Source organism: Persicimonas caeni (assembly GCF_006517175.1).
Lineage (GTDB): Bacteria > Myxococcota_A > Bradymonadia > Bradymonadales > Bradymonadaceae > Persicimonas > Persicimonas caeni.
Genome location: NZ_CP041186.1, coordinates 7,812,501 through 7,927,843 on the forward strand (window position 1 = coordinate 7,812,501; position 115,343 = coordinate 7,927,843).

Below are 115,343 nucleotides of genomic sequence, written 5' to 3' on the forward strand. Positions count from 1 at the left end.
GAGGGAATCTCAATTGATGTCTTTTCCTTCGGGTACTGAGATGTTTCAGTTCTCCGAGTTCGCCTCCAACACCTATGTATTCAGTGTTGGATGACCTGGTATTATCCAGGCCGGGTTTCCCCATTCGGAAATCCATGGATCGAGGCCTGTTTGGCGGCTCCCCATGGCTTATCGCAGCCTTCCACGTCCTTCATCGCCAGCAAACGCCAAGGCATCCACCGTACGCCCTTAGTAGCTTGACCTAAGAATGATGTGTATCTCTCAAACGAGAGACCACAACAAAGTGCGCTTGATGTTTCTAAATGATGTCTCGATGGACAACCTTTGGAATCATCAAGAGCAAGACCTACTTGCTCGATTCCAGGGTCCATCGGATCAGTGTATATCGTTTCATCCACAGCTCGTAATGAGCTGTCGATGGAAGATGCCTGACTGAGAGAGTTTGTTCCCATCCTAGAGAACGCACTCTCATCAAAAGACACTGTCCTATGCAATTTTCAAAGACCTGCTATGGCTTTGAATACAGAAAGGAGTTCAGACAAGACGGCACGTAGATTTCTTTGGCGGTGCGCTTTGGAGGGCAAAGTGTGCGAGACACTCATAGATGCGAGTCGTATTAGAGCTAGATGCTCCGTAAAGGAGGTGATCCAGCCGCAGGTTCCCCTACGGCTACCTTGTTACGACTTCACCCCAGTCACCGTTCACTCCTTCGGCGGCTCCCTCTAAAAGTTGGGTCACCGACTTCTGGAGCAAACGACTTCCATGGTGTGACGGGCGGTGTGTACAAGGCCCGGGAACGTATTCACCGTGGTATGCTGACCCACGATTACTAGCGATTCCAGCTTCATGCAGTCGAGTTGCAGACTGCAATCCGAACTGAGGCCGGCTTTTTGGGATTGGCACACTCTCGCGAGTTAGCTGACCCTTTGTACCGACCATTGTAGCACGTGTGTAGCCCTGGACATAAGGGCCATGAGGACTTGACGTCATCCCCACCTTCCTCCGAATTCACTCCGGCAGTCTCCTTAGAGTGCCCAGCATGACCTGGTAGCAACTAAGAATAGGGGTTGCGCTCGTTGCCGGACTTAACCGAACATCTCACGACACGAGCTGACGACAGCCATGCAGCACCTGTCACCGTGCTCCCCGAAGGGCACCCTCTCGGTTAGGAGAGGTTCACGGGATGTCAAATCCAGGTAAGGTTCTTCGCGTTGCTTCGAATTAAACCACATGCTCCACCGCTTGTGCGGGCCCCCGTCAATTCCTTTGAGTTTTAACCTTGCGGCCGTACTCCCCAGGCGGTTCACTTAATGCGTTAGCTTCGTCACGGACTCTCAATTGAGCCAGCAACTAGTGAACATCGTTTACGGCGTGGACTACCAGGGTATCTAATCCTGTTTGCTACCCACGCTTTCGCGCCTCAGCGTCAGTTCCGATCTAGTCAGTCGCCTTCGCCACTGGTGTTCCTCGTGATCTCTACGGATTTCACCCCTACACCACGAATTCCACTGACCCCTCTCGGACTCAAGCCTACCAGTTTCCAATGCACCTCCGGGGTTGAGCCCCGGGCTTTCACATCAGACTTAATAGGCCGCCTGCGCGCGCTTTACGCCCAATGATTCCGAACAACGCTTGCACCCTCCGTATTACCGCGGCTGCTGGCACGGAGTTAGCCGGTGCTTCCTTCGGAGGTACCGTCATGCCCGACAATGCGGGTTTTCTTCCCTCCTGACAGAGCTTTACGACCCGAAGGCCTTCTTCACTCACGCGGCGTTGCTGCGTCAGGCTTTCGCCCATTGCGCAAGATTCCCCACTGCTGCCTCCCGTAGGAGTCTGGGCCGTGTCTCAGTCCCAGTGTGGCTGATCGTCCTCTCAGACCAGCTATCTATCATGGCCTTGGTGAGCTTTTACCTCACCAACTAGCTAATAGACCGCGAGCTGATCTCCGAGCGCCCGAAGGCTTTGACCGCTCCGGCCGCAGCCGGTGTGGTCTCATGCGGTATTAGCTACCCTTTCGGATAGTTATCCCCCGCTCGGAGGCACATTACTCACGTGTTACTCACCCATTCGCCACTTTACTCGGGACCCGAAGGTCCTTTTCTCGTGCGACTTGCATGTGTTAAGCACGCCGCCAGCGTTCGTTCTGAGCCAGGATCAAACTCTCCAGTTTGAAATAGAGCTCCTCTATAATGAACAACCAATCTCTCAAAGGTATAAGAGCTGGTTGCCAAGCGTTCGCTGCGACACACGTCCTTCTCGTCTAGCGGGCGAACCCACTAAAGAAGGTGTGATGGCTGCTATGCTTGGAGAGCTGCGTACAGGTTTTGGTCGATTTTGATGACCGAGCACTTGCGCCTCTATAGTAGAGGTGGCGACTTAAGAAAGAAGAACCTGTCAGGAAACCACTTTCGAAAAGCCTTGCGCTCGGGCCGTGCGCGCTTCGGGCATCTAACTCCGAGCCCCTCCTTTGGAGGGACGCGCGTCACACGACGAGGTCGACTCGTCTGCACACTAGCTTCGCCAAACAAAGAGCACTACCTTTTCTGAGTTAGACTCAGTAAGAAAGACGTGCCGTCTTGTCTGAACTCCTATTCTGTTTTCAAAGAGCCGCTCGATGTTAAGCCGTGTCGGCTTTTTCATCAGCGGGCGGCGGAGCATATGTTCGTTGCCGCCGCCTGTCAAGAGCCTTTTTCAAAACTTTCGAAGCGTGTTCGAAATTCCGAGAAGCCTCTCGCCGCCGACTCGAGCCGTTGGGCTTTTTGTCAGCGGGCGGCGGAGCATATGTTCGCTGCTCCAGCCTGTCAAGAGCTTTTTTCGTTTCTTTCGAACGTTTCCGAAAGCGACAATCGAGCTCCTGGGCGCTGACCCGAAGCCGTAAGGCTTTTCGTCAGCGGGCGGCGGAAGGTAAGTGCTTACCGCCGCCGCGTCAAGAGCCTTTTTCGTTTCTTTCGAGCTTTCTCGAAATCAGCGTTTCGGCTCTCGCCGCCGACTCGAAGCCACGTGGGCTTTTTCGTCAGCGGGCGGCGGAAGGTAAGTGCTTACCGCCGCCGCGTCAAGGGGTATTTAGGTATTTGTTCGCGACTCGGCGTAGACGGTCCGCCTCCGCCTTGTCTTATGGAACACAGCCACCTAATTTGATGTTGCACTGACACGTCTCAAAGGGGCGATTGAATGCCGCCCGCATCGAGCGCGTCCCAGTAGAAAGAGAACGTAGGTCCGAGACAAAAATTTCCATAGATGTCGAGAAAGGCAGGAGACAAATCTTGAAGAACCGCAGTCGGTCTAAACATCATCGCTTCGCCCCCCTACTTCTTGCGGCCGCTTTTGTGCTGGTCGGGCTGGCCCCGTCCGTGGCGGCGGCACAGAGCGCGGAGAAGTTGACGCGCTATCTGCCCTCCTCTAGCCAACTCGTCGTTGGGCTCAACGTCTCGAAGCTGAGTCAGTCCAAGTATTATAAGGAAGCGCTCGCGTGGGCGCGCGCGAATAGCGGCAGTGACCAAGAGTTCTTGGAGGTACTCGAGAAGGACGCCAAGCTCGATTTGACCAAGGACCTGGATGCAATTGCACTGAGTGTGCCCGACACGCAGGTCGACAGTTCGAAGCCGCAGCGTAACTTCACGGTGGCAGTGTCGGGGAGCTTCGATAATGACAAGCTCCTGGCCGCCATCAAGAAGGAGAACAAGGAGCTCAAGAGCACCAAGAAGGGAAAGGCGACGGTCTACTCGAGCGGTGAATTCGAGTTCACGTTTCCCAAAAAGGGCGTTCTGTGGGTGACGGCTGGCCCGGATGCTTACCGTAAGGGGGCGTTCAAGGCCCTTGGCGGCGGCAAGCACTCGGTGCAAGCCAACAAGGTGTTCAAGAAGCTGATGGGAGAGGTCAACACATCCCAGGGCTTTTGGATGATGGGAGACACGTCGACGATGCAGACGCAGCAGACGGCCGGCAGCCCCCAGCCCAAGAGCATCGCGGTGAGCGCAGACATCGCCAAGGGCCTCGCCCTCGAGTTGCTGGCTGATATGCCCTCCGAAGCAGATGCCAAGAGTGCCGTCGAGCAGATGAAGGCGCTCAAGCAACAAGGCGGTCAGGCTGCGATGTTGTCGATTCTCGGCGCTGGTCCTCTGGTCGCGAATCTGACGACCAAGCAGGACGGCACCAAGCTTCGCGCGACGACCACAATGACGGCCACCGAGTTTGATACGATGGTTCAGCGCATCAAGCAGCTGGCGCAGTCGCAGATGCAAGGCGGCGGCATGCCTGCTCAGCCGGTGCCTAACAAGAAGAACAAGTCTGGCGGCGCCAACGCCGACTTCAACTAACCGCCGGACCACCAGGTGATGGCCGGCGTGGACTTCCCGCGCTGGTCATGTACACTCCAGCCCGCCGAGCTTCTCGGCGGGCTTTTTTGCTCTGCGTGCACAAACTATGGGGCAGGGATTCGCTGCTGTTGATATTTGTGGTGCGACTTCCCGGTCCGCAATTGATTGATATTGAAAATCCCTTCGATCGGGGCCTTGAGATGATTGAAGATGGTCTGGTAGCGGCTCGGCACCGCGCGATACTCGTGTTGGTAGCAGCCGCAACATGCTTCGCCCTACCCGCTTCGGCAGATGCTCAGGACGAGCCGACGCCGACAAACGGCCTGGTTCTTCCGGATCAGTCGGTCACCACCCGAGCAGACGCCATAAGCCTCGAGCTCAACCCAGCTGGCCTCGGGTTCATCCGAAACGGCGAGGCGGCCGTCGGCGTGCAGCAAGCTACCGGCGACTTCGAGGGGCTACAGCCCGAGGGCACCGGGCTCTTCTTGGCCGGCGGAAACGGCACCATCGGTGCTGGTTTCGGTCTGCAATGGCTCGACCGTCCGCAACTGGACGTCGACTTCTCCGATTACCGCAAATACACCTTCGGCTTGGGGTTGAGCACCGAAGAGAATTTCAGCTTTGGTTTTGCCTACAACTTCTTCGGCAGCAGTGACAGCGAGCTGCTCGATGATTTGGACAGTTGGGACGTCGGTCTGATGTGGCGCCCCAGTGCCAACGTCGGCTTCGGTTTGCGCGCACGCGACCTCAATCAACCGTTTTTGAACGGTGACGACGCCCTGCCCGTTCGCACGGCCATTGGCATGGCGCTGCGTTTCTTCGATGGGCGCGTCCTGCTCGATCCCACCTTCGAATTCACCTCCGACGGCGACTCCATCTTTTTGCGCCCTCGCCTGCTCATCGAGCCGATCGACGGCGTGCGCTTCTTCGGGCGCACCGAGTGGGACATGGAGTTCGAGAACGACGAGAGCAGGGTAACGTGGGCCCAAACCGTCTTGGGTCTCGCGCTCAACACGACGGTGCTGGGCTTAGAGACTGCAGCCATCGCCGATTTCGGCGACGACAATGATTTCCTCGGACACACGCACCTGGCGTGGGTCAGCGAGGGCAAACGACGAGGCTTTGGCGGCCGTCAGCGCCGTTGGGTGCTCGTCGATCTCACCGGCGGCATCGCCGAACAGCCCGTCTCGGGGTTCTTCGGGCCGTCGGCGTCGAGCTTCATGTCGCTTCTGGTCGAACTCGAAAACCTCACTGAAGACGAGACCGTCGAAGGGGTCGTGCTCAACGTTGGCCAAAGCGATCTCGGTTACGCCCAGATCTGGGAGGTGCGTCAGGCCGTCAAACGCATGCGCAAGGCGGGCAAAGAGACGGTCACGGTGTTGACCAACCCGACCTATCGGGAGACCTACCTCGGGAGCGTCACCGAGCATGTCTGGCTGATTCCTGCCGAGCCCTACTCTCCCGACGGGCTGAGCCTGAACCTGACCTCGTACTCCGAGACCTTGGCCAAGGCGGGCATCCAGGCCGAGTTCCTGCGCATCGGTCGCTACAAGAGTGCGCCGGAGACCTACACCTACCGCCAGCCGTCGAAGGAGGCGCTGGAGCAGACGACCCGTTACCTCGACGGCCTCTTCAATCGCACTATCCAAGCCCTTGCCAATGACCTCGACATGGACGCCGAGAAGATCGAGGAGATGGTCAACCGGGTGCCGCTCTTCCCGGCGCAGGCCGCAGAGGAAGGGTTTATCGATAAAGTCGTCTACTTGGACAATGTCGAGGAGAAGTTGCGCGACGAGTTCGGCGCGCATGTGTCCCTCGAGCGGGAGTACCCCGAAAAGTTGCCCGCGGAGATGCGCTGGGGCACGCGTCCCGAAATCGCAGTCGTCGTCATCGAAGGGTCGATTGTGCGCGGACGCTCGGGAAGAACCCCGTTCATCAACGAGGTCATCGCCGGAAGCGACACGCTGACTCAGATTTTCGACAAGCTTCGACGCGACCCACTGGTGCGCGCCGTCGTAGTGCGCATCGACAGCCCCGGTGGCAGCGCCGTGGGAAGCGACCTCATCTATCGAGAGATGCGGCGGCTGGCCGAGAAAAAGCCGGTGGTCGCCTCTATGGGCAATATCGCGGCGAGTGGTGGCTACTACGTAGCAGCCGGTGCCGACGAGATCTTTGCCTCTCCGAACACGTTGACCGGCTCGATTGGCATCTTCACCGGCAAGTTCAGCATCTCGAAGCTCGCCGACGTGATTGGCATCGGCTCGACCAAGATCGAGCGCGGTGACCGAAGCGGCGCCTTCGACATCTACCAGCCGTGGACCGAAGAGGAGAAAAAGGGCGTGGCCCGCTCGATCACCTACCTCTACAAGCTCTTTATCCAGCAGGTCGCGCGCACTCGTCCGCTGAGCCCCGAGGAGGTCGACGCTGTCGGCCGCGGACGTATTTGGGACGGCGTCAGCGCCGAGGACAAGAAACTCGTCGACCAATTGGGCGGGTTGATGGACGCGATTCGACGCGCGGAGGAATTGGCCGGGGTTCGCCGCGGTGAGGTCACCTACGAGTTGTACCCCGAGAGCCTCGGTCTGTTCGACGCGAGCGACACGTCGGTGACCGCCAAACTGGCGCGCAAGCTATTCGGCCAACAGGAGCCTGTCGCCTTCTCGGCCGATGCGGCCCTCGGCTCCCTGGTGCGACGGTTGGGCAAAGGCATCCTGCTGCCCGCGTTGTACGAGGATGGCGAGCCGTTGATGCTGCTGCCGCACGTCGTCGAAATCGACTAGCGCAGAGCTTACGGCGAGAAGGAGGCTGTGGTCGTCTTGCCGCTGCGAACGCGAAGTTGCTTGGTGGCGGAGTAGCGCTTGAGCCGTGTGAAGTAGACGCGCACCCCATAGGTGCCCGGCTCGAGTGAATGCTTCACGCTCGAGGTGTTGTCGGCGATAAGCCTCCCGTCGACATACACCTTGCCCTTCCCTGAGATACGCACCGACAAGTGACCCTTCTTGGCGGCGTCGTTGTCGCCGTTGCCCCAAATATCGAGCTTCTGAGGCGACTTGGCCGATGTGCTCGAACTCTCTTCCGTCTCGTTCGAGTCTCCCCAGATATCCAAATTGGCGGCCTTCGACGGTTCGCTACGTTTGCGTCGACGCGACGTGGTTCGTCGCTTGGGGCGCCGCCGAGCCTTTCGGCTCGTGGTTGCTTTCTCGGCGCGCTCTTCCACCTGCGGCTCCTCGCGCGCTTCTTCTTTCGTGTCGAACCTCAGCTCGATCTGTTTGACGCGTCCATCATCGGACTCCCACGCGACCTTTCGGGTCGTGGTTCGCCCGTCTTCGAGCGTGGCGACGATCTGGTGCGTGTCGTTGCGCGACAAACCGGGCACGTCGACTGGCGACTTTCCAATCTCTTTGCCGTCGACTTCGATACGCGCGTCGGGCGGATACGTGGCGACCTTCAAAACCGCACCGCCCGAGGGAAGTTCGAACTCGAGCTGGGTGGTCTCCCGGTTGGGCTGAATCGTCCGCTCGACGGCCTCGAACCCCTCCATCGACAACTTCAAGTCGTAAGTCTCCGCCGTCGATATACCCTCGAGCACGGTGGGCGTGAAGCCCATGCTTTCGCCATCGAGTTCGACTTTGGCGCCTCGCGGCGTCGAGGTGACGCGGACATCGACCGTGCCGGTGTTATCAGCCGGTGCCACCGCTGCCTGCGGGCCGCCCTCACTTTTGGCATGCGCCTTTGGCGGATCTGCACTCGGTTCCTCGTCGATGAGCACAAACGCGAGCACGCCGGCGAGCACAGTCACCATCATGGCGATACCGCCAAAGACCAGGTGCGTGCGCGTGAGCCAGCCCGGAAGCACGCGCTCGTGGAGCGGGAGCTTCGTCGCAGTCGTCGCTCCTTTGGGGGCCGGGACGTTGCCGGAGCCAAACCCGCTCAAATCCATGAATTGTGGGGCCGACAAGCCGCCCTGCCCTTTGGCCGGCGCCTCGTCTCGACGCTGACCACTCTCCGCCGGGGTGGGGGCGCCCGGGGTCCAGAGCTGGGTGGGTTCGTCTTCGTCGAACGGGTTGTCACTAAACTCGTCGGTCGCCCCCGTGTCGATCTCGCTCGACAGCGGCGTTCCCGGCTCGAAGATGACGCTTGCCTCATTGGCCTCGTAGTCGAGGCGCGACATGAGCGCGCTGTCCTCGGCCGAATCCCAGGGGTTGCTCCCGGCGTCGCCGATGACTTCGGCGAGCTTCATGCGCCGATACGGACCGTGCCGACGGTCCAGGTACTGCATGAGCGCCAACTGCATCTCTTGGGCACTCTGAAACCGGTAATTCGCATCTCGCTGAGTCGCCTTGCTCACAATATTGGCGAGCTCGGGATCGATCTGGGGCACCACCGCCGAGATGGACGGAAAATCTGCCCGTCGAACCGCTTTGAGCAACTCGTACTCTTGGATACGTGCATACGGGTTGTCCCCGGCGAGCAACTCGTAGAGCACCATGCCGGCGGCGAAGACGTCCGTGCGCGCATCGATGTGGTGTCCGTGAGCTTGCTCGGGCGACATATAGTAGAATTTGCCCTTGATGATGCCGTGCTGGGTGTCCTCCTGGGCGCGTACATCGGCCTTGGCAATGCCAAAGTCGACGAGCTTCACCTCCCCTTCATGGCTGATCATGATGTTCTGCGGGGAGACGTCCCGGTGGACGATCTGCAGCGGGCTTCCGTCGGGCCCCTTTCGGGTGTGGGCAAAGTGCAGCCCGCCCAGCGCTTCGGCCATGGCGAAGACGACCGCCGGCTCGGGAATGGCGCGGCCGCGCTCGCGCTGTCGCTTGTTGAGTTGGTGCAGGTCGACGCCGTCGATGAACTCCATCGCGATGAAGTACTGCTCGTCGATGCACCCCAGGTCGAAGATCTGGGCGATGTTGGGATGGGTCAGCTGCACGGCGATACGCGCCTCGTCGACGAGCATCTTGGTGACGTCGTGCTCGTCGCCAAACTGAGGGTGCAAACGCTTGATGGCCAGCAGCTTTTCGAAGCCGCCCAGACCAACCGTCTTCGCCCGATAGATCTCTGCCATCCCCCCCACAGCGATCTTCTCGAGCAGGGTGTACTTGCCAAAGGACTCTGCGCTTTCTACCATATCGACGACGTGTCCTGACTCCGCTGAATTGGCTGCAGCTGCGCTAGCATTGTAGTCGTCACCACCGTTTTTCACAGCACCTATTTCTGCGAGCAAAAATGGCGCCCCACGAGCGGTTTCCCGACGAGGCTCAGCCCACCAAAATTGCCTACGTCAATGGCGAGCCGAGGACTCTTCACCTTCGCAAAACCCACTTGGTCGTCAACCCCGGCGTCGACGAGGCGCGCGAGTACACCTTCGACCAGGACGTCATCACGCTCGGCACGCTCGAAGACAACGACATCCCGCTCGATGACGACACCGTCAGCCGCGAGCATTGCCGCATCGTCCAGGACGGCCCGCACACCCTCATCATCGACCAGGGGAGCACCAACGGGACCTACGTCAACGGAGTCCAGGTGCGCGAAGCCTACCTGGCCCCGGGTTCGGTGCTCGGCGTGGGCAACACGCAGATTCGGTTCAATCCGGTCGACGAGCAAGTGCCCATCACCCCCAGCACGTCGGAGCGGCTGGGCGACATCGTCGGCAAAAGCGTCAAGATGCGCGAGATCTTCGGCATCATCGAGAAGATCGCGCCCACCGGCGCCACGGTAATCATCGAAGGCGAGACCGGCACCGGCAAAGAGGTGGTCGCGCGCACCATTCACCAGTTGAGCGCGCGCAAAGACCAGCCGTTCACCGTCTTCGACTGCGGCGCGGTTCCCGCCAACCTCATCGAGAGCGAGCTGTTCGGCCACGAAAAGGGGAGCTTCACCGGGGCGGTGATGACGCGCAAAGGCCTCTTCGAAATGGCCGAGGGCGGCACCATCTTTTTGGACGAGCTCGGCGAGCTGTCGCTCGACCTGCAGCCCAAGTTGTTGCGCGTGCTCGAGCAGCGCGAGGTGCGCCGCGTCGGCTCCAACAAGCCGATTCCTGTCAACGTGCGCGTCATCGCGGCGACCAACCGGTCGCTCGCCGAGGAGGTCGATGCAGGACGCTTCCGCGAGGACCTGTTCTATCGGCTCAGCGTGGTGCGGCTCAACTTGCCGCCGCTTCGCGAGCGCATCGAGGATATCCCTCTTCTGACCCGTCACTTCCTGAGCCAGCTCGGCTTCAACCGCGATCACGAGGGCAACCACAAGGTCAAGACCATCAGCCGCGAGGCGCTCGACGTGCTTACCGACTACGACTGGCCGGGTAACGTGCGCGAGCTGGTCAATATCATCGAGCGAGGTTGCTCGTTTGCCCGCGGCGACTGCATCACCTGCGAGGAGCTTCCCGGTTATGTGACCGGCGACGAGGACGGCGGCTTGATGCTCACCCCCGGCCGGCGCGACAGCGATCGCTCCGACATGGCCGACCTGCCGCGACGCTCCGAGCTCAACGATATGCCCTTCAAGCGCGCCAAAGAGGAGTGGATTGCGAGCTTCGAGAAGGACTATATCGCCACTCTCCTCGCCCGCCACAGCGGCAACATCAGCTCGGCGTCACGTGAAGCCGACATCGACCGCAAGTACTTCCGAAAGCTGATGTACAAGCACGACATCGACATCGACGAAATCTAGTCGTCGAGTCGTCCGACCGGCAGCGCTCAGCGCGCGCCCTGCGCGTTCGGCTCGAGCTCGATGTCGAGACTCTCGAAGCCACCCGAGCCGAGCTCGATTTTTTGTTCGTGAGATTTGTAGTGGGGATGCTCGATCACCAGGGTATGCACGCCCGGCTCGAGGTTGGGCACCGTCACCGGTGAGCTCGTGCCCTTCTCTGTTCCATCGACCGTGATGCGCACGCCCGTAGGCGGCGAGACGCTGATCACCAGCGTCGCGGGTTTTTGAGGGGCTGGGGCCGCCTTGGCCTCGGGTGCCGGTCCTTGCGGTCGGTTGACCCACAGATACAGCGTCGCGCCGCCGGCGAGCAACAACATCAGAACGGCCGCAGCCGCCAGATACTTCTTCTTGCGACGCTTCCGGCGCACACTGGACGGGTTCGGGATACTCTTGGGGGTGCCGTGGCTGGCAAATTCTGCCGAGCTGAGCGCGTCCGAGCGACTCAGCGCCATCGTCTCGTCGTTGGCCACGGCCACGCCGCGATCCAAATCGACAGTTTCGAGGCCGGAGTTGTCGCCCTCGATCTCGATGATGTCATCGACGTCGAGCGCGATGACGTCTTCTTCGGCTTCGGCCGCAAATTGAGCCGCGTCGAAGCCACCGGCGGCCACCACCGTGTGCTCGCTGGCGAAGCGATCGACATCGACGTTCTCTTCGGGCGAGATGTCGGCGGCCCACAGCGCTTGGTGCTCCGATGTGGGCGCGTCCTCGTCGGGACGGGTGTCCTCGCCTTCGGCCTCGCGAGCCAGCCGGCGCACGTCGTCGGGCGTGCGAATCCGGCGGAAGAACTGACGCTTCTGACGCTCGGCGGCCAGCGGTTCGCTGAACATGTCCGCCATCCACTGCGACAGATTCTCGGCGCCATAGGGCGGGTTGAGCGACATCAAAAAGCTGTCGAGCGCCGCGGCGAGCTCGCGGCCCGACTGGAAGCGCTCGTTGGCGTCGGCCGCCAACGCCTTGGCCACGATGCGATCGACCTCGGGCGGAATCTGGGAGTTCTTCTGACTCGGCGGCGCGATGTCGGGGTCTCGCACCATCTGCAGCGTCTCGTACTCGTTGTCGCCGCGGAAGAGTCGTCGGTTGGTCAGCATCTCCCACAGCAAAATCCCCACCGAGAACAAGTCACTGCGGTGGTCGATGGCCTCGCCGCGCACCTGCTCGGGGCTCATGTAGCCGAATTTGCCCTTGAGCACGCCGACCTGAGTGCGCGTCTCCTGGAACGTGCCCTTGGCGATGCCAAAATCGATGATCTTGACCTTGCCGCCATAGGTAACCAGCACGTTCTGCGGCGAGATGTCCCGGTGGATGATATTGAGCGGGTCGCCATTTTCGTCGTTCTTGGCGTGCACATAGTCGAGACCGGTGGCGATCTCGCGGGCGATGTAGCAGCACATGGCCACGCTCATGATGCGACGCTGCTCACGCAACTTTCGCTGCAGCTCCAGGATATCCTGGCCGCTGATGAACTCCATCAGGATATACGGCGAGGTGTGGAACCGCCCCAGCTCGTACGTGCGCACGATATTGGGGTGGATCAGCTGGACGGTCAGCTTGGCCTCGTCGATGAACATCTGGACGAACTCGTCGTCCTCGGCCAGATGCGGCAGGATGCGCTTGAGGGCAAGGTGCTTCTGGCTTTCGGGGGCGTTAAACGGCTTGGCCCGAAAGATCTCTGCCATGCCCCCGACGCTGACGCGCTCGAGGAGGCAGTATTTCCCAAAAAGCATCGGTCGTTCCACGACACTCGCCTGTGCTAGCGAAGTTCCTGCCATCGGTATGGATGGCTCGTGATTCGGGAGTATAGGTTTCCATGTTGTGTAGCGTCAACGACTCTGGTCGAGACATCGCGCGCTCGAACCAAGTGTGTTATTTCGACGTTCGCTGCATCTAACAACCACAAACAACCGGCCACCTCTTCCGATTCGTACATATGACTGATCAAAACGCCGACATTTCCCAGCGAAAGCTCGACCATATCGACCTCTGCGCCGAAGACGAGGTCGAGTATCGAGGCAAGACCACGCTCCTCGAAGAAGTCGAGCTTTTGCACGACTCGCTGCCCGAACTCTCCATCGACGCGATCGACTTGAGCGTGTCGGTCATGGGCAAGACGCTGGCCGCGCCGCTGCTGATCACCGGCATGACCGGCGGCGCCGAGCGCGCCCGCGAGATCAACGAGACGCTCGCCCGCGTCGCCCAAGAGCTCGGCATCGCCTTTGGCGTGGGCAGTCAGCGCGCCATGATGAAGCACGCCGAACTCGCCGACACCTATCAGGTGCGCGAGGTCGCCCCCGATATCCTGCTCTTCGGCAACGTCGGCGCCGTGCAGGCCGCCGAGTCGAGCACCGCCGAGATCGAAGACCTCGTCGGCGGCATCGGCGCCGACGCGCTGTGCGTGCACCTGAACCCGGGCCAAGAGATGATCCAGCCCGAAGGCGACCGCGACTTTCGCGGCTGCGTCGACGGCCTGGCGCGCCTGGTCGACGAGCTCTCGGTGCCCGTCATCGCCAAAGAGACCGGCTGCGGGCTGAGCCCCGCCGCGCTCGACAAGATCGCGAGCACCGGCGTCGAGTGGGTCGACACCTCCGGCGCCGGCGGCACGACCTGGGTGGGCGTCGAAACCCTTCGCACCTCCCCCGAGAAGGCGACCATCGGCGAGATGTTCTGGGATTGGGGCGTGCCCACCGGCGCGGCGATCTCGTTCGCCAAGGCGCGAAACCTAAACGTCATCGGCTCGGGCGGGCTTCGCACCGGCTTGGACTGCGCGCGCGCCATCGCACTGGGCGCCGACATCGCCGGCATGGCCCTTCCCTGGCTCAAGGCCGCGTTCCACGAGGGGCACGACGCCGCGATGCAATTCGGTCGGACGACCATTCAGGCGCTGCGCGTCGCGTGCTTGCTCACCGGTTCGGCGAGTATCGCCGAGCTGCAAGAGGCGCCGCGCGTGCTCGGCCCGAATCTGCGCCGCTGGACCGAAGCGCGCGCCGACCAGGTCTCGCCGCGGCACTGAGCCACAGCCCGTTCACGAACCGCCAACACTACGAAGGAGAACATGAAGCTCAGGATCAGAGACGCATTTCACCTCGTCGGTTTTTACGTCACCGCTCCTCTGGAGGAGATCTCCTCCCGCGTCCCCGAGGCCAACGAGCGCCTGCTCGATAGGCTCGACGAGGTCGACGGCCGCACCGGCGAGCACCTTCTCAGTGTGTCGCTGGGTATTGAAGACGGCGTCTACACCCAATTTGTGGGCGTCGAGGTCGAGGCGGACGCCGAGCCACCCGAAGGCATGGAGACCCTCGATCTCCCGTCCGCCCGCTGGGTCCAGTTCTCCCACCACGGACCGGTCGAGGGCATCGCCGGCAGCATCGGTACGATGCGCCAGTGGGCCGACGAAAACGAGCACCCCACCGAGCACGTCTTCGTCGTGTTCCATCCCCTCGACGACGAGGGCCCCATCGAATTGTTGGTCAGGCTGCGCCAACCGTCGCCCTAAGGCAACAGCGATTGACGCGGCATCAGCCGCCTATAGGCCGCGCGCCGCCGCCATGGCGTCGTAGCCGATCTTGTCGACCAGCTGAGCGCGCATCACGCTCGCCGGCGCAAGGCGCGCGGCCGTCTTGCGCAGCCACACCGCCGCGGGGTTGCGCCACTGGCCGATCTTGCCGAACCGCCACGAATCATTGACGAGCTTCGATGTGCGGGGGATGCGCAGGCGCTCGTAGGCATCCAAGGCCTCGTCGAGCGTCTCGCGGCGAACCAAGAGCTCGGCCAACATTCCGGCGTCCTCGATCGCCATACACCCGCCCTGCCCCAAATTCGGCGTGGTCGGGTGGGCGGCATCTCCAAGAAGCGTCACCGCGCCCCGGCTCCACGCGTCGCGCGGCCGCCTGTCGTAGAGCGCGTCGAGGTGGATATCCTCCGGGCGCGTCTCGGCGATGAATTGCGGGATGCGCAGCGGCCAACCGGCGAAGCGCTCCGACAAAAACGACGCGTACTCATCGCGGTCGAGCGAGAAGTCGCGCCCGGTTCGCCACGTCGCCCACCAATACGTGAGCTCCTCGCCCAGCGGCGCCAACCCGAAGCGCCGCCCCTTCCCCTGGAGCTCACGCAGATAGCCCACGTCGGTGTCGACACCGTAGGCCAGCCCGCGAAAGCAATACTCGCCGCTGTAGCGCGGCGGCTCCTCTCCCCAGATCGACGCGCGCACACGGGACCAGAGCCCGTCCGCCCCGACGATCAGATCGGCCGTGGCGCTCGAGCCGTCCTCGAAGTGCGCGGCCGGTCGTGCGCCGTCTGCGTCGACCGACACACACCCTTTGCCAAAAACGATCGACGTCGACTCGAGCCCTTCGGCGAGCATCTCGAGCAGCGCGCCGCGATGGACGATTCTCGGTGCGGCGTCGAGCTCGATGCCGTCGAGCAAATCGGCGATCGCGTAGTGCGCCAGCACCTCGCCCGAGGGCGCCACGAACTCGCCGTAATCGACCGCCGCACCCAACTCCACCATGGCCTCGGCGTAGCCCAGGCTGTCGAGCACGCTGACCGCGTTGCTCCAAAGCCCGATCCCCGCGCCCACTTCGCGCAACGCGGGGGCCTGCTCGTAGACCGTCGCCTCGATATTTCGCTGTTCTAGGGCGCGGGCGAGCGTCAGCCCGCCGATGCCGCCGCCGATGATGATCACATTTGATGGACGCATGAGTTACTCCTGTCGCTGTTGAAGGCATCTGGAACCATCCACGGGCGTTAGAGTAAGGTGCGCGTGGTGCGCCCGCCTTATCGTCAGGCGCCAAGATCCTGTCACTTGATGCCAGCCCAACTGACGCGAGCAACCTACTGCCATGCAAGAAACCAACTTGGACGCCGCCGTCGCCCTCGCCCTGCTCGGCTTTGCCGAGTCGCTCGGGCTCGAGCGTCAGCAGGCGCTGGCGGCCGCAGACCTTCGACCCGAGCAGCTCGCTACACTCGAGGCGCCGATTCCGTTCGAAGCGCCCATTCGACTGTGGCAGTTCATGATCAACGCGCGCCCCGCCGAGCCGCTGGGGTTGATGCTCGCACAGACGATGCGCCCCGACACGTTCGGGCTGGCCGGCCACCTCTTTCGACACAGCGAGGACGTCGAGCAGGTCTTCGAGCGCATGGCGCGCTATCAGGCGTTGATCGACCCGGTGCTCGACCTGCGCACGAGCGTCGAGCGCGAAGGGCTTCGCGTCGAGTTCCACCACCACCCGCGCGTCCTCGAGCTGGCGCACCCGCTCGAGGGCATGGTCGGCGCGGCCGTGCACACCTTGCGCGACTGGCTGTCGGCCGCCGTCGAGGTGCAGGTTCACTTCGCGCACGCACCGCTGCACCCTCTCGACATCTACGCCGAGTATCTCCCCGCGCCTGTTCGATTCGAGCAGCCCGCCAACGCGGTGATTTTGCCGATGGAATTGCTCTCCGAGCCGATCGCCGACGCCGATCCGGCCGTGGCGGGCTTCTTGAAGAGGTTGGCCGAAGAGCGGCTCGACAAGCGCGTCGACTCACCGTTTCGCCACCGCGTGGCCGCGGTCATCGAGGCCCGCCTCGACGACGTCCTGCTCGCCCAGGAGGACGTCGCGACCGACCTCGGGGTGAGCGTTCGCACCATGCAACGCCGGTTGCGCGACGAAGACGTGACCTACACCCAGATTCACGACGACGTACGCCGCCGCCTCGCCGAGCGCCTCCTGCGCGACGACGACCTCGCCATCTTCCAGATCGCCGAGCGGTTGGGTTACGCCGAGGCGGCCAACTTCACGCGCGCCTTTCGGCGCTGGACGGGCGAATCGCCCGCCGAGTTTCGCGAACGCCGGCGCTAACGCGCGACATGTCGCAGGTAGTAGCGCCCCACCCCGTAATACAACAACGAAAACTCATCGCCCCCCGCCGCATACCCCGCGCCAAACAAGATCCGCTCGTCGCCCAGAAAGACCTCCGGCTCCGAAAGCGCCTCGATGCGCGCACTTCGCTCCATCAGGCGGACGAGCCACGCCCGGCGATCGTCGGTGACCAGCAACGATCCATCCGGCGCCGCCGTGAGCCGCGCCGACTCGTGCGCCGCCGAGAGCCCCACCGCTGCCCCGACGGGGCGAATGCCGCCGTCGTCGACGACAAAGCTGTGCAGGTTGGAGGCGTCATCGAGGAGGTAGACGCGCACGCTCGACGCATCCTCGACCGCCGCGCCCGTGACGTAGCGAGGAACGCTATCGTCGGCGGGGGCCTCGAAGCGACTTCCGATCGCGAAGTCATCGCCGGATCGCTCGAGAATAACGAAGCCGCGCCGGGTCACCACGAGCAGGTCGCTCGACACAGGCAAGTATTGGACGTCGACCGGCTCGAAGATCGGGCATTCGCTGGTCGACGGCGTACAGACGCTGCAGGAAGCGTCGGCGGCGGGATAGAACGCGGCGAGGTAATCGGATTGGCCGAAAGAGGCCGAGGATTGGGTGCAGGAGCGGCCAATATGCAGGCAGTCGCGGTCGACCCGGAGCACCTCGTCGGTAGTCGCCACAAAGAGCGGCGAGTCTTGGGCGCCTGCAACGGCGCGAAACTCACGTGCCGTCGAACCTTCGGCATCCTCGCAGGCGTACTCGAACACACCGTCCTGGGCGGTCGAACGGTCAGCGCTCGACAACGTAACCGCGTCCGTCCACGCCACGGCCACGACCGCCTCGCGCCCGTCCGTCAGCGAGACCGCGTCGCGCGCCCGGACGGGGTCGTTCGCGTCGAAGGCGACCGGAAGCGCGTCGGCCGGACGCGTCGTCTGCGTTGAGGTAACCAGGCGCGACTGCGTATCGTTTCCGGCCACCGCAAACGCCCCATTTGGCAGCTCGACCGCTACGTCGGGACGCAGAGTCGGCGGGCTCAAAACGCCATCTTCAGCCCAATCGCTCTCCCACTCGCACCCATTTCGAACGTCACCATCCAGATCATAGGCCTCGTCACGACACACGGGCCCCACGCTGCACACCCAACCGGCCCGGCTGAGCTGACAAGTCTGGGGCGCCTCGCAACTCACCCCGCACGTCCCGCAGGTTTCCTCGCGGGTGATATCGGTCTCGCAGCCGTTCGACGTATCGCCATCGCAGCTTCGAAAGCCCGAGGCGCACGACAAAAACTGGCACTCGCCGTCCACGCACACACCGGTCGCGTTGGCGAGCTCGCAGGTCGCACCGGCTTGGCGCCCCTCGCAGCGCGGATCGACCGCCCCGCCGTCCTCGCCGCGCACATCGTCCGCATCCGACGCATCGGCCTCGTCCGCCACACCGGCGTCCTCACCGCCCCCGGCAAAGATTTTTGGATCTTTGAAGTCTTCGTCGCTGCATGCGGCGGCGAGGACCACCGTCAGGCCCAGCAGCGTCGAGAGGGATCGTAGGTGTCGTGGCATAGCGCGGAGTCGTGCAATGAACGTCGTGCGTGTCGTCGCCGACATCGGTTACCGACTCAGCGTGCTGGATCTCACCGCGACTGGCAACCCTGCTAACGTGACAGCATGCGGCGAGCCTGAAGTGCGCATCTGCAGAGAAGCCCCCTCAGCAACCAAGGGATTCCGACCCGAACCAGCAGTACGGTCGCCAGGCGACCGCCACACACGTTCGGCGGGCCAGAGGCACCGCCGGCGGTCGCGACGACCGCGCCCCACCCTAACTGCGCGCCACAACATAAGCCGGGGCGCGGTGCTCTGCGCCGCCGCGACGCGTCTCGCGTCGCCTCGCGTGGTCGACGTGCGCCCTCTCGACTCCTTGCGACCAGCCATGGCCCACTAGTGGCCCGGTTTGCCTGAACGGTGTTCTCGCACTGCGGGTTCAGTCGCCACTACCCTTCGGCAGATGGCGCGGCAGTCTCTCGAGAAATCCACTGGGGAACCGAAAGCCTCGGGCTCGCAGCACCTGAGAATTCTCCAATACCCAACGGATATTGTCCGCGTTGTCAGTCCACTTCCCGGCCGTCTTGATCTCCGGCAGTGTCATCGTGTGCGCATCGACAACGTCGTCGGAACATTTGAAGCGTCTCTCCTCAGCGATGTACTCACAGGTACGTTTCAGAACCGCATGCGGCTTTGAAGGTGCACAGTAGCCCTCGTCGTGCTTCATCACGAGGCCATACGAGACGCGAAACTCGAACGAAAGATGGCCCTTCGAGTCGCGCTCTTGTCGGCGCGGGTATGGCTCGATGAGCTGATTCACGATCTTTGGGCACTGACCTCCATAGTCCGCAACACCGCGCTGCTCGAGGAGCTTCGCCCATTCAGTCAGCTCGTAGATACGAAATGACTGAGCACTGAATTGGCTCGCACAACTTCCCGAGCCGACGTTAAGCAACTCGAGAGGCGCCTCTCCATCCACATCCACGAATTCGAAATGGCTCTCGTAAGTCCCACACGTAAAGTTGTCATTGAGCACCACCTCGCCGGTGTCCCTCCTGACGACGACGACCCAATTATGCTCTACCCCGCTTAGCGGAAGGACGATGATGTCGAGGCGTGAAGTCTGGAAGAGTACCAAGGATGTATCGGCGAGGACATGCTGCGAGCCGATCCCGGCTGAGTCTCCCTTCCACTCGCCCTGGCTATCGAAATACCGGGCGAGGTATTCGCGCGCGTACTTCTCGGTGGTCAGCCCGACCCCGCTTCGGGGTTTCCACTTCCAACTCTTGACGATCCTCTCCCGAAAGCGCTGTTGCTTCTCGTCGGAATCAGAGGTCTGCGCGAGGGATACGACCGGGTGCAGACTCAGCACCGCGAGAAGCGCGGTCAGGCCCAGCACTAGGCTGCCAAGTCGGCGAATTGTGCGTTTGTGAACGTGCTGCATCTTCATTGGCCGCGTTGCGCGTGTTCGAGTGAGTTCCAAGGACGCCGCAAAACTCGCTGATGGGGCGTCTGACGGACTGTTAGCGGTCGTCGAGCGGCACAGGAAACTTACCTGTCACCCCCAGTTCAAAAGAGGTGGCGAACTCGTTGCCGGAGGTAAACCGTGAGTAGATCGAGAAAACCCCGAAGATGCTCAGGACGGGACGCACCGAGAGGCCGAGTTCTGGCGAGCCGCCAAAGATATCGTCTACCATCAGGCCAGCATCGAACCCGAAGAACGAAAAGCCGAATTCCGGACCGAGACTCAGTCGTAGCGAGTCACCGCCAAAGTCGTAGGTCAGGTCGCTATAGAATCCGGCCCAGACGAACTCGTCCAGGTTGGCATATGCGACGCTTACCTCCGCGCCCAATATCAGCCCGCCAGCATCTCCGTCACGCCAGCCGTACCCTATCGTGGGCCCCGGCAGCAGGTTGACTGTCTCGTCAGGGATGTTCAAATCCTGCGCGGCTGCAGTGTTGGTCGTCATGACAAAAATGCTGCACAGGACGAGCCCAAAAAATGCTTGTGCTTGTCGGATCGTCATCTTTCACTCGCCCGCCAGGATTCGTAGCGGCTCGAGCGCAGGCGGTGCATCGGACGAGAAGTTCATTGGGTAATTGCGCTCGAACACCGGGACCAGGCGGGCTTTGTCGAGTCGGTAAATCTCGAAGCGCGAGACAGCGCATGCTGTTCCGCATCCAGCATTGAGGATGAGAAGCTGGCTCTCGGCCAAGCGGGGAACGGACACGGCCTTGCAGGTGTTCGCGAAAGCTTCGCTATCAGGATAGTTGCGTGCATGCCGACGGGCGAATGGTGCTTTGCTCGTAGTCCTGGTGAGGTAGGTTTTGCGACGCTCCGCTCGCGATCTTGCCGACGTTTGGCCGCATCAATCTGCGTTGGATTCCCTTGCTAGTTGAGATGGCCCCTCCGGGGGCTTTCGCTGCGCTACAGCCCCCACCTCCCCGCGGCCTGAAAAGGCGGCCCGGGGAGGGAGATTGCAGGGAAGAAAAGAGTTTCAGAGATGCAGTCCCCTTCCCCGGCGCGTTTTTCAGCGCATGGGGAAGTGTCGGCCGTAGCGTAGCGAAGGCCGGCGAAGGGGCCCTCTCAGCAAGCAAGGGATTCCGACCCGAATCAGCAGCCCGGTCGACGGGCGAGCGCCACACACGTTCGGCGGGGCAGAGGTGCCGATTTCGAGGGCAAGATGCCCACGCACCGATTTCGTGGGCAAGATGCCCACGCACCGATTTCGTGGGCAAGATGCCCACGCACCGATTTCGTGGGCAAGATGCCCACGCACCGACTCCGACGGCAAGATGGCCCCGCACCGACTTCGCTACATCGACCGACGGTACTGACCGCCCACCTCGTACAAGGCGTGAGAGATCTGGCCCAGGCTTGCGACGCGCACCGTGTGCATCAACTCGGCGAAGATGTTGCCGCCTTCGAGGGCGACCTGCTTGAGCCGGTCGAGTGCGGCCTGGGCTTCGTCGGCGTGGGCCTCTTGGAAGCTGTGCAGGTTGTCGATCTGGGTCTGCTTTTCGGCTTCGGTCGAGCGGATGAGCTCGAGTTCGCCGGTCTCCTGCTCCTCCTCCTCGTCGGGCAGGAAGGTGTTCACGCCGATGATGGGAAGCTCGCCGGAGTGCTTTTTGCGCTCGTACTTGATCGACTCTTCTTGGATTTGGCTGCGCTGGTACTGGCGCTCCATGGCGCCGAGCACGCCGCCGCGGGCGCTGATATTCTCGAACTCGCTCAGCACGGCCTCTTCGACCAGGTCGGTGAGCTCTTCGATGATGAACGAGCCCTGGTTGGGGTTCTCGTTTTTGGCCAGCCCGAACTCCTTGTTGATGATGAGCTGGATGGCCAGCGCGCGGCGCACGCTCTCCTCGGTGGGCGTGGTGATCGCCTCGTCGTAGGCGTTGGTGTGCAGGCTGTTGCAGTTGTCGAACAGTGCAAGCAACGCTTGAAGGGTGGTGCGGATGTCGTTGAACTGGATCTCCTGGGCGTGCAGCGAGCGCCCCGAGGTCTGGATGTGATACTTGAGGCGCTGCGAGCGGTAGTTCGCGTTGTACTTCTCGCGCATCGCCACCGACCAGATGCGCCGGGCGACGCGGCCGAGCACGGTGTACTCGGGGTCCATGCCGTTGGAGAAGAAGAACGACAGGTTCGGCGCGAAGTCGTCGACGTCCATGCCGCGCGCCAGGTAGTACTCGACGTAGGTGAACCCGTTGGCCAGCGTGAAGGCGAGCTGGGTGATCGGGTTCGCCCCGGCCTCGGCGATATGGTAGCCGCTGATGGAGACCGAGTAGTAATTCCGTACCTTCTTGTCGATGAAATACTCTTGGATGTCGCCCATCATCTTGAGGGCGAAATCGGTCGAGAAGATGCAGGTGTTTTGAGCCTGGTCTTCTTTGAGGATGTCGGCCTGCACGGTGCCGCGCACGACCTCGAGCGTCTCGTCGAAGATCGTCTGATATTCTTCGGGGTTCGGCTCGCGGCCGTTGTCGTCGACGAACTTTTCGACCTGCTGGTCGATGGCGGTGTTCAGGAACATCGCCAGGATGATCGGCGCCGGGCCGTTAATCGTCATCGACACGCTGGTGTACTTGTCGGCCAGGTCGAAGCCGGCGTACAGCTTCTTCATGTCCTCGAGCGTACACACGCTCACGCCCGAGTTGCCGATCTTGCCGTAGATGTCGGGGCGCTCGGCCGGATCTTCGCCGTACAGCGTCACCGAGTCGAACGCGGTCGACAGGCGCTTGGCCTTCTCGTCCTTGCTCAAATAGTGAAACCGCTTGTTCGTGCGGTCGGGCGTGCCCTCGCCGGCGAACATGCGCGCCGGGTGCTCGTCGCGGCGTTTGAACGGAAAGACGCCGGCGGTGTACGGGAACTGGCCGGGCACGTTCTCGAGCATCTGCCAGCGCAGCCGGTCGCCCCAGTCGCGGTATTTGGGCAGCGCGACCTTCTTGACCTTCGTGCCCGACAGCGTCTCGGTGGTCAGGTCGAAGTGGACCTCGCGGTCACGGATCTGCACGACGTACTCGTCGCCCGAGTAGGCTTCCTGCAGCTCGGCCCACCCTTCGAGGAGTTCTTTAGCTTCTTTGGAGAGCTTGTCTTCGATGCGCGCCAGGCTCTCCCGGAGCGTCTCTTCGGCGCCCGAACCCTCGAGTTCTTCTTTAGCCCCTTCGAGCCGGTACAGCTTCGAGGCGACCTCGGCCTGGTCCTCGACGTACTGGCGATAGTCGCGGCACGTCTCGGCGATCTCGGCCAGGTAGCGCTCGCGGGCGGGCGGGATGATCTCGTTTTGCTTGGTAGTGACCGGCCCCTCGGTGGTCCACTTCGAGTCGCGGACTTCGCCGAAGGCGTCCTGCATGACCGCCTGATAGAACGCGGTCACGCCGGTGTCGCCAAATTGGCTGGCGATGGTCGCAAAGACCGGAAGGTCGGCGTCGTCGGCCTCCCACAGCTGGCGGTTTCGGCGCACCTGCTTGCGCACCGCGCGCAGCGCATCGAGGCTGCCGGCCTTCTCGTATTTGTTGATGACCACGAAGTCGGCCAGGTCGAGCATGTCGATCTTTTCGAGCTGGCTCGACGCGCCGAACTCGCTCGTCATCACGTAGACCGAGTGGTCGCAGTGGTCGACGATGTCCGCGTCGCCCTGCCCGATGCCGCTCGTCTCGACGACGACCAGGTCGAACCCGGCGGTCTGCACGACCTTGACCGCGTCGTCGATGGCCGCGGCGAGTTCGCCCTTGGAGCCGCGGGTGGCCATGGAGCGCATGAAGGTGCGCTCGTCTTTGAGCGAGTTCATGCGGATGCGGTCGCCCAGGAGCGCCCCGCCGGTGCGGCGTTTGGTCGGGTCGATGGAGATGATGGCGACCGACTTTTCGGGGAAGTCGTGCAGAAAGCGTCGGATAAACTCGTCGGTCAGGCTCGATTTGCCCGCTCCGCCGGTGCCGGTGATACCGACCACGGGCGCCTTGGTGGCGACCTCGGGCAGCGACAAAGCGTCGAGCTTGCCCTCTTCGGCAAAGCTGATCGCCCGGCCGAGCGCCACGGCGTCTTTCGCGCGAATCGCGTCCACCACGGGCGCCTCGCCCTGCCCGGTCACGTCGTAGTCGGTCTCGACGAGCATCGAGTTGATCATGCCCTGCAGGCCCATCTCGCGGCCGTCCTCGGGGCTGAAGATCTTGGCGATACCGTACGCCTCGAGCTCCTCGATCTCGGGCGGCACGATGACGCCACCGCCGCCGCCGAAGATCTTGATGTGGCCGGCCCCGCGCTCCTGGAGCAGGTCATACATGTACTTGAAGTACTCGATGTGGCCGCCCTGGTAGCTCGACACGGCGATGCCCTGCGCGTCTTCCTCGATGGCGGCGTCGACGATCTCGGCCACCGACCGGTTGTGCCCCAGGTGGATGACCTCGGCGCCGGTGCCCTGCACGATGCGCCGCATCACGTTGATGGCGGCGTCGTGGCCGTCGAAGAGGCTCGCGGCGGTCACAAACCGCACGTTGTTCTCGAGGGTGATGGGCTCGTTAGAGACTTCACCGGCTTTTTTGTAGCTTACGCTCATGGCTCCACTCGGCTTTTTTTATCCGTTTGTCTGCTGACTCACTTCTAGCGAGACGACGCGGATTTCGCAACCACTAGAACGGGTTGAACGGGGCTGGCCTTCCGCGGGTGGGAGATGAACCGCGAAGGTCGCGAAGAGCGCTAAGGAGGCAAAGGGGGACTCTGGGCGAGGCGCCGCGGCGTGCAGGCTTCGGTCACGGCTCCGGTCACGGCTCCGGTCACGGCTACCGGCTACCGGCTACCGGCTCCGTGACCGTGACCCGCTCCGTACCCGTACCCGTGTCCTCTGCAAGGCGCACGCCTTGCTCGAACACGTGCGGGGCCCGAGACGGACCCCGGCGGCCGGGGACGACCGCGCCCCGACCCTGTCGTTGCGCACAGCCCACTCGGGGCGCGCGGCGTCCTCGCCCGCCCTGGGGCGTCACCGCCCCAGCTTGCATGTCCTCCGCAAGGCGCACGCCTTGCTCGAACACGTGCGGGGCCCGAGACGGACCCCGGCGGCCGGGGACGACCGCGCCCCGACCCTGTCGTTGCGCACAGCCCACTCGGGGCGCGCGGCGTCCTCGCCCGCCCTGGGGCGTCACCGCCCCAGCTTGCGTGTCCTCCGCAAGGCGCACGCCTTGCTCGAACACGTGCGGGGCCCGAGACGGACCCCGGCGGCCGGGGACGACCGCGCCCCGACCCTGTCGTTGCGCACAGCCCACTCGGGGCGCGCGGCGTCCTCGCCCGCCCTGGGGCGTCACCGCCCCAGCTTGCGTGTCCTCCGCAAGGCGCACGCCTTGCTCGAACACGTGCGGGGCCCGAGACGGACCCCGGCGGCCGGGGACGACCGCGCCCCGACCCTGTCGTTGCGCACAGCCCACTCGGGGCGCGCGGCGTCCTCGCCCGCCCTGGGGCGTCACCGCCCCAGCTTGCGTGTCCTCTGCAAGGCACACGCCTTGCTCGAACACGTGCGGAGCCCGAGACGGACCCCGGCGGTGAGGTGTCAGGCACCGTGTTGTGCGGCCGTGATCGTCGTCGTGATCGTGATCGTGATCGGCCGTTTGTCTCGCCGCGAACGACAACCGCCGATCACGACGACGATCACGATCACGATCACGGAGCCGTCGACGCGGTGTCAGGCGCCGTGTTGTCGCGTGTCTGAGGCAAGGCACACGCCTTGCCCGAACACGTGCGGGGCCCGAGACGGACCCCGGCGGCCGGGGACGACCGCGCCCCAACCGTGCCCGCCCCCACACAACGCCCTTGACCGCCCTGCCCCTCCACGGCACCATACTCCTACTTCGACACATTGATGTGGGATTGCCCGGCGGCCCCTCGTCGCACGACAGGGGCGCGACTTTTACTTGTTGGCTTCTCATGAAGAGTTTCCGGGTGGCTCTTGGGGTCGCGAGAAGCGTCTACGAAAGGAGAATGCATCATGGCACGCCCTGATTATCGTACTCCCGTGGACGTGGTGCTGCTGGTGACCCGTGCGGTCGCCAAGTGGTACGCGGACCACAGTGATTCCCTCGACGACGTCATCTTCCTCGACGCCGACCGTGCGCAGCGCGGCGACGGGCTCGCCGACGCGCTCGACGCGGCCGAGTCGGCGTTCCTTGGCGAGCAGCGCGAGGACGTCGCGTTGACCAACCGCCGCCACGAGATTCTGGGCCGCGCGCCCACCCTGGTTCGCAGCGTGCGCGCCGGCGCGCGGCGCACGTTTTTGGGGGAGTCGAACCCCGAGGACAAGCTCAACGACTTCGGCACCATCGCCCCGTCGCATATCCGCAGCGGCCCCACCGCCCTCAAGGCGCTGCGTCGCCTCTCCTACGGGATGAACGCTCACAAGGACGCCCTCGGCGCCCGCCTGCGCGATCTCGACGCGCTGCATGCCGAGATCGATTCGCTGACCGAGGAGCTCGAGAGCTTCGGCGCCGAAGAATCGACCGAGAACTCGCAGACCCACACCGCCCGGCGCGAGCGCGACGAAGCCCGCATGGCGTGCATCGATTATATCGACGAGGCCGTGCTCGACGCGGAGACCTGCGAGCGCAAATACCCGCAGTTGCTCGTCGAGCTTCGCGGGATCTTCGACCTGCACAACCCGAGCCCGTCGGGCGGCGGCTCCCAGCCGCAAGACGACGTCGAGGATGTCGAGGACGTCGACGCCCCCGAGCCGGTTGAAGCCTGATTGAATCACCTCTGCAATGTGTCGAAATGACGCCGCGGGCCTTCGGATCGTCTTCGAAGCGCGCCGCGGCGTTTTTTATTGCCTCAAAACACCCTCGAAGCGCCGCGGGCGCGCTCGTACTTCACCGCGCGCGCCTGCAACGAGTCCGCGCCTTCGAGCAACGATTCCGCGCGCCCCTGCAAACGCGCCGGGGCTCGTTGCAACGAGCCCGCGGTTTGTTGCGAGGGCTTGAAATGGGTTCGGAGAGCGTTGAAAGGCCTTCGGATCCTCCCGAAACACCTTCGCGATTCCCCGCGCCCCCCTGCAAAAGCTCCGCGCGCCCCTGCAAGGACCGAGAGCCTCGTTCGGGCTCTTGTTTTGGGACTCACCACGGGGAGCACGGGGACACGGAGAGCTTCTTCTTCAAGCTTTTCCCCGTGTCTCCGTGCTCCCCGTGGTGAACAAAAACGCAAAAGGCGCCCACGAGGGGCGCCTTTCGGGTCGGCAAGTATCGGGTGAATCAGACCGACACGACCGTGATCTCGGGGTCGACCTGCTCTTGGATGAGGTTTTCGATGGCCATGAGCGTGCCGGTGGTCGAGGCCGGGCAGGTGCCGCAGGCGCCCTCGTAGCGGATCATGAGCTGGTCTTCGAGCAGCGCCTTGATCTCGAGGCCGCCGCCGTCGCCCTGCAGGTACGGCAGGATCTGCTCGTTGATGACCTCGCGGATCATCTCGACGCGCGGGTCGTCCAGGCCGGTCTCCTCGAGGGAGAGGCCGTCGTCGTCATCGTCTTTGGCGAAGCCGGTGGGCGGGCGAGCGTCGTCGAGGACGGCCGCGCGGATGGGCTCGGCGATCTCGCGCATCAGGCCGTGCCAGTCGGTGCCGCCGTCCTGAGTGACGGTGAGCCACCGGTCGGCGAAGAAGACCGACTGGACGTGCTCGATCTCCAAGATCTTCTTGGCCAGCGGGACGCCCTCGGCGCTCTCCAGCGACTCGAACGAGCGGGTCATTCCGCCGAGCGTCAACTGCTGGTCGAGCACGAACTTCACCGCGTTCGGATTGGGCGTGTACTCGATTTCTTCGATCTTCATAGCGGTCACACTTCTTGAGACTCACCACGGGGAGCACTGGGACACGGGGAAAGGCTTGAAATAGCTATCCTCGATCTCTTTGTGGCTCTGTGGCGAATGTTTTCCGACTCACCACGGGGAGCACGGGCGCACGGGGAAAGGCTTGAAAGAGCAGTTCTCCGTGTCCCCGTGTGCCCCGTGGTGAACATTATTCTTCACCGAAGGGATCATGCTCGCCTTCGGTCGAGATTTCTTCCTGCCCCTCGAGCGCTGCGTGCAGCGTGTGCCACGGCAGGACCGCGCATTTGACGCGTTCGGGGCGCTGGGCGACGCCGGCGAAGACCTTGAGGTGGCGCAGCCGGTCGTTGCCCTCGGGGTCGAGTTTACCGGTGAGCATCTGGCGAAATTCCTCGATGAGGGTTTCGGCATCGTCGACGGTCTTGCCTTTGACGTGCTGGGTCATCATCGAGGCGGCGGCCTTCGAGATGGCGCAGCCCTTTCCGCTAAAGCGGATGTCCTCGATGCGACCCTCGTCGTCGACCACGAGCGCGGCGATTTCGTAGCTATCTCCACACAACGGGTTGTGGCCCTGGGCGTGGCGATTGGCCTCCTCGAGCTCGCCGAAATTACGCGGGTTCTTGTTATGGTCGAGGATGACTTCTTGGTACAGATTTCGGAGGTTCATGTGTGTCTCGTATTTTTGAACGCCTTGCGGGTTCGAGGCGCCCTCTACATAGGCAATTAAGGACATAGGGGTTGCGATTTGTCCATCTGTCGCGGCTCGCAAGGTCTAGGTTGCGTATCGTGCAGTTGTCTCAACTCGCAGCCCTCATGTCCTTAATTGCTTATGTAGAAGGCCTTCAAGAACCGAGGCGCCTCAACCAAAGATATCCTTGACCGTCTGAAGCGCCCCGATCAACGCGTCGACGTCGTCCTTGTTATTATAAAACGCGAGCGAAGCGCGCGCGGTGGCCGGCACGCCGAGGCGGTCCATGACCGGCTGGGCGCAGTGGTGGCCGGCGCGGATGGCCACGCCCTCGGTGTCGAGGATGGTGCCCACGTCGTGGGGGTGGACGCCCAGGACCTCGAACGAGATGACCGAGGCCTTGTTCGGGGCGGTGCCCAAGATGCGGATGAAGTCGAGCTCCTCGATGCGCTGGGTTGCGTACTCGAGCAGCTCGGCCTCGCGCCGGGCGATGCGGTCCATGCCGATGCTCTCGAGGTAGTCGATGGCCGCGCCCAGGCCCACGACCGCCAGGATCGACGGGGTGCCCGCTTCGAATTTGTGCGGGATGGGCGCGTACTCCGTCTTCTCGAAGGTGACGGTGCGGATCATGTCGCCGCCGCCCATAAACGGGTTCATCGCCTCGAGGAGCTCGCGCTTGCCGTACAGGATGCCGATGCCGGTGGGGCCGCACATCTTGTGGCCCGAGAAGACGTAGAAGTCGGCGTCGAGCGCCTGCACGTCGACCTTCATGTGCGGCACGGCCTGGCAGCCGTCGACGAGCACGGGCACGCCGTGGGCGTGGGCCTGCTCGATGATGTCTTCGACCGGGTTGACCGTGCCGAGCGCGTTGGAGACGTGCGAGACGCACACCATCTTGGTCTTGTCGCTCAACAGCGTGGGCAGCTCGTCGACGACGAGTTCGCCGGCGTCGGTCATCGGGATGACCTTGAGGGTGGCGCCCTTCTCTTCGCACAGCATCTGCCAGGGCACGATGTTGGCGTGGTGCTCCAGCGCCGTGACGATGATCTCGTCGCCCTCCTCGACGAACTTTCGGCCCCAGCCGTGCATCACCAGGTTGACCCCCTCGGTGGCGCCGCGCGTGAAGATGCACTGGGCGCTGTCGGGGGCGTTGATGAAGCGGGCGACCTTCTCGCGGGCCTTCTCGTAGGCGTCGGTCGCCTTCTGGCTGAGCGTGTGCACGCCGCGGTGCACGTTGGAGTGCTCGGCGGACTGGTACCAGGTCAGCCGGTCGATGACCTCCTGGGGCATCTGGCTGGAGGCGGCGTTGTCCAGGTACGACAGCGGGTGGCCGTCGATGGACTGGCGCAGCACCGGAAACTCGGCGCGGATCTGTTCCCAGGTCCAGTCGGAGCGGTCCGCATGGGTGCGGGGTTCCGCTACTGCTTGTTCGAGTTCGTTGAGTGTCATGATCGTTATCGTGGCCGCTGTGGTTTCCGTCGCGTGTGGCCCCAAGGCGAGCCTTGGGGCTGCACTGACGAGGGCTCCGCTGGGGGCAAGCCCCCGCTCCGCTTATTTCATGGAGGTCCGTTGTGAGACGGCGTCCTCCAGTGCTTTTTTGACCGAGTCGACCGGGATCGTCTCGATGACCTCGGCGGCGAACGCGTAGACGAGCATGTTGCGTGCGTCGCGCTCGTTCAGGCCGCGGCTCTTCAGGTAGAAGAACTGGTCTTCTTCGAGCTGGCCGATGGTCGCCCCGTGGGTGCACTTGACGTCGTCGGCGAAGATCTCGAGCTGCGGCTTGGCGTTGACCTTGGCGTCGTCGCTCAACAACAGCGTGCGGTTGAGCTGGTAGGCGTCGATGATCTGGGCCTTGGGCTGCACGAAGATCTTGCCGTTGAACACCGCGTGCGACTTGTCGTCGAGGACCATCTTGTGCAGCTGGTGGCTGCCGGCGTGCGCCTTGCGGTGGTCCATGACCGTGTGGGTGTCCGAGACCTGCTCGCCCGACAAGACCGCCAGGCCGTCGAGCGTGCAGTCGATCTCCTCGGCGTCGCCGTTGGCGTAGACGTCGTAGCGCGAGAACTTCGCGCCCAACGAGATCGTCTGCGAGTTGTAGGTCGCCCCGCGCTCCAGGTCGATGGCCGTGCGCCCGATATGGTAGGCGGCCTGGCCGTCGCGCTGGACCTTGGTGTGGTGCAGCGTGGCGCTGGCGTCGACGGCGATCTCGTTGACGACGTTGTTGAAGTAGGTGCTCGAGTGCGGGCCGACGTAGTCTTCGACCATCGTCATCTTCGAGCCCTGCCCCACCAGCACCAGGTTGCGCGGGTGGGCGGCGTAGGCCTTGGACGACTCGGTCGAGATGTAGAGCAGGTGCACCACGCCCTCGACCTTCGTGTCTTTGGGCACGACCACGACCGCGCCGTCGGTGAAGCCGGCGGCGTTCAGGTTCAAAAAGTAGTCGTCGGCGTAGTAGCCGGCGATCTGGCCCAGACGCTCTTCGACCTCGGCCGGCGCGTCGTCGAGCGCGGCGAGGTTGCCCACGAACACCTCGTCGGCAAAGCCGGAGGTGTCGGAGAGCTCGGTCGAGAAGCGCCCGTTGACGAACACGAGCTGCTTGCCCTCGGCCTCGGGCACCGCGTAGTCGGCGACCATCGCTTCGTTGACCGACGCGTCGATCTCGTCGGCGGGCACGAACTCGGTGTTCGTGAGCGGACGAAGCCGCACGAAGCGCCACTCCTCGTCTTTGGGCGCCGGAAGCGCGACCTCGGCGAGGTGCTCACGCGCCGCCGCGTTCACCTTGGCGACGAGCGACGAGCCCTCGGGGGACTCGGCGCCGAGCACGGCGTCGGCGAAGGCCTGCGAAATTTCTTGCTGCTTTTCGGTGACTGCCATGGCGTTTCCTCAGCTACCCTTGACTTCCTTGATGACCCAGTCGTAGCCGCGCTCTTCGAGCTCGAGAGCGAGCTCTTTGCTGCCCGACTTGGCGATGCGTCCGTCGACCATCACGTGGACGACGTCCGGGGTGATGTAGTTCAGGAGACGCTGATAGTGGGTGACCATCACCACGGCGTCGTCGTCGCCGTGCAGCTTGTTGATGCCGTCGGCGACGGTGCGCAGCGCGTCGATGTCGAGGCCCGAGTCGGTCTCGTCGAGCAGCGCGAGCGCCGGCTCGAGCACGGCCATCTGCAGGATCTCGTTGCGCTTTTTCTCACCGCCGGAGAAGCCGACGTTGACGCTGCGGTCGAGCATCTCGGGGGCCATGTCGACCAGGCCGAGGCGCTCGCGCACGTGGTCGTCGAACTGCAACGGGTCGAGGGTGTCCTCGCCGCGCGCCTCGCGGATGCTGTTGTACGCCTGGCGCAAAAACGCCGCGTTACTCACGCCGGGGACTTCGACGGGGTACTGGAACGCCAGGAAGACGCCGGCCTGCGCGCGCTCTTCGGGCTCCATCTCGAGGATGCTCTCGCCCTTGTAGACGATGTCGCCCTCGGTGATCTCATAGGCCGGATGGCCGGCGAGCACCTTGGCGAACGTCGACTTGCCCGAGCCGTTGGGGCCCATGATGGCGTGAATTTCGCCCGCGTTGACCGTCAGGTCGATGCCCTTGAGAATCTCGGCATCCTCGACCGTCACATGCAGATTCTTGACTTCCAACATTGCTATTAACCTTCTTTCTGAGTCTTCTGAACTTGGAGTTCACCACGGGGAGCACGGGGACACGGGGAACTACTTTCTTAGTTGTCTTTCTCCGTGCTCCCCGTGTGCACCGTGGTGAATATGCCGTTTGTCGTTAGCCTACCGAGCCTTCGAGCTTGAGTCCGAGCAGCTTGCGCGCCTCGACGGCGAACTCCATGGGGAGCTCGTGGAAGACGTCCTTGCAGAAGCCGCTGATGATCATCGAGATGGCGTCTTCTTCGTCGATGCCGCGCTGCTGGAAGTAGAACAACTGCTCTTCGCCGATGCGCGAGGTGGTCGCCTCGTGCTCGACCTGGGCGCTCGGGTTCTGCACGTCGAGGTACGGGAAGGTATGGGCCCCGCACTCGTCGCCGATGAGCATCGAGTCGCACTCCGAGTAGTTGCGCGCGTTCTTGGCGCCCGGGGCCACTTTGACCTGGCCGCGGTAGCTGTTCTGCGATTTGCCGGCCGAGATGCCCTTGGAGATGATCTTCGAGCGGGTGTTGTTGCCCAGGTGGATCATCTTGGTGCCGGTGTCGGCCTGCTGCTTGTTGTTCGTCAGCGCCACCGAGTAGAACTCGCCGATGGAGTTGTCGCCCTTGAGGATGCAGCTGGGGTACTTCCAGGTGATCGCCGAGCCGGTCTCGACCTGGGTCCACGAGATCTTGGAGTTGACCCCGTCGCACAGGCCACGCTTGGTCACGAAGTTGAAGATACCGCCGGTGCCCTCTTCGTCGCCGGCGTACCAGTTCTGGACCGTCGAGTACTTGATCTCGGCGTTGTCCTTGGCGATGAGCTCGACGACGGCTGCGTGCAGCTGGTTCTCGTCGTATTGCGGCGCGGTGCACCCCTCCAGGTAGCTCACGTACGCGTCATCTTCGCAGATGATCAGCGTGCGCTCGAACTGGCCGGTGTGCTGGGCGTTCATGCGGAAATACGTCGACAGCTCCATCGGGCAGGTCACGCCCTTGGGCACGTAGACGAAGGTGCCGTCGGAGAAGACCGCCGAGTTGAGCGTGGCGTAGAAGTTGTCGGTGTACGGCACCACGGTGCCGATATGCTCTTTGACGAGCTCGGGATGCTCCCGAATCGCCTCGGAGATCGACATGAAGACCACGCCCGCCTCTTTGAGCTGCTCCTGGAAGGTGGTGACCACCGAGACGCTGTCGAAGACGGCGTCGACGGCCACGTTCTGGAACATCTTCTGCTCGTTGATCGGCACGCCCAGCTTCTCGTAGACCTCGAGGATCTTGGGGTCGACCTCGTCGAGGCTCTTCTTCTTGGGCATCTGCTTCGGCGCCGAGTAGTAGCTGATGGCGTCGAAGTCGGGCTTTTCGTAGGACACGTTCGGCCAGTCGGGCTCGACCATCTTTTTCCAATGGCGGAACGCCTTGAGGCGGAACTCGAGCATCCACTCGGGCTCCTCCTTTTTGGCCGAAATAGCGCGCACCACGTCCTCATTGAGTCCGGGGGGCAGCGTGTCGGTTTCGATGTCTGCCGAGAAGCCGTACTTATACGGCTGGTCCATCATCGATTTGATTTCGGAGCTCATCCGTCTACCTCGTGATTCAGTTGGCAAGCTGCTGGTTAGATGCAGTTGCCTGGGGGTTCGCTTCACCTGTCGTGTCGCCAATGGTCAGATTGGCGAGGTGGCGCCGCACCGCGTGTTCGTCTTCGGCCAGCACGCTCAAGGGAATCTGGTCCATGGTCGCCATCACAAATTCGGAGATATGCGACCAGACCGGCCGAATGGTGCAATTGTTCGCGTTGCAACACACTTCACGCTCGCCGGTGTGGCGCTCGCACAAGTCGTCGACCTCGATAAAACCGCCCAGAGCACGCATCACGTCGCCCAGCGAGATATCGTCGATGGGTCGCGTGGCGTAGTAGCCTCCGTAGGCGCCGCGCTTGGAGTCGACCAGCCCACCCTGCGACAAAATGCGCAAGATCTTCTGGGTGTAGGGGATGCTCATCCCCTCCAATTCGGCGATGCTCTGCGCAGACACCGGCTCCTCTTCGGAGTGCGGTGCCACGCGCAACAAACAGCGCAGGCCATATTCTTCGACAGCGGTGATTCTCATCGTTTTCCTCTCCGTCATCGACGTCGCCGCGGCGATTTAGCATACTGATTCGTATACTTTCAAGCGGCTACTCGCCAATATCATACGTTTTTGTATGCTTTCAAGTCAGACGAGCGCATCGGTGTAACTATCCGGCCCCCGAAAGCCTTCCAAAAAAGGTCTATTGGGGCGGACAAACGACAATTTGGGGGTCGATCGTTGAAAGGAGTGGGTTGTTGGGAGTCTATTGGGGCGGACAAACGACAATTTGGGGGTCGATCGTTGAAAGGAGTGGGTTGTTGGGCGTCTATTGGGGCGGACAAACGACAATTTGGGGGTCGCGGATCGGAGGAGATTCAGATCCGCGACACTCAAATTGTTGTTTGTATCCTCAAATAGCCTTGTTGTAAGACAACCGGAAAAGCCAACTATTTGTCTGTTGCCCCTGTAGAAAGCCATGACCGAGTCAGCTGTTGCCAACGATTGGGCGTCCATGACGGTCGCCGAGCTCGAAGACGCCGTGAAACGGCACAACCGTCTGTATTGGGTGGACAACGACCCGCAAATCAGCGACCCGGAGTTCGACCGGCTCGTCGAGGCGTTGCGCACCAAGAAACCGGACAGCCCCGTGCTCGCCGCGATCGGTCCGGTCGGCGCCGGCGTCGACCTCTCCGAGCACCTGCAGGGCGAGCAGCAGGTTCCGCACGACCCGCCGATGCTCTCGCTCGACAAATGCTATGATGAGGAAACCCTCCTCAAGTGGTTCGAAAAATTTGAAGGCACGGCGGTGGCGAGCCCCAAGATCGACGGCGTGGCGGTCAGCCTGCGCTACGACGCAGACGGCCGCCTCTTCGTGGCCGCCACCCGCGGCACCGGGCGCGTCGGCGAGCTCATCACGGGCAACGTGATGCGCATCGAAAACGTGCCGCGCACCATCGACACGCACGACATCGAGGTGCGCGGCGAGGCCTATATGCCGCTGTCGGTCTTCGAGGAGCGCTTCAAGGAGGAGTACTCGAGTCCGCGCAACCTGACCGCCGGGGCGCTCAAGCTCAAGAATCCGCAGGAGACGGCCGGCTACGGCGTGCGCTTCTTCGCCTACGACGTGCTCGGGGTGGCCTTCGACACCGAGGCCGACAAGATGACCTGGCTCGAGGAGCTCGGCTTCGACACGGTCGATTGGCGAGAGGTCGACAAGCCCAAGCTGCAACACACCTTCGACGAGATCGACGCGAGCCGCCGCGCGCGCGACTATGAGATGGATGGCGTGGTCTACCGGGCGAACTCCTGCGAGGAGCAGCGCCGCATGGGGCATACGGCCCATCACCCGCGCTACTCGATTGCGTACAAGTTCCAGGGGGATTCGGGCGAGAGCGTGCTTCGGGAGGTCCACTGGAACGTCTCGCGCACCGGCGCCATCAACCCGGTCGGTATCGTCGACCCGGTCGAGCTCTCCGGGGCGGTGGTCACGCGGGTAAGCCTGCACAACCTGGCGATCATGGAGGCGGTGGCCGGCGAAGAAGGCCTGACGCTGAACTCGCGCGTGCTGATGATGCGCCGCGGTGGGGTCATCCCCCACATGGAGAAGGTCCTCGAGCGCGGCGACGAGCTCGTCGAGATTCCGAGCGAGTGCCCCGGCTGCGGCGCCGATACGTACCGTGACAACGACGTGCTTTGCGCCGACCACAGCGCCGACTGTCGAAACGCGCGGCTTCGTCAGCTCGAGCACTTCGCGAGCGCCATGGAGATCAAAGGCATCGGCCCGAAGCTGCTCGAGCAGCTCCACGACGCCGAGCTCGTCACCGACCCGTCCGACTTCTTTACGTTGTCGCTCGAGGAGCTCACGTCGCTCGAGCGTGTGGGCGAGAAGCTGGCGCGAAAGCTGCTCGATCGCATCAAGGAGCGGCGCACGGTGCGTGTCGACGTCTTTTTGCGCGCGCTGGGCATCGACGAGCTCGGCCGTCACGTCGCCGAATTGCTCGCCGAAGAATTCGGCAGCTTGGACGAGATTTTGAATGTCGACGCCGAGGCGCTCGTCGAGATCCCGACGATTGGCGAGATCATCGCCGAGAAGGTGACCGAGGGCTTCGAGAAGCACGCTGCGGTGATCGCCTCGCTGCGCGACCACCTCGACATCGTCTTTCCCGAGCCGGCGCCCGACCCGGCCGAGATTGACTCGCCGGTCGCCGGCAAGTCGTTTTTGTTCACCGGCGCGCTCGAGTCGATGTCGCGCAAAGACGCCCAGGGGCGTGTGCGCGAACTCGGCGGCGACACGCCCTCCTCGGTGACCAAGACGCTCGACTTTTTGGTGATGGGAGACGCCGATATCGAGCGCTTCGAAGGGGGCTGGAGGAGCAGCAAGCTCAAGAAAGCCGAGAAGTACAACAACGACGGTTCGTCGATTGCCATCATCGGCGAGTCTGCGTTCCTGGAGTTGCTCGACTCAGATGAGTGAGCCGAGTGGAGAGTTAGATGAACCGTCGCGCTGGAATTCGCGGCTACAGCGCGACGTTATCCCATCGGTCCGACAAAGCGGTGACGAAGACATTCCCCAGATGCTGTTCTCTTTGCTGCAATAGCGGGCTGGCCGCCCAGATCGGGCTTGCGAAGCAAGACCCGTTTGATACGCTGCCTCTAGTTCATTGTATAGGCTCAGACGTCGTAGCTTAGCAGCGCTGCGAATCGCGCATGCCCGGTCGAATCCGCCGGGTCAATGCGAAGTGCGAGTCGAGAAGTGACTGCCCTTTAAACCGGCGAATTATGGCCACCAGCCGACAAGAACGCACCTTTTTGGTCGTCGACGACGAGCCCGATATCCTGGACGCCATCCAGCGTCTTTTCCGCAAGGATTATCGCGTTTTAACCGCCCGGACTGCCGCCGAAGCGCTCGAACTCGTCGAAGACGAGGACGTCCAAGTGGTGATGAGCGACCAGCGTATGCCGCGCATGTCGGGCATCGAGTTTCTCGCCCAGTTGCGTGAGACGCACCCCGAGATTGTGCGGGTGCTTTTCACCGGCTACAGCAACATCGACCACGTCATCGACGCCATCAACGAGGGGCACGTCTACCGCTATATCAGCAAGCCGTGGAAGCCCTCCGAGCTCAAGCTCTTTGTGGCGCAAGCTTTCGAGCATTACGAGAGCCGACGCGAGCGCAATCAACTCCTCGAGCAATTGACCGAGGCCAACGAGCAGCTCGAGCAGCAAAATGCGATGCTCAGCTCGGCCAACGAGGAGCTCAAGATCCTCGACCGCATGAAGAATGTTTTCATGGAGGTCGTCAGCCACGAGCTCAACACGCCGATTGCGATCATCCTGGGCTACGTGTTTTTGCTGCGCAAAGAGCTCGACGGCAAGTACGGCAACGTCACTGACAAAGCCTTGGGAGGCATCGACTCGAGTGCGATTCGATTGAAGAATATCTCGAACCGCATCTTCAAGATGCTCTCGGAGGAGGGACCGGCGTCGACGCTCAACCTCGAAAAGATGCGAGTCGCCGACTTTATCGCCGAGGTGAACGACCACGTCTCGCCGTTCTTGCAGAAGCGTGAGCAACGCCTCGAGGTGCAAATCGCCTCGGAGGTCGACGCCATCGAGGCGGACCGAGAGAAGCTCACCGACGTGTTCTTGAACTTGATCATGAACGCTATCAAGTTCTCGCACGACGGACAGACCATCCAATTGTCCATCGAGCAGTCCAGCCGCGACGAGGACCTGGTCGCCTTTTGTGTCGAAGATGAAGGTATCGGAATCTCGGAGGAGGATCTGGCCCAAATCTTCAATGCCTTCTTCAGCACCTTCGAGTCCCGTCATCACTCGTCGGGAGACTTCGAGTTCTGCAAGCGCGGCATCGGGCTGGGCTTGTCGGTCGCCAAACGCTTCACCGAGATGCACGGTGGCTGCATCGAGGTCGACAGCGTCGAGGGCAAGGGCTCACGCTTCACGGTGCTCCTGCCGCGCGAGCCCGGCGCGGTCGAAGGGCTGCAGCAGCACGTTGCTTTCCGCGAAAAGAGCGCTGCATCCTAAGCTCCCCCACCCAGTAACCTGTTAGCTATCCGGCGAAGAGTTCTGCGAGCGAGCGCGCCTGTCGAGCGCGTTCGCCTTCGCCCTGCTCTGTGGCAACTTCTGCCGCGATGGTGGCGGCGCGCGAGATGCGCGGGGCGCGAAGTCCGGTCTGTTCGTGGAGGCGCTCGGCCTCCCCAAAGAGTTCATCCCAAACAAACCAATCGCCCTCTGCTGCAGCACAGGCGAGGAGCAAGACGTCGGCGTGCGCCAACTCGGCGAGCTGGTCTTCGTGCTCGAAATGCTCGCGCGCGCTCGCCAGCACCGATCGCGCCTCGTCGAACTCACCGCGGTGGAGCAGGATAAACGCCAGGTTCAGGCGCACGCGCATGCTCTGCTGTGAACCGGCCGATTCGTACAGGTGAAGCGCACGCGCGCAAAGGTCTTCGGCCAGGTCGACTTCGCCCAACAGGTGGTTGAGCTCCGAGAGGTCGTTGAGGCAATCGGCCACACCGACCTGATTCCCTCCGGCGTCGAAGAGTTCGCGCGCGCTCTCGGCGTACCGGCGAGCGTCGGCGATGCGGCGTGTCTGACGGGCGATGTCGCCCAACGCGTTATAGCACTTGGCCAGGCCCTGCTCGTCGTCGGTCTGGTCGAGCAGCGTGACTGCTCGCTCGAGGAACTCGTTGGCGTTTTCGAAGTTGCCGCGGCCCTGCTCGACTCGCCCGAGGCCGAGGAGGCTGAGCCCCAACTCCTGAGTGTCATCGTGGTCGTCGGCGAGCTGGTGTGCTTCGGCGAAGCACTCGCGGGCGCGGTCGAAGTTCGCCAGATGGAGGTGTGCGCCGCCGGCGGCGCGGAGCGACGCAGGCAAGAGCCCTTGCCACTGGTGGCCGCGAGCGTGCTTGACGGCCATCTTCGCCCACGTCAGCGCTTGGCTGTAGTTGCCCTCGAGCTCGTAGATCTCCGAGCGGAGCACCCAGCCCTCACCCCAGGCGCCGGCGGCGTCCGGCGTGTCGAGCTTGCTCAAGATGTCTCCACGCCGGTCGAGCAATTCGTGGGCGCGGCCAAAATCGCTGCGTTCGGCGCGAAAGCGCGCCGCTTCGAGCAGCGGAGAGACGGCCTCGTCGAGGCGGTCGGCCTCGAGCAGGTAATGAGCGCGCCGCTCCTGCTTGGCGCGGTTGTCGGTGTAGAGGTTCTCGAGGACGTCGGCGCAGATCGAGTTGAGCCACTCCCAGCGGTTGGCCTCGCGCGACAGGCGCTCGAGGCTCTCGCGCAGCATGCCGTGGACGAAACGCCAGCCGCCGTCGATGGGCCGGGCGAGTCCGCGGGCGTACAGTTGATCCTCCAGGTCCTCGTCGACCTCCATGTCGAGAAGCTCGCCCCCTTTCTTCCACTCGTGGCTCTCGACTTCCTGGCCGAGCGCCGAGGCGAGTTCCAACGCCACACGCGCATACTCGCTGCGGTTGGCCACGAGTTGGTCGATGCGCGAGCGCCACAGAAGGTGAATGTCGTCGGGGATGGACGCCTCTTCGCCTTCGCTGAGTCGAAAGCCGTCTTTACCCACGCTCAGCTTGCCTGACGAGACCCAGTCATCGACGAGTTGGACGGCGAAGAGAGGGTTGCCGTCGGAGCGCTCCTCGACCTGAGCGGCGAGGTCGCCCTCGAGCATGAGCAGCCTTCGGACTAGCTCGGAGGTGTCTTTGGGAGCGAGCGGGTCGATGGGCAAGAGCGCCGAGTTTTCGACGCGCAACATCCGCTTGATCAACGAACGCTCCAGGGGGCGCGAATTGAGCGCCTCCTCGCGTGCGGTCAGCACCATGAAGATGGGTGCAGGCGTGGTGCGGTGGATGTCGAGCAGGTGCTCGGCGAAGCCAAGCGTGTCGGCGCCCCATTGGACGTCATCGAGCCACAGCAGCACGGGGCGGCGGCGAGCGATTCGCTCGACCATGCGGCGCAGTAGCGCATAGCGCTGTCGGTTGCTGGTGAAGCGAACCATGCTGTCGCCGGCGCTGTCGGCGTGCGCCGCCGGGTTGATGAGTTCGGTCAGCGCGTTCCACTCGTATGGTTCGGTGACGCCTCGAGCGCCGAGAAGCTTCTCGAGGCGGCGTCGAACATCGTCGCGCTCGAGGCCGACGCAGCCAAAAAAGCGCGCGGCCATGCCGGAGAGGCCGTCGGCCGGCCCGCTGATCGGGCTGTGCACGGCCGAGAGCACCGTGACCGCGCCGACCTCGGCCGCCCGCTCGGTCAGCCAGCGCGCCAGGCGCGACTTACCGGTGCCCGCCCGGCCCTTCAGGAGCACAGCGTGGGTCTCGTGGTGGCGGTGCACCTGGCCGAGCTTGTCCCACAACCAGTCGCGCTCGTCCTCGCGGTCGACCAGGCGAACTGTGCGCAGCCCGAAGAGGCCGAGGCCCGCCCCCAGGAGTTGGGGCGAAGGTTCTCCCATCTCGGGCTGGCGCCAGTCGTCGGGAAGCGGCGGGAGCTTCATGTCGGCGAGAGGCGCGGCCCCGCGCTTCTTGTTCCTTCTGCGGAGCGCATCGAACGGGTCGTCCATCCATTGGGCGACGTCGATGGTGAGCGTGCGCGTGCGAAGCTTGGAGAGTTGCTCGGCGTCGGGGAGCAAGTGGGTCGTCGCGCCGATTTCGTGGATGGTGTCAGCGTCTGGGCTGCTCTCGCGCTGGGTAAAGGGGCTCGTCTCGCCGCTTCCGGCGTGAATTGGCACCGTCTGGGCGTGATCGCCCACGAGCATGCGGCCGTCTCGGTCGTCTTCGTCGCTGCCGAGGGTGCGCGCGAGCGCGAAGGCTGCATCGGCGGCCGTCTGGAAGCGATCGTGAAAGTCCTTCTGGAGCAGTCGGCGCACCCATCCCAAGAAACCATCGGGAACCGCGAAGCGCGGCTCGTAGTCCGGCAGGTCGCCGTGCAGATGCTTGCCGCTGATCTCGATGACGTTGCCGCCATCAAAGGGGAGTTCGCCGGTGGTCAGTTCCCAGACGACGATGCCCAGGGCGTACAGGTCGGTCCACGGGCCGTAGTCGCGGAACATGCCGCGGAATTGCTCCGGCGCCATATAGTGAGGCGTGCCCCAGCCCTCCTCGTATTTTCCGGTGCGTCCGGTCAGATCGAGGGGATGAGCCAGGCCAAAATCAGCGAGCTTGAGGCCGAGGCCGTCCTGCCGGGCGCACCCGACGAGGATATTCTGCGGCTTGAGGTCGCGGTGCACCACGCCCCGAGCATGAGCATGAGCGAGCGCGTCGAGCACGCTGAAGATGATGTGGCGAGCGATCGGCCAGTTCATGCCCGACACATAGCGGTCGAGCGCGCCATGCTTGGCGTACTCCATGACCAGATAGGGGCTGCCGGCGGTCAGGTTCTCGCCCGAGGCGTGTGCGGCATCCCGAGAAATCTCGCCGTGGTCGAACACGATGATGACGCCGGGGTGGTCGAGGCCGGCGACGGCTCGAATTTCGTTGCGGAACTGGCGAAGGTAATCGTCGCGTCGAGCCCCCTGCTCCGTGACGACCTTGACGGCGACCGGCACGCGCTGGGTTAGGTGGACGCCCTTCCAGATTTCGCCCATGCCCCCACGGCCGATGACCTTGTCGAGCACGAAGGGGCCAAGTTGGATGCGGGATTCTGTCATCAGTACGACTCGGAATTGCGGCTCATTCGAGGAGAGCCTACCGCCTAAGGTGAGTCGTGTCGACTCGTCTGCGAAGCGCGATTGTGCTAAGTAAGTAGACACTAACTGGAGCGACGAGAATAGTGAGGTACGTCGTGGAACAAGCGCGTGAAGTGACTCCCCTGGAAGTAGGCATGGATCCGGTGCGCCTCGAGGAGGCGAGCCGGATCATTGATGAACTGCATGCCACGGGGAAATACCCGGCCCTGCAGGTGTGCATCCGCCGCCGTGGGCAGATCGTCTTGCATAAAGCGGTGGGTGAGTATCGGCCGCAGGCGGACCAAGGGGGTGAGTGGAAGCCGACTACCCTCGACACTCGCTTCTTGATCTTTTCGATCAGCAAGTCGGTCACGGCCACGGCGTTGCACGTTTTGTTCGACCGCGACCAGCTTCACGTCGACGATCCCGTTCATTGGTATATCCCGGAGTTCGGGCAAGAGGGGAAGCGCCACATTACGGTGCGGCACGTGCTGACGCACACCGCCGGCATCCCGATGATCTTCTGGCACCTCTCCGATGCGCGCATTTGCGATTGGGACGGCATCATTCGCCAGATTTGCGAGCAGTCGCCCCACCACTTTCCGGGCCGGCGCACCAGCTATCATATCCTGAGCGGCGGCTATATCTTGGCCGAGCTCATCCGGCGCGTGGACGGCCGCGACGTCCGTACGTTTCTGCGCGAAGAGATTCTCGAGCCGCTCGGCTTCGAGACGTTCAATTACGGCGCTCCGCCGAATGAGCGTCATCGGGTCGCCTGCGTGGAGCGGGTCGACGAGATGCCGCCGCAATTTCTGACCGACATGATCAGCCGCGCCATCGACGTCGACGTGGTCGAGGCCCTCGGCGTGATCAACCGCGACAGCGTCTTCGACTCGGTCATCCCCGCCGGGAACGTGGTGGGCACGGCCGAAGAGTGCTCGCGCTTTTTCCAGATGCTGCTCAACCGGGGGCAATTCGAGGAGACGCGTGTGCTCAGCGAAGAGCAGGTCATCCGGGCCACCGGCGAACAGGTGATGGCGCGACTCGATTGGACGCTGTTCTTGACGCCACAGCGCTACAGCCTGGGGTTCATGCTCGGCCGAAAGCACACGCCGTTGAATATCTTCGGCAAGAATACCGAGCGCACCTTCGGTCATATCGGCTTCTCGCGTCAGTTTGGCTGGGCGGACCCCGATTGCGAGATCGCCGGTGGATTCTTGACCAGCGGGGTGCCGGTCAGGCCGGGCCGCGAAGTTCTGCTGGTGCGGGAGTTTCAGAATAAACTGCGACAGGCGTGCGTTGGCTGACCGGCGCGCGGAACCGATTGGGTGTGTGACCCTTGCGAAGATGAACTTTTTTCACTAGTCCTCCTCGCGATTTGCGCGCCGCGCGATACCACCTGCTACTCTTCTGCATGAGGTCGTATCCATGCCCCGCCGGGACGATATTAAGACGATTTGCATTCTGGGTTCGGGTCCGATCGTGATCGGGCAGGCCTGTGAGTTTGACTATTCAGGAACACAAGCCATCCGGGCGCTCAAGCAAGAAGGCTACCGGATTGTGTTGGTCAACTCCAACCCTGCCACCATCATGACGGATCCGGAGCTGGCCGACGCCACCTACATCGAGCCGCTGACGCCGGACTTCGTGGCCCAGGTGCTCGAAAAAGAGCGCCCCGACGCACTGCTTCCGACCATGGGAGGGCAGACCGCGCTGAACTTGGCCATCGCGCTCAACGAGCAAGGCGTGCTCGACGAGCTCGGGGTCGAGCTTATCGGTGCGACGCCCGAAGTCATCGAGCGCGCCGAGAACCGCGAGCAGTTCCAAGCTCTGATGAATGAAATCGGCGTCGAGCAGCCCGCCGCCGGCGTGGCACGCTCGATGGACGAAGCGTGGGAGATTCAAAAGAACGTCGGCTTCCCGGCGATCCTGCGCCCCAGCTACACCATGGGTGGTGCGGGCGGCAATATCGCCTACAACCGCGACGAGTTCGAGCGCTACGTCAAGTGGTCGCTGTCGCAGAGCCCGACCAACGAGGTGCTCATCGACGAGAGCCTGCTCGGCTGGAAAGAGTTCGAGCTCGAGTTGATGCGCGACCGCAACGACAACGTCATGATCATCTGCGGGATCGAGAACCTCGACCCGCTGGGCATCCACACCGGCGACTCGGTGACCGTGGCGCCCATCCAGACGTTGACCGACCGCGAGTACCAGGCGATGCGCGACGAGGCCATGGCCATCATTCGCGCGGTGGGCGTGGAAACCGGAGGCTGCAACATTCAGTTTGCCGTCGACCCGCAGACCGGCCGGCGCGTGGTCATCGAGATGAACCCGCGCGTAAGCCGATCGTCGGCGCTGGCCAGTAAGGCGACCGGTTATCCCATCGCCAAGATCGCCGCGCTCGTGGCCGTGGGCTACACCCTCGACGAGATCACCAACGACATCACGGGGACGACCTCGGCGGCCTTCGAGCCGGTGCTCGACTACACCGTGGTCAAGATGCCGCGCTTTGCCTTCGAGAAGTTCCCGACGGCGGATTCGCGTCTGACGACCCAGATGAAGGCGGTCGGCGAGATCATGTCTATCGCGCGCACCTTCCCCGAGGCGATGCTCAAAGGCGTTCGCAGCCTGGAGACGCGCGAAGACAGCTTCCGCCCGCGGATGACCCCGCCGGACGGAACCGAAGGCGAGGCGCTGGTCGATTTCTACCGCCCTGCCCTGATGAACCCGTCGCCCGAGCGCCTCTGGTACGTCTTCGACGCGCTGCGCGCCGGTCTGGGCGTCGAGAGGGTTTGCGAGATCACGAGCATGGACCCCTGGTTCATCGACCAGCTGCAGATGGTGGTCGACTGTGAGGCGGCGATCGCTGAGCACGATGCGGCCAGTTTGCCCCGCGAGTTGCTCGTCGAGGCCAAGCGCCTCGGGTTTGGCGACTCCGACATCGCGTTCTTCGTGGGCGCCACCGAAGAAGAGGTTCGCGCCCGCCGCGCCGAGCTGGACATCCGTCCGGTCTTCAAACAGGTCGACACGTGTGCGGCCGAGTTCGAGGCGGTGACGTCCTACTTCTACTCGACCTACGAGAAAGGTGAGAACGAGGCGACGGCCTCGGAGCGTGACAGCGTCATGATTCTGGGCGGCGGTCCCAACCGCATCGGCCAGGGCATCGAGTTCGACTACTGCGCGGTTCACGCGGCGCTGTCGCTGCGCGAGGCGGGCTATCGGACCATCATGGTCAACTGTAACCCGGAGACGGTCAGCACCGACTATGACGTCTCCGACCGGCTCTACTTCGAGCCGCTGACCTTCGAGACGGTCATGGCGATCGTCGAGAACGAGAATCCAGTCGGCGTCATCTTGCAATTCGGTGGTCAGACGCCGCTCAAGCTCGCCACCAAACTGGCGGAGGCGGGAGTGACAATCTTGGGCACGGCCCACGACGCCATTCACCGCACCGAGGACCGCGAAGAGTTCAACAAGATCGTCGAGAAGCTCGAGCTCAAGCAGCCCGAGGCGGGCACCGTGCGCACGCTCGAGGAGGCGAAAGAGATCGCCGCCGAGCTCGGCTTTCCGCTGCTCGTTCGACCGAGCTACGTGCTCGGCGGCCTGGGCATGCGCATCGTCTACGACGAGGCCGAGCTCGAAGAGGTCTTCGACCGCGCACAGGCCGAAAGCCCCGACAACCCGGTGCTCATCGACCGTTTCCTCGACCAGGCTGTCGAGGTCGACGTCGACTGCATCTCGGACGGCGAGACCGCCGTGGTCGGCGGCATCATGGAGCATATCGAGGAGGCGGGAGTTCACTCCGGTGACTCGGCGTTTGTCACCCCGCCCTACCATCTGCCCGAGTCTGTGCTGCGCGTGATTCGTGAGCAGACCCTCAGTCTTGCCAAAGAGCTCGACATCGTCGGGCTGATGAACGTCCAGTTCGCCATCCAAGACCAAAAGGAAGTCTATATCCTCGAGGTCAACCCGCGCGCCAGCCGCACCATCCCGTTTATCGCCAAGGCGATTGGGGTGCCGCTGGCCGGTTACGCAGCGCGCTGCATGCTCGGCGAGACGCTCGGCGACCTGGGCTACACCCAGGAGGTCATCCCCAAGGCGTTTGCCGCCAAGGAGAGTGTCTTCCCGTTCAGCAAATTCGCCGAGGTCGACACGATTCTGGGACCGGAGATGCGCTCGACCGGCGAGGTCATGGGTATCGACCCCGATTTCAACCTGGCGTACCTGAAGGCCGAGATTGCCGCGTCGAACGCGCCGCCCTCCTCCGGGCAAGTCTTCGTGAGCGTCAAAGATGCCGACAAGTGGGGTTTGGTGCCGGTGGCCAAGAAGCTGGCTGAGCTCGGCTTCGACCTGGTCGCCACTCGCGGCACGGCCGAGTATCTGGCTCAAAACGGCCTAGAGGTGCGCAAGATTAACAAGGTCAAAGAGGGCCAGCCGCATATCGTCGACGCGGTCATCAACGGCGAGATTGCCATGATGATCAACACGACCATCGGCGCCCAGGCGATCAAAGACAGCCGGTCGATCCGACGCGCAGCAGTTAACGAAGGCGTCCCCTACTATACACAACTATCGGCCGCTCGTGCCGCTGTGGACGCGATGGCGGAGGTCACGCGCAAGCAACCTTCGGTCAAGTCCTTGCAAGACTACCATAGCGAATTAGGTTAAGGTGCGGACTAATTAGCGTGCTTTGACAAATCGACACATCCGCGTGTTATGGTGCGCGGCATCCAAATTTGAACATCGGTGCCCGATCCCAGGTTTTGGATCGGGCACGTTCGTCTTGCTCATCTGAGATAGCAGCAAACACATTACGAGGCAGAAATGAACAAGATTCCGATGACCAAGCATGGCCATCAGCAGCTCAAGGACGAACTCGACCGGCTCAAGAAGGTCGAGCGACACAAAGTCATCGACGAGATCGAGACTGCGCGAGCACACGGTGACCTGAGTGAGAACGCCGAGTACCACGCCGCCAAGGAGCGCCAGGGGTTCATCGAGGGCCGCATTCAGGAGCTGCAGGGCAAAATCTCGAACGCCGAGGTCATCGACCCGACGTCGATGTCGGGAGACCGCGTCGTCTTCGGCGCGACCGTGACCATCTACGATTTCGGTAGTGACGAGGAAAACACTTACCAGATCGTCGGTGACGACGAGGCCGACATCAAGGAGAACAAAATCTCATTCTCCAGCCCCATCGCTCGCTCCATCATTGGCAAGCGCGTCGGCGAAGAGGTCCAGCTCAAGACGCCGGGCGGCCAAAAAGAGATCGAGATCGTCGACGTCGAGTTCAAGTGAGCTCGGGTGAAAGAGTAAACGAGTGAAAGAGTAAACGAGTAAAAGAGTAAAAGAGTAAAAGAGTAAAAGAGTAAAAGAGTAAAAGAGTAAAAGAGTAAAAGAGTAAAAGAGTAAAAGAGTAAGCCCCTCGCGCCTGGCGGTGCGAGGGGCTTTCTTTTTTTTTTCGGCCGGGGTCATCCCAGTCGACTACTGCTCGGCGGTGGTCTCGAGGCCTTCGAGTCCGCCAAAGGCGGTCAGCGTGTCGGCGTCGAGTTGGATGAGTCGTGTGCCCACGGTGATGCTCGTCCCGGGCACCTTGATTTGGGGCATCGTGGTCGTCGTATCGAGGAGCGACAGTGCCTCGGCCACGAACGCGGCGCTCTTGAAGCCTTCAGTATCGAGGCCGGTTCGGGGTGCGTCATCGCCTTCGAACTCGACGCTCTCGACGGTCGCCTTATCGCCCGCCATCGAAATGCGAGCAGTGCCTTTGGCTTTGTAGTCCTTGCCCTTCGCTCCGAAATGAAAGACGTCGAAGTCGAGCGCGACCGCGTCGGCGGCGGCGTCGCCGTCAGCCTCGAGACGACGCAGTCCTTTGACGATGACGCGTGAAGAGCCTTCCTCGTTGGCCTGGCCGTTGGCGTCATATCGCCGCGCGACGGCTCCCTGCTGCATCTTGACGGCGAGCACGCCTGTAAGCAGTTGGAGGTGGTACCGAACGGCCATGGCGTCGTTTTGACCGAGGCGCTCGACGCTTCCAATCCCTCCGTCGATGCCTTCGAGGTTCGTGGCCACGCCGGCGAAGATGGTCTTCGACTTGGTGTCGTAGCTCAACGCCGCCGGGAGAAGCTTCATCCCTTCGACGCCGAAGTCGACGCCACCGAAGCTCACCAGCTCGATCGGCTCGAACTTGGCCAGCAGTTTGTCTGAGAGCAGTTTCTCGAGGCCCTTTTGGGCGATTGGCTGGATTTTGGAGGGGAGCCCCTCGATTTTCGTCTCGGCGAACATGCCGCCCAGGGTGGCGACCTGCGAGGTGTCGAGCAGCAGTGTGACGCCGCCGTTGTCTGCTGCGGCGAATCGCAGAGGCGCGACGACCGAGAATTTTCCCTCGTAGGCCTCATCTCCATCTTCTTTGACGAGCGGCACGTCGACATCGAAGCGTCCCAGAACTTTCCCCGTCACGCGCACACACGTCGCGCAGGAATCATCGGCCTCGAGTTGCACGTCGGCCAGGTTCGTGTCGAGCCGGAGTGGAATCTCCTGTCCGGCGATGGAGATACTGCCCGGCGTCTCGCCCAATGCCCGCGCAAACTCGGCCTTCAGTCCGCGCTTGACGAGCTTGCTCGATGCACCGCGTTGGATGGCCAGCCCGAAGTGAACGGGCAAGTCTCGGTAGGTTTTGTCGCTCGAAGCCTCTTCTTCCTCGTCGACAGCGGCGAGTCGTGCCTTTTCGGAGGCAATCGCCGACTCGTAGTCTTCCTTTACACCGGCCGACTTTTCGGCGCTGCAAGCTGTAGCGGCCAGCGCCAAGGCGAGGCAAAACATCTGGAGACGTTTCATAAGCAATGCACACAAACAATAGAGTTTTTACGAGTGTTTGGGAGGCAAACTAGGGGTTTGCGGCCTGTCACACAAGACGCAAAAAAGCCCCCGCGAATTCAATCCGCGGGGGCTTTGGTCGAGGCCGTAAGTAAGCTCGACGTTATTCGGCGACCTCTTCCTTGCTCACGTTGCCCGGAAGCTCGTCTTCGAAGACGAGGTCGGCAAGCTCGCTGACGTGCTCGGCGAAGTGGATATCCAAGTCCTTCTGGATGTCCTCCGAGACGTCGACGAGATCCTTTTCGTTGCGCTTGGGAAGCACGACGCGTTTGATCTCGGAGCGGTGAGCGGCGAGCACCTTCTCTTTGATGCCGCCAACCGGGAGCACGTTGCCGCGAAGGGTAATCTCACCGGTCATGGCGACGTCGCTGCGGACACGCACGCCGGTGAGCAGGCTGAGCAGCGAGACATACATCGTGATACCTGCCGAGGGGCCGTCCTTGGGGATGGCGCCGGCGGGCACGTGGATGTGAATGTCGTTACCCTTCATGAAGTTCTTGTCGATGGCGAAATCTTCGGCGCGCGAGCGGATATAGCTCAACGCGGCGCGTACCGACTCTTTCATGACATCGCCGAGCTGGCCGGTCAGGACCAACTCGCCCTTGCCGGGCATGCGCGTCGACTCGATGAAGAGGATGTCACCGCCGGCGGGAGTCCAGGCCAGGCCGGTGGCTACGCCGGGCTGAGAGGTGCGCTGGGCGACCTCGTGCTGGTACTTCTCCGGGCCGAGGTAGTCGTGCAGGTTGTCGAGGGAGATCTCGACGTGCACTTCGTCACGCTTGTCCTCTTCCTTTTCGGCGACCTGGACTGCCACGCCACGACAGACGTCGGCGACGCGACGCTCGAGGTTACGCACGCCCGCTTCGCGAGTGTAGTTGCGAATGATCTTGTCGAGCGCATCGTCGTCGATCTCGAGGTAGCCGTCATCGAGGCCGTGCTGCTCGAGCTGGCGCGGGATGAGGTACTGACGCGAGATGTGCTGCTTATCGTACGCCGTGTAGCCGGGAATCTCGATGACGTCCATCCTGTCGCGCAGCGGCGGAGAGATGGGGTCGAGCATGTTGGCCGTGGCGATGAACAAGACGTTCGACAGGTCGATGGGGATCTCGACGTAGTGATCGCTGAACGTGTCGTTCTGCTGGGGGTCGAGAACCTCGAGCAGCGCTGCCGAGGGGTCGCCGCGGAAGTCGCGGCCGACTTTGTCGATCTCGTCGAGCATGAACACCGGGTTGTTGGTGCCCGCCTTGCGCAGGCCCTGGACGATGCGGCCCGGAAGCGCGCCGACGTAGGTGCGACGGTGTCCGCGAATCTCGGACTCGTCGTGGATACCACCGAGGCTGATGCGCACGAACTCACGGCCCAATGCACGGGCGACCGACCGACCCAAGCTCGTCTTACCGACGCCGGGAGGGCCCACCAAGCACAGGATGGGGCCTTTCATGTCCTGCTTGAGCTGGCGAACCGCCAGGTACTCGACGATACGCTTTTTGACCTTGTCGAGGTCGTAGTGATCCTCGTCGAGGATCTCGCGCGCGTTCTTGATGTTGAGCTTGTCCTGGGTCTGGTCCATCCAAGGGATGTCCAGCAGGGTCTCGACGTAGGTGCGCGTGACGCCGTACTCGCTCGAAGCCGGCTGCATCATGCGCAGGCGGTTGAGCTGCTTTCGGGCCTTTTCCTCGACCTCTTCGGGGAGCTTTTTCTGGTCGATCTTCGAGGCAAGTTCCTCGAGGTCGCCGCCCTCGCCGTCGAGTTCGCCCAGCTGCTCTTTGATCGCCTTGAGCTGCTGGCGCAGGTAGTACTCGCGCTGGTTCTTGTCGATCTCTTCTTTGATCTGGCTCTGGATCTTGTCGCTGACGCGCAGGACCTCCAGTTGGCGAGCCAGGAGGGTGACCACGGTCTGCAGGCGGTCCTTGAGACCGATGGTCTCGAGGATTTCCTGCTTTTCCTCGGTCTCGATGTCCATGTTGGCGGCCACGAAATCGCACAGCTGGCCGGGGTCATCGACCCCATCGACCATCTGGCTGGCCTCTTTGGGCATCTCGGGGATGAACTTGACGACCTGCTTGGCCGTCGACTTCAAATTGCGGAACAGCGCCTGGATCTCGACCTGCTCTTCGGCCGACGGCTCCGGGGTATCTTGAATTTCGAAGCGCCCCTTGAAGTAGGGTTCCTCTTGGAGCATCTCCTCGAGGTCAATGCGCTGCTGTCCCTGAATGATTACACTGTAATTGTCCGACGCGATCTTGACGACCTTGAGGACACGAGCCACCGTGCCGACTTTGTAGAGGTCGTCCGTGGTCGGATCATCAACTTCCGGATCTTTTTGGGTCAGGATGGCGATCGGAGTGTCGTTCTCCGTCGCTTCCTCGATCAGCTTGACGCTTTTGGGGCGTCCGACCGCAAGTGGTACAACCACCTGCGGGAAGAGCACCGTATTGCGCAGCGGGAGGACTGGTAGCTCCTGAATCCCCTCCAACAGTTGATCCTCGGAGACTCCTTGCATTTCCGACATATCGTTATTCCTTGTCAGATGCGGTGGTTTGACCCGGAGCCGTCAACGCGACGGATCCGGTGCATCGAAGCGGACGATGTCATTTGGCCGACTGCCCGCGTATTAGTAAAAACACATCAATTGCGAGTCATTATTCAATCAGTTTCAAACGATTCGCGATGCGCTGGCCGTAGAATGAGGCGTCACACAACGAAACCCCACGTATCTTGTGGCGGGTGATAGCATAGACACCATTTGGGCGTTGTCATGTCGCCGGGGCGGGCGTGTTGTAGCCCATGACAATCGATCAGTGCAAATATGGTTACAAAACTCGCAGAAGCAACCCTTCTTTTTGAGCGCGCGTGCCCAGCATTCGTGCAGGTGCGCTAGGTGAAGCTTATGAGCGACGACTCCAAAGACAACGGCTTTTTGATTCGGGTCCAACAGGCAGTGCGCTCGGGCCAGCAGCGAGTCGGCGATGCCCGCAGTGGACTGGTCGAGCGGGTCAAAGAGACCCTCGGCCAGCGGGTCGCCCCCGCCGTGGAAGCGGGGGCGCGCAAGGCGCTTTTGAAGCTCGCCGAGCCGGAGAACGCCCAAAAACTCCAGGAGACCCTGGCGACATTTGCCGGCTTCGCCATGCGCTCGGGCTTCGAATCGGACCCCAAGGCGCGTCTGCTGTTCGACTTCGTCGACGGTCTCGAGCAGGATCATTCCCGGGAGGCGGTCATGAAGATCGTGGTCGAACATGCCGTGGTCTACGAGCAAGACCTTCTGACTACACTGCTCGCCACCGTCCAGAGCGGCGAGTCCGCTGCTGGGCGCGTCGATCCTCTGGGCCAGTTCCGCGAACGCGCAAGCTCCAAACTCCTCGCCCTGCTCTGCGCCCTCGCCTCCCTCGAGGGCGACGAACCGCCGCCCCAGGGACAAGATGCGCAGGTCGCCTACTTTGAAAGTGCGCCGATCGACGAGCGCTACAAGCCTCTGGCGCGCATGGCCATCGGCGACGAGCAAGCGCTGGCAGAGGCCGCGGACTCGAAGGAGGATGCGGCGGCAAAACGACCCCGTGCCAACAGCAAAGGGGTCGTGAAGCGCACTCTCGAGCGCTTGCGCCGTGACGAGACGACCGCCTTGGCGCGGTTCATCCCGTCGCTCTCCGACCCTGCCACCCAGTTCTTGACCACCACCTACCTCTTTTTCGTACAGTCCTACGTGGTGCGCGCGATGATCGAGGGGCTCCCCGACGTTCTCGGCGCGGTGCGCGATCTCGAGCAGGAGGCCGCCTCGGAGTCCCCCGACGTCATCGACGTCGACGAGTGATTTGGCTGGCGGCACAGGTGCACTTCGAGTAACATTCGGACAATCGCTCGAAGCAAGATGCGTCCCCGTTCGGGGATTGCCAAACCTCATTGATAAGTGAGCAGTCAATGCCGTCTTTTTGTTCGCCCCCACGTGTGCGCCAGCCTGTGCTCGGTGCGCTCGTCTTGCTGTGTCTCCTCGCCACCTCATCGACAGCGCTCGCCCAAGCCAACTGGACCACCGCTGCGGATCTCCCCTCAGCCGGTGCCCAGCTCACCTCGGTGAGCGCCGATGACGGCAGAATCTACATGTTCGGAGGTTTCGGCGACCTGACCCGTTCGCTGAGATACGACCCGAGCACCGACACCTACGACACGTTGGCGGCCCTGCCCTTTGGGGTGCGCGGAGCATGCAGCGCCGTCGGCCCCAACGGAAAGGTTTTTGTTGTCGGCGGCTACAATGCCGGTCATGTCAACCGCGTGCAGGTCTACGACCCGGCGTCCGACACTTGGACGCAGGGCTCCACCCAGTCGACCGGCTGGGAGTGTGCGGCGACGACGGGCCACGACGGCAATATCCACGTCTTCGGCGGAGAAGCCGCGCCCGGGCAGTACGCCATCTATGACGTCACCAACGACACCTGGAGCACCGGCCCCGCGCTGCCCAACCAGCGCAAGGTGCACGGCGCGGTCTATGCTTCGGATGGGCGCTACTACGTGTTCGGCGGAAGCAATTCTCTGACAACGATGGATATCTTCGACCCCAACTCCAACGCATGGGTGGGCGGCGCGACGCTGCTGATGAGCAGCACCTCCTTCGGTTGGGCAGCGAGCGACGAGGCTATTTATGTGGTCGGCGGTAGCTCGTCGAATACCAACGACTCGTCACCGTACTACAACGACGTCTGGTCGTACGACGTGGCCACGGCCACTTGGACCGAGTACATCGACGTACTCCCCTACGGCCTGCGCGAGCTGACAGCGTCGATGGGCGGCGACGGCAAGATCCACACCTTCGGCGGCAGCAATGGGTCGTCGACCGCCCATCACATGGTCACAACCGACATCCTCGGCGCGACTTGCGGCGATGGATCAATCGACCCGGGAGAAGCCTGCGACGACGGCGCCAACAACTCCGACACGCTCGCCGACGCGTGCCGCACCGACTGCACACTCCCGACTTGTGGCGATGGCGTCGCCGACAGCGGCGAGGCGTGTGACGACGGCCCCAACAACTCCGACACGCTCGCCGACGCGTGCCGCACCGACTGCTCGGCGCCCGCATGCGGCGACGGCGTGCTCGATTCCGGCGAAACGTGTGACGACGGGGCCAACAACTCCGATACGGACCCGGACGCCTGCCGCACCACCTGCGAGCCGGCGACTTGTGGCGATGGAGTCATTGACACCGGCGAAGCGTGTGACGACGGCCCCAACAACTCGGACACGGCTGCCGATGCCTGCCGCACCACCTGTGAGCTGCCCGTTTGCGGCGACGGCGTCATCGACGCTGGCGAAGAGTGCGATGACGGGGCCAACAACTCCGATACGGACCCGGACGCCTGTCGCACCACTTGTGTGTTGCCGGTGTGTGGCGACGGCATCGTCGATACCGGCGAAACCTGTGACGACGGGGCGAACAACTCCGATACACTCGCCGACGCGTGCCGCACCACGTGCGAGCCGGCGTCCTGCGGCGACGCGGTCGTCGATACCGGTGAGAGCTGCGACGATGGCGCGAACAACTCGGACACGGCTGCCGATGCCTGTCGTACGACCTGCGAGCCGGCCTCCTGCGGCGATGCGGTCGTCGACACAGGCGAAGCGTGTGACGACGGAGCGAACAACTCGGACACCGCTCCGGACGCGTGCCGTACCACGTGTAAAGCGCCTGCATGCGGCGACGAAGTCGTCGACTCGAGCGAGGAGTGTGACGAAGGCGCCAACAACAGCGACTCGGCACCGAACACCTGCCGTACCTCGTGCCTGCTGCCCTATTGCGGTGACGCCATCGTCGATAACGGAGAGGAGTGCGACCAGGGTGCAGCCAATTCGGATACGGAGGCCGACACGTGTCGTTCCACTTGTCAGCTCCCCTTCTGCGGCGACGCAGTCATCGACGCAGGCGAGTCTTGCGATGACGGGGCGGCCAACTCCGACACCGAAGCGGACGCCTGCCGTACCACGTGCGAGCCGGCTACTTGTGGCGATGCAGTCGTCGACAGCGGTGAGGAATGCGACGAGGGGGCCGATAACTCCGACGTGGAGCCCGACGCCTGTCGGAAGAGCTGCGAACTCGCCTCGTGTGGCGATGCAGTCGTCGACTCGGGTGAGTCGTGTGACGACGGCGACGCCAACAGTGACACCGAGCCGGATGCGTGCAGCACCGTCTGCGCCACGCCTACCTGTGGCGACGGCGTGGCCGACACCGGCGAAGAGTGTGACGAGGGGGCCGACAACTCCGACGCGGTCGCCGACGCCTGCCGCACGACCTGCGTTGCCGCCTACTGTGGCGACGGCGTGGTCGACACCGGCGAGGAGTGCGACGGCGGCGACGCCAATAGTGACACCGAAGCCGATGCCTGCCGACCGGGCTGTGTCGCCGCCTTCTGCGGAGACGGCGTGGTCGACACCGGCGAGGAGTGTGATGGTGGCGAGGACTGCACCGAAGTGTGCACCCAGGTAGTCACGGCGAACAATGCCGCGGCCGAAGACGGTTGCGGGTGCAGCAGCACCTCCGACGGATTCGAGCCGCCGTCCGAAGCCCTCTTCCTCCTGCTTCTCCTCGGGATTCGTCGCCGCAGACGCGACTGATCCTCACCGTCGGCGCCCGGCACAGGCCATCACGGCCGGGCGCCGACGGACTCTTCGACGGGATATTCTTGTGTCCCGCGCCATGCTTCGATATGCATAACCCAGACGGTTATAGCACCAGCCGCGCTCGAGTTGTGACGCGGCTTCCCGAGGTATTGCGATGGCTCCCAAAATCTTTGTTGCACTGGCTGGAAATATTGGCGCGGGCAAGAGCACCGCAGCGCGCATTTTGGCGCGTCATTACGGCTTCGAACTGTTCCACGAACCGGTTCTCGAGAACCGGTTTTTGAAGTCGTACTACCGCGACATGGGCCGCTGGAGCTTCACGCTGCAGATGGAGTTTCTGCTCAAGCGCATCGAGCACCACATGCTCATCGAGCGCCACCACGGCTCGTGCATCCAAGATCGCACGCTGATCGAAGATCCGGAGATCTTTGCCAAATACCTGCACGGGCTCGGCCACATGACCGACCAAGAGCTCGACCTGTACTTCGACTACTTCAAGCGATTCAACACACAGGTCTCGCAGCCCGACAAGGTGATTTTGCTGCACACCCCCGATGTGAACGTGTTGCTACGAAGGATCGCCCAGCGCGGGCGTGAAGAGGAGAGCGGGATCACCGCCGACTTCTTGAAGGGGCTGAACGGATACTACGATTCGTTCGCCTCGGTCGCGCGGCGAAAGTACGACCTGGATGTGCTCACGATCGACGTCACCGACCGCGACATCCGCGAGGGAGAGGGAAAGGAGCGCTTTTTGCGCGAAGTGCACGCCTTTTTGACCGAAGACCTCCCCGAGTCCAACGAGCTGCCGTTCGCGCTCGTCACGCCCGAAGAAGCCTAGTCGTCACGATTAGAGGGCGTAGCGCAACACGAAAAATCCGATGATGAACAGCGCAGCGATGCCGACAAGCGTGTAAGTAAATCGCTTGTTGGCTTCGGCTTCGTTCTTCTGGCTGCGGTTCTTTGCTTTCCGACGTCGTTTGGCCATGGCTCTAATCTAGAAAACGGTCGATTTTTAGAAAACGGTCGATTTTAGAGAACGGTCAACTCACCGTGGAGAGCGGACACTCTGCCGCTGTCCAAGCTAGACTATCCAATTGGAGCCCTATTGAGCAAGTTGCGCATCAACAGCTTGTTGGCAACTTCTTCGGCGGGTCAGTGCTCCGAGTAGAGGCGTCGAAGAATATCGCTTCGACTGATGATTCCCACCATTCGCTGGCCGTCACATACCGGCATGCGGCCAATATCCTGCTGGGTCATCTGCTCGAGCGCGTCTTCGATGGGCTCGTCTGGGGCGATGACCACGGGATTGTGACTCATATGACTGGCGACGGGCAGGTCAAGTTTGTCTCCTTCGGCCGCACGGTCGATGTCCCGTCGGGAAATGATCCCTTCGAGCTCGCCGTCGCGCAGCACAGGCGCGCCGGTCACATGCCATCGCTCCAACAGTTCGAGCGCCTCGGCCAAGCTGATGTCGCGCGCGATCGTCTCGACCGGCGAACTCATCAGGTCGGACACCCGCGTGGGCTGGAGTTCGGACGTCTCGAGCAACTCCTTGAGCGAGGCGACCACCTCGTCGATCGTTTGCTTCTTGAATGTCGCTGCAGCCGCACCGGCATGCCCGCCGCCGCCCATCTGCGACAAGATCTGACCGACGTTGACGTACGGCACGCGGCTGCGGCCGACGACCTGGACGCGTTTTCCCTTGTCGAATCCGATCACGCCAAAGATGGCGTCATGGCCGCCCAAGCGCATGATATCGTCGACGACTTCGGCCGCCGAGCGCACATAACGACGCGCCTCGCCTTTGGCGATGGCGATGTCGACCGCTTTGACGGTGTACTCCTCGGTGTTGGGCATCATCGACACCAACAACTCCTGCTGCTCGGGGGTGAACCGCTGTTGCATGTAGCGGTTGACGACCGACAACTTTCCACCGGCACGCAGCAGATGCGCGGCCGCTTCGACGTCGCGAGGTGACGTGGCGTCGAACGACAGGCTGCCCGTATCCGCATAAATCCCCAGCAGGGCCACGGTCGCCTCCGCCTCGTTCAGCTCGATCCCCTCTTCGCGAAGACGCTCGCACAGCAGTGTGGCGCAGGCTCCGACGGGCTCGATATGCGTCTCGCCCGCGTCAATATCATGCTCGGTGGCCGGATGGTGGTCCCAGACGACCACGCGTGAGGCCGACTCCAACAGCTCGGAGTACTCGTCGAGGCGGCGGCCGTCGCGCACGTCGACGACGATGACTTCCTCGATCGTCGAGATGTCGATGTCGCTGACGCGTTTGAGGTCGAGCTCGTCTTTGTGGAGGGCTAAAAACCGACGAACGGGCATACTCACGGTGTGGTTACGCAGGCATATAGCGTCTCCGTACAGCCTGCGTGCGAGCACAAGACAGGCAAGTGCGTCGAGGTCGGCATTGGCGTGAGTGATGATTGCGCGCATGTTCTCTCCCTTAGGGCGCCGTGGGACGCGGTTCGTTAACCATTTGTTCGGAGACATACCACACGTTGCCCACCTTTTTCATCGCGAGGGTTTCGTGAGCGATATCGTCGGTGTCCCCGGCCCCCACCAGGTCGACGTAGACCACCGCGCTTGCCTCATCGCCAATGACCTTTTGAATCTCCCAGTCGTCGATGGACCAAACGAAGGTGGGCTGGTCGAGGTGACCGGTCAGATGGCTTTCGAGCACCCGTTGGCCATAACCCGAGCAAGTGGCATCAGGGACTTCACAGACGTAGCGAATGATCTGGATGAGTAGTTGCGACTCTTCGGGGAGGCCCATGACTTCTCGGGGCTCGATCGCTTCGACACGCTGACACTCGGCGTCCGTCTTCACCTTGCGGGCGCGCTCGAGGGCGGCGAGGAACTGGCCCGACGAGCAATATAAGCCGGCGTCGCTGCTCTCTATATGCAGCGCGGCGGCTTGGCTGACGTCCCCATACTTGAGGGCGTCAAGAAACGCATGCGCCCGCTCGGCGGCCGGGTGCGCCGTTGGCTGTTGCTTGCACCCGACAGCGGCAGCGAGTAGGACTAGCGTACAAACGCATATTGAACGGATACGGCACGTCGTCATGGATGAGACCTTACTCTTCAGCCGACGATGGCGACAGGAGACTCCTCACATAAGAAGCAACAATCATGAAAGCAATCCAAGTCCGAGACGACGAACAGCATACACTGGTCTGGGAGGAAGTCGACACGCCCTCCCTTGGCCCTGGTGAGGTGCTCATCAAAGCAGCAGCCACGGCTGTCAACCGCGCCGACTTGTTGCAGCGACGCGGCCTCTACCCGGTTCCTGAAGGAGCAAGCCCCATCATGGGACTCGAAGTCTCGGGCACCATCGCCAAACTCGGCGAAGGGGTAGAAGGCTACCAAATCGGCGACCGCGTCTGTGCGCTGCTCGCCGGCGGTGGATATGCCGAGTACGTCGTGGTGCCTGCCGACATGCTCCTTTCGGTACCCGCCTCCATCGATCTGGTCGAAGCGGCCGCCATTCCGGAGGTGTTCTACACTGCTTTTCTCAACATCTTCTTGGAGGCGAACCAGTCCGAAGGCGAGCGCGTTCTCGTGCACGCCGGTGCATCGGGCGTGGGTACGGCTGCCATCCAGTTATGCCGCGTGTTCGACTCACCGGTCTATGCCACGGCCAGCGCTTCGAAGCTCGACTTCTTGCGCGAGCTCGGCGTCGAGGCCGCCATCGACCGCCATGAAGAGGACTTTGCCGAACGCATCGACGAGCTGACCGACGGTGAAGGGGTCGACATCATCTTGGACCCAGTCGCCGCCGACTACCTCGACCGTAACACCCGCATCCTCAAAAAGTGCGGCCGTTTGGTCATCATCGGCCTTCTGTCGGGCACCAAAGCCGAGTTGTCGCTCAGTCGGCTCTTGATGAAGCGCCTGCGCGTCATCGGCTCGGTATTGCGCTCGCGCTCACCCGAAGAGAAGGTCGAGATCACCTCGCGCTTTCGCCAAGAGGTGTGGCCCTGGTTCGAAAGCGGTGAGTTGTCCCCTGTTATCTACCGAATGCTGCCGATCACGTCGGCCGATGAAGCCCACGACATCCTTCGAAACAACGAAAATGTCGGCAAAGTCGTGCTACGGATAAGCTAACCCAATAGGTTAGCCCGCCATGATCGAGTTGTAGATCAAGAAGAAGACCAGCACCACGCAGAAGAGCACAGCCAAGAGCGCCGCGCCGATCAGTATGGTTTGGCGGCTCGGCCCGCCCTTGCCTGCCTGCATGCTTGATTTGGAACTCTCGCCATCTGCCGAGCTGCCGGCGGCGGTCTCGCGCACGCTGCTCGATTTAGGCACCGAGACGTGCGGCTTGGGGACTTGATTGGTCGGCGGCGTCGCCTGAATCGCCGCGTCGAACGTGGGCGCGGGGCCATCGGCGGCCGACTTCTCGGGAGGTCCGGGCTCGAACGGTGCGTTGCGCAGCGGATCGAGCACATCCCCGCTCACGTTGTCTTTGGGCACGATCACGCTGCGGGCGCCGTGAGTGGTGCCCGAGCGCTTCTGAATCGTCTTGGCCATGCTTCCCAGCCCACCCGAGTCGAGGCTGCCTGCCCCAGATTCACCGGCTTTGGCCAAGATCTGCTCGAACGCCATCAACGCCTCGTCGGCGTCGGCGTAGCGGTCGCCGCGGTCTTTGGCGAGACACTTGTGGATGAACTCCTCGACCCCGTCGGGCACGTTGATGCCCTTTCGAGGGTTGAGGGGCGGGATCTCAGCCTCTTGGTGCAGACGCACCATCTGCTGGGGCACTTGCGCCATGAACGGCAACTGGCGGCAGATCATCTCGTAGAGGATGCAGCCGAGCGCGTAGATGTCGACCTGCGGGCCGATGGTGTCGACTTCACCGCGACATTGTTCCGGGCTCATGTAGGCGGGCGTGCCGAAGAGCGCGCCTGCGCGGGTGTAGCTCTCGGCGTCCGCGCCCAAAAGCTTGGCGATGCCGAAATCGAGCACCTTGACGACGTGCTCACCGGTGTTGAACCGATAGGAGAGCACGATATTTTCGGGCTTGAGGTCGCGGTGGACGATGCCCAATGAATGCGCTTCGCGCAGTGCGCGCAAGATTTGGCGGGTGATCTCGACGATGGCTTCGAACTTGAGCCCGCGGTTGACCGCCTCGCGAAGCGAGACGCCGCCGACGAACTCCATGGCCATGTACAGGTAGTCTTCGTCTTTCCCCATCCCGAAGTCATAGACGGTCACGCAATTGGGATGGGAGAGCTGGCCCAGGACCTTGGCCTCTTGGACAAAGCGCGCTCGCGCCGCCTCCTTCTCTTTGGCCGTGCCCGAGCGTCCGAGGCTTCGCTTCACGAGGGTTTCCGGCCGAAACACCTTCAGCGCCACGTCGCGGTCGACCTGATCTTGCAGCGCCTTGTAGACCTTGCCCATCGAGCCGCGGCCGAGCACGGAGCTGACGATGAACCGGTCGGCGATACGCTGGCCGAGCAGTGCGTCGTCGGAGTACGCCGCGTACTCTTTGTCGTCGACACAATAGTAGCCATCCCCGGTTGGACACGGCGCGAGCAGCGACTCGCATGCGGTCTCGCAATGTGGACAGATGGGCATCCGGTGTGTGCCTCAAAAAAACCTAAATGTATCGATTGAAGCGATTTCCATACGAATTATCGCATACCAAAGCGGGTCTCAACAACAGTCTCCTGCGCCCGTCCCAGACACCGCGTTGACGCTTTTTCGAAGCGCGTGCTAGTGGTGTCGCGGGATAACCCGAAAACACCATTGATTCGAGGAGCAAAAAATGAGCGACATCAAGACCATCGGCGTCATCGGCGCCGGCCAAATGGGCCACGGAATCGCCCAAGTCGCAGCGGTGACCGGCTACGACGTGATCCTGTCCGACATCTCGGAAGATGCTCTCGAAAAAGGCGTCGCCTCGATCGAGAAGAGCCTCGAGCGCTTTGTCTCCAAAGAGAAGATGACCGCCGAGGAGCGCGACGCGGCTCTCGGGCGCATTTCGACGACTACCAGCACTGAAGAGGTCGCCCAGGCTGATTTGGTCGTGGAGGCCGCCACCGAGAACGAGGAGATCAAGTACCAGATCTTCCGCAAGCTCGACGAGCTCGCCCCGGAGCACACGATTCTGGCGACGAACACCTCGAGCATCTCGATTACGCGCATCGCGGCCGAGACCTCGCGCCCCGAGAAAGTCATCGGCATGCACTTCATGAATCCGGTTCCGATCATGAAGCTCGTCGAGGTCATTCGGGGGCTCGCCACCACCGACGAAATCTACGAGACCGTCGCCGCCGTGGCCGAAAAGATGGGCAAAACCACCGTCGAGGCCGAAGACTACCCGGGCTTTATCGTCAACCGCATCCTGATGCCGATGATCAACGAGGCGTGCTTCGCGCTCATGGAAGGCGTGGGCAGCGTCGAAGACATCGACGCGGCGATGAAGCTGGGCACCAACCAGCCGATGGGCCCCTTGACCCTGGCCGATTTCATCGGCCTCGATACTTGCCTGGCGATCATGAACGTTCTGCACGAAGGATTGGGCGACACCAAGTATCGTCCCTGCCCGCTGCTCAAGAAGTACGTCGACGCCGGATGGCTGGGTCGCAAGAGCGGCCGAGGCTTCTACGAATATTGATCGAGGCTGATTAGAACGCGCTTTGAGAGTGCTCCCCTCCCCTGACGAGGGGAGCCTCGATAACCTGAACCGCCCCATTGAGGAGCAGACATGTCCTACGAAACTCTCGAGCTCGACGTGCGCGACGGTGGAATCGCCACGCTGACGATGAACCGGCCCGACCAGCTCAACGCGCTCAACGAGCAGGTCATCGACGACCTGACCGCCGCTGTCGACGAATTGTCTGGTCGCGACGACGTGCGCGTCTTGGTGGTCACCGGCAAAGGCCGCGCCTTCGTGGCCGGCGCTGATATCAAGCAGATGCACGGCTTCGAAGAGGCCGAGGCCAAGGCATTCGCCGACAAGGGCCACGCCGCCATGGACGCGCTGAGCAAGCTGCCCTACCCGGTCATCGCCGCGGTCAACGGCTTTGCGCTCGGCGGAGGCTTGGAGCTGGCGCTCGCCTGCGACCTCATCTACGCCTCGGACAAGGCCCGCCTCGGCCTTCCCGAGGTCGGCTTGGGCATCATCCCCGGGTTCGGCGGCACGCAGCGCCTCGGGCGCACCATCGGCTGGCACCACGCTCGCGAACTCGTCTTCTCGGGCCGCCACGTCAAAGCGGACGAGGCGCTTCGCATGGGCCTTGTCTGCGCCGTCTTCCCGGCCGAGGAGTTCATTGATAAGGTCTACGCGTTGGCCGAGAAGATCGCTGCCAACGGGCCAGTCGCCGTACGCGTGGCCAAGCGCGTGATGCGCGAGGGCTCCGAGTTGCCGCTCGACAAGGCCAACGCCTTGGAGCGCGACTCTTTCGGCGAACTCTTCATGACCGACGATCGCAGCGAAGGCATGCAGGCCTTCCTCGAGAAGCGCGAGGCGAACTTCACCGGGAAATAAGCGGTCCCTCGCCCCCAGACCACGAACCTCCGAGACCCCGGCAGTAACATGGATTTCACGCTCAACGAGACCCAGCGCCTGGTGCGAGACACCGCCCGGCGCTTTGCCCAAACCGAACTTCAGCCCCACGCCGCGCAGCGCGACCTCACCGAGGAGTTTCCGGCCGAGGCGCTGGCTCAGATGGCCGAACTCGGTCTGATGGGCGTCAATATCAGCGGTGAGTATGGTGGCTCTGAAGCCGGAGTGGTTGCCTACAGTCTGGCGATCACCGAAATCGCCCGCGCCGATGCGTCGGTGGGCGTGACCATGGCTGTCAATAACATGGTCGGCGAGGTAATCGAGGCCTTCGGCACCGATGCTCAAAAGGAGCATTATATCCCGAAGCTGACCTCCGGTGAGTTCTCCAGCGGGTCGTTCTGCCTGAGCGAACCCGGAGCGGGCTCCGATCCGGGGGGCATGCGCACGAAGGCGGAGAAGACCGACGACGGTTGGGTCATCAATGGCTCCAAGGCCTGGATCACCTCGGGTGAATTCGCCGGAGTCTTCGTGGTCTGGGCGCGCACCGAAATGGATGACGGCAAGGAGCGCATTTCGGCCTTTTTGGTCGACCCCGACACTGACGGCATCTCGGTGGGCAAGCCCGAGGAGAAGATGGGCCAGCGCGGCTCGAATACCGTCTCGCTGACCTTCGAGGACGTCGCCATTCCCGAAAGCGCCCTCTTGGGCGAACTCGGCGGGGGATTCAAAATCGCCATGGTTGCCCTCGACGGCGGGCGCATCGGCGTGGGGAGCTTGGCGCTCGGTTTGGGCCTGGAGGCCACGAGTCTGGCGCTCGAATATTCTCAGGAGCGCGAGCAATTCGGCCAGCCCATCGGCAACTTCCAAGGAATCCAGTTCAAGCTCGCCGACATGGCCACCGAGCTCGATGCAGCCAGGCTGTTGTGTCTGCGGGCGGCGTGGATGAAGGAGCAAGGCGACTTGCGCTTTACCCGCCAAGCCTCGATGGCCAAGCTGTATGCCACCGAAGCGGCCTGGCGAGCCTGCGACGAAGCCGTCCAGATCTTCGGTGGTTACGGCTACACCAAGGAGTACGCCGTCGAGCGACTCCTGCGAGATAGCCGCGTGACCCGCATCTATGAGGGCACCAACGAAATTCAGCGGGTGGTCATCGCCCGTGACCTGAGCCGAAACGGCCTTTGAGTCTGACGCGAGAGAACGCCATGTCGACTGCACAGCAAAATCGCACGTACCGTATCCTTATTGGTAAACCCGGCCTCGACGGGCACGACCGCGGCGCCAAAGTCATCGCTCGCGCCCTGCGCGATGCCGGCTTCGAGGTCATCTACAGCGGGCTGCACCAGACGCCCGAGATGCTCGTGGCCACCGCGCTTCAAGAAGACGTCGACGCCATTGGCCTATCGATTCTATCGGGAGCGCACAACACGCTGATGCCGCGCGTGGTCGAGCTCCTCGAGGAAAAGGACGCCTCGGATATCTTCGTCTTCGGCGGCGGCATCATCCCCGATGACGACGTCGAGAAACTGAAGTCCAAAGGGGTGCGCGCCATCTTCACGCCGGGAACGCCCACCACCGAAGTGGTTGCATTTCTCGAGCAAGAGTGTGCGCGTCGCTATGAGTGAACCTCTGTATCAGCGCATTTTGGAGGGCGACGTTCGCGCCGCGGGTCGGCTCATGCGCCAGGTCGACGACCAAATCCCGGGCGCACGCCAACAACTCGAGGCGCTCTTCGAGCACACGGGAAACGCCTACATCATCGGGTTTACGGGCAATCCTGGCTCGGGCAAGTCGACATTGGTGAATGCATTTATTCGTGAGTGCCGCGAGCGCGGCCTGAGCGTGGGCGTGGTCGCCGTCGACCCCACCAGTCCGTTTTCGGGCGGTGCGATCTTGGGCGATCGCATTCGCATGCAGGAGCACGCCCTGGACGAAGGAGTGTTCATTCGCTCGGTCGCCACCCGCGGAAACCTCGGCGGCGTCTCGCGGTCGACCCCGGCCCTCGTCCAGATCCTCGACGCGATGGGATTCGACCTCATCATCATCGAGACGGTCGGCGTGGGCCAAGACGAAGTCGACATCGCGCGCATTGCCGACACCAATATCGTGGTGACGGTGCCCGGTCTGGGAGACGACATCCAGGCGACCAAAGCCGGCATCCTCGAGATCGCCGACGTGTTTGTCATCAACAAGTCCGACCACCCGGGGTCCGACCGGTTACGGCGCGAACTCAAGGCGATGCTTAGCCTGGCCGTGGACCGCTCGGACGAGGACTGGACGCCGCCCATCGTCCACACGGTGGCCACCGACGCCGAAGGCCTCACCAAGCTCTTCGAGAAAATCGAAGCCCACCGAGACTGGCTCGAAGGTGCCGGCGCCGACGATTCGCGCGGCGCACGGGACCGCCGGCGCATCGAGCACCTGATTCGGCTGATTGTGTCGGGAGAGCTCGACGCCCGTCTCGATGCAGCGATGGCTGCGCCGACGTGGCAGCGTCACCTCGAGGGGCTCGTCGCGCGGCGCGAGAGCCCCTATGAGGCGGCCGAAGAGCTTATCGCGGCGATCGCTCGGAAGGACTGATCGGGGCGATGCCGTGACCGTTGGTTCGGTGCGGCGCCTCGAAGGTCGGCAAGTACTCCCCTTTGGATGCCTCCACCAGCGTCGACGGCTCGTGCAAGCTGTCGACGAACTGATTCGCCCACCAGTAGACATTATGTGTCTGGACCTCGTGACGCAGACGGCGCATGCGCTTGCGTCGCTCCTTCTCATCCATCATCACCGCCTCGTAGATCGCCTCGGCGGTGCTCACCGTGTCGTAGGGATTGACGAGTAGCGCGTCCTCGTGAAACTCGTCGGCGGCACCGGCGAATTCACTCAGAATCAGCACGCCCGACTCGTCGACTTGGGAGGCGCAGAATTCTTTGGAGACGAGGTTCATGCCGTCGCACAGCGGAGTGACCACGCCCACTGACGCATGTCGATACAGGGCGGTCAACTCGGCGATGTCGACGGTGTTGTACAGATAGTGGATCGGCTGCCACTTCGAGGTGCTGAACCGGCCGTTGATGCGCCCGACGATGCGGTCGATCTCGCGCTTGAGCGCCTGATACTCGGGCACGCTCTCACGGCTGGGCACGACCAACTGGAAGAAGACGACTTCCTCGCACAGATCGGGATGGCGGCTGAGCAACTCCTCGAAAGCATAGAATCGCTCGAGAAGGCCTTTGGTATAGTCGAGCCGGTCGATGCCAAGAAGCATCTTGTAGGGCCCCAACTCCTCACGCATCCGCTCCATGCGGCTTTCGACCTCGCGCGACTGAGCCCGCTCGTTGAAATCATCGAAGTCGATGCTGATGGGGAAGACTCCGACAATGACCTTCTCGCCCTGCACTTCGACGGTGGTCGTGGTGTCACCGTGCACGATATTCGTCTGGGGCATCAGTCGCTCGACGCACTCCAGGAAGTTTCGCTTGTCGCGGCCCGACTGAAAGCCGAGCAGGTCGTAAGCGAGCAACGCGCGCATCAAGTCGGCGCGCCATGGCAGCTTGACGTAGTTTTCCAGCGCCGGAAACGGGATGTGCAGGAAATAGCCGATATTGCCCGGCGAGCCGAACTGGCGAAGTTTCTCGGCCACGCCAATCAGGTGGTAGTCATGCACCCAGATGGGTTGCCCCGGCTCCATCGTATTGGCCAGACCCGCGGCGAACTTCTCGTTGACCTCCACATACTGCTCCCAAAACTCCGGCTTGAAGTCGCAGCGGTTGGGGAAGCCGTGAAAGAGCGGCCACAAGACCGAGTTCGCGAAGCCTCCGTAATAACCTTCGACCTCCTCGGAGGAGAGCATCACCGGTTCGAGCTTGTAGCCCGCCTCTTGGCCAATATCTTCGATGACCTCACGCAGGCTCTGCTCGTACCCTTCCGCCTTCTCCGCGACCATCCCCGGCCAGCCGACCCAGGTGCCACCGCGGCTTTGAAGGATCGGGTTCATCGCCGAGACGAGACCGCCGGAGCCAGGCTTTCCGTTCCATTGACGGTTCTGCTCGTCGAAGTTCATGACGATGGGTAGACGGTTCGAGACGATCGTCAGTTCCTGATTGTCGGGCATTTTCCAGTCCTATCGTTCGCAATTACGGGGCTTGTTCGTCCTTGAACTCGCCGGCCTTGGCGGCCGACTGCGCTCGTCCCGTCACTGCGTCGACCTGCGTCAAAGGACAGGTCACGACGGAAACGCATCAATGATTCAACACGTCGGGCGCCAAGCTAAACAGCAAGAGGCCTGCGACAAGTCTGCACTGCGTCACCACACCGTGGAGGGATGGTCGGTTGTCAAAGCCCGGGCCGTGTCTACGCTTCCATCGCAATTCAGTAAGTATGGAGAGTGGTGCATGTGGGAGAGTCTCGAACAGACCTTCGACGGCGCGATCTATGACGTGTCAGCGACCAGTTGGCTGATCGCAGCGATCGCGCTGGTGGTGACGGTATTCGGCCTGGGGCTGATCAAGCGTCTGCTCGTCGGGCGGCTCGAACAGCTGTCGGACCGGCGCATGTTCTCGGCGCTGTCGGTCGTCGTAAAGATGCTCGAGAAGACGACCTTCGTCTTTTACGTGGCCGTCGGATTGCACGCGGCCGTGCTCTCCCTCGACTTGCCCGAGCGCTTCGAGCGCATGGTCGAAGTGGCGGTGATCGTCACCGTCTTCTTCCAGCTCGGACGCTGGGCCTCCGAGGGGATTTCCCAGACCATCCAGCGGTATCGAGCCACCGAAGACGAGGACCCGGCCGAATCTACGGCCCTGGCCGCCCTTCAATTCATGGCTCGCTTTCTGGTCTGGGTGGGCGTGCTGCTGTTGGTGCTGGACAACTTGGGCTTCGATATCACCGCCCTGGTCGCCAGCCTCGGCATCGGCGGTGTGGCCGTGGCCCTGGCGGTCCAGAATATCCTGGGCGACCTGTTCGCCTCGCTGTCGATCATCGTCGACAAGCCCTTTGTCATCGGTGACTTCATCATCGTGGGCGACTTTATGGGCACGGTCGAAAAGATCGGGCTAAAGACCACGCGGGTGCGCAGCCTCGGCGGTGAGCAGCTCATCTTCTCGAACACCGACCTGCTCAAGAGTCGGGTGCGCAACTACAAGCGCATGGAGGAACGCCGGGTCGTCTTCGAGTTTGGCGTCGTCTATCAAACCGCGACCCGCCAAATTGAGCGCATCCCTCAGATGGTGCGCGAGATCATCGAAGGAGAGGAGCAGACGCGCTTCGATCGCGCCCACTTCAAAGCCTTCGGCGAGTCGGCCTTTCAGTTCGAGGTCGTCTATTACGTGCTCAGCCCCGATTACAACGTCTACATGGACATCCACGAGCGCATCATTTTGGAGATGCTGCGCGGATTTCGCAGCGAGGAGATCCAGTTCGCCTATCCCACCCGCACCGTGCACCTGGAGGGCAAGCTGGGTGGGGCAACCTCGGCCAACCCGACGGCAGTACCTGCATAACCTGCATGAGAAGGAGGCCCGGGCGCTTGTCCGCGCCCATAGGCTGTTTAGCTTCGCCCCTCCGCGCAGTGAAGAGAAGTAGATCGTTTCGAATCAGGCCCTCATCGATGAGACCAGAGGCCATGGAAACCGAACATTCTCAAATGCCACAAGAAGGTCGACGCCGTGCAGTCATCGAGGGGGTCGAGCCGCAAATCGACGGAGGGCGATATCCGGCCAAGCGGGTCATCGGCGATCGAGTCCGCGTCGAAGCCGACGTCTTCGGCGACGGCCACGACGAGCCCTCCTGCGCGTTGTTGTGGCGCCATGAGTCGGAAGACACGTGGCATGAAGAACCGATGGAGTTTGTGGGGAACGACCGCTGGCGAGCTGACTTTCACCTCGAGCAGCTCGGCCGCTACCACTTCACGGTGTCCGGCTGGCTCGACCACTTCAAGACCTGGCGCCACGACCTCGAGAAGCGTGTCGACGCCGGCCAAGAAATCGACGTCGACCTGCGCATCGGCGCCGCCATGGTCGAAGACGCCGCCGAGCGGGCTCGCGCAGGTGGCGTGAAAGATGACGCGGGTGCGCTGTCGGAGCTGGCGGCTCTGCTGGCAGACAGCAGCGTGTCGCAGGACGAGCGGGCCGCCCGCGCGTTGGGACCGGTGCTCCAGGAGCTGATGTCGAACTGGCCCGATCGCGAATTCGCCGAGCGCTACGAGCCCGAACTCACCATCGAGGTCGACCGCAAACGCGCGCGTTTTTCGAGCTGGTACGAGATGTTTCCTCGCTCGGCATCCGCGGAGCCCGGAGAGCACGGCACGTTTCGTGATTGTGAGGACCGGCTTCCCTACATCGCCGAGATGGGGTTCGACGTCGTCTACTTCCCACCGATTCATCCCATCGGTCGCGTGCACCGCAAGGGTAAGAACAACGCCACCGTCGCAGCCGAGGGCGACGTCGGCAGCCCCTGGGCCATCGGCTCGTCCGAAGGCGGTCACAAGGCAGTCCATCCCGACCTGGGCACCCTCGAAGACTTCCGCAGGCTGGTCGAGCGCGCCAAAGAGTTCGACATCGAGATCGCACTCGACATTGCTTTTCAGGCCGCCCCCGATCACCCCTATGTCGAGGAGCATCCCGAGTGGTTCAAGGAGCGTCCCGACGGCACGATTCAGTACGCCGAAAACCCGCCCAAGAAGTACGAGGACATCTACCCGTTCGACTTCGAGACCGACAATTGGCAGGCGCTTTGGGAAGAACTCGAGAGCGTCGTGCGCCACTGGTGTGAACAAGGCGTGCGCGTCTTTCGCGTCGACAACCCCCACACCAAGCCCTTCGCCATGTGGGAGTGGCTCATCGCCAGCATCAAAGAGGACTATCCGGAAGCGATCTTTTTGTCCGAGGCATTCACCCGCCCGAAGGTGATGCAGCGGTTGGCCAAGCTTGGGTTCTCGCAGTCCTATACCTACTTCGCCTGGCGCAACACGAAATGGGAGCTCAGCGAGTATCTGCGCGAGCTTACGCACACGGAGCAAGTCGAGTTCATGCGGCCGAACTTCTGGCCGAACACGCCGGATATTCTGACCGAGTTTCTGCAGACCGGCAAACGCTCCGCGTTCATGATGCGGGTGGCGTTGGCGGCGACGATGACTGCCAATTACGGCATCTATGGGCCGGCCTTCGAGTTGATGGAGCATGTGCCCCGCCACCCCGGAAGCGAGGAGTACCTCGACTCCGAGAAGTACCAGCTTCGCGACTGGGATCTCGACGCCGCCCACAGCCTCAAAGACTATATCGCTCGCCTCAACCGCATTCGAAAAGCCAACCCTGCGTTGCAGCAGAACCGGCACACCGCCTTTCACCGCGCGGAAAACGACTGGGTGTTGGCGTTCAGCAAGCGCACGCGCGACCGCGACAACGTCATCCTGACGGTGGCGAACCTCGACCCGGACCACAAGCAGGCGGCGATGCTCGACCTCGACTTGGCCGAGTTGGGTCTCGCGCCCGACAAAGCTTTCCAGGTTCACGACCTCATCGACGATGCTCGCTACGTGTGGCAGGGCCACCGCAACTATGTCGAGCTCGACCCTCATGTCTCGCCGGTGCACGTCTTCCGCATCGGCCAGAAACTGCGCTCGGAGCGAGATTTTGACTACTACACTTGATGATTTAACGAAGAACCGTTCACCCGAACCCCGAAGTGAGGACCCGAAGTTGGCGCTCGAAAAAAATCCAGAGTGGTACAAAGACGCGATCATTTACGAAGTCCACGTGCGTGCGTTTCACGACAGCAACGGCGACGGCGTTGGCGACTTTCGCGGTCTCACGCGCAAGCTCGACTATCTGCAGGACCTGGGCGTTACCGCCATCTGGTTGCTGCCGTTTTATCCGTCACCACTTCGCGATGACGGCTACGACATCGCCGACTACCGCCAAGTGCATCCGGATTACGGCACGCTCGATGACTTCAAGATGTTCTTGGAGGCCGCCCACGAACGCGGCATCCGAGTCATCACCGAGCTTGTCATCAATCACACCTCCGACCAGCACCCCTGGTTCCAGCGAGCCAGGCGCGCCGAGCCGGGCAGCCCCGAGCGTGACTTTTACGTTTGGAGCGACACGCCCAAGAAGTACGAGGATGCGCGAATCATCTTCCAAGACTTCGAGCACTCCAACTGGGCGTGGGACCCGGTGGGCGAGGCGTATTACTGGCACCGGTTCTACAGCCATCAGCCCGACCTGAACTTCGAGAACCCGGAGGTCAAAGAGGCGATCTTCGACGTGCTCGACTATTGGCTCGACATGGGCGTCGACGGCATGCGATTGGACGCGGTGCCCTACCTGTACGAGGAAGAGGGAACAAACTGCGAGAACCTGCCGCGCACGCACGCGTTCCTGAAGGAGTTGCGCGCCCACGTCGACGAGAAATACGACGACCGCATGTTGTTGGCCGAGGCCAACCAGTGGCCCGAGGACGCCGCCGCCTATTTCGGTGACGGCGACGAGTGCCACATGAACTTTCATTTCCCGGTCATGCCGCGGCTCTACCTGGCGCTCCAGCAGGAAGACCGCTTTCCCATCGTCGATATCATGGAGCAGACGCCCGAGATTCCGGACAACTCGCAGTGGGCCATCTTTTTGAGAAACCACGACGAGTTGACCCTCGAGATGGTCACCGACGAGGAGCGCGACTTCATGTATCGGGCCTACGCTCGTGAAGCCCGCGCTCGGGTCAACCTGGGCATTCGCCGTCGGCTTGCGCCACTGCTGGAGAATAGCCGCAGGCGCATCGAGTTGATGAACGCGCTGCTCCTGGCTCTGCCCGGCACGCCGGTCATCTACTACGGCGACGAGATCGGCATGGGCGACAATATCTTTCTGGGAGACCGCAACGGTGTGCGTACGCCCATGCAGTGGAGCGGCGACCGCAACGCCGGATTCTCGCGGGCCAACCCCCAGCAGCTCTATCTGCCCGCCATCATCGACCCGGAGTACCACTACGAGGCGGTCAACGTCGAAGTCCAGCAGTCCAACCCGAGTTCGCTGCTGTGGTGGACCAAGCGCCTGCTCTCGCTGCGAAAGCGTTACAAAGCGTTCGCCCGCGGGGAGACTCGCTTTTTGCGCCCGGAGAACCGCAAGGTGTTGGTGCTCTTGCGTGAGTTCGAAGACGAGCGAATGCTGGTGGTCGCCAACCTGTCGCGCTTCTCACAATACGCCGAGCTCGATCTGTCCGAATTCGAGGGCATGGTTCCGGTGGAATTGTTCGGACGCACGCTCTTCCCGCCAATCGGCGACCTGCCCTACTTCCTGACTCTGGGCCCGAACGCGGTGTACTGGTTCTCTTTGGAGAAACACGACGAGGCCAAGCAAGGCTGGGCGATCGAGGAAGCCGCCGAGCCGGTCAAGATGACCATGAGCGACGCGCGTGGGCTCGATGACCTGCTCGAAGGCCGCGCTCGGGAGCGCGTAGAGGGTGCGCTGGCGGACTTCCTGCGCCGACAGCGCTGGTTCCAGAGCAAGGGAGCCTATATCCGCGACGTCAACTTCCGCGAGTTCATTCCGGTCGCCCTCGAAGAGCGCACCGTGTACCTGAGCTTGATCGACGTGGAGACGATCCAGCACCAGGCGGACACCTACGTGGTGCCCCTGGCCCTGGCCACGGGCGATGGTGCCAACGACGCCGTCCAGCGAGGCTATCCGATCGTCGCGCGCATCCGCTTCGACCAACTCGGAGAGGAAGGTGTGCTCTACGACGCGATTGCCGACCGTGAGTTCACCCGAGCTCTCTTCGAAAGCATGCGCGGTCAACAGAGCCAGGCTGGACGCGCCGGACGCATGTCCGCATCGACCACGTCGGTGTTTGGAGAGCTCAGCGAGCAGGACGACGAAACCCTCGAGCCGCGGATCATCCAGAGTGAACAGACCAACACCTCGGTGGTGTATGGGAATCGGTTCATCTTCAAGCTCTTCCGCAAGCTGGAGCCGGGCGAAAACCTCGACGCGGAGATCGGTCGCTTCCTGACCGAGCAAAACTTCGAACACGCGCCGAGACTGGCGGGGCTGGTCGACTATCGACCGCAAACCGAGCCGCCGATGACCCTGGGCATCCTCCAGGAGTTTATCGACAACGAAGGAGACGCGTGGGACTACACCCTCGACGAGCTCGATCGCTTCTACGAGCGTGTGCTGACGAGAGCGCATCCGGAGTCCCAGCAACCCGAAGGTGCCGAGTCGTTGAGCGACGCCCGTGGGGAGGAACTCGACGAACTCATTGGTAGCTACATCGATGCAGCCCGCCTGCTCGGCCGGCGCACTGCTGAGATGCACCGGGCATTGGCGTCGGGCCCCCGAGAGGCCGATTTCGCCCCCGAGTCGTTCTCGAAGCTGTACCAGCGCTCGTTGTACCAATCGATGCGCAATCTGACCGGGCGCGTCTTCGACGATCTCGGGCGCAATATCGCGCTCGTCCCCGAAGGCTTGCGCGAGCAGGCCGAGCGGGTCATCGAGAAGCGCGACACCTTCCATCGCCCGTTCTATGGGTTGATCGACTCGCGCGTGGACGCGGTGCGTATTCGCACCCACGGTGACTACCACCTCGGCCAGGTGCTCTACACCGGAAAAGACTTCGTGATCACCGACTTCGAGGGGGAGCCGGCGCGACCCATGAGCGAGCGACGCATCAAACGCTCGGGCCTCAAAGACGTCGCGGGCATGATCCGCTCGTTCCACTATGCGGCCTATTTCGCCCTGTCGGACCACACGCACCAAGACCTCGCGTCGGTGCGGGAGGCGCCGATGGAAGATTGGGCCGAGTCTTGGTTCGACCGTGTACGTACCGCCTACGTCGACTCCTATCTGGACGAAGTAAAGGGAACCAATTTGATTCCCGCCGACAAGGGTCTGTTCCAGCGGCTGCTCAAGGCCTACGAACTCGAAAAAGCGGTCTACGAGTTGGGCTACGAGATCAACAACCGGCCCAATTGGGTTGCCCTGCCGTTGACCTCGTTGATGCAGTACCTCGATCGCCAGTGAACCAACCTACGAAGCGCAAGAGACAACCATGACCACGCCGACCGGCGAGGAACGGCCGCAGCCCCAGGAGGCGCACCAGCCTCCTGCGGGCGACGAGCCAGTTCGTTACGACTACACCCGTTTGAGTGATCAGGACCGGTACCTGTTCAACGAGGGCACCCATTTTGGCCTGCACAACAAGCTCGGCTCTCATACCGTCGAGGTCGATGGCGAGTTGGGGACGTATTTTGGCGTCTGGGCGCCCGACGCCGAGCGAATCAGCGTCATTGGAGACTTTAACGGGTGGAACCCCGACAGCCACCCACTTCGCCAGCGCGAAGCCACGGGGCTTTGGGAGGGATTTATCCCCGGAGTCACATCCGGCACCAAGTACAAGTACCACATCAAGTCGCGCTACCGCGGCTATGAGGTCGAAAAGGCCGATCCATTCGCGTTCCACCACGAGACGCCCCCAAAGACGGCTTCGGTGGTCTGGGAGCTCGATTACGAGTGGGGGGACGAGGCATGGATGGAGCACCGACAGCAGGCCAATCGCGCCGAGGCTCCCACCTCCATCTACGAGGTTCATTTGGGCTCTTGGATGCGAGCCCCCGACGATGGCGACCGCTTCCTGAGCTACCGCGAGCTTGCCCCGAAGCTTGCCGACTATGTCGAGGAGATGGGCTTCACGCACGTGGAGTTGATGCCGGTGATGGAACACCCCTTCTATGGCTCCTGGGGCTACCAGATCACCGGCTACTTTGCGCCGTCGAGCCGCTACGGAACACCCCAAGACTTCATGTACTTGGTCGACCACCTCCACCAGCGCGGCATCGGTGTGATCTTGGATTGGGTGCCGTCGCACTTCCCCGGCGACGAGCATGGGTTGGCCTATTTCGACGGCACGAGCTTGTTCGAGCACGCCGATGAGCGAAAGGGTTTTCACCCCGACTGGAAGAGCTACATCTTCAACTACGGCCGCAACGAGGTGCGCGCCTTTTTGGCCAGCAATGCGATGTACTGGCTCGAAAAATTCCATATCGACGGATTGCGCGTCGATGCGGTCGCCTCGATGCTCTACCTCGATTACTCGCGCAAGCCGGGCGAATGGGTCCCCAACAAATACGGGGGGCGCGAGAACATCGAAGCGGTCGACTTTCTGCGCTTTTTCAACGAGAAGGTCTACGAGCGCTTCCCCGACGTGCAGACCATCGCCGAGGAGTCGACCGCCTGGCCGATGGTCTCCCGGCCGACCTACACCGGAGGCCTGGGCTTTGGCATGAAGTGGGACATGGGCTGGATGCACGATACGCTCGAGTACATGAGCGAGAATCCGGTGCACCGCAAGTACTACCACAACGATCTGACCTTTCGCGGCATCTATGCGTTCAACGAGAATTTCGTCTTGCCGCTGTCCCACGACGAAGTGGTCCACGGCAAAGGTTCTCTGCTCGAAAAGATGCCCGGCGACGATTGGCAGCAATTTGCCAACTTGCGCCTGCTCTTTGCCTACATGTACGCGCAACCCGGAAAGAAGTTGCTGTTCATGGGGGGAGAATTTGGCCAGCGCGCCGAGTGGAACCACGACCGGAGCCTCGACTGGCATCTACTCGAGCACGACTCGCACGAGGGCGTGCGCCGGTTGGTGCGCGACTTGAACCACGCCTACCGAGACGAGCCGGCGCTGCATCGCCACGACTTCGAGCCGAATGGCTTCCAGTGGATCGACACCCACGACACCGAGCAGAGTGTGCTTAGCTTCTTGCGCTGGGGTGATGATCCAGAAGACGTCGTCGCCTGCGTGTTTAACTTTACTCCCGTACCCAGACAAAACTACCGCATCGGCGTCCCCTTCAAGGGGACTTGGTCGGAGCGGATCAACACGGATGCCCAGCAGTACTGGGGCAGTGGCGTGGGCAATTGGGGCGAGGTCGAAGCTGCCCCCATTGCCTACCACGGCCATGCGCATTCGTTGATGCTGACATTGCCGCCGTTGGGCGCACTCTACTTGCGTCCAAACGAGGTCTCGTGATGCAACCAATCATCGAAGGCAAGCCGCTGCTAGGCGCTACGTACCTCGGCGAGGAGCGCACGCGTTTTCTCGTCTGGGCGCCGTTTCGCCAGCAGGTCGAGGTGCACCTGGTTGCTCCCGAAGAGCGAATCGTGGCGATGGACGCCGTCGGCGGCGGCTACTTTCGGGCGGTCATTGACGGCGTCGAGCCCGGCGCGAAGTATCTGTACCGGCTCGACGGTGATGTCGAACGCCCCGACCCGGCCTCGCGTCTGCAGCCCGAGAGCGTCCATGGGCCATCTGCCGTGGTCGCTCGCGATATGGACTGGGAGAGCCCGCCTTTCGGGGGCCTGCCTTTGCGCGACTACGTCATCTACGAACTTCACGTCGGAACGTTCACCGAGGAGGGGACCTTCGACGCGGCGATCGAGAAGCTCGACCACCTGGTGCAACTCGGCGTCACAGCCGTCGAGGTGATGCCCGTGGCCGAGTTTCCCGGCCATCGCAACTGGGGCTATGACGGTGTCCATCCGTTCGCCGTCGAGACGAGCTATGGCGGCCCGCAGAGCTTGAAGTCGTTCATACGTGCGTGCCACGAGCGAGACTTGGCGGTTGTGCTCGACGTCGTCTACAACCACCTCGGCCCCGAGGGAAACTACCTGCACGACTACGGGCCCTATTTCACCGACAAATATCAGACCCCGTGGGGCATGGCGGTCAACTTCGACGGTGATGGCAGCGACGAGGTGCGCCGCTATTTTCTGCAGAACGCCGCCCAGTGGATCGACGAGTTTCACGTCGACGCGCTTCGTCTAGACGCGGTTCACGCCATCTACGATGACACACCGCTGACGTTCCTCGAGGAGCTACGCATAATGGTGGCCGAGCGAGAGCGCCGCCATAACCGACGCATTCATCTCATCGCCGAGACCCATGCGAATGACCCACGATTGGTCGCGTCCCCCGAACGCGGCGGTATTGGTATGGACAGCCACTGGTCCGACGACTTTCACCATGCCGTCCACACCCTCATCACCGGCGAAGAGCAAGATTATTACTGTGACTACGGCTCGCTGGAGCATCTGACACGCTGCCTGCGCGATGGATACAGCTATACCGGTCAACACTCGAAATTTCGCGGCCGCCGGCACGGACTGCCGCCCCGAGGCATTCGCGGCGAGCGTTTCGTGGTGTGTGTGCAGAACCACGACCAGGTGGGCAATCGGCCGCAGGGCCGTCGCCTCTCGGAACTCGCCTCTTTCGAACAGCAAAAGCTCGCGGCCTGCGCCCTTCTCTGCTCGCCCTTCGTGCCGCTACTTTTCATGGGCGAGGAATACGGCGAGTTGGCGCGGTTTCCGTACTTCATCAGCCATGGCGATCCCGACCTCGTCGAGGCCGTGCGAGAGGGGCGACGCGCGGAGTTCCCATCGCTGACCGCAGGCGAAGAGCCGCCCGATCCGGCGAGCGAAGAGACTTTTCGGTCCGCCAAACTCGATTGGAGCCGCCCCCATCAGACCCCGCACAGCCGCCTGTTGGCGCTGTATCGCGAGCTGATTCGGCTGCGCAAAAACCTCGAGCCACTCCGTCAGCTCCGGCGCGAACAGTCGGAGGTTTCGAGCTTTGCGGATGCGCGGGCCCTGGCGATTCGACGCTGGTATGCAGGTGGTGAAGCCCTTATCCTGTTGAACTTCGGAGAGGATCGCGCCACCGTCGAGCTCGAACTCCCTTCGGCGACCTGGCAAAAGCGCTTGGAGACTTGCTCCGAGCACTGGAACGGTCCCGGTGAACGCCTGCCTAAACGACTCACAAGCGAATCCGATGAGCTGACGCGCCTGGAGATGGCGGGCCACTCTGCTGCGTTGTACGACGCTCTTCCCGTTGTCGAGGACTGAAGATGGAACGGTTCATATGTGTGCACGGCCATTTTTATCAACCACCGCGTGAGAACCCGTGGCTCGAGGCGATCGAGCTTCAGGAGTCGGCCCAGCCGTACCACGACTGGAACGCGCGCATCACCGACGAGTGCTATGCGACCAACGCCGCTTCGCGCATTCTCGACGACCAAGAGAAGATCGTCGAAATCGTCAACAACTACGGCGAGATAAGCTTCAACTTCGGCCCGACCCTGCTGGCGTGGCTCGAGGAGCACAATCACAACGTCTACGAGGCAATCTTACAGGCCGACCGTATCAGTCAGGAGCGTTACTCCGGGCACGGCTCGGCGCTGGCGCAGGCCTACAATCACATCATCATGCCGCTGGCGAATACGCGCGACCGGCGCACCCAGGTGATATGGGGCGTGCGCGACTTCGAGCGACGTTTTGGCAGGCCCCCAGAGGGGATGTGGCTGCCGGAGACGGCGGTCGACATCGACACGCTCGAGGCGCTCGCCGAACAGGGCATCGCCTTCACGATCCTCGCGCCGCATCAGGCCGAGCGAATCCGGCCCTTGGGCAATGAGAAGGCCAAGTGGAAGGATGTGTCGAATGCGAGCATCGACCCCAAGCGAGCTTACCTGCAGAAGCTGCCCTCGGGACGCGAGATCAACCTGTTTTTCTACGACGGGCCGATCTCGCGAAGCATTGCCTTCGAGCAACTGCTGCATCAGGGCGACCAACTCGCCAACCGGCTCATGGGCGCCTTCGATCCCAAGGGGACCGACGTCCAGCTCGTGCATATTGCCACCGACGGCGAGACCTATGGCCACCACCATCGCCATGGGGACATGGCGCTGGCCTTTGCGCTTCGACGGCTCGACCGCGACGAGTCGGTGCGATTGACCAACTATGGCGAATTTCTCGAGATGCATCCGCCGGAGTGGGAGGTCGACATCAACGAAGGCAGCTCGTGGAGTTGTGCGCACGGTGTGGGCCGTTGGGCGGAGGACTGCGGTTGCCGCACCGGAGGACGTGCTGATTGGACTCAAGCGTGGCGCGAGCCGCTTCGGGGCGCGCTCAATTGGCTGCGCGATCAGGTCTCGGTGCGCTACGAGCGGGCCGCCAAGGAACTCTTCGAGAGCCCGTGGGATGCGCGCAATCATTACATCGAAGTCATTCACGACCGCTCACCCGAGAATATCGACCGTTTTCTGAACGAGCACGCCGTCCACAAGCTTGGCGCCGAGGAGACCAGCCGCGCACTCAAGCTCCTCGAGTTGCAACGCCACGCGATGTTGATGTTTACCAGCTGCGGCTGGTTCTTCAGCGAACTGTCGGGCATCGAGACCGTCCAGGTGATCCAATACGCCGGACGTGTTGTCCAATTGGCTCAAGACCTGTTCGACGCCAATGTCCGCTCGGGCTTTTTGGAGCGTCTCGAGAAGGCCAAGAGCAATATCCCCGAGCACCATCATGGCCGACGGATTTACGAAAAATTCGTCGACGCCTCGGTGATTGATCTGGAGCGCGTGGGCGCGCACTACGCCATCAGTTCCCTGTTCGACACCCACCAGACCCCGGCGCACATCTATTCGTACCTGGTCGAGGATCGTGAGCGTAAACTGTACGAGACGGGCGAGATTCGCCTGGTCATCGGCCACTCGCGGGTCACCTCCGAGGTCACTCGCGAGTCGGACGAGTTTATGTACGCTGCGCTGCACCTGGGCGGGCACAACGTCACCGGAGGCATTCAGCCATATTCGGGAGGAAAGCGTGTCGACGCGCTCATCGCCGAAGCCGAAGCGCTGTTCCAGCGCGCCGAGACGCCGGCGCTGGTGCGTTTGCTCGACCGCACCTTTGGAGGAAAGTCATTTTCGTTGAGGTCCCTGTTCCGCGACGAGCAGCACAAGGTCATGCAGACCATCTTGGGCTCGGCCATCGAAGAGGCGGAGTCGGCCTACCAGCAGGTCTACCGGCGTCAGGCGCCGCTCCTGCGCTTTTTGGCTGACCTGGAAGTCGCACAGCCGCGATCGTTTCAGGTCGCCGCCGAGATCGTGCTGAACCGACAGCTCGAGGAGGTCTTTCAGTCCGAGGAACCCGACCCGGAGCGGCTCCGTGCGCTTTTGGACGAGGTGGTCACCGGACAGATTGGCATCGAAGAGGAGTCGCTCGGATATGTGATCAACGAGCGGCTTGTTTCACTGGCATCCAAGCTTGGCGAAGACCCATATAGTCTCCAAATCCTCGAGCGACTGCACACCGTGGCCACCATGGCGCGTGAGGTGCCATTCGAGGTCAATTTCTGGGAGGCTCAGAACACCTATTTCGATGTCTTGAACACGGAGTATCCGGCCCAAAAGGAACTCGCGCAGCAGGGGGACAAAGCTGCCGTCGAGTGGGTGAGCACCTTTGAGGCGCTCGCTCAGCCACTGAGCGTGGCGATCCAGGCCGACGAAGGAGGCTAATCGAGCATCTCCTCTCAGGGGGCACCAACGGATGAGGATTCCCGCCAGTACGTATCGCGTTCAACTTGGCCCCGATTTCGGGTTTCGCGACGCCGAAGCGCTCGTGCCGTATCTCGACGCGCTGGGGGTGTCGGATCTCTACCTCTCGCCTATCTTGGCGCCGCGTGAGGGGAGCACGCACGGCTACGATGTCGCAGATCCCAGCCGGCTCAACCCCGTGTTGGGCACGAGGGGAGACTTCGACAGCCTGTCGCAAACACTGCGCGAGCATCAGATGGGGCTGCTGCTCGACATCGTCCCCAATCATATGGCGGCCTCCCCGCAGAATCCTTGGTGGGCCGACGTTCTCGCGCGGGGACAGCGCTCCGAGTACGCAGACTTTTTCGATATCGAGTGGGCCCCACCCTGGCCCAATGGGTCAGAAAAACTCCTGATACCCGTCCTGGGAGACCATTATGCCGAGGTGCTCGAGCGCGGTGAACTCCAACTCGCGCAGACCGAAGATGGCTATGTCGTTCAGTATTTCGACAATGTCTTCCCGCTATCGCCCGAGACCTCCGAGGAGTTGGACGCCAACCGCATCGAGGCGCTCAACTCGGATCCTGAAGCGCTCGATGCCGTGCTGGACGAGCAACACTACAGCCTGCGCTACTGGAAGAGCGAGCGGTATGAACTCAACTACCGTCGCTTTTTTAATATCAGCGACCTTGCCGGCCTGCGGGTGGAGCGACCGCGCGTTCGCCACGAATTGCACGAGTTGATAGGACACCTGTGGGAGGAGCGCGGGGTGACTGGGCTGCGCGTCGATCATATTGACGGGCTGCGCGAGCCCAAAGCTTACCTCGATTGGTTGCGCCGTACTTTCCGCGGGCCGGGGGACTCCAACCCATATGTGCTCGTAGAGAAAATCCTCGCCCCCCACGAGCGCCTCCCCGACGACTGGCCTGTTGCAGGAACCACCGGCTACGACTACTTGAACAAACTCAACGGCGTGTTCGTCGACCCCGACGGCCATCGCAAACTCGCCGAGGTGTACGCTCGTTTTACCGGGCGCTCCGAAGCGTTTCGCACGGTGGTCTACGAGAAGAAGCGTTTTGTGCTCGAGTGGCTTTTTCAGGCCGAGCTGGAGTTGATGCGCCGCGACCTCGTCACGCTCGCTTCAAAAATGCGGCGCGGACGAGACTTGACCGCGCGCGAGGTCGGCGATGCACTCGCCGAAGTGTCGTCGTGTTTGAGCGTCTACCGTACATACACCAGGGGTGCCCGAGTCGCCGAGCGTGACCGCGAGCATATCGAGCAAGCAGTCGACACGGCGCGAAGTTATCGACCGCAGCTCGATTCGGCCGCATACGATTTTGTCGAGCGAGTCCTCTTGCTCGAAGTGCCGGAGCGACTGCTCGAAGAGGCCTTCGAGTTCGTCCAAACGTGGCAGCAATTCACCCCGCCGTTGATGGCCAAGGGGCTCGAAGACACTTCGCTGTACGTCTACAACCACCTCATTTCGCTGAACACGGTCGGCGGGGAACCCGACGAGGCGGACGTCTCACTGAGTGAGTTTCACGCGTTCAATGAAGAGCGCTCCCAAAAATGGCCCGGGGCAATGAATTCGACGTCCACACACGACTCCAAACGGGGTGAGGACGTGCGCAACCGGATCGATGTGCTCTCCGAGATGCCGGAGGCATTCGAGAGACGCCTGACTCAGTGGGCCGAGTGGAACGAGCCCAAAAAAATCAGCCCCGAGATTGCCGAGCCGCCCAGCCGCAACGAGGAGATGCTGCTGTACCAAACCCTGTTGGGAAGCTGGCCGCTCGATGAGTCGGAGCTCGACTCGTTTCCCGGACGTCTGCGCGAGTATCTGGTCAAATCGGCGCGCGAGGCAAAGGAGCAAACGAGCTGGCATGACACCGATGAGGGTCACGAGTACGCGCTCGTTCGGTTCGCCGAGCGAATTCTCGACGACAGCGGGCCAAATCCCTTCCTCGAAGATTTTCTCGAGATTCAAGAAGAACTAGCCTTCTTCGGGGCGCTCAACAGCTTGTCGCAGGTAGTACTCAAAGTCGCCTCGCCCGGCGTGCCCGACATTTACCAGGGGAGCGAGCGTTGGAACCTGACGCTCGTCGATCCCGACAACCGCCGACCGGTCGACTTTGACAGGCTCTATGACACGCTGCATGAAATGCAGGACGTGCCTGCGGAGCATCGCAGCGCTTACGCGGTTTCGCTGCTACGAGACTGGAAGGATGCCCGGATCAAGCAATTCGTGACCTGGCGCGCACTGTCCCTGAGGAGGCAGCGCCCGTCCCTCTTCATCCATGGCGACTATCGACCCCTTTACGGGCGTCAAAAGGCTCGTCCCTATGTTTGCGCCTTTGTCCGGAGGCACGAGGGGAGCCATGTCATCGCGGTTGCGCCGCGTCGGTTGAGCCGAAGGGTCGACCCATTCGAATTGCCGGTAGGGTCAGTATGGGAGAATGATTGCCTTCGACTGCCAAGCGACCTGCCCTCGCGCTGGACGAACGCGCTGACCGGCGAGGTCGTCGAAGCGGTCGACCGGCCCGAATGTGGTCTAGCCCTGGAGGAGGTATTCGCCACATTGCCGGTCGCGCTGCTGGAGGCGACAGAGTAGCCAAGAAATGACGAAGGCGCCTCGCGGCGCCCTCATCGTGACTTGATGGACTGCGTGGTGAATCAGAGACCGCGTCGACCTTCGGCGATAGCGCGGACCTCGGCATTCTCGAAGAGCGCCTCGGCGCCGTGGCCGGTGCTCTCGAGAGGACTGGTCACATCGATACCACGCTCTTTTTCACCACCGATGTCGCTGGTGTGCTTGACCGCGCTGAGCAGCGGGTCGACCAGATCGAGCGCCCAATCGTGGACGTCGAAATTGAACGAGAGGTACTGCTTGCCCGCCTCAAACTCGACTTCATTAAGGGTGAAGAAGACCGAGCGGCGACTGTCGTAATGGAACGGAGTCCACTCCGTGGGGAGTGCAGGCATGTCCTGCATCTCGTCCTCGTCGCCTTCGTCTTCGTCGAAGGGCATCGGCACCGGGCTGCCATCCGAGCGCTTCTCGTCATAGCGCGGGTCGACGCGCACGACGCCCTCACCGGCCACAAAGCCGGCAACGCTGAAGCTCGGGCTGATTGTTTCGGCTGCGCCCTCGTCCGAATGCTGAACTTCGGCGATCGGCTCGAGGCGCACACTGACGAGGTAGCGACCTGCACGCGGCAGGTCTACGGGCTCGCCGAGCTTGACCGTTTCTCCGTTGGCCACGTCGAAGTGAAGACGTGTCGGGTTACGCGTACTGTACGCGATCGAGCCCAAGTCGCTGGACAACGGTTCGAGGCGAATCTCGGAAATGGCGAGGCCGAGTTCGCTCAGATAAAGGTTGCCCGGCAAGTTCGACGTGCCGGAGACGGAAAACTCCGGAACCACCGTCACCGACTGCTCGCGCTGAACTGCCTCGGTCGGCTGCGGAGTGCCGAAATCGACGTCTCCGCACCCCGCGGCAGCCGTGGCTGCGAGAACACCAGCAAGGGCAACGCTTCTGACTTTCATGAGTCGCATCGTAAAGACCCTTATCCAACGAGTTCTTTTTTCAGTGCCAACAATTCATCGGTCGAATTCACAATTTGGCTGAGCCTGGGGCGCTTCATCTGCAAAATCTCAGCCGCACGCGTGATGTTGCCGCCTGTTTCGATGAGCGCGCGCCGAATCGACTCGAGCTCGAGGCGCTTTTTGATGCTCGCCAAGGACAGCCCCTCAGCAATGATTTGCTCGACAAGCGCCTCTTCGGGGTCCTCGTATGTCTCGCCGACCTCTTCATACTCTTCGAGTTCGACCTCATAGTCAATTTCCGGCAACTCGAAGTCGACTTCGCCGTCGGCGAAGAATTCGCTGAACTCCTGGACGTGCGACATCTCGACCGTCTCGCCCTCGACGAACAGCAGGATGCTCTTGACGAAGTTCTGCAGCTCTCGAATGTTGCCCGGCCAGCTATAAGAGGCCAAAAACTTGAGCACGTCTTTGGAGAACTGCTTGGGCTGGCGACCACCCGCGTAGACTCTCGCAAAGTGAGCGACCAGACGCGGAATGTCCTGGCGACGCTGTCGCAGCGCCGGGACTTCCATGACCACGCCTTTGAGGCGGTAGTACAGGTCGAGGCGAAATTCGCCGCGCTTGACCATCTCCTCGAGGTTCTTGTTGGTCGCGCAGACGACGCGCACATCGACTTGCTGAGTCTCCGTGCCGCCGACTTTCTCGAAAGTGCCTTCTTGAAGCACCCGCAGAAGCGCGACCTGGGTCTTGGCCGAAATATCGCCAATTTCGTCGAGGAAAATTGTCCCACCATCGGCGAGCTCGAAGCGACCGACCTTTTCGGAGACAGCTCCGGTGAACGCACCTTTGACGTGGCCGAAGAGCTCGCTGAGAAGCAGGTCTTCGACGAACGCGGCACAATTGACTTTGACGAACGGCCCGCTCGTGCGCTTGCTGTGCGTATGCACGGCCTCAGCCATCAGCTCTTTACCCGTACCCGACTCGCCCTGAAGCAAGACCGGGGAGTCGCTCTCCGCGACCCGATCAATGATGCGGAAGAGCTGGTGGAGCCTGGGGTCCTCGCCGACGATGTCGCCGTAACGGCTGCGCCAGCGCTTGAATGCCGGGTCCTGAGCGTCGACGGTGTTCGACTTCGCGTCTTCTTCGGGAGCATCGTCATGCTCGATATCGAACTCTTCGGGCACTTCGCCTTTGAGTTCGCGTACCACAGTGACGAGATCCTGATGCAACGGGACCGAGAAGAAATCGCCGCGGTGAGCCACGGGGATGTCTGCCGCACGCCCTTTGAGTTCTTGGAGTTCACGCTCCAACAGCGCCCGTGCTTCCTCGGGCCGGTCGTTCTCGCGTAGCGCACGAGCGACAGCAAAGGAGAGCCGGAGCGCGTCGCGAGTGTGGCCGGCGCCATGAGCTCGTTCAGCCGCCTCCCGACCGGAGGTCAGCGCCGGCTCGTAGTCGCCGTCTTCGATCGCAATGAGGATGCGCGCCAACTCGTAGAGCGCGTCGAGTTGAGGCTGTCGAGCCTCTTTTTCGGGGAGCTCGAATTCCTCGACGATGCGCTCGGCGGCCTTTTTCTGTCCCAACGCCAAATGGGCCTCGACCGAGCGCAGAAGCGCTTCGCGCACAGGCAGGCTCGACGCGGTGCTCTCATCGTCCGCATCGGTCAACCGCGCAAACACCTCGAGCGCCTCTTCATACTTGCGCTGGTCGAGCAGGATGCTCCCGAGCACCGCCGTCGGAAGGGTCCCCACAAAATGTGTGGTTTCGTCGCCTTCTTGACGCTCTTCGAGGTGGTCGATGATCGACAGTGCGCGCTCGAAGGCGCCAATGTCCTGATAGAGGGTCACGAGGTTGTAGGCCGCCAAGCCATAGCTCGCTTCGGCGCCCTCTTGGCGCGATGCGCGCAGCCCTTCGAGATAATGGCGAAGCGCCTCTTCGTATCGCCCTTTGCGTTGGTGGACGATGCCGAGGTTGAGGAAGACGTAGGCACGCGGAATGGCCGCCGGAGAACGCGCAATTTCACGAGCGCGCTCCAGGCGGTCGAGCGCCTCGGAGAAATCCTTTTCCTGGAGGCATACCAGCCCGAGGTTGGCCTCGGCGCGGGCCACTTCGTCGTCCCAGCCCCATTCGGCGGCCAGCGTACGGTTCTTGACGAACAGCTCCCTGCCCTTTTGACACTCACCGCGAAGTACCGTCACCTTGCCGATGAGGTTGCGTGCGTGCAGCAGCGACATGTCGAGATGGTGTCGATCGCGCGTATCGAGTTGGCGCGCCTCTTCAATCTGCTCGAGCACCTCGAGAGCGCGCTCTTCGGCGGCCTGATGTCGGCCCTGTGAGAACATCGCCTCGCCTTCACCGAGTTTGGCTTCGATCCAAATCTCGCGAAGCTCGGGGTTCTGGGCGGTGAGGTCGGCGGCTTTGACGAATCGGTCTGTCGCCGAGTCATACTCGCCGATACGAATCAGCAACTGGCCAGTCTGGCAATTCAGGCGAGCCAGGGCCTGCTCGTCGTCGACCAGCTTCTGCAGTTTGCTGCAGTGGGCCAGCGCCTTGCGGTGATTGCCCAACGCCGAGTGAACCTCGATGAGCTGGGCATGAATCTCGCGACTATCTTCGTCACGTTCGGAAAACTCGAGCAGCGACTCGAGCAGGTCCTGTGCTTGGTCGTAGTCGCGTCGCGAGATGAGCCGCTTGGCCGCCCTCTTTCCGTACTTGAGTCCCGCGGCCACGTTGCCCGCGGCGAGGCAGTGGCGTGCCAAAAAGGCCGCCGAGGCCTCGCTGTTGTCGTTGGCGAGTTCGGCGTCGGCCAGCGCTTGGTGGATCTCGCGTCGAGTGTCCTGCTCGAGCGTGTCGATCACCGCACGCGCGAATTCCGGACTCTCGATATGAACACGCACGGTGCCGGCGCCGATCTTGCGCTCGACAAAACCGAGTTCGGTCAGATGGCGCAGCGAGCGGGCGAAAAACTCCGAGGCCTGCAGCAACGACAGCGCCGAATGCAGCGTGTCGACCAAAATCGGCTCGGCCGCGACGGCCAAGACGTTGATCAACGTGCGCTCGAGCCGCTCGAGTCGGTCGTAGCGAAAGAGCCAGAAATTCTCGACGTCTTCGGGCAGGCTCTCGACCAGCTCACCGAGCCGCCGCGGATCACCGCCGGTCGACTCGATAAAACGACGGACGACGGCGGGGTCAGCCAAGAATTCGCGTACCGATTCCTCGGCGGCCTCAGACAAGTCAATCGTGGTCGTCGGAACGTGCTCGAGATCGACCGGGATGGCGTCGGCGCCTTCCAGATAAACCAAGCGGCCTTGCCCTTTCTCGATGGCGTCGAGTTCGGGAGTCAGTTGCTCGATAGGATCGGCGAAAAAGAAGCTCGACAGGTGGTCGAGTGCCTTGAGTTCGCTCGGCGGGCAGTGCTGAGCGTTGAGCACGAGCAACACCGCCGGAAGGCCCTTCGAAAGGCTCGTCCACAGCCGACACAGGGTGTCGGCATAGAGGTTTCCGCCGGCCGCTGGAAAATGACCGCTCTGGGTCTGGTCGCTGGCCGACGAAACGAATTCAAAGAGGTGGCGCGCGTCATCCGAGAGTCGACCGCGCTGGTCGGCTACACGAACGTAATCGTTGAGGATGTCGAGAAATTTGGTTCCAGTGCCGGCTGCACCGGTAGGATCGAGAATAAAGAGAGGAAGACCATGCTTGTCGAGCGCCCCGCGCAACTGCGGAGCGTCGCGATGCACGTGAGAAGCCGTCACACCCTTCAAGATGAAGATTTGTCCGGCAGATTCGGGGCGCGCGAGGTTATCTGCGATAGCCTCGGCATCCCATCGGCCGACTTCGTTCGGTTGGCGTCTTGGCCCTTCCGACATGAGCGCTCCTCTCGGCTCAAGCCCGGTTTGTCAGCATCCCATCATTCCCAGGCGCTTGTGCCGCTACACAATGAGCAAGATCAGCGTGCAAAATCTTAAGCACTCGATCTTGCGTGTCGAGGGACTACCCAGTGAACTGCCCTCGTGCGGACTATTCGCGCCTATAAGGCAATGAAGTATACAGATTTCGCTGTAGAACACAATGCGCGTTCAGCACAATGTCCTACATGTGGGTGAATGTGCACGCGTTCTTACCTCTCACGACTCCTCTTCGAGTACTGGAGTCGTGTCTTTATCCCATGTATAGTGCAGATGGATGGGTCCGAATTTGACGCCGCACCACGCGGCTCTTTAGTGTATGAGGTTTATGAAGATGGAACGACAAAGTCTGATTTTTCTCGCCGTACTCGTCATTTTTTCGCTGGCGTGCGGCATCATCGATGACGACGACACCAACGTCAGCTACGAGGAAGAAGTCCAGCAGTCCTTTACGGTCGACGCCAATCAACTGTGTCCGGAGAGAATAGACTGTCAGGCCAACCAGCAACCGTCCCCGTCGGACGAAGAGCTCCAGCCCATCGAGGTCACCAAAGATATCGACGTGGTCGCCGAGACGGGTAACCAAGAGCTGGCTGATTTTGCCGGTGCGTTTCGCTCCATTGAAATCACCGCCATCGACTACAAGGCCGAGAACAACGACCTGACTTTCGATCTGCCGCCGACGACGCTGTATGTCGGCCCGATGGGCGTGACGAGCAAAGAAGACGAGGGCGTAGTCGAGCTTGCCACCATTCCGGCAATTCCTGCCGGAGAGAATAAAACGGGCCAGGCTCAGGTTTCGGACTCCAGCCGGGCCGCCTCCAGTGAGTTGTTCAAAGACTTGAAGCTTTCGACGGTTGTGTTTGCGCAGCCAGTGGTTAAAAAGGACCAGCCGTTGCCGCCCTCGGGGAGCACGAAATTGACCTTGACGATTCACGTCAAGTTCACGGCGAACCCGCAGGACGCCCTTTAATCATACTTCGCCCCAGAGCCTCTTTGGAGATGATGCGACAAACACTGCCAACCCTCATCGCCGCAGCGCTGCTCACTGCGGCGTTTGCGCCGGCCTCGATGGCCCAGGATAAGGTCCAGAAGCCAACGAAGCCGGCGTCCACCAGCAGCGCCGAAATGGTCGTCGACTACAACGGCACGCTCCAAGACGAGAACGCCAAGCCAGTAAGCGGCGTCTTCCACTTGGAGTTCAAGCTTTACGACGGTCAGCACGCCAAACGTTCGTCCTGGAACGAACGCCACTTCGTGGCGGTCGTCGATGGCGTCTATACGGTGCCGCTGGGCAGCGCGAAGTCCCTCGAGCGCAGCCTGGTGCCCAAAGACGCGTGGATTGGCGTCGAACTTGTCGGTGAAGGTGAGTTGCTGCGCGACCGCTTCGCTTTGTCCGACGGCGGCTCGCAAGCCTCGAAAGGCGTCGACGACATCGCCATTTCCGACGAGACCCGCAAGCTGCTGGAGAGCGCTCAAACCAACAGCAAGATTGCGTTTGCTGACGTTGCCGAGCGCGCTGTGACCGCCGACAAGGCCGAGGTGGCGGTGCGCGCCCAGCAAATCGGCGATCTGAGCGCCGACGAGTTGGAGAAGAAAGCAGAGGTGGCACTGGAGCGCCTCGGCGAGCATATCGCTGACCCCGACGCGCATTCGGCGACCGGAGGCATTCGCCTCGACGGTGAACGCGCGGTTCAAAAGCGCGTCGGTGGCCCGGGCGGCGCGCCCTATCAGGTCAACTGCCCTCCCGGATATGTCGTCACCGGCATCAAGGGAGGCGCTGGCAAGCTCATCGACAGTGTCCAACTCATCTGCCAGAAGCTTCGATGATGATTCCCAACACGAACCTCTCTGCCAAATTGTGCGCTCTGGCGGCGCTATGGATGTTGGCCGCCGCCGGGTGCGACTCGAAGTCGCGCGGCGAGCGTCAAACTCCGTCCAGCGCCGACGAAGACAAAGTCGCGGCCGCTGCTGATGTCGCATCGGCCAAGACGAACGAGGCCGCCGCCAAGGCAAAGGCCGAGGCCCCCAAAGCCAGTGATCTGGCGCGCTATACTGCCGACATCCAGGGCTCCGGCGCCTTGACGGCCACCATCGAGACCACCCTGGGAGTCGTGAAGTGCGAGCTTTATGAAAAACAGGCTCCCGTGACAGTGGCCAATTTTGTAGGCCTCGCCACTGGAAAGAAGACGTGGGTCGATCCACAGACCGGGGAGCTTCGACAAAACGCGCCGTATTACGACGGCGTCGAGTTCCACCGGGTGATTCCGAACTTCCTCATTCAGGCCGGCGACCGAACCGCCACCGGTTCGAGCGGCCCCGGCTACACCCTCCCCGACGAGTTCCATCCCGAGTTGCGCCATGACGAGGCCGGAGTGCTCAGCATGGCGAACAAAGGGAAGCCCGACAGCGCCGGCAGTCAGTGGTTCATCACCGAGGCGCCGATCCCGCACCTCGACAATCGGCATTCGGTCTTTGGCCAGTGCGAAGACCTCGATGTGGTCAAAAAGATCGCGCGCGTACCCACGGGACCGCAGAACCGTCCCAAAGATCCCCCGAAAATTGAGAGCATTAGCTTTTCGCGCGAGCTCACCGAAGCGGCGACAAACTAGCCGGCCGGTGACGACGAAGGCGGCGAATGATCACGAGGACTCAAGCCTCGACGTCATCCTCTTCGCCACCGGCGTCCTCTTGGTTTCGACGCCGAAGTGACCAACGCCGACGCTGTGACTGCTCGTTGGTGTCCTCTTGCATCTCCTCGTCGTCTTCGAGGTCGTCCTCTTCCTCTTTGGATCGCGTGCGCTTGACCCGCATCTTGCCGCGCGCCGACGGCCGAAAAGCCTGATCGTTGGGGATGAAGCGCACCTCCATTTTGACCTCGAACGACAGGCTGGTCAGGATCTTGGCGAGTTCGCCGCCCAGATCCATATTTTCCAGAAAGAGACGAATCTCGCGCGACAAAATCCGCAGAAACTCGCGCTTGGTTGTATCGACCTGCCCGAGAATGAAGCTCACGGCTTCGCGTGGCAGCTTACGGTCGCTCAGCCGCGCACGAAACCCTTCGCCTCCTCCCTCGGCGCCTGGAGCTTCGCCCTCTTGCGAGGAGCGCTTGAGAATATCGGGCACCAAGCTTTCGAGGGACTTGAGCACGCGCGCCACCGATTCTGGATCGCGCGGAATGCTCCATCCTTCGGCCTCGAATTCCGCCTCGTCGAACAGATGCTCGTCTTCGAACCTCTCGTCGAACGCGTCTTCGTACGAGTCCTCGAAGTCGTCTTCGTCCCGTTTTTTCTTCTTGTCGTCACTCACGGATGCCGCTCACTCGCTGAGGGTAGCCGTCGAACTCACTACCGGTAAATGTTTTGCACGACGATCGTCTCGGCACGCTTGGGGCCGACCGACACAAGCGTGATAGGCACCTCCAAGATGGTCTGCAGGCGACTCAGGAAGTGCTTGGCCTCGTGAGGAAGCTCGTCGCGAACGCGCACCCCGCTGATATCCTCGCTCCAACCGGCCACTTCCTCGTACACGGGCACGAGCGTCTCGAGGACCTGCGGGTCCATCGGCGGTTCGTCGTACTCGTTTCCGTCGGGGTCGGTGTAGCCGACACAGATTTTGACCGTGTCGATGCCCGAGAGCACATCGAGCTTGGTCACCGCCAGGCCGGTAAAGCCGTTGACGCGCGCGGCGTAGCGAAGCGCGGCCGCGTCGATCCAACCGCAACGGCGCGGCCGCCCGGTGGTGCTGCCGTATTCGTTGCCGGTGTCGCGCAGATGCTGGCCAATCTCGTCGTCGAGTTCGGTGGGAAACGGACCGGCGCCCACGCGCGTGCAATACGCCTTGGTGATCCCGGTCACCCCGTCGATCTGAGACGGGGCGATGCCGGCGCCCACGCACACCCCGCCACTGGTGGTGTGGCTCGAGGTCACGAACGGGTAGGTCCCCAGGCCAATGTCGAGCAGGGTTCCCTGCGCGCCTTCGAAAAGCACGTTTCGGCCCCGGGAGACCTGGTCGTAGACAAAGCGGTTAGCATCGCCGACGAACGGCTCGATTCGGCGGCCGTAGTTGAGCATCGACTCGACGAGCGCGTCGACCTCCAGGGCATCTTCCCCGTGCCACTCGAGCAGCACGTTCTTTTCGGCCAGGTTCGCCTCCAGCTTGGCGCGCAGCCGCTCCTCGTCGAGCAGGTCGCGCACAAACACCGAGCGGCGACCGACCTTGTCCTCGTAACACGGTCCGATGCCGCGTCCGGTCGTACCGATCTTGTCATCGCCCTTGGCCTTCTCGCGCAGGATGTCGAGCAAGCGGTGGTAGGGCATGATCACGCTGGCGTCTTCCGAAATAAGAAGCTGCTCGTCGCGCTCGAGAAACCCTCGCTCGCGCAGCGCGTCGATCTCCTGGAGGAGGACCTCCGGGTCGAGCACCACGCCTTGGCCGATCACGCAGGTCTTCGAGCCGTGCAAGATGCCGCTGGGGATCAGGTGGAGCACGGTCTTTTGAACCTCACCGTCGCGCTCGACCACGAGGGTATGGCCGGCGTTGTTTCCACCCTGGAAACGCACGACCACGTCGGCGAACTCGGTGTAGAGGTCGACGACCTTGCCCTTTCCTTCATCGCCCCACTGGGCGCCAATGACCACATTTGCTGCCATGAGATAGCTGCCGGTGTCAGAGTAAGTTATCGGCGTAGACGCCCTGGGCCGCGGCAACCGCCCGGCCCCGCTCGACATCCATGCCGAGCTCTTCGAGCGTCAGTTCCAATGCGCTGAGCGCATTGAGTATGTCGCTTCGGTCGAAAAAGCCAATATGACCGATGCGGAAAAGTCGAGGTTTGAGATGCGCCTGGCCGCCGGCGATGGTCGCCCCGTGCTTGTCGAGCATCGTACGCACCACATCGGGGCCAGAAAAGCCCTCCGGGACCAACACTGCAGACACGGAGTTGGCCGGCCGACTGGCCAGCAACTCGAGTCCGAGCGCCTGGACCCCGGCGCGGGTGGCGTCTGCATTGACCTGATGGCGCGCGACGAGCGCGTCGCGCCCCTCCTCGACCATCATCCGCAGCACCACCTGAGCGGCGATGATTTGGGTGATCCCGGGGGTAAAGGCGGTCTGGTCGTCGAGTTGTTTCTTCTTCTCGCGCGCCAGGTCGAAATAATAGCGCGGGTGATCGGAGTCGGCGGCGCGTTCCCATGCGCGTTCGCTGGCGGCTACAAAGCCGAGCCCGGGCGGAATGCCGAAGGCTTTTTGGGAGCCTGCCACCAAAATATCGATGCCCGAGGCATCCATCGGAACCCGGTGCACGCCCACGGCGGTAATGCCGTCGACGGCAAAGAGTGCATCGCTCTTGTCGTGGATGACTTCGGCGACCTCTTCGAACGGATGGAGCACCCCAGTCGACGTCTCACTGGCCGTCAGGGTGACCATGGCGCAGTCGGGGTGGGCGTCGAGCGCATCGGCGACTTGTTGGGGGTCGACCGCTTCTCCCCATTCGACGTCGAGATCGACCACGTTCATCCCGTAGGCGCGCCCAATCTCTCCCCATCGCTCACCGAACTTTCCGCCGCCGATGCAGATGATCGTGTCGGAGCGCTTGGTGAAGTTAATCATGGCCGCTTCGAACGTGCCTGTGCCGCTCGCGGTCACCGTCAAGACCGGCTGCTCGGTCTCGAAGAGCCAACCGAGGCGCTCGCGAACCTCTCCGAAGACGACGCGAAACTCTTGGCCGCGGTGGTGAATGAGGCTTTTGGCCATCGCCAGCCGGGCCTCTTCGGGGACCGGGGTGGGGCCAGGCGCCAGTAGGAACTGTCTGTCCATGGAGAGTCCTCGTCGACGAAGACGTGGGCCTGGGGTCGAACCCGCACAGAGATGCGCGCCTCGATGGCGAAGGTCCAAGCCCGTGAATTCACTGCATTGGGTACAACTGTGGCGTATCACTGTCAACGCGCAGGATTGACCACATACAGTCAGCGGCCCGTCAACTCGTTCACTGCATTTTCGAGGCCCGACAGGTTGGTGGTAAAGAACGGCTCGAAGAGCTCATCTCGAGTCGCCCGGCCCATCCGGATGCCAGTGTCTCGCACTGACAGCGTCACGTATTGCCCCGCCGGCAGGCCGATTTTGTCGGGCGGCTGCGTTGAAATCGAGCGCCACCCCTCCGGCCAATTCGCCGAGTACTTCCAGGCGCAGTGAGCGCTGCAGCTTCTTCTCGGTCGCCTTGTGGGCGCTGATATCGACCACCGTACAGAGCCAATCGCGTTCGTTCGACGAGCTCAATCCGCTGATCGGCAACCCTGTCATTTCTCCCCAAACGGTGTGTCCCTCCCTCGGCTCATTCTGTCTCTCACTTCGCTGCTTAGCCGTCATGCTTATCCCTGCCATCACTCGAACGCGATTCATCGGCTCGCGCGGCCTTCGCCAATAGTTGCTCGGCTGCCGAGGTCAACCGGCGAAGCGACACGGGCTTAGCCAAAAACACATAATCGACCTCGAGTTGGCCGCCGGTCTCTTCGAGTACGTCAGCTGTATAACCAGACACGAAGATGACCTTGACCTCCGGGAACTGGTCGAGACACTCACGAACCAACTCGACGCCGCTACCTCCGGGCATCACCACGTCGGTGATGACGAGATCGATATCGTCACCATGCTCCTTGATAAAATCACGCGCGGTCGCCACATCGCGCGCCTCGAGCACATTGTAGCCGCGCTGGGACAGAGCCTCGCAAAACGGAAGGCGCAAGTCCTCTTCATCTTCCACGAGCAGCACGGTCGCCGGCGATGACTCGATCGCAGGGGCCTCTTCAGGCTGGTCATTCTCCTCGGCTTCGGCGGGCCAGTCAGCGGCCGGCAAGTACACCGTGAACACAGCACCCTGCCCGGGTTCGCTATCGACGAAAATGCTGCCTTTGAGTTGCTCGACGATGGCGTGCACGATCGTAAGCCCCAGACCGCTGTGCCCCTGTCCGCGCCGTGTCGTAAAGAACGGCTCGAAGGCCCGCGAGTGAAGCTTCGGGTGCATCCCGGGCCCGGTGTCCGAAATCGTGAGCTCGAGCCAACAACGCGCCTCGAGGCCGCGTGGTGGCGGCTTGGCCTCGTCAGGCTCGAGTAATGCCGTTCGGATCAGAATCTCGAGCTCGTCGGCACCGGTGTCGACGGCATTTTGGACCAAATTGCCGATCAGTTGCTCGATCTGCTGTGGATCGGCTTCGACCGGTGGAAGGTCCGGTTGGAGGTCGAGTCGGAGCCGTTGTCCCGCTTGGAGTTTACCGCGCAGTTGAGGCTCGAAAGCCTCGATCATCGGGTTGAGTTGCACCGACACGCGGTGCGTGAGTGGCTCGTGGCTGATGGCCAGCATCTCGCGGGTCAGCTCGCTTCCATCGTCGACCGCCGCCGTGATGCGGTCCAAGCACTTTTCGACGGGAGCGGAAGGTTCGCCCAGATAGGCGCGAAGCAGCTCCGACTGCACCATCATGACGTTGAGCAAGTTGTTGATGTCGTGGGCGAGTCCCCCCGCAAAGCGACCGATGGCCCGCAACGTGCGCGAGCGCGCGACCTCCGGAGGCGTCTGCTGGTGGATGGCAATCGACGTGGCCACCGTGCGGTCATTGCTGGTGGTCAGCGGCTGACAGTGCACGCTTCGCATCACCGGATCGGCCACGCCCTCGAATTCGTAGCGTACAATCGACTCGCGTCCCTCGAGCGCTTCACCCAGCTGGTGGTCGAACGGCTCGCCCAGCTGTGCCAAGGGCCCGTCAGTCACGCTCTCACCGATGACCGGGCTTTGGCCGACGAGCTTCCAGGCCAGCCGTTCGGCAGCAGCATTGAGGTAGAGGACGCGCTTGCCCGGACCCACAACGAAAAACGGGTGCAGGATATGGTGGTAGTGCGCGTACCGATGCATCTGCTCGGCCGAAGGCATCTCCATGTTGGGCGGCTCGACACTTTGTTCGAGCACGCCGTAGACGACCTGGCTGGCGAGTCGCACGAACATCTCTTCGTCTTCGACCCGCATAATATAGCGCTCGAGCCCCTGGCGCAGGGCCTCGAGCAAAGCGGGCGCGTCATCCTGATCTCCGACCATCACCACCGGGGCGACCGGAAAGTGGCTGCGCACCTGCGACATGACGTTCATGCCGTGGGGCTCGACGTCGATCAAAATCACGTCCGGGGCCGGTCGTTCACTGAGAGCGCGTTCGAAGTCGTCCGGCTCACGAATATGGGACGATTTGACCTGAATCTCTTTTTCAAACGCGGGCCGAGAGAGAATGTCATCGGCCTCAGGGAGTTTACCCAACACGAGTACTTGCCAAACACGCTCGGCCACTACACCTCCGTCTGTGGGCGGAACAATCAGCGGTCCATGCTGCCCTCAGGAAAGCCAAGTGACAGGGGAGTCTCGAGCTGGACCCACATGCAGGACCTCTCTGATCAAGTAAGCAACTCGGGAGCGATTTCAACGGGTTCAGCCCCAAGGGAAGCAGTGCTTCAGCATGGGCGGTAGACGTTGGCTCCCGCGCGTTTGCAGATGCAACCAGCCAACTCGGCCTCCAGTAGCGCCGAGTTGAGCCTGGCGGCGGACCACTCGAGCTGGCGCTTGAGTTGATCGACGCCCACGCCCTCGCCTCCTGCGCCGGCCATCTCCCGAATTGCTTTGTAGAGAGCGAGCCCGTCCTCAGAGAGTGACGACGGTACAATGGCAGCTTGCTCGGAGGATTCCTCATCGGGGGACGCTCGAGTCTGTGCACCATTTGGACGTGATGGCTTTGTGGCAACTCTGAGGTTCAATTGCGCGCGCGCCGCGGGCACCTCCAAGACGTGCTCCAGGATGTCGGCGGCGTTGCGCACACACTGGGCGCCCTCGACAAGGAGTTCTAGACACCCCTTGACCAGTGGATCGTCGAGTTCGCCAGGCAGTGCACAGAGGGGGCGCTCGAGCTTCCGAGCCGCACGCGCGGTGATCATCGTGCCGCTCGAAACCTTCGCGCGTACCACCAGGGTAGCGTCGCCCAGCGCGGCAATGAGGTCGTTTCGTCGGTGAAAGTAAAACGGGCGCGGGCGAGTGCCCGGCGGATACTCGCTCACCAGCGCGCCCCGGCCGATGATGTTCGCGAAGACATCGGCGTTGCGCACTGGCGTGGGCCGATCGACGCCACCTGCCAGAACTGAAATAGTCGGCGCCTTGCCTTCCAGACAGCCACGGTGGGCTGCGGCATCGACGCCCAGCGCCCCACCGCTGATGACGACAACGCCAGCCTCGGCCAAATCCTTGGCAATCCGACGCGCCAGGCGTACCCCGCGCACCGTCGCCTTGCGGCTCCCCACAATGGCGACGGTCTTCATATACGCCAACCAGCGCAATGATCCGCGCACATAGAGTTGTTCGGGTGGGTTGTCGAGGTCGAGCAGGCGCGCCGGATACTCCGGTGCGCCTTTCTCGATGATGAAAATATCGTCCTGATGGGCCATCGCTTCGCTCCTGCCTGAGAAACCGGTTGCACACGCCTCCCTTCCAGAGGCCTCATTACGGTTTTCGGCAGAACGCAGCGATTCGTTGCGTAAAAAAACAAAAAACCCGCTCTCGCGGGTTTCTTGGAGGGATTAATCTGATTATTCTCTGTTCGCGACTGTCGCCCTATTCGGCGACCTTGGCGAGAATGACCGTGATATTATCGTCGCCGCCATGATCGTTGGCCATGTCGACGAGCTTTTTGCACAACACCTCGAGATCATCGCCTTCGGCGAGCATCTCTTCGAGGAGGCGATCGTTGACCATGTCGGTCAAGCCATCCGAGCAGAACAAAAAGATGTCACCCGGCTCGAGTTCTTCGTAATGAACGTCGACCTCGACCTCGTCGGTCAAGCCGCACGCACGCGTGATGACGTTCTTGTACGGGAAATACTCGATGTCCTCGGCGGCCAAAATCCCCATGCGCACGTACTCGTTGGCCAGCGAGTGATCTTCGGTACGTTGCTGGAGCTTGCCGTTACGCAGTCGGTAGGCGCGCGAGTCACCAATGTGGGCCAGGTAGACCCCTTCGTTGGTGAAGTACCCGGACACGATGGTCGTGCCCATGCCTCGGTACAGCTCGCTGTCGGAGGCCGCGGTGAAGACCGCCCGGTTGGCCGATTGCACCGCCTGCTGTAGGCGACGCTGGATCAAGTTGATGGTGTCTTCACCGTTGACGGTCTCGGACTCGTAATCGGTGTCCGACATCGTTTCGCGGTAATATTCGACGATCGCCTTGATGGCCATCGCACTGGCGACTTCACCGGATCGGTGGCCGCCCATGCCGTCAGCGACCACGCAGAGAGCCTCGTTGCCTTCAGAAAGGTAGAAGTCGTCTTCGTTGTGATCGCGGGCTTTTCCGACGTCGGTCATGCCGGCACAAATGAGCTTCATGTGCGCTTCCTGGATGGGCCCTTCAACAACAGAATCATATGCCATCGGAGTATACGCCGAGTTACGGACAACGTAAAGAATATCCTCGCGCGGCTACCGACGGCAACCGGGGCGAATGCATTCCCCTCTCGTGCAGCATCACAGGTTGTCGGTGTCGAAGTCAATACGCTCGGCCTCGAAGTCCGCCGAAATCGGCGACGCTTGCGACTGATTGAGGTCGGCGTTCTGCATGAAACCGTCGAATTTGCCTTCCTCGATGAAGTCGACGAAACCGTCGGAGGTCGTCTCGACGAGCACACCTTCGCCACCAATACGCATGCCCAGGTCGTACTCCAAGTTGCGCACGAGCATGTCGGCCAGGCTGAACACCGTGCTGGAGGCGTTTTGGCAGAATCCGGAGATCTGGTGATCGTAGATGCATCCATCCCAGACCGCCAAGTCGACGCACATCTCGCCGTCCGAGCCGGTGATCGAGGTGCCCAGCCCGTCGCAAATCCAGTACGAGAACGCTTCGCTCAACGAGCTGGCGTTTCCATCGGTGAGCTCGGGGATGATCACGTCGTTGAGGATATACATGATCAGTCGGCCGTAGCGCAGCGACAGCGGGTGCATGTCGATCTGCAGCTGATTGTAGGCGGCCACGCGTCCTGTCCACTCCGAACTCATGATGCCCAAATCGCCAAAATCACCGTCGGCGTCGGCCTGGATGTTGATCGCTCCGCAGTCGGGCGGCGAGTTCGCGTCGCAATCCCAACGCCAGTAGAGGGTGATGCCCAACCAGTTGTCGGTGCCACGGAACTCGTAGTTGGACGACATCTTGCCGATGGTCAACTCGCTGTGGACTTCCAAGTTGGCAACGACATTGCGTAGATCCTGGCCGGCGCGCATCAGCGGGGCCAGTGCGTCGTTGTTGTTGATCCAGTTGTTGACCATGTTAACGAAGTCATCCTCGAGGCCGGTCAGGCTCAGGAACTGGTCCATCGCGGTGCCGCCGAGCCCCAAGAATTGCTGGAGCAGGTTCATCACCTCGTCGTACAAGGTCTGACCGGGGTTCTCGAAGAAATCGAGAATCCGCATGATGGTCGATCCGACTGCGCCCGAATCCTCGAGGGCCTGAGAAAAGTCCCAGTGGCTCGTCACATCGTATCGGCCCACCGGGTTGAGCGGGATGAGCTGTAGGAGCAGTTCTTTGCGAGTGATCTCATCGGGGCGAATCTCGATGTCCTCGATGCACCCGGCGCCGGCAATCTGGCCGCGATCACCGCGACCGACGGCGGTCACCATGAAGCGCTCGCGCGTGCCGAGCTCTTCGAACTTGACCCTCTCGCTGATCGTTCCTGCCACGTAGGTGGAGAGATCGCCCTCTTCGCGCGGGGACAACGGGCGAAACTCCGAGCAGCTATAATCGCCATCTCGATACAACCGCAGGTCGATGTCGGCCAACTGCATGACCGACGCGCCCGTGTTGACCATGGTGATTTCGAGGTCGCCGGTCTCGAGCGGGCGAATATCGACCGTGAAGGTCACGCCGTTCGACGAGCCGTGGTCGGCTTTGACTTTGAGGGTTTGCGGCTGGGCGCCCAGGCGCAAATCGACCGAGGCGCCTCCGTCTTCAGAAGTCGCCGAGTTGAAGGCCGACAGCGTCGTGTCGGTCTGGTCGACCGGCTCGATGATCTCGAAGGCGATGTTCTGGTTGAACGCCGGCTCGCCGGTGGTCTTCTTGTAGAGGAAGACCTTCAATTCGACCGTCTCGGTCACGTTGCCGATAAGATCGGTCGCGCCCGCAGGAACCATGAAGTAGTCGTCACCGAGTTGCGGCGCTGTGCCGTCCTCGTCGGCTCGCGACTGGTCCACATTGGTATTTACCGCGCCATCGCCACATCCGAAGAGCGACACGCCGGACAGCGCGATGAGAAGTAAATACAGCGAGACGGTGCGAAATTTGGCAGCCATTTGGCCCTCGCCATTTTCTTAGCGATATCAATTGTTATTTGTAGACACGCGGCGAGAGTAGCAGCTTGCGGGGGGGAAATCAACTCAGCGGGCCTCTAGCGCCGGTTGGCATGTTCGATCAAGGCGACAAGAACGCAAAAGGCGCGACTTCCAAGAGGAAGCCGCGCCTGCGTTTTTTGTATCGGACGTGCCGATCTTAGCGCTGGAACCCGTCGCCTTCCGGAGCCAGCACGCTGATTCCGACGAAGGTGCCGATAGCCACCGCGCTCACGCCGACGATGGTGCCTACGGTCTTCCAGGTGCTGAACTGGCGTACTTCGCCGCCTTCGACCTGATCGAGCGATAGGAGAAGGTCGTACTCCGGAGAGACGATCTGCTGCTCACTCATCATGAAGTTGAACGGGGTGACGCGGAAAGTCTCGCCGTTCTTGGTCACCACGTTGACCGGGTTGGCGGTCGACACGGGGACGCGCTGACAGCCCGGGCGGCCGGTCTTCTCTTCGGTCTCGCGCGCGCCGGTGGCGTCGCTGGCCGTCGCAGCCTCGTCGCCCTCGGCCTGCGCCCACATCGAGCCGTCGAGCTCGAGCGACTTATAGGCCGTGCCCTCAGAGTCCTCGGAGCTCGACGCCGTCGCAGTGTCGGCGCAGTCGCCATAGACGACCACGACCTCTTTCTGCTCGACCTCACTCTCGAGCTTCTCGAGCTCGCCCTTGTCGATAAAATACGTGTTATAGCAAGCGACCTGGCTGAAGCTTGCGATCGCCAGAAGTGCAAAGAGCCGCTTATTTTTCAGGAACATCCGCGTACCTCAGTGTCGAACGGTGGCAACGTCTCCGAATCATTTTCGGGTACCGAGCGCCAGAATCGTAGGGCATCCGTGCGCGGCGCGCAAGGAAGTTTGTCGACAACGTGCCACGACGGCGGCGTCTGGGTGCCACATGAGGCCGTTCAATGGCTGCTCGTCCAAACTACGTGGCAGTCACGCCGCGGCTTGCCGCATCACCGAGTTGCGTTACACTGCTCCGGACGCATTCCCCGCTCGGTTTCCGAATGAGCATAATCATGCAGTGTTTCGAACTCCTGCGCACACGCTTGCTAAGACTGGCGGCGTTGCTCTGCCCTCTTCTTTTGCTGACGTCCTCCGCCGTCGCCGAGGAATCCTCGGGAGACGCCACGCGCGAGTACAGCCAATACTACACCGGTGCGTTCCACGAGTACTCGATGCGCGGCGGGCTGACCCTGCCGTCGAACACCGACTACAGTGGCTGGCACCTCGATATCGGCATGCGCCACTCCTTTCCGTTCCTGGTCGGGGATTTTCGCGTCGCCTATCAGTTCGATCGGCTCGACGCCGACACGGACGCCGATCTCGGTCAGCTCGAGCAACACGCGGTCGGCGGCTACCTCGCCATTCATCCCGGCTACCTGCTCCTCTTGGGGAGTGACTGGCTCGCCTACACCCTCTCTTCGGTGCACTTGGAACTCGGCGGCGGCGCGCAGATGGGCGTGCTCGAGAATTCCGCGACCGAGGACTTCGAGACCGGCTTTGGCCCGTTCGTCTCCATCGGCGGAGGCTTCGACGTCCCCTTGTCCGACCCGGACAACGGCGCTGCGCCGTGGCTCAACTTCATCTACCGCTGGCGCGTGGCCGACTTCGACGGCGAAGTCGAAACCTTCGATCTCGACACCCACCTCGTACAAGTCGGGCTGGGGTGGCGAATAAACGGGCTGCTTTTCTGAGTTGTGATGGGCGGCTTGTCTCGTGCGGCCTGCGCCGCACAACCTGCATCTTGCGAATCTCGTTAGACTTTCCGGAGAAATCTATGTCTCACCGTCGTTTGTCGCTCGCGTTTGCGCTCGCGGCTTCTTTGACTCTCAGCGCGAGCAGCGCGTCGGCTCAATTGCCGAACGCGTCGGTCTTGCCGCCGGCATTTTGTCCGTCGTCGGCGTGTGGTCAGGGAATGCAACTGTACGCGCTCGAGAAGTACGCCGAGGCGGCGAAGGCCTGGGAGAAGGCGCAAACGGCGCTGCCCAAAGACGAGTCGACCTGGCGCACGCGCGTCGACTTGTTGATCTTGTCGGCCAACGCGCACGAGATGGCCGCCGATTATACCCGCGCGGGCATGAGCTATCTGAAGGCGAGCCGGCTCGACGAGTCGCTTCGGCCCTACCTGCAGTTCAAGGCCGCCGAGACGCTGGTGCAGTCGCCCGAGCCCCCGAGGGACGCGCTCGAGCGGATTGTGGAGGCAAAGGTCCTCGAGCGCGGCTACCCGGGCTCGGAGTTCGTCGCCGCTCGCCTCGAGGCTTTCTTGAAGGATGGCATGCTGTCGGCAAAGCGCGCCGAAGCGGCTTTGACCAGCGAGGAGCGCGAGGCGACCTGTCAGTGGCTGTCGGCCATGCTCGTCGACGAGACCAAGCCGAAGGGTGGCAAGCGCAACAAACCGGGCGCCGAGTGGGCCAAACTCGCCGATTTGACCTACGGCAACTGCCTTCCGGAGCAACTGCACGCCGACTTCGAGAAAACGCCCGTCAAACCGTCCGATTCGATGCAACTCGAGCGCGCCGAGCGTTGGTACGGCGCGGTTCGCTTTCCCGAGGCGTTCGACGAGCTCGAAAAGGTCGACCTGAAGAAGCTCGACAAGACCGAGCAATGCCGCACACACTTTCGCCGTGGACGCACGCTCTACCGGCTGCGCAAGCGCACAAAGTCGATTCAGGCCTACGAGAAGGTCATCGACAAATGCAAGACCGAGGCAAACGTCGACGAGCGTGTCAGCGCCCTGTACGCCGTGGGCAAAATGCTCTTCTGGCGCGACAAATTCGACACCTCCAAAGCGCGTTTCGAGACCCTCCTGAAGGACTACCCGAAGCGAAGCCACGCCGACGACGCCCTGCTCTACTTGGCGCGTATCGCCCGTGAGCAGAAGAAGCCCAAACAAGAAGAGAAAATCGTCGAGCGCGCTCTTCGCGAGTATCCCGACGGCGACATGGCCCACGAGATCGTGTGGGAGTACCTCGAGGGCTCGTACCGCGCCGGCAAGCACAAGGAGTTTCTGGCCAAGCTCGACCGCCTCAAGATGCCCGAGTTCGACGCCCAGTACTTCAGCCAGGGCCGCCTCGAGTATTTCTCGGGCCAAGCCTGGAAAGCGCTCGGACGCGAGAAGAACGCCGCTGAGGCGTGGCAAGAGGCATGGTCAAAGTATCCCTTTAGCTTTTACGGCTACGTCGCTCGCCAGCGCCTCCTCGAAGAAGGCAAGACGCCGGCGTCACTCGACGACGGCGTTCAGATGCAGGTCGCCGATTGGTTCCTCGACACCAAGTGGCAAACTTCGGGCGCGGAGCGCCTCGTGCAACTCGGCCGCTACGGCATGGCAGCCGAGGTCGAGCGCGCCCGTCTGAACAACGGTGAGCGCAGCGACGCCGACCGCTGGCGGCTGGCGTACCTGGAACACCTGGCGGGGCGTTATCCCGTGAGCCACAACATCGCGCGGCGCGGCGTACGCGGCCGCCCCTGGGCACATCCAGAGGCTGGGCGTCACGTACGCTGGACGATCGCGTGGCCCAACCCGTTCGCCACCGACATTCGACGAGCCGTCGTCGCCGAAGCCCGCCAAGCGACGGACAAAGAGACGGTCGACCCGGCGCTTCCGGCCGCGATCATGCGCGAGGAGTCGAGTTTTATCGAGGATATCGAGTCTTGGGCGGGCGCGCTCGGATTGATGCAACTCATGCCCGCGACGGCCAAGGGCCACGACGACGACATCGAAGGCGTAGCGACGCCCGCCAAGCTCAAGACGTCGCTCGTCAACATTCGCGTGGGTGTCGATCACCTGTACTACCTGGCGCGGCGCTTCGACAGCCACCCTGTGCTGATGACCGCGGCCTACAACGCGGGCGGCGGCGCCGTGTCGAAGTGGCTGCGTCGCAACAAGGCCAAGGATATCGCCATTTTCGTCGAGGACATCCCCTACGACCAGACGCGCAACTACACCAAGCGGGTCATCGGCAGCTACGGGGCGTACCAGTGGCTCAACGGGATCCGCACTCTCGACCCGACGGTCGTGCGCGATCCGTAACACGGGCTTTCTCGAACCCGGCGCGCCTAGTGCTGGATGAGGCTCGTTAACGTCTCGGCGCTCACCGGCTTGACCACGTGATGGTCGAAGCCCTCCGCGATTGAACGCTGGCTGACAGCTTGGCCACTACGGCCCGAGACGGCCAGGAACCTCGTTTCGGCGAGGTTCTCTAGCTTCTTGAGCTCCTTGAGAACCGTATAACCGTCGAGGTCCGGCAGGCCCAGGTCGAGCAGCACGATATCCGGCTCGAAATCGGGCGCTGCTTCGAGCGCCGACTTGCCGTCCAAGCGCACGCAGACCTGATGGCCGCGCATCTTCAGAAGCATCGCCAGCGCTTCACCAAGATCTTTACTGTCGTCCACCAGCAGAATTCGCTTGCCGGTGTCGCTCGTCTGGCCGCCCTTCTCCTGAACCATCACTTCAGGTTCGACGAGCGGCTGCGCGCACGATTGTTCGTCCGAGCTCGTCTCGTCCGAGATATGCTCGGCGAGCAATTCGACCAGACAGGGGCCGTCGATAGGCTTTCGCACGTAGCCGTTACAGCCCGCTTCCAAGCATTTCTTGCGGTCGCCGCGCATTGCATTCGCCGTGAGCGCCACGATCGTCCCCTCGTAGCCCTCCTGGCGGAGCCGTCGGCTCGCCTCGTAGCCGTCCATGACCGGCATTTGCATGTCCATGACCACGGCATCGAAGGGGTTGCCCGCCTTCTCGGCCTGAGCGACACACGTGATCGCCTCCTTGCCGTTGGCACAGGTGCGCACGACGCCGCCGGCCCGCTCGATGAAATAGCGCGCCAAGAAGCGAATCTCGTGGCGATCGTCGACCACCAACACCCGGCACTCGAGCTTGGGCAGCGGACGGGCCGACTGCGGCTCGGGCATCGTAATGCCTTTTCGCGGCGTCACCATCGCGACGTTTTCGAGCGAGCCGGTCGGCATGATCACCGTAAACGTACTCCCCTCCCCCAGCGTGCTGTCGACTTCGAGGCGGCCGCCCAGCCGCTCGACGAGACGCCGGCAAATCGTCAGGCCGAGCCCGGTGCCGCCGAACTCGCGCGTGACCGAAGTGTCGGCTTGAGCGAATGGCTCGAAGAGCCGGCGCTGATGGGTCTCGCTGATGCCGATGCCGGTGTCGATCACTCGGAAGCGAATCTGCGACTGCGCTTCATCGATGAAGTCGACCTTCAAGACCACGTGGCCGTCGTCGGTGAACTTGATCGCGTTGCCCACGAGGTTGACCAGCACCTGGCGAAGCCGAGTCGGGTCGGTCTCGATGGTCTCGGGCAAATCGCCGTCGTACTCGACTACCAGCGGAATCTGCTTCTCCTGAGCGCGCACGTGCATCAGCGACGACACCTCGGCGACCAACTCGTCGGGGGCCGCGCGTGTCGTATCGATCTCGAGCTTACCGGCTTCGATCTTCGACAAGTCGAGGATGTCGTTGATGATCTCGAGCAGGAAATTGCCGTTGCGTTTGATCGTCTCCACGCAATGGCGATTGTCGGGATCGTCGAGATGGCTCAGCAACACGTCGGCATACCCCAAGATCGCCGTCATCGGCGTGCGAATCTCGTGGCTCATATTCGCCAAGAACTCGCTCTTCGAGCGGTTCGCCGCGTCGGCCTCTTGCTTGGCACGCTCGAGCGCTTCGAGCTCTCGGTCGCGCACACCTTCGGGCAAGGACGTCCCCCCATATAGCTGGAGGGCCTCACGCAACCGGGCATTCTCGGCTTCGAGCTCGCTCAGGCGCGTGTGCAAATCGTTGTTATGATTGATGGTCATTGCGACTCCTGGGACATACCACGTGCAGTCTTCGAACGTGTGCACCGGAGTCGTAATTTCCAATGAGACTACAAATACTTAGAAATACTAAACCTCAGTAGAACTGACCGCCGCCGAGGCTGATGGGGTTGGTAATGTCGCCGTAGAGGGGCAACGCGTAGTCGATGCGGGCGATAAAGCCCTGGATCTTGGGCACGATAAAGCGCAACCCGATGCCGGTGCTCGCCCCCGTGAGCTTGGCGAGATTCGAGAACTCCGTCGAGATACCCGAGGCGTCGGCGAAGACCACGTGTTGGAGCACGACCCAGCGCGTATCGAGCGACGGGATTCGATACTCGAGGTTGGCGAGCCAGTAATGCTCCCCGGCAAACCGGTCGTTGGCGAACCCGCGCACGGTGTCGAGGCCGCCCAGAAAGAACCGGTGCTGGATGGCGTCGATATCGCCGGTGCCGGCGGCCAGGCGCGCGGCGAGGTTCGAGTTGAGCGGCAGCGTCTCGAAGTGGCTCACGCCGGCCAATAGCTTGGTGTAGGTGTGTGTCGAGCCCAGATTCTCGTTGGCGTGCGACAGGCTCACGCTGAACTGCGTGCCGTCGAGCAGGTAGTTGTCTTGGTCGATACGCCCCAACATGGCGCTCAGGCTCATGATGGTCGCGTGGCTCTCGGGCGGAAGCCCCCGCTCACGCTGGAGTTCTTCGATGGTCGGCGACAACCGGTTGTACGAGAAGTCGTCGTTGACGTAGCGCAGCGATAGCTGAGTGCGAAACCACCAGAGCCACTCCTTCCGTAGATACGTGCCGACGGTGAACCGATTGAGCAAAAAGCCGCCGTCGACCTCACCGTCTGCGTCGTAGAGTGTGTATCCTCGGTTTTGCGTGCCTACGTCGATCCCTCCGCGCAGACGCTGCCCGAACATTCGCGGGTGATACAGCCAGCCGTAAAACGAGTTCGCCTCGCCCAACCGCTCGTATTGGCCTCCCACGCCGATATAGTGCCCCAACAGGTTGTCGTCGAAGGCGCCGACGATGAGGCGGTAAGTGCCGCCCCCTCGGTTGAAGCTAAAGATTGGAAGCGTCGTCCACTTCTCGTCGACCGAGATCTGTAGCGCCGCCGCGCGGACGCCCTCGGGCAAGACCTTCGTGGTCTGCACATCGACCAACTCGTAGCGGACTTTGCGAAAGAGCCCGGTGTTGCGAACGCGCTGGACGCTCTCTTCGATCGAGTCGACGCTCGCCGTCTCACCCTCCTCGACGATCAACTCTCGACGCACGACGTACGGCTCGGTGCGCTCGAGCCCTTCGATAGTGACGGTGTCGACGAAGATATGCCCGGGCTTCTCGGCGCCCTCCTCTCCATCTCCGGCGGCCGTACCGGTTCTGGGGGACAGAAGGCACACCAGCGCGGCCAAGAGTGCGGCCGCAGTGCCCAGCATGCGTCTAGTCGTCACGAAATCGCTCGAGCTCGTATTGTGAGACTTTGCGGATGAGATTGCGTCGGCTTACTCCAAGGTTACGCGCGGTCTGGCTCTTGTTCCACCCGGTTTCGCGAAGCCCCTGCAAGATCATGGTCCGCTCGAGCTGCTCGATGGCGTCGGGAAGCTCCATATCCTCGTAGAGCGGAAAGTCGGGCTCCTCACCCTGCGGGTTGATGCGCTGCGAGAGCATCATGGCGTCGATGACCTCGTCGTCGCCCGACATGATCACCAGCCGCTCGATTTCGTTTTCGAGCTCGCGCACGTTGCCCGGCCACTCGTGAGACTGGAGCAAAGACAGACACTCCTCGCTCAGCCGCTTGAGGGGGCGGTTGTGGCGCTTGGCCGCCGCCGACAAGAAGTGGTTGGCCAGCACCTCGATGTCGGCGCGGCGTCGGCGAAGCGGCGGCGACATCAGGTTGATGACGTTGATGCGAAAGAAGAGGTCCTTGCGGAATTGACCTTGCCGCACGAGCGCCTGCAGGTCCTGGTTGGTTGCGCACAGAACGCGCACATCGACCTTTCGGACCGTGTTACCGCCCACGGGCATGTAGGTTCCCTCCTGCAAAAAGCGCAGCAGCTTGACCTGCAGATGCAGGTCCATGTCGCCGATCTCGTCGAGGAACAAGGTGCCGCCGTCTGCTTCCTGGAGCAGCCCGATCCGGTCGCGGTGCGCCCCCGAGAACGCTCCTTTGCGGTGGCCGAAGAGCTCGCTGGCGATGAGGTCGCCGGGGATGGCGGCGCAGTTCAACGCCACGAACGGCGCGTCCTTGCGATGGCTCTCGAGGTGCAGCGCCCGCGCGATCAACTCTTTGCCGGTGCCGTTCTCCCCCTGAATGAGCACGGTGGAGTTGCTCCCGGCGATGATACGAATCGTCTCGAACAGGTCGAGCACCTGCCGGCTCGTGCCGACCATGCCGTGAAAACTCTCGCCCGGGGTGTTGATGGCGACATCGTCGTCGGGCTCGTCGGCGCTCAGAAGCCGCCCGACTTCCTCGACGATGCTTTTACCGACTGTGCGCATAAACGAGCGATCTTTGCGATCGAGGCGCGGGATGGCGTCGATCGCCTCTTCGGACTCGTCACCGTCGTCTGCGAAAAACTCGGCGGTTTCGAGCGTCTCCCGAATCTCGCCGAGCGCTCGGTGCGCGAGCTCCGAGCGCACGTAGCCGGAGACGTACAAACAACACTGGTCGGCGCCCTCGTAGGCGTCGAGCCGAAAGAGCATCGACGAAAACCCGGCGTGACAGCTCGCCTCGACGGGGTCCTCGTCTTCCTCGGCGGTCGCCCAACGTCGAAGCGACTGCGCGCAAGTGCGCTGCCCCTCGCTCTGGTTCGACAGCGCGGACGTCGCCGCGAGTTTGGTGCAGGCGGGCTTGTGCAGCGGAACGTGCTCACCTCCGATGGGGTGATGGGCTCCATCGGCGTCGACGAAGCCCACCCACACGCCGAATTGTTCGCGCAAAAGCGAGCCCAGGCGGCTGATGGCGGGCTGGAGGGTCAATTTGTTCCAGTCAATCATGTTCGAGCGTCACTTCAAGAAGCGTCGAATCGCCTTTTTGTGCTCGGCGAACGTCTTGGAGAAGTAGTGACGCATCGTACCATCACGACGGGCCACAAAGAAAAGGTACCCCTTGGCGTCCTCCTCGTCGCTCGGGTCGAGCGCTGCCTGTAGGCTCCCCCTTCCAGGGTTGGCGATCGGCCCGGGCGGCAGCCCGTCGATGACATAAGTCGAGTATCGGTTGAGCTTATCCTTGCAATACTTCGGCCTGGGCACCTTGTCGTAGGTCTCCTCGCCGTACACGCACGTCGGGTCGGTCTGCAGGCGCATGTCGCGGTCGAGCCGGTTGAGGAACACGCGCGCGATCAGGTCCCGCTCGCCGTCGGCCGACGTCTCGCGCTCGACGAGGCTGGCCAGCGTGACGAAATCGTGGCGATCGAACTCGTACTTCTCGGCGAGCGCCTTTTTGCGCTCGGCGTGCTGCTTTTCGAGCGCCATCCAGATCACCTTCCACCGCCCGTGCATCCGCTCGACGATTTTGGCAGCCGAGGTCCCTTTGCGGAAGCGGTAGGTGTCCGGAAACAGGTAGCCTTCGAAGCTGTCGGCGTCGATGCCGGCCTTTTGCAGCGCTTGCTTGTCGCGAGCCGCTCGCAAAAATTCGTCACGCGACGCCAACCCCAGGCGTTCGACGCGGTCAGCCATATGGAAGATCGTCAGCCCCTCGGGAAAGGTGACCACCGTCTCGTCGACCTTGCCTCCCTCACGAAGCTTGGAGGCCAACTCCGGCAGGCCCAGGGGCCCGCTGAGCTCGTAGGTACCGGCTTTGACCGCCGGCGGAAGGTGACGCCGGCGCGCCCAATACTCGAAGTAGGTCGAGCGACGAACCAGATCGGCGCGCTCCAAAATCGAGACGACCTGCGGCCAAGCAGTGTTCTTCGGGATGACCAAGGTGACGCTCTCGCCCTCTTCGAGCACCGGCGAGCGCACGTAGCTGCGATAGTGCAGATAGACCGCGCCCAGGACCATCATGGCCACGGCCAGCGCCACCGCCGCCAGGCGCAGCGCCAGCTTTCCGAGGCTCTTCGAATCGTCCGAAGCAGGATTAGGCTTGTTACGTGCTGACATCGTCACTCACTGCGAATCGCTCAGGGAATCGAGGTAGCCCTGCAAAATATGGCTGGCCGCGATTTGATCGACGACCTTCTTGCGGCGTCGACGCGAGACGTCGGCGCCGATCAAAAACGTCTCGGCCGCCGTGGTCGTCAATCGCTCGTCCCACGGGACGATTTCGGGCGACGCGTCGGTTTGTTCGAGGGCGGCCTCGAGGCGCTCGATGAATTTCTCCACGCGGCGCACAGCCCTGCCCTCGGCGCCTTCGAGCGTCAGTGGCCAGCCGACGACCACCGTGTGGCACTCCGACTCCTCGATCAGCGCGGCGATTTGCTCGGCCGCGGCGTGGCGCCGCCCGACGTCGACCGTCTCGTGCGGCATGGCGATTTTGCCGCTACGATCGGATTTTGCCACACCGATACGCTTGGTGCCGACATCTAAGCCTATGTAAGGACTCGCAGGGGCCATGGCTCTGGCTTCTCTGGTCTAGCTTGTGTGGGCCCGAGAAAAGTGCGAAGCACGAGTGGACCAACAACTAAGTTTCTCGGCCCTTCGCCGGTTCTGAGCGGCGATCTCTTCGGCGAATTATCCGAAGAATTTAGTTGTCGGTCCACTGGTACGGGCATTCTCAGATTGTTGACCTTTCTTCTTCGACGGGCACGTGATGTACGCCTGGCTCGCAGACCGCATCATCGAGTACCGCCACTGGATCCTCGCCGTCATGGCGGGGCTGGCGGCGCTCTTCGCCACCACCGTTCCCGAGCTGGGCTTCGACTTTACGCCCCAGCAGATGTTCCAGTCGACCTCGTCGGCCAACGAATATCGCGAACAATTCGCCGAGCGCTTCGGGCGTGAGGACAACCTCGTCACCATCGCCGTCGACGGAGAAGACGTCTTCCGTCCCGACGTGCTCGAGACGATGCGCGACCTGACCGTCGACCTTCGACGTGTCGACTCTATCAAAAACGCCGAATCTATCGCCACCTTCGAGATTCCGAGGGCCGGCGAGTCCGCGGGAACGATGACGATCGAGCCGATCTTGTCCCAAACAACGGGATCGCCTGGCGAGATTCGTCCCGAGGAAGCCAAAAACCTTCAACAGCTCGCGCTCTCCGAGCCGCTCGTCCGTGGCCGGTTGGTCAGTAACGAGGGCGACATGGCGCTGGTGGTCGCCTGGATTCGCGACGACCTGCAGGACGCCGGCGAACTCGCCGAGGCCGTCGAAGACATCGAAACCGAGCTCGAAGCCCATCCGCTGCCCGACGGCTACGAGTACCTGACCAGCGGCGTGCCCACGCTGCGCGCCGAGATCGTCGACCAATTGCGCACCGAGCAGCTCACCTTCTTGCCGCTCACGGGCGTCATCTACCTCTTTATCTTGATCTGGCTCTTCCGGCGTGTCTCGGGGGTCGCCTTGCCCCTGCTCACCGTCCTCCTCGCCGTCCTCGCCACCGTCGCCCTGATGGTGTGGACCGGCTCGCCCATCAACATCGTCAACAACGTGCTGCCGAGCCTCATCTTCGTCATCGGGATCAGCGATAGCATCCATATGCTGACGCGCGACGCCGAGGAGATCGAGGCGGGCGAAAGCCGCATCGCCGCGGTCAAATCGACGATCCGCCACACCGGCCTCGCCTGCCTGCTCACAAGCTGCACCACCTCCGTCGGCTTCGTCAGCCTCTTGGCCGCCGACTCCGACATTCTGCAGAATTTCGGCTGGCAAGCCGCCGCCGGCGTCATGTTCGCCTATGCCGCGACGCTCCTCTTTTTGCCGGCGGCGCTGTCGTATCTGAAGCCGGTCAAACGCAAAAAGGTCGACGAGAGCGACAAACTCCACGGCGGCGCCCTGCTCGAGCGCTTCCTGGTCAGCTCCGGCGAGCACTTGTTGCGCCACGCCAAGGCCGTGGTCGTGTTGGGGCTGCTGGTCACCACCGGCTTCGCCGCCCTCGCCTATAAGGTCGAGATCGACACCACGCTGCTCGAGGTCTTCCACGAGGAGCACCCGAGCTACAGGACGAGCGAGCTCATCGAAGACAACCTGGGCGGCTACCTTCCCGTCGAAGTGAGCCTCGAGGCGCAGGCCAAGGATCGCTTCAAGGATCCGGAAGTCTACGCCAAGATGGCCGAATTTCAGGACTTCGCCCGCCAGCAGCCCGAAGTCTTGTCGACCCAGAGCATCGTCGACTTCCACCAGGCCGCCCGCGCAGCGCTCATCGGCGACCCGGCCGAGCGCGAGAAGATGCCTGACTCCCGCGCCCAGGTCGAGCAGCTGCACCTGCTCATCGCCGGCGCCCCCGACGAGCCCGCGGGGGTCAACAAGTTCGTCACCTCCGACTTCCGCAACGCCCGGGTCCTCGTGCGTGTCTCCGACGTGGGCGCCAAGGCCCAACTCGACCTCGCCAAGCGCCTCCAAGCCAAGCTCGACGCGCTCTTGAGCGACGTCGACGACGTCGACTACCGGCTCACCGGCGACGCCTACGTCGCCTCGGTCGCCCTCGACTCGTTCATCCGCGACCTCTTCTACAGCCTGCTCGTCGCCATCGTCATCATCTTCGGCATGATGACCATCGTGTTCCGCTCGATAAAGCTCGGCCTCATCAGCATGATCCCGAATACGATCCCGCTGGTGATGACCTTCGGCTACATGGGCCTGATGGGCATCAACCTGAACACCACCACGATCATCATCTTCGCCATCAGCCTCGGGCTCGCCGTCGACGATACGATCCACTTCCTGGCGCGCTTCCGCGAAGAGCTCGACCGCCGCGACAATATCCGCGACACGATCCTGTACACCTACTACGGCGCCGGACGTGCCATCCTGCTGACGAGCGTCTTGCTGGTGATTGGTCTGTCGGTGGTGCTGATCAGCGACTTCGTGCCGACTCGGCAATTCGGGATTCTCACGTCGATTACGATTGGCGGGGCGGTCTTCGGCGACCTGATTCTGCTGCCGAGTCTGCTGTACTTGCTTTACGGGGGGAAGGAGGAGGAGTGACGGAGGTGGGTTGTTGAGGCGGCCCCTCCGGCGGAGCGGAGAAGCAGCGTTTTGGGTCCGCGTCGGGAGCACTGCTTGGGTCCGCGTCGGCAACACTGCGCGATCGCGAAGGGGCTCCTCCCCGCGGCATTCGCCGGGGGGAGGTGCCGAGCGCTAGCTGCCGCAGGCAGCGGCGCGCGAGGCGGAGGGGCCGCCTCAACAACCCAAAACTCCCACTCACCTCTTCGGCTCAATCCGCGTAATCCCGTGCATATACGGCACCAACACCTCCGGCACCTTCACGCTTCCATCTTCCCGCTGATAGTTCTCGAGAATCGGAATCAAAATGCGCGGGCTCGCCGCCAGCGTGTTGTTGAGCGTGTAGGCGTACTGAATATTACCGTCTTCGTCGCGGTAGCGGATGCCCGAGCGGCGAGCCTGGTAGTCGTAGAGGCTCGAGCACGAGTGGGTCTCCGAGTAGGCGTTGCGCGAGGGCATCCAGGTCTCGAGCTCGTGCTTGAGCACCTGACCCAGGCCGATCTCGCCCGAGCAGGCCGCCGCGACACGGTACGGCAGGTCGAGCGCCTGCATGAGCTTTTCGGAGTTCGACATGAGCATGTCGTGCACTTCGCGCGACTTCTCTTTGTCGGCCGGGATGATGGCGACCTGCTCGACCTTGGTGAATTGGTGGACGCGGTAGACGCCGCGGGTGTCGGCGCCGGCGCTGCCAGCCTCGCGGCGGAAGCAGGGGCTGTAGCCGGTGTAGAGCTTCGGCAGATCTTCCAGGTCGAGGATCTCGTCCTGGTGGATGCTCACCAGGTAGACCTCGCTGGTGCCCACCAGCCACTTGTCGTCGCGCTCGAGGTGGTAGGTGTCTTCGCGGCCGTACGGGAAGAAGCCCGTGCCGGTCATCGCGCCCTCGTTGACCATGACCGGGCCGAGCACCGGCTCGAAGCCCTGCTCGACCATGATGTCCATGGCCAGGCGCATCACCGCCATCTCGAGCAGCGCACCGGCGCCTTTGAGTAGATAGGCGCGCGAGCCGGCGAACTTGATGGCCCGCTCCTTGTCGATGATGTCGAGCAACTCGCCGAGTTCCTCGTGGTCACGCGGCTCGAAGTCGAACTCGGTCGGCTCGCCGTAGCTGCGCAGCTCGACGTTGTCCTCGTCGGTCTCGCCGACGGGCACTTCCGGCAGCGGCACGTTGGGGACCATCAGCAACAGCTTCTCGTAGTCCTCTTTGACCGCGTTGAGATCGTCGTCGAGGGTTTGGAGCTTCTCTTTGAGCTCCTTGCCCTCTTCGATGAGCTCCGGGCGCTCCTCGTTGGAGGCGCGCGGAATGGCCGAGGCGACCTCGTTTCGGCGCTGACGCACCGCCTCGTTCTCCTGGATGAGCTCGCGGCGCTTCTCGTCGAGCTCGAGCAATCGATCGACGTCGACGTCGAAGCCCTTGTTCTTGGCGCCCTCTTTGACGGCCTCGGCGTTGTCGCGAATGAAGTTGATGTCCAGCATCTGCAATGCTCCCGGTAGGTGATGAGTTATACACCACGCGTCTTAGCAATTGGTAAAACGAATGACAATTGAGTACATTGCCGGCGTTATGGAAAGTCGAAATTGCACAGCAACGAATCTGGTAACCATCCCACTCTTCGTCGGCCTCTTTGTCGCCCTCCTGCTCGGCACGAGCGCCTGCTTCGGCGACGAGGACCCGCCCGCGAGCAGCGACGTGGGTGTCGACGCGGACGCCACCGGGCTCGATAGCGGCGACGACACTGCGGATACCGACACCAAAAACGAGATCGGTGAGCCGTGCTTTGGCCCGCAGGACTGCGTCGAAGGCGCCTCGTGTATCGGCACCGGCCAAAACGATCAGTTCGTCTGCATGGAGAACTGCACCGAGGCCGGGCGCATCTGCGACGACGGCAGCGTGTGCACCTCGCGGCTCGCGTCGGCCGACCCCATCTGCTTCACCGCGGGCACCACCCCGCGCGGCGAGCGCTGCGACACCAACTTGGACTGCGAGCCCGGCACCCTCTGCTTCGGCTCGGACAACGAGTACTACTGCCTGCAGGCCTGTCACGAACTCGACCCGGGCGTCTGCCCCCAGGACACCTACTGCGACACCATCTCCGAGAGCGGAAAAGGGCTGTGTCGCACCCGCGTGGGCGCCGGCTGCACGAGCAGCGCCGACTGCACCGACACGCTCACCTGCTCCGAAGAGCTCGGCGACGCGTTCGCCGGGCTGCTCCCCGGCGGCTACTGCACCCAGAGCGAGTGCTCCGCCGACGCCGACTGCCCCGGCGACAGCGTGTGTCGTACGTTCCCCGACACGTCCACTGCCATTTGTGTGGCCACGTGCGCCACAGACGGCGATTGCCGCTTCAACGCGGATTATCGCTGCCTGCGCGATGGTTATTGTAATGAGGTGAGCAACCCGGAGGGCTGCGAGGCGTTTCGCGCCGGCGAAGACGTCTGCTTTCCGGTAGCGCTCATCGAAAACTTTTAAACGGTG

General features: G+C 62.3%; 73 protein-coding genes and 2 rRNA genes (1 of these 75 only partly in view). 35 read left to right on the plus strand and 40 right to left on the minus strand.

Features of this window, described 5'->3' with window-relative positions; translation table 11 throughout:
* Nucleotides 1–242, minus strand: a 23S ribosomal RNA gene (locus FIV42_RS29075); it reaches 2,799 nt to the left of the window's first position.
* 393 nt (nt 243–635) lie between these two features.
* Nucleotides 636–2,170, minus strand: a 16S ribosomal RNA gene (locus FIV42_RS29080).
* Together the 16S and 23S rRNA genes form the textbook arrangement of a ribosomal RNA operon.
* A gap of 1,093 nt (nt 2,171–3,263) precedes the next feature.
* Here FIV42_RS29080 and FIV42_RS29085 point away from each other — a divergent pair.
* Complete coding sequence (locus FIV42_RS29085; RefSeq protein WP_146983786.1) at nt 3,264–4,316, plus strand: hypothetical protein; 1,053 nt, start codon at nt 3,264–3,266, stop codon at nt 4,314–4,316.
* A gap of 248 nt (nt 4,317–4,564) precedes the next feature.
* The gene (gene sppA, locus FIV42_RS29090; RefSeq protein ID WP_168211018.1) at nt 4,565–7,096 is read left to right on the plus strand and encodes a signal peptide peptidase SppA; all 2,532 of its coding nucleotides are present in this window, start codon (nt 4,565–4,567) and stop codon (nt 7,094–7,096) included.
* A gap of 8 nt (nt 7,097–7,104) precedes the next feature.
* Here sppA and FIV42_RS29095 read toward each other — a convergent pair whose 3' ends face one another.
* Nucleotides 7,105–9,444: a serine/threonine-protein kinase gene (locus FIV42_RS29095; protein ID WP_141201096.1), complete on the minus strand. Its 2,340-nt coding sequence runs from the start codon at nt 9,442–9,444 to the stop codon at nt 7,105–7,107.
* 98 nt (nt 9,445–9,542) lie between these two features.
* On the opposite strand from FIV42_RS29095, the gene FIV42_RS29100 reads away from it, so the two are divergent.
* Nucleotides 9,543–10,988, plus strand: coding sequence for a sigma 54-interacting transcriptional regulator (locus FIV42_RS29100; protein ID WP_141201097.1), 1,446 nt, complete (start codon nt 9,543–9,545; stop codon nt 10,986–10,988).
* A 26-nt stretch (nt 10,989–11,014) separates the two neighbouring features.
* Here the strand turns inward: FIV42_RS29100 and FIV42_RS29105 are convergent, their stop codons facing one another.
* A complete protein-coding gene (locus FIV42_RS29105) occupies nt 11,015–12,754 on the minus strand; it encodes a serine/threonine-protein kinase (protein WP_168211019.1) in 1,740 nt (579 codons plus the stop codon).
* Nucleotides 12,755–12,957: 203 nt separating this feature from the next.
* On the opposite strand from FIV42_RS29105, the gene fni reads away from it, so the two are divergent.
* Nucleotides 12,958–14,037 carry a type 2 isopentenyl-diphosphate Delta-isomerase gene (fni, locus tag FIV42_RS29110; protein WP_141201099.1) on the plus strand — a complete coding sequence of 360 codons (1,080 nt, stop codon included), beginning with the start codon at nt 12,958–12,960 and terminating at the stop codon, nt 14,035–14,037.
* Nucleotides 14,038–14,079: 42 nt separating this feature from the next.
* On the plus strand, nt 14,080–14,520 hold the full coding sequence (locus FIV42_RS29115) for a GyrI-like domain-containing protein (protein ID WP_141201100.1): 441 nt from the start codon (nt 14,080–14,082) through the stop codon (nt 14,518–14,520).
* A 30-nt stretch (nt 14,521–14,550) separates the two neighbouring features.
* On the opposite strand, the gene FIV42_RS29120 is transcribed toward FIV42_RS29115, so the two are convergent.
* Nucleotides 14,551–15,723: an FAD-dependent monooxygenase gene (locus FIV42_RS29120; RefSeq protein WP_141201101.1), complete on the minus strand. Its 1,173-nt coding sequence runs from the start codon at nt 15,721–15,723 to the stop codon at nt 14,551–14,553.
* Nucleotides 15,724–15,865: 142 nt separating this feature from the next.
* On the opposite strand from FIV42_RS29120, the gene FIV42_RS29125 reads away from it, so the two are divergent.
* Entirely contained in the window at nt 15,866–16,864 is a 999-nt protein-coding gene (locus FIV42_RS29125; protein ID WP_141201102.1) for an AraC family transcriptional regulator, read from the plus strand.
* Here FIV42_RS29125 and FIV42_RS29130 read toward each other — a convergent pair.
* The 4 genes from FIV42_RS29130 to icmF form a co-directional block, all read right to left on the minus strand.
* Nucleotides 16,861–18,432: a hypothetical protein gene (locus tag FIV42_RS29130; protein WP_141201103.1), complete on the minus strand. Its 1,572-nt coding sequence runs from the start codon at nt 18,430–18,432 to the stop codon at nt 16,861–16,863. The genes FIV42_RS29125 and FIV42_RS29130 overlap by 4 nt on opposite strands.
* A gap of 418 nt (nt 18,433–18,850) precedes the next feature.
* A complete protein-coding gene (locus FIV42_RS29135) occupies nt 18,851–19,861 on the minus strand; it encodes a hypothetical protein (RefSeq protein ID WP_141201104.1) in 1,011 nt (336 codons plus the stop codon).
* 73 nt (nt 19,862–19,934) lie between these two features.
* On the minus strand, nt 19,935–20,438 hold the full coding sequence (locus tag FIV42_RS29140; protein WP_141201105.1) for a hypothetical protein: 504 nt from the start codon (nt 20,436–20,438) through the stop codon (nt 19,935–19,937).
* A gap of 789 nt (nt 20,439–21,227) precedes the next feature.
* Nucleotides 21,228–24,467 carry a fused isobutyryl-CoA mutase/GTPase IcmF gene (gene icmF / locus FIV42_RS29145; protein WP_141201106.1) on the minus strand — a complete coding sequence of 1,080 codons (3,240 nt, stop codon included), beginning with the start codon at nt 24,465–24,467 and terminating at the stop codon, nt 21,228–21,230.
* A gap of 1,419 nt (nt 24,468–25,886) precedes the next feature.
* Between icmF and FIV42_RS29150 the strand changes: the two genes are divergently transcribed.
* Entirely contained in the window at nt 25,887–26,639 is a 753-nt protein-coding gene (locus FIV42_RS29150; protein ID WP_141201107.1) for a hypothetical protein, read from the plus strand.
* Between the two features lie 499 nt (nt 26,640–27,138).
* Here the strand turns inward: FIV42_RS29150 and FIV42_RS29155 are convergent, their stop codons facing one another.
* From FIV42_RS29155 to FIV42_RS29185, 7 genes are all read right to left on the minus strand, one after another.
* A complete protein-coding gene (locus FIV42_RS29155; protein ID WP_141201108.1) occupies nt 27,139–27,711 on the minus strand; it encodes a NifU family protein in 573 nt (190 codons plus the stop codon).
* 187 nt (nt 27,712–27,898) lie between these two features.
* Nucleotides 27,899–28,375: a Fe-S cluster assembly sulfur transfer protein SufU gene (gene sufU, locus FIV42_RS29160; RefSeq protein ID WP_141201109.1), complete on the minus strand. Its 477-nt coding sequence runs from the start codon at nt 28,373–28,375 to the stop codon at nt 27,899–27,901.
* Nucleotides 28,376–28,567: 192 nt separating this feature from the next.
* Entirely contained in the window at nt 28,568–29,845 is a 1,278-nt protein-coding gene (locus tag FIV42_RS29165; RefSeq protein WP_141201110.1) for a cysteine desulfurase, read from the minus strand.
* 102 nt (nt 29,846–29,947) lie between these two features.
* The gene (sufD, locus tag FIV42_RS29170) at nt 29,948–31,270 is read right to left on the minus strand and encodes a Fe-S cluster assembly protein SufD (RefSeq protein ID WP_141201111.1); all 1,323 of its coding nucleotides are present in this window, start codon (nt 31,268–31,270) and stop codon (nt 29,948–29,950) included.
* Nucleotides 31,271–31,279: 9 nt separating this feature from the next.
* Entirely contained in the window at nt 31,280–32,035 is a 756-nt protein-coding gene (gene sufC, locus FIV42_RS29175; protein WP_141201112.1) for a Fe-S cluster assembly ATPase SufC, read from the minus strand.
* Between the two features lie 133 nt (nt 32,036–32,168).
* Nucleotides 32,169–33,605, minus strand: a complete 1,437-nt coding sequence (sufB, locus tag FIV42_RS29180) for a Fe-S cluster assembly protein SufB (protein WP_141201113.1) — start codon at nt 33,603–33,605, stop codon at nt 32,169–32,171.
* A 16-nt stretch (nt 33,606–33,621) separates the two neighbouring features.
* Complete coding sequence (locus FIV42_RS29185) at nt 33,622–34,134, minus strand: RrF2 family transcriptional regulator (RefSeq protein ID WP_168211020.1); 513 nt, start codon at nt 34,132–34,134, stop codon at nt 33,622–33,624.
* A gap of 436 nt (nt 34,135–34,570) precedes the next feature.
* Here FIV42_RS29185 and ligA point away from each other — a divergent pair, with 436 nt between their 5' ends.
* Nucleotides 34,571–36,568, plus strand: coding sequence for an NAD-dependent DNA ligase LigA (gene ligA / locus FIV42_RS29190; RefSeq protein WP_141201115.1), 1,998 nt, complete (start codon nt 34,571–34,573; stop codon nt 36,566–36,568).
* Between the two features lie 305 nt (nt 36,569–36,873).
* Nucleotides 36,874–38,139, plus strand: a complete 1,266-nt coding sequence (locus FIV42_RS29195) for a hybrid sensor histidine kinase/response regulator (RefSeq protein ID WP_168211021.1) — start codon at nt 36,874–36,876, stop codon at nt 38,137–38,139.
* 25 nt (nt 38,140–38,164) lie between these two features.
* On the opposite strand, the gene FIV42_RS29200 is transcribed toward FIV42_RS29195, so the two are convergent.
* A complete protein-coding gene (locus FIV42_RS29200) occupies nt 38,165–41,752 on the minus strand; it encodes a serine/threonine-protein kinase (RefSeq protein WP_141201117.1) in 3,588 nt (1,195 codons plus the stop codon).
* 134 nt (nt 41,753–41,886) lie between these two features.
* On the opposite strand from FIV42_RS29200, the gene FIV42_RS29205 reads away from it, so the two are divergent.
* The 3 genes from FIV42_RS29205 to greA all read left to right on the plus strand — a co-directional run bounded on the left by FIV42_RS29205 (nt 41,887) and on the right by greA (nt 47,068).
* A complete protein-coding gene (locus tag FIV42_RS29205) occupies nt 41,887–43,077 on the plus strand; it encodes a serine hydrolase domain-containing protein (protein WP_141201118.1) in 1,191 nt (396 codons plus the stop codon).
* Between the two features lie 121 nt (nt 43,078–43,198).
* Nucleotides 43,199–46,438, plus strand: coding sequence for a carbamoyl-phosphate synthase large subunit (carB, locus tag FIV42_RS29210; RefSeq protein ID WP_141201119.1), 3,240 nt, complete (start codon nt 43,199–43,201; stop codon nt 46,436–46,438).
* Between the two features lie 156 nt (nt 46,439–46,594).
* Nucleotides 46,595–47,068 carry a transcription elongation factor GreA gene (greA, locus tag FIV42_RS29215; RefSeq protein ID WP_141201120.1) on the plus strand — a complete coding sequence of 158 codons (474 nt, stop codon included), beginning with the start codon at nt 46,595–46,597 and terminating at the stop codon, nt 47,066–47,068.
* Nucleotides 47,069–47,254: 186 nt separating this feature from the next.
* Here the strand turns inward: greA and FIV42_RS29220 are convergent, their stop codons facing one another.
* Together FIV42_RS29220 and lon are read right to left on the minus strand one after the other, a co-directional pair.
* Nucleotides 47,255–48,604, minus strand: a complete 1,350-nt coding sequence (locus FIV42_RS29220) for a hypothetical protein (RefSeq protein WP_141201121.1) — start codon at nt 48,602–48,604, stop codon at nt 47,255–47,257.
* A 142-nt stretch (nt 48,605–48,746) separates the two neighbouring features.
* Nucleotides 48,747–51,155, minus strand: coding sequence for an endopeptidase La (lon, locus tag FIV42_RS29225; RefSeq protein ID WP_141201122.1), 2,409 nt, complete (start codon nt 51,153–51,155; stop codon nt 48,747–48,749).
* 378 nt (nt 51,156–51,533) lie between these two features.
* Here lon and FIV42_RS29230 point away from each other — a divergent pair, with 378 nt between their 5' ends.
* The 3 genes from FIV42_RS29230 (at nt 51,534) to FIV42_RS29240 (ending at nt 56,087) form a co-directional block, all read left to right on the plus strand.
* On the plus strand, nt 51,534–52,451 hold the full coding sequence (locus tag FIV42_RS29230) for a hypothetical protein (RefSeq protein WP_141201123.1): 918 nt from the start codon (nt 51,534–51,536) through the stop codon (nt 52,449–52,451).
* A 107-nt stretch (nt 52,452–52,558) separates the two neighbouring features.
* Nucleotides 52,559–55,243 (plus strand): kelch repeat-containing protein, encoded by a 2,685-nt coding sequence (locus FIV42_RS29235; RefSeq protein WP_141201124.1) that lies wholly within the window; start codon nt 52,559–52,561, stop codon nt 55,241–55,243.
* Between the two features lie 160 nt (nt 55,244–55,403).
* A complete protein-coding gene (locus tag FIV42_RS29240) occupies nt 55,404–56,087 on the plus strand; it encodes a deoxynucleoside kinase (RefSeq protein WP_141201125.1) in 684 nt (227 codons plus the stop codon).
* A gap of 9 nt (nt 56,088–56,096) precedes the next feature.
* Here the strand turns inward: FIV42_RS29240 and FIV42_RS30460 are convergent, their stop codons facing one another.
* From FIV42_RS30460 to FIV42_RS29250, 3 genes are all read right to left on the minus strand, one after another.
* The gene (locus FIV42_RS30460) at nt 56,097–56,234 is read right to left on the minus strand and encodes a hypothetical protein (RefSeq protein ID WP_168211022.1); all 138 of its coding nucleotides are present in this window, start codon (nt 56,232–56,234) and stop codon (nt 56,097–56,099) included.
* Nucleotides 56,235–56,401: 167 nt separating this feature from the next.
* Nucleotides 56,402–57,694, minus strand: a complete 1,293-nt coding sequence (locus FIV42_RS29245) for a CBS domain-containing protein (RefSeq protein WP_168211023.1) — start codon at nt 57,692–57,694, stop codon at nt 56,402–56,404.
* A gap of 10 nt (nt 57,695–57,704) precedes the next feature.
* Nucleotides 57,705–58,088 carry a hypothetical protein gene (locus FIV42_RS29250; protein WP_141201127.1) on the minus strand — a complete coding sequence of 128 codons (384 nt, stop codon included), beginning with the start codon at nt 58,086–58,088 and terminating at the stop codon, nt 57,705–57,707.
* 302 nt (nt 58,089–58,390) lie between these two features.
* On the opposite strand from FIV42_RS29250, the gene FIV42_RS29255 reads away from it, so the two are divergent.
* Nucleotides 58,391–59,365: an NAD(P)H-quinone oxidoreductase gene (locus FIV42_RS29255; protein WP_141201128.1), complete on the plus strand. Its 975-nt coding sequence runs from the start codon at nt 58,391–58,393 to the stop codon at nt 59,363–59,365.
* A 9-nt stretch (nt 59,366–59,374) separates the two neighbouring features.
* Here FIV42_RS29255 and FIV42_RS29260 read toward each other — a convergent pair whose 3' ends face one another.
* Nucleotides 59,375–60,838, minus strand: a complete 1,464-nt coding sequence (locus tag FIV42_RS29260) for a serine/threonine protein kinase (protein ID WP_141201129.1) — start codon at nt 60,836–60,838, stop codon at nt 59,375–59,377.
* Nucleotides 60,839–61,028: 190 nt separating this feature from the next.
* On the opposite strand from FIV42_RS29260, the gene FIV42_RS29265 reads away from it, so the two are divergent.
* From FIV42_RS29265 to meaB, 5 genes are all read left to right on the plus strand, one after another.
* Nucleotides 61,029–61,880, plus strand: coding sequence for a 3-hydroxybutyryl-CoA dehydrogenase (locus FIV42_RS29265; protein WP_141201130.1), 852 nt, complete (start codon nt 61,029–61,031; stop codon nt 61,878–61,880).
* Nucleotides 61,881–61,970: 90 nt separating this feature from the next.
* Entirely contained in the window at nt 61,971–62,753 is a 783-nt protein-coding gene (locus tag FIV42_RS29270) for an enoyl-CoA hydratase/isomerase family protein (protein ID WP_141201131.1), read from the plus strand.
* 48 nt (nt 62,754–62,801) lie between these two features.
* Entirely contained in the window at nt 62,802–63,953 is a 1,152-nt protein-coding gene (locus tag FIV42_RS29275) for an acyl-CoA dehydrogenase family protein (RefSeq protein ID WP_141201132.1), read from the plus strand.
* 20 nt (nt 63,954–63,973) lie between these two features.
* Nucleotides 63,974–64,393 carry a cobalamin B12-binding domain-containing protein gene (locus FIV42_RS29280; RefSeq protein ID WP_141201133.1) on the plus strand — a complete coding sequence of 140 codons (420 nt, stop codon included), beginning with the start codon at nt 63,974–63,976 and terminating at the stop codon, nt 64,391–64,393.
* Nucleotides 64,386–65,348, plus strand: a complete 963-nt coding sequence (meaB, locus tag FIV42_RS29285; RefSeq protein WP_141201134.1) for a methylmalonyl Co-A mutase-associated GTPase MeaB — start codon at nt 64,386–64,388, stop codon at nt 65,346–65,348. Before FIV42_RS29280 ends, meaB begins: the two co-directional genes overlap by 8 nt.
* Here meaB and FIV42_RS29290 read toward each other — a convergent pair.
* The gene (locus FIV42_RS29290; RefSeq protein ID WP_141201135.1) at nt 65,320–66,873 is read right to left on the minus strand and encodes an alpha,alpha-trehalose-phosphate synthase (UDP-forming); all 1,554 of its coding nucleotides are present in this window, start codon (nt 66,871–66,873) and stop codon (nt 65,320–65,322) included. The genes meaB and FIV42_RS29290 overlap by 29 nt on opposite strands.
* A gap of 280 nt (nt 66,874–67,153) precedes the next feature.
* Between FIV42_RS29290 and FIV42_RS29295 the strand changes: the two genes are divergently transcribed.
* The 7 genes from FIV42_RS29295 (at nt 67,154) to treY (ending at nt 82,732) form a co-directional block, all read left to right on the plus strand.
* Nucleotides 67,154–68,257, plus strand: coding sequence for a mechanosensitive ion channel family protein (locus FIV42_RS29295; RefSeq protein WP_168211024.1), 1,104 nt, complete (start codon nt 67,154–67,156; stop codon nt 68,255–68,257).
* 143 nt (nt 68,258–68,400) lie between these two features.
* Nucleotides 68,401–70,404, plus strand: a complete 2,004-nt coding sequence (locus FIV42_RS29300) for an alpha-1,4-glucan--maltose-1-phosphate maltosyltransferase (RefSeq protein WP_222615341.1) — start codon at nt 68,401–68,403, stop codon at nt 70,402–70,404.
* A 49-nt stretch (nt 70,405–70,453) separates the two neighbouring features.
* Nucleotides 70,454–73,771: a maltose alpha-D-glucosyltransferase gene (treS, locus tag FIV42_RS29305; RefSeq protein WP_222615342.1), complete on the plus strand. Its 3,318-nt coding sequence runs from the start codon at nt 70,454–70,456 to the stop codon at nt 73,769–73,771.
* 28 nt (nt 73,772–73,799) lie between these two features.
* Nucleotides 73,800–75,782 carry a 1,4-alpha-glucan branching protein GlgB gene (glgB, locus tag FIV42_RS29310; protein ID WP_141201139.1) on the plus strand — a complete coding sequence of 661 codons (1,983 nt, stop codon included), beginning with the start codon at nt 73,800–73,802 and terminating at the stop codon, nt 75,780–75,782.
* Entirely contained in the window at nt 75,782–77,653 is a 1,872-nt protein-coding gene (gene treZ / locus FIV42_RS29315; protein ID WP_141201140.1) for a malto-oligosyltrehalose trehalohydrolase, read from the plus strand. The genes glgB and treZ overlap by 1 nt, the downstream gene beginning before the upstream one ends.
* 2 nt (nt 77,654–77,655) lie before the next feature.
* Nucleotides 77,656–80,103: a DUF3536 domain-containing protein gene (locus FIV42_RS29320; protein WP_141201141.1), complete on the plus strand. Its 2,448-nt coding sequence runs from the start codon at nt 77,656–77,658 to the stop codon at nt 80,101–80,103.
* 31 nt (nt 80,104–80,134) lie between these two features.
* The gene (treY, locus tag FIV42_RS29325; protein ID WP_141201142.1) at nt 80,135–82,732 is read left to right on the plus strand and encodes a malto-oligosyltrehalose synthase; all 2,598 of its coding nucleotides are present in this window, start codon (nt 80,135–80,137) and stop codon (nt 82,730–82,732) included.
* A gap of 62 nt (nt 82,733–82,794) precedes the next feature.
* Here the strand turns inward: treY and FIV42_RS29330 are convergent, their stop codons facing one another.
* Together FIV42_RS29330 and FIV42_RS29335 are read right to left on the minus strand one after the other, a co-directional pair.
* Nucleotides 82,795–83,664: a hypothetical protein gene (locus tag FIV42_RS29330; RefSeq protein WP_141201143.1), complete on the minus strand. Its 870-nt coding sequence runs from the start codon at nt 83,662–83,664 to the stop codon at nt 82,795–82,797.
* Nucleotides 83,665–83,684: 20 nt separating this feature from the next.
* Nucleotides 83,685–87,527 carry a sigma 54-interacting transcriptional regulator gene (locus FIV42_RS29335; RefSeq protein WP_141201144.1) on the minus strand — a complete coding sequence of 1,281 codons (3,843 nt, stop codon included), beginning with the start codon at nt 87,525–87,527 and terminating at the stop codon, nt 83,685–83,687.
* 373 nt (nt 87,528–87,900) lie between these two features.
* Here FIV42_RS29335 and FIV42_RS29340 point away from each other — a divergent pair, with 373 nt between their 5' ends.
* From FIV42_RS29340 to FIV42_RS29350, 3 genes are read left to right on the plus strand one after another with little or no spacing between them, the layout of a single operon-like run.
* Complete coding sequence (locus FIV42_RS29340; protein WP_141201145.1) at nt 87,901–88,539, plus strand: hypothetical protein; 639 nt, start codon at nt 87,901–87,903, stop codon at nt 88,537–88,539.
* 32 nt (nt 88,540–88,571) lie between these two features.
* Nucleotides 88,572–89,396 (plus strand): jacalin family lectin, encoded by an 825-nt coding sequence (locus FIV42_RS29345; protein WP_141201146.1) that lies wholly within the window; start codon nt 88,572–88,574, stop codon nt 89,394–89,396.
* Complete coding sequence (locus FIV42_RS29350) at nt 89,393–90,178, plus strand: peptidylprolyl isomerase (protein ID WP_246099075.1); 786 nt, start codon at nt 89,393–89,395, stop codon at nt 90,176–90,178. Before FIV42_RS29345 ends, FIV42_RS29350 begins: the two co-directional genes overlap by 4 nt.
* 40 nt (nt 90,179–90,218) lie before the next feature.
* Here FIV42_RS29350 and FIV42_RS29355 read toward each other — a convergent pair whose 3' ends face one another.
* The 8 genes from FIV42_RS29355 to FIV42_RS29390 all read right to left on the minus strand — a co-directional run bounded on the left by FIV42_RS29355 (nt 90,219) and on the right by FIV42_RS29390 (nt 100,717).
* Nucleotides 90,219–90,875 carry a hypothetical protein gene (locus tag FIV42_RS29355; RefSeq protein ID WP_141201147.1) on the minus strand — a complete coding sequence of 219 codons (657 nt, stop codon included), beginning with the start codon at nt 90,873–90,875 and terminating at the stop codon, nt 90,219–90,221.
* A 38-nt stretch (nt 90,876–90,913) separates the two neighbouring features.
* Nucleotides 90,914–92,218, minus strand: a complete 1,305-nt coding sequence (locus tag FIV42_RS29360; protein WP_141201148.1) for an adenylosuccinate synthase — start codon at nt 92,216–92,218, stop codon at nt 90,914–90,916.
* A 16-nt stretch (nt 92,219–92,234) separates the two neighbouring features.
* On the minus strand, nt 92,235–93,380 hold the full coding sequence (locus FIV42_RS29365; RefSeq protein ID WP_141201149.1) for a pyridoxal-phosphate-dependent aminotransferase family protein: 1,146 nt from the start codon (nt 93,378–93,380) through the stop codon (nt 92,235–92,237).
* A gap of 538 nt (nt 93,381–93,918) precedes the next feature.
* Nucleotides 93,919–95,721 carry an ATP-binding response regulator gene (locus tag FIV42_RS29370; RefSeq protein WP_146983787.1) on the minus strand — a complete coding sequence of 601 codons (1,803 nt, stop codon included), beginning with the start codon at nt 95,719–95,721 and terminating at the stop codon, nt 93,919–93,921.
* 329 nt (nt 95,722–96,050) lie between these two features.
* The gene (gene dprA / locus FIV42_RS29375) at nt 96,051–97,031 is read right to left on the minus strand and encodes a DNA-processing protein DprA (protein WP_141201151.1); all 981 of its coding nucleotides are present in this window, start codon (nt 97,029–97,031) and stop codon (nt 96,051–96,053) included.
* A gap of 166 nt (nt 97,032–97,197) precedes the next feature.
* Entirely contained in the window at nt 97,198–97,965 is a 768-nt protein-coding gene (locus FIV42_RS29380) for a Stp1/IreP family PP2C-type Ser/Thr phosphatase (protein WP_168211025.1), read from the minus strand.
* 138 nt (nt 97,966–98,103) lie between these two features.
* Nucleotides 98,104–99,918 carry a hypothetical protein gene (locus FIV42_RS29385; RefSeq protein ID WP_141201153.1) on the minus strand — a complete coding sequence of 605 codons (1,815 nt, stop codon included), beginning with the start codon at nt 99,916–99,918 and terminating at the stop codon, nt 98,104–98,106.
* Nucleotides 99,919–100,114: 196 nt separating this feature from the next.
* On the minus strand, nt 100,115–100,717 hold the full coding sequence (locus tag FIV42_RS29390; RefSeq protein ID WP_141201154.1) for a hypothetical protein: 603 nt from the start codon (nt 100,715–100,717) through the stop codon (nt 100,115–100,117).
* Between the two features lie 263 nt (nt 100,718–100,980).
* On the opposite strand from FIV42_RS29390, the gene FIV42_RS29395 reads away from it, so the two are divergent.
* Both FIV42_RS29395 and FIV42_RS29400 read left to right on the plus strand, forming a co-directional pair.
* Nucleotides 100,981–101,658, plus strand: a complete 678-nt coding sequence (locus FIV42_RS29395) for a hypothetical protein (RefSeq protein ID WP_141201155.1) — start codon at nt 100,981–100,983, stop codon at nt 101,656–101,658.
* Between the two features lie 83 nt (nt 101,659–101,741).
* Entirely contained in the window at nt 101,742–103,994 is a 2,253-nt protein-coding gene (locus tag FIV42_RS29400) for a transglycosylase SLT domain-containing protein (protein ID WP_141201156.1), read from the plus strand.
* Between the two features lie 26 nt (nt 103,995–104,020).
* Here the strand turns inward: FIV42_RS29400 and FIV42_RS29405 are convergent, their stop codons facing one another.
* The 5 genes from FIV42_RS29405 to ruvX all read right to left on the minus strand — a co-directional run bounded on the left by FIV42_RS29405 (nt 104,021) and on the right by ruvX (nt 110,322).
* Complete coding sequence (locus FIV42_RS29405) at nt 104,021–105,775, minus strand: response regulator (protein WP_141201157.1); 1,755 nt, start codon at nt 105,773–105,775, stop codon at nt 104,021–104,023.
* Between the two features lie 94 nt (nt 105,776–105,869).
* A complete protein-coding gene (locus FIV42_RS29410; protein ID WP_141201158.1) occupies nt 105,870–107,219 on the minus strand; it encodes a BamA/TamA family outer membrane protein in 1,350 nt (449 codons plus the stop codon).
* Nucleotides 107,209–108,765: a sigma-54 interaction domain-containing protein gene (locus tag FIV42_RS29415; protein ID WP_141201159.1), complete on the minus strand. Its 1,557-nt coding sequence runs from the start codon at nt 108,763–108,765 to the stop codon at nt 107,209–107,211. The genes FIV42_RS29410 and FIV42_RS29415 overlap by 11 nt, the downstream gene beginning before the upstream one ends.
* A 9-nt stretch (nt 108,766–108,774) precedes the next feature.
* Nucleotides 108,775–109,869 (minus strand): endolytic transglycosylase MltG, encoded by a 1,095-nt coding sequence (gene mltG / locus FIV42_RS29420; RefSeq protein ID WP_141201160.1) that lies wholly within the window; start codon nt 109,867–109,869, stop codon nt 108,775–108,777.
* A gap of 6 nt (nt 109,870–109,875) precedes the next feature.
* Complete coding sequence (gene ruvX / locus FIV42_RS29425) at nt 109,876–110,322, minus strand: Holliday junction resolvase RuvX (RefSeq protein ID WP_141201161.1); 447 nt, start codon at nt 110,320–110,322, stop codon at nt 109,876–109,878.
* A gap of 196 nt (nt 110,323–110,518) precedes the next feature.
* On the opposite strand from ruvX, the gene FIV42_RS29430 reads away from it, so the two are divergent.
* The gene (locus FIV42_RS29430; protein WP_141201162.1) at nt 110,519–112,852 is read left to right on the plus strand and encodes an efflux RND transporter permease subunit; all 2,334 of its coding nucleotides are present in this window, start codon (nt 110,519–110,521) and stop codon (nt 112,850–112,852) included.
* 216 nt (nt 112,853–113,068) lie between these two features.
* On the opposite strand, the gene serS is transcribed toward FIV42_RS29430, so the two are convergent.
* Nucleotides 113,069–114,343 (minus strand): serine--tRNA ligase, encoded by a 1,275-nt coding sequence (gene serS, locus FIV42_RS29435; protein WP_141201163.1) that lies wholly within the window; start codon nt 114,341–114,343, stop codon nt 113,069–113,071.
* 88 nt (nt 114,344–114,431) lie between these two features.
* On the opposite strand from serS, the gene FIV42_RS29440 reads away from it, so the two are divergent.
* Nucleotides 114,432–115,337 carry a hypothetical protein gene (locus FIV42_RS29440; protein ID WP_141201164.1) on the plus strand — a complete coding sequence of 302 codons (906 nt, stop codon included), beginning with the start codon at nt 114,432–114,434 and terminating at the stop codon, nt 115,335–115,337.
* Nucleotides 115,338–115,343: the final 6 nt, after the last annotated feature.

Bases quoted from the DNA above. Each gene is read 5' to 3' on its own strand.
- FIV42_RS29320 (WP_141201141.1), top strand. From the start codon at position 77,656: ATGGAACGGTTCATATGTGTGCACGGCCATTTTTATCAACCACCGCGT.
- FIV42_RS29155 (WP_141201108.1), bottom strand. From the start codon at position 27,711: ATGAAGATCGAAGAAATCGAGTACACGCCCAATCCGAACGCGGTGAAG.
- dprA (WP_141201151.1), bottom strand. From the start codon at position 97,031: ATGGCCCATCAGGACGATATTTTCATCATCGAGAAAGGCGCACCGGAG.
- sufD (WP_141201111.1), bottom strand. From the start codon at position 31,270: ATGGCAGTCACCGAAAAGCAGCAAGAAATTTCGCAGGCCTTCGCCGAC.
- FIV42_RS29365 (WP_141201149.1), bottom strand. From the start codon at position 93,380: ATGGACAGACAGTTCCTACTGGCGCCTGGCCCCACCCCGGTCCCCGAA.
- FIV42_RS29430 (WP_141201162.1), top strand. From the start codon at position 110,519: ATGTACGCCTGGCTCGCAGACCGCATCATCGAGTACCGCCACTGGATC.
- FIV42_RS29345 (WP_141201146.1), top strand. From the start codon at position 88,572: ATGCGACAAACACTGCCAACCCTCATCGCCGCAGCGCTGCTCACTGCG.
- FIV42_RS29150 (WP_141201107.1), top strand. From the start codon at position 25,887: ATGGCACGCCCTGATTATCGTACTCCCGTGGACGTGGTGCTGCTGGTG.
- FIV42_RS29335 (WP_141201144.1), bottom strand. From the start codon at position 87,527: ATGTCGGAAGGGCCAAGACGCCAACCGAACGAAGTCGGCCGATGGGAT.
- icmF (WP_141201106.1), bottom strand. From the start codon at position 24,467: ATGAGCGTAAGCTACAAAAAAGCCGGTGAAGTCTCTAACGAGCCCATC.
- carB (WP_141201119.1), top strand. From the start codon at position 43,199: ATGCCCCGCCGGGACGATATTAAGACGATTTGCATTCTGGGTTCGGGT.
- FIV42_RS29165 (WP_141201110.1), bottom strand. From the start codon at position 29,845: ATGACACTCAACGAACTCGAACAAGCAGTAGCGGAACCCCGCACCCAT.
- sufB (WP_141201113.1), bottom strand. From the start codon at position 33,605: ATGAGCTCCGAAATCAAATCGATGATGGACCAGCCGTATAAGTACGGC.
- lon (WP_141201122.1), bottom strand. From the start codon at position 51,155: ATGTCGGAAATGCAAGGAGTCTCCGAGGATCAACTGTTGGAGGGGATT.
- glgB (WP_141201139.1), top strand. From the start codon at position 73,800: ATGACCACGCCGACCGGCGAGGAACGGCCGCAGCCCCAGGAGGCGCAC.
- treY (WP_141201142.1), top strand. From the start codon at position 80,135: ATGAGGATTCCCGCCAGTACGTATCGCGTTCAACTTGGCCCCGATTTC.
- FIV42_RS29295 (WP_168211024.1), top strand. From the start codon at position 67,154: ATGTGGGAGAGTCTCGAACAGACCTTCGACGGCGCGATCTATGACGTG.
- FIV42_RS29140 (WP_141201105.1), bottom strand. From the start codon at position 20,438: ATGACGATCCGACAAGCACAAGCATTTTTTGGGCTCGTCCTGTGCAGC.
- ligA (WP_141201115.1), top strand. From the start codon at position 34,571: ATGACCGAGTCAGCTGTTGCCAACGATTGGGCGTCCATGACGGTCGCC.
- FIV42_RS29440 (WP_141201164.1), top strand. From the start codon at position 114,432: ATGGAAAGTCGAAATTGCACAGCAACGAATCTGGTAACCATCCCACTC.
- FIV42_RS29240 (WP_141201125.1), top strand. From the start codon at position 55,404: ATGGCTCCCAAAATCTTTGTTGCACTGGCTGGAAATATTGGCGCGGGC.
- FIV42_RS29415 (WP_141201159.1), bottom strand. From the start codon at position 108,765: ATGATTGACTGGAACAAATTGACCCTCCAGCCCGCCATCAGCCGCCTG.
- FIV42_RS29280 (WP_141201133.1), top strand. From the start codon at position 63,974: ATGTCGACTGCACAGCAAAATCGCACGTACCGTATCCTTATTGGTAAA.
- FIV42_RS29105 (WP_168211019.1), bottom strand. From the start codon at position 12,754: ATGCTTTTTGGGAAATACTGCCTCCTCGAGCGCGTCAGCGTCGGGGGC.
- FIV42_RS29350 (WP_246099075.1), top strand. From the start codon at position 89,393: ATGATGATTCCCAACACGAACCTCTCTGCCAAATTGTGCGCTCTGGCG.
- FIV42_RS29260 (WP_141201129.1), bottom strand. From the start codon at position 60,838: ATGCCCATCTGTCCACATTGCGAGACCGCATGCGAGTCGCTGCTCGCG.
- FIV42_RS29200 (WP_141201117.1), bottom strand. From the start codon at position 41,752: ATGACAGAATCCCGCATCCAACTTGGCCCCTTCGTGCTCGACAAGGTC.
- FIV42_RS29125 (WP_141201102.1), top strand. From the start codon at position 15,866: ATGCAAGAAACCAACTTGGACGCCGCCGTCGCCCTCGCCCTGCTCGGC.
- FIV42_RS29100 (WP_141201097.1), top strand. From the start codon at position 9,543: ATGGCGCCCCACGAGCGGTTTCCCGACGAGGCTCAGCCCACCAAAATT.
- FIV42_RS30460 (WP_168211022.1), bottom strand. From the start codon at position 56,234: ATGGCCAAACGACGTCGGAAAGCAAAGAACCGCAGCCAGAAGAACGAA.
- FIV42_RS29235 (WP_141201124.1), top strand. From the start codon at position 52,559: ATGCCGTCTTTTTGTTCGCCCCCACGTGTGCGCCAGCCTGTGCTCGGT.
- mltG (WP_141201160.1), bottom strand. From the start codon at position 109,869: ATGTCAGCACGTAACAAGCCTAATCCTGCTTCGGACGATTCGAAGAGC.
- FIV42_RS29195 (WP_168211021.1), top strand. From the start codon at position 36,874: ATGGCCACCAGCCGACAAGAACGCACCTTTTTGGTCGTCGACGACGAG.
- FIV42_RS29290 (WP_141201135.1), bottom strand. From the start codon at position 66,873: ATGCCCGACAATCAGGAACTGACGATCGTCTCGAACCGTCTACCCATC.
- FIV42_RS29095 (WP_141201096.1), bottom strand. From the start codon at position 9,444: ATGGTAGAAAGCGCAGAGTCCTTTGGCAAGTACACCCTGCTCGAGAAG.
- fni (WP_141201099.1), top strand. From the start codon at position 12,958: ATGACTGATCAAAACGCCGACATTTCCCAGCGAAAGCTCGACCATATC.
- FIV42_RS29185 (WP_168211020.1), bottom strand. From the start codon at position 34,134: ATGAGAATCACCGCTGTCGAAGAATATGGCCTGCGCTGTTTGTTGCGC.
- FIV42_RS29130 (WP_141201103.1), bottom strand. From the start codon at position 18,432: ATGCCACGACACCTACGATCCCTCTCGACGCTGCTGGGCCTGACGGTG.
- FIV42_RS29360 (WP_141201148.1), bottom strand. From the start codon at position 92,218: ATGGCAGCAAATGTGGTCATTGGCGCCCAGTGGGGCGATGAAGGAAAG.
- FIV42_RS29135 (WP_141201104.1), bottom strand. From the start codon at position 19,861: ATGAAGATGCAGCACGTTCACAAACGCACAATTCGCCGACTTGGCAGC.
- FIV42_RS29390 (WP_141201154.1), bottom strand. From the start codon at position 100,717: ATGTTCCTGAAAAATAAGCGGCTCTTTGCACTTCTGGCGATCGCAAGC.
- FIV42_RS29405 (WP_141201157.1), bottom strand. From the start codon at position 105,775: ATGACCATCAATCATAACAACGATTTGCACACGCGCCTGAGCGAGCTC.
- serS (WP_141201163.1), bottom strand. From the start codon at position 114,343: ATGCTGGACATCAACTTCATTCGCGACAACGCCGAGGCCGTCAAAGAG.
- FIV42_RS29270 (WP_141201131.1), top strand. From the start codon at position 61,971: ATGTCCTACGAAACTCTCGAGCTCGACGTGCGCGACGGTGGAATCGCC.
- sufC (WP_141201112.1), bottom strand. From the start codon at position 32,035: ATGTTGGAAGTCAAGAATCTGCATGTGACGGTCGAGGATGCCGAGATT.
- FIV42_RS29120 (WP_141201101.1), bottom strand. From the start codon at position 15,723: ATGCGTCCATCAAATGTGATCATCATCGGCGGCGGCATCGGCGGGCTG.
- FIV42_RS29330 (WP_141201143.1), bottom strand. From the start codon at position 83,664: ATGAAAGTCAGAAGCGTTGCCCTTGCTGGTGTTCTCGCAGCCACGGCT.
- sufU (WP_141201109.1), bottom strand. From the start codon at position 28,375: ATGAACCTCCGAAATCTGTACCAAGAAGTCATCCTCGACCATAACAAG.
- FIV42_RS29255 (WP_141201128.1), top strand. From the start codon at position 58,391: ATGAAAGCAATCCAAGTCCGAGACGACGAACAGCATACACTGGTCTGG.
- FIV42_RS29380 (WP_168211025.1), bottom strand. From the start codon at position 97,965: ATGAAGCTCATTTGTGCCGGCATGACCGACGTCGGAAAAGCCCGCGAT.
- FIV42_RS29275 (WP_141201132.1), top strand. From the start codon at position 62,802: ATGGATTTCACGCTCAACGAGACCCAGCGCCTGGTGCGAGACACCGCC.
- FIV42_RS29220 (WP_141201121.1), bottom strand. From the start codon at position 48,604: ATGAAACGTCTCCAGATGTTTTGCCTCGCCTTGGCGCTGGCCGCTACA.
- FIV42_RS29245 (WP_168211023.1), bottom strand. From the start codon at position 57,694: ATGCGCGCAATCATCACTCACGCCAATGCCGACCTCGACGCACTTGCC.
- FIV42_RS29300 (WP_222615341.1), top strand. From the start codon at position 68,401: ATGCCACAAGAAGGTCGACGCCGTGCAGTCATCGAGGGGGTCGAGCCG.
- FIV42_RS29395 (WP_141201155.1), top strand. From the start codon at position 100,981: ATGCAGTGTTTCGAACTCCTGCGCACACGCTTGCTAAGACTGGCGGCG.
- greA (WP_141201120.1), top strand. From the start codon at position 46,595: ATGAACAAGATTCCGATGACCAAGCATGGCCATCAGCAGCTCAAGGAC.
- meaB (WP_141201134.1), top strand. From the start codon at position 64,386: ATGAGTGAACCTCTGTATCAGCGCATTTTGGAGGGCGACGTTCGCGCC.
- FIV42_RS29385 (WP_141201153.1), bottom strand. From the start codon at position 99,918: ATGGCTGCCAAATTTCGCACCGTCTCGCTGTATTTACTTCTCATCGCG.
- treZ (WP_141201140.1), top strand. From the start codon at position 75,782: ATGCAACCAATCATCGAAGGCAAGCCGCTGCTAGGCGCTACGTACCTC.
- FIV42_RS29230 (WP_141201123.1), top strand. From the start codon at position 51,534: ATGAGCGACGACTCCAAAGACAACGGCTTTTTGATTCGGGTCCAACAG.
- FIV42_RS29265 (WP_141201130.1), top strand. From the start codon at position 61,029: ATGAGCGACATCAAGACCATCGGCGTCATCGGCGCCGGCCAAATGGGC.
- FIV42_RS29115 (WP_141201100.1), top strand. From the start codon at position 14,080: ATGAAGCTCAGGATCAGAGACGCATTTCACCTCGTCGGTTTTTACGTC.
- FIV42_RS29400 (WP_141201156.1), top strand. From the start codon at position 101,742: ATGTCTCACCGTCGTTTGTCGCTCGCGTTTGCGCTCGCGGCTTCTTTG.
- FIV42_RS29340 (WP_141201145.1), top strand. From the start codon at position 87,901: ATGGAACGACAAAGTCTGATTTTTCTCGCCGTACTCGTCATTTTTTCG.
- ruvX (WP_141201161.1), bottom strand. From the start codon at position 110,322: ATGGCCCCTGCGAGTCCTTACATAGGCTTAGATGTCGGCACCAAGCGT.